The organism is Streptomyces sp. NPDC013157, from assembly GCF_042899865.1.
Classification (GTDB): Bacteria; Actinomycetota; Actinomycetes; order Streptomycetales; family Streptomycetaceae; genus Streptomyces.
Genome location: NZ_JBIBAK010000020.1, coordinates 173,015 through 262,841, shown reverse-complemented (window position 1 = coordinate 262,841; position 89,827 = coordinate 173,015). Strand labels below are relative to the sequence as shown.

Here is an 89,827-nt window from a genome sequence, read left to right as displayed (position 1 = left end):
AAACGCCCGGTTACATTCCGAACCCGGAAGCTAAGCCTCACAGCGCCGATGGTACTGCAGGGGGGACCCTGTGGGAGAGTAGGACACCGCCGAACTCCTTTTAGAGCTCTGGCTCTTGGGCGACAAGCCCAAGAGCCAGAGCTTTTTTGCGTTGAGGTAGGGTCAGGGAGCAAAGTTGGCTCGTTTCCCACCACAGGAGGCCCCCGGGTGGAGGTCCAGGAGACGCGTGTCCAGACGGATCGCGTCCTCACCATCCCGAACATCCTCAGCATGGCGCGCCTGGTCGGCGTACCCGTCTTCCTGTGGTTGATCCTCAGGCCCGAGTTCGGCGGGCCCAAGAGCGACGGCTGGGCCCTGCTGGTGCTGCTCTTCAGCGGCGTCAGCGACTACCTGGACGGCAAGCTCGCCCGGCGCTGGAACCAGATCAGCAGCCTCGGCCGGCTGCTGGACCCGGCCGCGGACCGGCTTTACGTCCTGTCGACGCTGCTGGGGCTCACCTGGCGCGAGATCCTGCCGCTCTGGCTGACGGCCGTGCTGCTGCTGCGTGAGCTGGTTCTGCTGGTGATGGTGGGGATCCTCCGCCGGCACGGCTATCCGCCACCCCAGGTGAACTTCCTGGGCAAGGCCGCGACCTTCAATCTGATGTACGCGTTCCCGCTCCTGTTGCTGAGTGACGGAAGCGGCTGGATCTCGTCACTCGCTGCTATTTTCGGATGGGCGTTCGCAGGGTGGGGTACAACGCTCTACTGGTGGGCAGGAGTGCTCTACGTGGTGCAAGTCCGCCGCCTCGTCCGCGCGGACGCCACAGCCGATTGAGCTCGGCGATTGTCCGGACTTAGTGGCCCCTCGATTGCTCTCGATGGCCCGCGGCGGAAAAGTGCGGGACAATCTGGACGGGTGAAGTCGGCTAGACCGTCATCTCTTAGAGGAGGACGCTTCCGACATGAAGGCCGTCGTGATGGCCGGTGGTGAAGGCACACGCCTTCGCCCCATGACCTCCAGCATGCCCAAGCCACTCCTTCCGGTCGTCAACCGGCCGATCATGGAGCATGTGCTACGGCTGCTCAAAAGGCATGGGCTCACCGAGACCGTCGTCACTGTGCAGTTCCTGGCATCGCTGGTCAAGAACTACTTCGGGGACGGCGAGGAGCTCGGTATGGAGCTCACCTATGCCAACGAGGAGAAGCCACTCGGTACCGCCGGAAGCGTCAAGAACGCCGAAGAGGCGTTGAAGGACGATGCTTTCCTCGTCATCTCCGGCGATGCGCTGACCGACTTCGACCTCACCGAACTGATCAACTTCCACAAGGCGAAGGGCGCGCTCGTCACCGTCTGTCTGACGCGCGTCCCCAATCCACTGGAATTCGGCATCACCATCGTCGACGAAGAGGGCAAGGTCGAGCGCTTCCTCGAGAAGCCGACCTGGGGCCAGGTCTTCTCCGACACGGTGAACACGGGCATCTACGTCATGGAGCCCGAGGTATTCGACTACGTCGAGGCCGACGTTCCCGTCGACTGGTCCGGCGATGTCTTCCCTCAGCTGATGAAGGAAGGCAAGCCGATCTACGGCTATATCGCCGAGGGTTACTGGGAGGACGTCGGTACCCACGAGTCGTACGTGAAGGCGCAGGCCGATGTCCTGGAGGGCAAGGTCGACGTCGACATCGACGGCTTCGAGATATCCCCGGGCGTGTGGGTCGCCGAGGGCGCCGAGGTGCACCCGGACGCCGAGCTGCGCGGGCCGCTGTACATCGGCGACTACGCCAAGGTCGAAGCCGGCGCGGAAATCCGCGAGCACACCGTCGTAGGGTCCAACGTCGTCGTGAAGAGCGGCGCCTTCCTGCATAGGGCCGTCGTCCACGACAACGTGTACGTCGGGCAGCACAGCAATCTGCGGGGCTGTGTCGTCGGGAAGAACACCGACATCATGCGGGCCGCACGGATCGAGGACGGGGCGGTCATCGGTGACGAGTGCCTGATCGGTGAAGAATCGATCGTTCAGGGCAATGTCCGGGTCTATCCCTTCAAGACCATCGAGGCCGGCGCCTTCGTCAACACGTCGGTGATCTGGGAGTCCCGGGGACAGGCTCATCTGTTCGGTGCCCGGGGCGTTTCCGGGATCCTGAACGTCGAGATCACGCCGGAACTGGCCGTACGGCTGGCCGGTGCGTACGCGACCACCCTGAAGAAGGGGTCCACCGTCACCACGGCCCGCGACCACTCGCGTGGTGCCCGTGCGCTCAAGCGAGCGGTGATCTCCGCGCTCCAGGCCAGTGCCATCGACGTACGCGACCTGGAGAACGTGCCGTTGCCCGTGGCCCGGCAGCAGACCGGGCGGGGCAGCGCCGGCGGGATCATGATCCGGACCTCGCCCGGGGTGCCGGACTCCGTCGACATCATGTTCTTCGACGGGCAGGGCGCCGACCTCTCCCAGGCCAGCCAGCGCAAGCTGGACCGGATCTTCGCGCGGCAGGAGTACCGGCGCGCGTTCCCCGGTGAGATCGGCGACCTCTATTTCCCGGCCAGTGTCTTCGACTCGTACACCGGGTCGCTGCTGCGGAACGTCGACACGACCGGGGTCGCCGAATCGGGCCTCAAGGTCGTCGTGGACGCCTCCAACGGCAGTGCCGGGCTCGTGCTGCCGAGCCTGCTCGGCAAGCTCGGTGTGGACTCGCTGACCATCAACCCCGGCCTGAACGAGGCGAGGCCCACGGAGACCGCCGACCAGCGGCGGGCCGGGCTGGTGCGGCTCGGCGAGATCGTGGCGTCCTCCGGGGCCGCGTTCGGTGTGCGGTTCGACCCGGTCGGCGAGCGGCTGTCCCTGGTGGACGAGAAGGGCCGCATCATCGAGGACGACCGTGCGCTGCTGGTGATGCTCGACCTGGTCGCCGCCGAGCGGCGCAGCGGCCGGGTGGCGCTTCCGGTCACCACGACCCGGATCGCCGAGCAGGTGGCCGCGTACCACGGCACCCAGGTCGAGTGGACGACCACCTCTCCCGACGACCTCACGCGTGTGGGGCGCGAAGAGGGCACCATCTTCGGCGGTGACGGCAAGGGCGGGTTCATCGTTCCGGAGTTCAGCAGCGTCTACGACGGCACGGCCGCGTTCGTACGCCTGATCGGCCTGGTGGCGCGGACGCAGCTCACGCTCAGCCAGATCGACGCCCGGATCCCCAAGGCGCACGTCCTCAAGCGGGACCTGGCCACACCGTGGGCTGTCAAGGGACTGGTCATGCGGCGTGTCGTCGAGGCGGCCGGTGATCGTTTCGTCGACACGACCGACGGGGTGCGGGTCGTCGAGACCGACGGGCGCTGGGTGATGGTGCTGCCCGACCCGGCCGAGGCGGTCACCCACCTGTGGGCCGAAGGGCCCGACGACGCGTCCGCACAGGCTCTGTTGGACGAGTGGTCGGCGACGGTGGACAGCGCCGGACGATAAAACCGCTGCACGCGTGCGTGCCGGACAGGTGTCCCCACGGGGGCCGGTCCGGCACGCCGGTGGGGCCGTTCGGAGGTACTGGTCGCGACGTGCGACGATGTGCGGCATGCCGCAGCAACCCCCCGTTCGGAGCAGCGCCGCCCGGCCGTCGCGCCCGGACGCCTCCATGTCGTTGATCACCAACGTCATGGACCACAGCCTCGACGACGGGTACGCCGAGGCGGCCGCGCGGAAGCGGGCTCAGGGGGAGAGCGGCGGCATGCCGAAGACCCTCCGGGCCAGGCTGGGGCTCGCCGGCGGTCTGGTGCTGGCGGCCCTCGTGGTGACCGTGGGAGCGGCGCAGGCGCGCGTGACGGCGCCGGTGGTGGCCAAGGAGCGCCAGGAGCTCATCGACAGGGTCGACCGGGAGACGGCGGCCGCCGACAAGCTGGAGACCAGTGTCGACAAGCTGCGGGACGACGTCAGCGCCCGCCAGCGTGCCGCGCTGCAGGAGAGCGGCGGCAGCGGGCAGGCGGACCTGGTGGACGTCCTGTCGGGCGCCACGGCGGTGCACGGCCCCGGCGTGAAGCTGGTGGTGAACGACGCCAAGGAGGCCTCCTCGGGCGGCGACGCCGGCAATCCCCGGGAGACCTCCGGTTTCTCCGACACCGGCCGGGTACGGGACCATGACATGCAGCGCGTCGTGAACGGGCTGTGGGCCGCGGGTGCCGAGGCGGTCTCGATCAACGGGCAGCGGCTGACGGCCCTGTCCGCGATCAGGGCCGCGGGGGACGCGATACTTGTCGACAACAGGCCGCTGGTACCGCCGTACACGGTGCTGGCGGTGGGGGACGGGGAGAAACTCGGCTCCAGGTTCCAGGACAGCCCCGACGGGCTGTACCTGCATGCCCTGGAGGAGAACTTCGACATCCGGGCGGCCATCTCCACGGAGAGTGACGTCCGGTTGCCCGCCGCGCCCAGTGTGATCGTACGTACAGCACAGCCGTACACCGAGAAAACGGAGAAGGGCACATCGTGATCGCCGTACTTGGCCTCGTCGTGGGCGTCGTGGCCGGACTGTTGGTCCGGCCTGAGGTTCCGGCGGTCGTCGAGCCGTATCTGCCGATCGCCGTCGTCGCGGCGCTCGACGCCGTCTTCGGTGGTCTGCGGGCCATGCTCGACGGGATCTTCGACGACAAGGTCTTCGTGGTGTCGTTCCTGTCCAACGTGGTGGTGGCCGCGCTGATCGTCTTCCTCGGCGACAAGTTGGGTGTGGGCTCGCAGCTGTCCACGGGGGTCGTGGTGGTCCTCGGTATCCGCATCTTCTCCAACGCCGCGGCGATCCGGCGACACGTCTTCCGGGCGTGAGCGGCATGGGCGAGCACGAGAAGGAGCCGGAGCACCGGCTGCGCAGAGAACTCCCGGCCGAGGTGCCCGCCACGGCGCCGGAGGCAGGGTCCGCCGCCGAGCCGAAGCCGGAGGCCAAGCTGTCCGGCCGCGAGAGGCTGGTCCAGGGGCTGTGGCCGCCGCGGGTGAGCCGGGCCCAACTGATCGTCGCCGTGCTGCTGTTCGGGCTCGGGTTCGGGCTCGCCGTGCAGGTGGCGTCGAACAGCGACAGCGACAGCGCGCTGCGCGGGGCCCGTCAGGAAGATCTTGTCCGCATCCTCGATGAACTGGACGACCGTACTCAGCGTCTTGAGGACGAGAAGACAGGACTCGAGAAGCAGCGCCAGGAGTTGCAGAGCAGCTCCGACCAGGCGGCGGAGGCCCGCAGGCAGACGGCCGAGAAGGTGCGGCAACTCGGTATCCTCGCGGGCACCGTGGCGGCGCAGGGTCCTGGCATCACGATGACGGTCGACGACCCGAAGGGGACGGTGCAGGCGGACATGCTGCTCGACGCGATCCAGGAGCTGCGCGCGGCCGGCGCGGAGGCGATCCAGGTCGACGGGGTCCGGGTGATCGCCGGCACCTACCTCACCGACTCCGGGAAGAGTGTGAGCGTCGACGGGAACAAGATCACCCAGCCCTACGTTTTCAAGGTGATCGGCAAGCCGCAGGACCTCGAACCGGCCCTCAACATCCCCGGAGGCGTGGTGCAGACCCTCGAGAAGGAACAGGCGACTGTGACCGTCGAGCGATCGGCCAAGATCGTCGTGGATGCCTTGCGACCGGCGAAGCAGCCTGACTACGCTCGGTCGTCCTCACAGTGAACCGGTGGTGCATGGGGGACGTCCGGCGAGGGCATGAGGATGCGGGGGGTCGGCGCACCGGGGAACCGGAGCGTGGTGGAAACTGTCTGGTGGATACGGACGTTGTGTGGTTGTCCGGGTCGGCCGGTTTATTCAGTCAGGGTTCGTCCTGCCCCACGGGCGGGTCTGTTTCGGTCAAGGGGAATCGCCCGTGAAGTTGTTTGCGAAGTTGTTCGGCAAGAGCGCGCGAGAGGGTAGCGACAACGCGACCGCGCGCCATCGGGCACAGCCCGACGCGGAGGGCCAGCGCCCGCTGTTCCGGGACCAGGTGGCTGGTCCGGGGGGTGACATTTCGGGAGGCCAGGGCGCGCCGTCAGTTGACCCGTCCCAGTCCGGCGGCATAGGTTTCGGGCAACCGTCAACCTCAGGTACGGGTGGAGGGTTCGCCTCCGGCCCGTACGCGTCCAACGCCCCGGCGGGGCAGCCGCGGCAGGAGGATCCGTCCATGTCGGCCCTGGTTTGTACGAGGTGCGGTAACCGCAACGCGGAGAACGCCCGCTTCTGTTCCAACTGCGGAGCCCCGTTGCGCGCGGGCGCCGTCCCCGAGCGTGCGTCGGAGACGACGTCCACGATCTCGATCTCCGGCCTTGAGGCCTACGACGCCGAGGTCACCGGCCAGACCCAGATGCCGTCGCTCTCTCCGGAGGCGCAGGCGGCGGTCGACGCGCTGCCGCTCGGCTCCGCGCTGCTGGTCGTGCGCCGGGGCCCGAACTCGGGCAGCCGGTTCCTGCTGGACAGTGACCTGACCACGGCCGGCCGCCACCCGCAGAGCGACATCTTCCTGGACGACGTGACGGTCTCGCGTCGGCACGTGGAGTTCCGCCGTCAGCCGGACGGCTCTTTCACGGTGGCCGACGTCGGCAGCCTCAACGGCACGTACGTCAACCGGGAGCGTATCGACCAGGTCGCTCTGTCGAACGGTGACGAGGTCCAGATCGGCAAGTACCGGCTGGTCTTCTATGCGAGCCGGCAGGGCATCTGACCCCCCGGAGCTCGCCTGGAGGACCCAGGGAAGAAGGTCCATGCTGCACACACCGAGCGGCGGTACCGGTCACGGCACCGCCGCCACGGAATCCGGGCTGATGAGCATCGGCACGGTGCTGAACGTGCTGCGCGACGAGTTCCCCGAAGTCACCATCTCCAAGATCCGTTTTCTGGAGTCGGAGGGGCTCATCGAGCCGCGCCGTACTCCTTCCGGGTACCGGAAGTTCAGTGCCGGGGACGTGGAGCGTCTCGGGCACGTCCTGCGGATGCAGCGGGACCACTATCTGCCGCTCAAGGTCATCCGGGAGTACCTGGAGGCCATGGAGCGCGGCGAGGCGGTACAGCCGCCCGTGCTGGGGCGGCAGCGGGACGGTGAGGCCGTGCCGGTGGTCTCCGAGGCGCCCACGGTGGCGCGGATCGGCCGGGACGAGCTGCTCGCGGCCGCCGACATCGACGAGAACTGCCTCGCGGAGTGGGAGTCGTACGGGCTGATCGCTCCGCTGGAGGACGGCGTGTACGACGCCGAGACGGTCACTGTGGCCTCTCTCGTGGCCGAGCTGGGCCGGTTCGGGATCGAGCCGCGCCATCTGCGGGCGATGAAGGCCGCCGCCGACCGGGAGGCGGGCCTGGTGGACCAGGTGGTGGCGCCGCTCAAGCGCCACCGCAACCCGCAGACCAGGGCCCATGCGGAGGCCCGTACGAAGGAGCTGGCGGCGCTCACGGTGAAGCTGCACGCCGCGCTGATGCAGACGGCGCTGGGGGTGCGGCTGCCGTGAGTACCACGACAGGACCCGGGCGGAGGCCGGATCGGGCGCGCGTTCCCGGCCCGACTACCCAAACGTCCCGGGCACGGCCTAGGGTTGCTGTGTGAACGAGCTCGATGTCGTAGGTGTCCGGGTGGAAATGCCCTCCAACCAACCGATCGTGCTCCTGCGCGAAGTGGGAGGCGACCGTTACCTCCCCATCTGGATCGGGCCGGGGGAGGCGACGGCGATCGCGTTCGCCCAGCAGGGCATGGCGCCTGCCAGGCCGCTGACGCACGACCTGTTCAAGGACGTGCTGGAGGCCGTCGGCCAGGAGCTCACCGAAGTGCGCATCACGGACCTGCGTGAGGGCGTCTTCTACGCGGAGCTGGTCTTCGCCAGCGGGGTCGAGGTGAGCGCCCGTCCGTCCGACGCCATAGCGCTGGCGCTGCGCACCGGAACGCCGATCTACGGCAGTGACACGGTGCTGGACGACGCGGGCATCGCGATCCCGGACGAGCAGGAGGACGAGGTGGAGAAGTTCCGCGAGTTCCTCGACCAGATCTCGCCCGAGGACTTCGGCACCAGCAGCCAGTGAGGGACCGGAGCGGCCCGTCATCCACCAGGAGGTCGGTGACGGGCCGGTTCGTGACAGAAGGCCCGTGACGGGCCGGTTCGGGGCTGGTCACAGCCGAAACTCATGGGCAATTGCCAGCGGCCATTGAGAGCGTCCTACGGCCTCCCGCCAGAGCATTCGGCTAGCCTTTCCCCGCGGTGGGGCACGGGAAACCACTCCTAGGGTGATTATCACTCGGCGTGCCGAGTGTGGCGATCGTTGACGCACCCCTGGTGACTGCCTACCGTCGAGAAGGCAGGTCAAGGACGGAGGTCGGCGTGAGAAGCAGCGGCGACGGTATGGCTGGGGGTGCCCCCGGACGCGGTTTCGGGGAGAGCGGTCCGTCCCCGCTTCACAGCAGCATTGCCGGTCACGCCCCGCAGCGGCCGACCGCAGTGCCGAGCGGCGGAGGGGCGGCGTCCATGGCCACCGAGGAGATCGGCTACCGCGGGCCCACGGCCTGCGCGGCGGCCGGCATCACCTACCGGCAGCTCGACTACTGGGCCCGCACCGGCCTGGTCGAGCCCAGCGTGCGGCCCGCCTACGGGTCGGGCACCCAGCGTCTCTACAGCTTCCGGGACGTCGTCGTCCTGAAGATCGTCAAGCGGTTCCTGGACACCGGGGTCTCCCTCCAGAACATCCGCACCGCCGTCCAGCACCTGAGGGAACGCGGTTTCCGCGATCTGGAGCGCATGACCCTGATGAGCGACGGTGCCACGGTCTACGAGTGCACCTCGCCCGACGAGGTGCACGCCCTGCTCCAGGGCGGTCAGGGCATCTTCGGGATCGCGGTCGGCGTGGTGTGGCGGGACGTGGAGAGCGCTCTCTCCCAGCTGCACGGCGAGCGCGTCGACACCGGGGAGACGCTCGTCGGCCACAACCCGGCCGACGAACTGGCGCGGCGGCGCAACCGCGCGGTCTGAAGGCCCCATGTGATGCCCCGGCACGGGAAACCGTGCCGGGGCATTGTCAGTGGTGTGGTGCAGCATCGGAGATGTGAGAAACGCGCCCACGATCCTGCATCTCGACATGGATGCCTTCTTCGCCTCGGTGGAGCAGGCGTCCAAGCCGAGCCTGCGCGGGAAGGCCGTGGTCGTGGGCGGGCTCGGACCGCGCGGTGTGGTGGCCACCGCGTCGTACGAGGCCCGGGTCTTCGGGGTGCACTCCGCGATGCCGATGGGGCAGGCGCGGCGGCTGGCGCCGAACGCCGCGTATCTGGTGCCGCGCTTCGGGCTGTACCGGTCGATCAGCGAGCAGGTGATGGGGCTGCTGCGGGGGCTCTCGCCGCTGGTGGAGCCGCTCAGCCTGGACGAGGCCTTCGTGGATCTGGAGGCCGGTGGGGTGGCCTGGGACGCCATGTCGGCGCGGCTGGTCGGGGAGAGGCTGCGCGCCGACATACGGGCCGCCACGGGGCTCTCCGGGTCCGTCGGGCTCGCCGCCTCCAAGATGCTCGCGAAGATCGCCTCCGAACAGGCCAAGCCGGACGGACTGGTGCTGATCGAGCCGGGCACGGAGCGGGCGATGCTCGGGCCGATGACGGTGCGGACCCTGCCGGGGGTGGGGCCGGCGACGGGGGACCATCTGCGGCGGGCCGGGATCACCACGGTCGACGAGATCGCCGAGGCGGGGGAGGACGAGCTGGTACGGCTGCTCGGCAAGGCGCACGGGCACGCGCTGTACGCGATGGCGCTCGCGCACGACGAGCGGCCCGTGGTGGCCGAACGGGAGACGAAGTCGGTGTCGGTCGAGGACACCTACGACGTGGACATCCACGACCGGCTGCGGGTGGGCCTGGAGGTGCAGCGGCTGGCCGACCGGTGCGTGCGGCGGCTGCGGGGGGCCGGGCTGTCCGGGCGGACCATCGTGCTGAAGGTGCGGCGGTACGACTTCTCGACGCTCACCCGGTCCGAGACGCTCAGAGGGCCGACCGACGACCCGGCGGTGGTGCGGGAGGCGGCCGCGCGGTTGCTGGACTCGGTGGACACGACGGGGGGCGTGCGGTTGCTGGGGGTGGGGGTGTCGGGGCTGGCCGACTACACGCAGGAGGACCTGTTCGCGCAGGCGGCGGCCGGGGAGGGGGCGGCGGAGTTCACGGCGGAGGAGGACGTGGCGGAGCCGGTCGCTGAGGAGCAGGTGGTTGCCGAGCGGCGGTGGCCGGCGGGGCACGACGTGCGGCATGCCGAGTACGGGCACGGATGGGTGCAGGGGAGCGGGCTCGGGCGGGTGACGGTGCGGTTCGAGACGCCGGGGTCCATGGGGCCGGGGAGAGTGCGGACGTTCCGGGTCGAGGACCCTGAGCTGGAGCCTGCGGAGCCGCTGCCGTTGGTGCCGGGGGTTTCGGCGGACGGCGTGCGTACGTGACTGTGGGTCGGGGCTGGGGGGGGGGGGGCTCACCGGCGCTGGCAGGGTGGCGCTGCGCCCACCCGTGCCGCCCCAGCGGCATGACTGCCCGCGGCTGAAGAAACCTGAAGGGGCGCTGGGGGTACCCCCGGCAGGAGGCTGGGGGAGGAAGTGCGCGACCAGCCCCCACCGGCCCGCGGCCAAACCACGACCGTACCCGGCGTCGGCGTCACGCCCCCGCGTCCTCCGTCCCCGCCAGCTTGCCGAAGTCGTGGTCCGGATGGTCGTGGGGCGGGGGAGCCGTGTCCAGGCCGTAGTGGTGGTAGAGCTGGAGTTCCTGTTCCGGGGAGAGGTGGCGGCCCACGCCGAAGTCGGGGGCGTCTTTGATCAGGGCGCGGTCGAAGGGGACCTTCAGGGTGCCCTCAACCAGTTCGCTGGGCTCCAGGGGCACGAAGGCGTCCCGGGAGAACAGGCCGGTGCGTATGGCCGCCCACTCCGGCACGCCCGTCGCGTCGTCGAGGTACACCTCGTCGATCGTGCCGATCTTCGTGCCGTTGCGGTCGAACGCCTTGCGGCCGATCAGGTTGCGCGGATCGATGTCGGTCTGCACGGGCCCTCCACTTGGTCGCAACTCATCCGTAAGCACTACAAAAGAGCACATTGAAGGAGGCGGCCACTCGAAGACTCCGGTGTTGCCCCCGCTGGTAGGCTGGCAGGCGGCTGCTGACCCCGTGCGGGAGAGTCCTCCGGGAAACCGGAGGCGCCGAAGGAGCAAATCCTCCCCGGAATCTCTCAGGCTCACGTACCGCACGGACGAGGTCACTCTGGAAAGCAGGGCGGATGCCGACGGTGTCCGCTCTCACCGACGGTGAAAGCCGGTGGTCCACAAGGGCGCACCGGCGAAGCTCTCAGGTCAGATGACAGAGGGGGAGGCCGTCGGGGTACCCGTGCCGGGGTACCCCTCGAAGGTCGCGTCAGACCAGGAGGCCTCCGCAATGACCGCCCAGCGCATTCCGCTCTCCGAGCTTGAGCAGGGTATTCCCTTCGAGCAGCGCCATATCGGCCCCGACCACGAGGCTCGGGCCAAGATGCTCGCCCAGGTCGGGTACGGCTCGCTCGACGACCTGACCGCGGCCGCCGTGCCGGACGTGATCAAGAACGCCGACCGGCTCGAGCTGCCGGCCGCCCGGACCGAGGCCGAGGTGCTGGCCGAGCTGCGGTCGCTGGCCGACCGTAACCAGGTGCTCGACTCGATGATCGGCCTGGGGTACTACGGGACCTTCACGCCGCCCGTGATCCTGCGCAACGTGATGGAGAACCCCGCCTGGTACACGGCCTACACGCCGTACCAGCCGGAGATCTCCCAGGGCCGGCTGGAAGCGCTGCTGAACTTCCAGACCGTGGTCGCCGACCTCACCGGGCTGCCCACCTCCGGTGCCTCGCTGCTCGACGAGGGCACGGCCGCCGCCGAGGCCATGGCCCTGTCGCTGCGCATGGGCAAGAACAAGAAGGGCGTCTTCGTCGTCGACGCGGACGCGCTGCCGCAGACCATCGCCGTGATCCGGACCCGGGCCGAGCCGACGGGCGTGGAGGTCGTGGTCGCCGACCTCGCCGACGGTATTCCGGCTGACCTCGCCGGGCGTGAGATCAACGGGGTCCTCGTCCAGTACCCCGGTGCCTCCGGTGCCGTACGCGACATCAAGGCCGTCGTCGAGCAGGCGCACGCAGTCGGCGCGCTCGTCACCGTCGCCGCCGACCTGCTCGCGCTGACCCTGCTGACCTCGCCGGGCGAGCTCGGGGCCGACATCGCCGTCGGCACCACCCAGCGGTTCGGTGTGCCGATGGGCTTCGGCGGGCCGCACGCCGGTTACATGGCGGTCCGGGAGAAGTTCGCGCGCAGCCTGCCCGGACGGCTCGTGGGCGTCTCCGTGGACGCCGACGGGAACAAGGCGTACCGGCTGGCGCTGCAGACCCGCGAGCAGCACATCCGGCGGGAGAAGGCCACCAGCAACATCTGCACCGCGCAGGTGCTGCTCGCCGTGATGGCCGGTATGTACGCCGTCTACCACGGTTCCGAGGGGCTCAAGGCCATCGCGCAGCGGACGCACCGCTACGCCACGATCCTCGCCGCGGGACTCACGGCCGGCGGTGTCGAGATCGTGCACGGCGCCTACTTCGACACCCTCACCGCGCGCGTGCCCGGCAAGGCCGCCGAGATCGTCGCCGCCGCCCGCCAGGGCGGTGTCAACCTGCGGCTCGTCGACTCCGACCACGTCTCCATGGCCTGCGACGAGACCACCACCCGCACCCAGCTGGGCGCCGTGTGGACGGCCTTCGGCGTCGAGGGCGACGTCGAGGCGCTGGACGCCGTCACCGAGGACACGCTGCCCGAGGCGCTGCTGCGCACCGACGGCTACCTCGCCCACCCCGTCTTCCGGCAGCACCGCTCCGAGACCGCGATGCTCCGCTACCTGCGCAGGCTCGCCGACCGGGACTACGCGCTGGACCGCGGCATGATCCCGCTGGGCTCCTGCACCATGAAGCTCAACGCGACCACCGAGATGGAACCGGTCACCTGGTCCGAGTTCGGCCAGCTGCACCCGTTCGCGCCCGCCGAGCAGGCACAGGGCTACCTGTCCCTCATCCGGGAGCTGGAGGAGCGGCTCGCCGAGGTCACCGGGTACGACAAGGTGTCGCTGCAGCCCAACGCCGGATCGCAGGGCGAGTTCGCCGGGCTGCTCGCCGTACGCGCATACCACCGCGCCAACGGCGACGCACAGCGGACCGTCTGCCTGATCCCGTCCTCCGCGCACGGCACCAACGCCGCCAGCGCCGTCATGGCGGGCATGAAGGTCGTCGTCGTGAAGACCGCCGAGGACGGCGAGATCGACGTCGAGGACCTGCGGGCGAAGATCGAACAGCACCGTGACGAGCTCGCGGTCCTGATGATCACCTATCCCTCCACGCACGGGGTGTTCGAGGAGCACGTCGCGGACATCTGCGCGCAGGTGCACGAGGCCGGCGGACAGGTGTACGTCGACGGCGCCAACCTCAACGCCCTCGTCGGACTGGCCAAGCCCGGGCACTTCGGCGGGGACGTCTCCCACCTCAACCTGCACAAGACCTTCTGCATCCCGCACGGCGGCGGCGGTCCGGGCGTCGGTCCGGTGGCCGTACGGGCCCACCTGGCGCCGTACCTGCCGAACCACCCGCTCCAGCCCGCCGCCGGGCCGGAGAGCGGCGTCGGGCCGATCTCGGCCGCGCCGTGGGGATCCGCGGGGATCCTGCCGATCTCGTGGGCGTACGTCCGGCTCATGGGCGGCGAGGGGCTGAAGCGGGCCACGCAGGTGGCCGTGCTCAGCGCCAACTACGTCGCCAAGCGGCTGGAGCCGCACTACCCCGTGCTCTACACCGGGCCCGGCGGGCTGGTCGCGCACGAGTGCATCATCGACCTGCGGCCGCTGACCAAGGCGACCGGAGTGAGCGTCGACGACGTCGCGAAGCGGCTCATCGACTACGGCTTCCACGCGCCGACGATGTCCTTCCCGGTGGCCGGCACGCTGATGATCGAGCCGACCGAGTCCGAGGACCTCGGTGAGCTGGACCGGTTCTGCGAGGCGATGATCGCCATCCGGGCGGAGATCGACAAGGTCGGGGCGGGGGAGTGGCCCGCCGAGGACAACCCGCTGCGCGGGGCTCCGCACACCGCGACCGCGCTCGGTGGGGAGTGGAAGCACGAGTACAGCCGCACGGAGGCCGTCTTCCCGGGCGGCGTGTCCGCCGCCGACAAGTACTGGCCGCCGGTGCGCCGGATCGACCAGGCCTTCGGCGACCGGAACCTGGTGTGCTCGTGTCCGCCGCTGGACGCGTACGAGGACTGATGCACAGGGTGTGAGGGAGGCCCCGCTTCGGCGGGGCCTCCCGCTTTCACGCCGGGTAGGCGTGTGTCTGGGTCGCCTTCACCGTCGCCCAGACCGTGGCGCCCGGGTGCAGGTCCAGTTCCGCGGCGGCGACCGTGGTGAGGTCGGCGGCGAGGGCGAGTTCCCCGGTCAGGTCGGCGCGGATCTGGTCGCCGTGGGTCTCCAGGCCGGCGACCTCGCAGCGCCAGAGGTTGCGGGCGCTGGCGCCCGTGGGGCGGTCCCGGAAGAGGGTGACGGCGCTCGGCGGGAACGCGACGAAGACGTCACCGGCGAGGACTTCTGTGGTGGTGATGGTGGTGCTGTTCGAGGGTGCCGTGTCCAGTTCGACCGTGTGACCCTCGGCCCGGCCCCGGTAGAGGTTGAGGCCGACCAGGTGGGCGATGTAGTCCGTGCGCGGGTGGCGGGCGATGTCGGCGGGCGTGCCCTCCTGGACGACCCGGCCGTGTTCGATGACGACCAGGCGGTCGGCCAGCACCATGGCGTCCAGCGGGTCGTGCGTGACCAGGACCGCGACCGCCTCGAACTCGGCCAGATGACGGCGGAGTTGAGAACGCACGTCGAGGCGGGTGCGGGCGTCCAGGGCGGCGAGGGGTTCGTCGAGGAGGAGGAGACGGGGGCGGGTGGCCAGCGCGCGGGCCAGTGCGACGCGCTGGGCCTGACCGCCGGAGAGCCGGCGGGGTTTGACGCCGGCGTGCGCGGTGAGGCCCATGCGGTCCAGCCAGGCGGTCGCCTGGGCGCGGGCCTCGGCCTTTGTCGCGCCCTGGCAGCGGGGGCCGAAGGCGACATTGTCGAGGGCCGTGAGGTGGGGGAAGAGGAGGTAGTCCTGGAAGACGACGCCCACCGGGCGGGATTCGGGGGGCGTGCGGTCCAACTCCGTGCCGTCCAGGTGGAGATGGCCGGCGGTGAGGGGGGTGAGGCCGGTCAGGGCGCGGAGGGCGGTGGTCTTGCCCGCGCCGTTGGGGCCGAGGAGGGCGACGACCTCGCCGGGGGCGGCGGTGAGGGTGATGTCGAGGCGGAAGGTGGGGCGGGTGACGACGAGGTGGGCGTGGAGGCCGGGCGTCGCCGGGCGCAGGTGGGTGGGGGGTGCCGCCCGGCCTTCGGCCGGGACGGGGTTCCCACCCGCACCACTCGTGCGGGTATCAGTGTCGGGTGCGGGTGGTCCCTGTGGGGGCTGAGCGCCGTCGGCGGCCGCGGGGTGTCGGTGTGTCATCGGGGCGTCGTCCACCAGGTCGTCCTCAAGATGCCGTCATCCAACGATCCCGCAGTGCCGCCAGTACCGCGATCGACACGGTCAGCAGCACCAGGCTGAGGGCGATCGCCGCGTCGGGGTCGTTCTGCAGGGCCAGGTAGACGGCGAGCGGCATGGTCTGGGTGCGGCCGGGGAAGTTGCCGGCGAAGGTGATCGTCGCTCCGAACTCGCCCAGTGCACGGGCCCAGGCCAGGACCGCGCCGGCCGCGATGCCGGGGGCGATGAGGGGGAGCGTGACCCGGCGGAACGCGGTGAAACGGGAGGCGCCCAGGGTGGTGGCGGCCTCCTCGTAGCGGGGGTCGGCGGCCCGCAGCGTGCCCTCGACGCTGATCACCAGGAACGGCATGGCCACGAAGGACTCGGCGACCACCACACCGGCCGTGGTGAACGGGAGCGTGATGCCGAACCAGGCGTCCAGCCACTGGCCCACCACTCCGTTGCGGCCGAGGGCCAGGAGCAGGGCCACACCGCCCACCACCGGGGGGAGGACGAGGGGAAGGGTGACCAGCGCCCGTACGAAGCCCCGGCCGGGGAACTCCGTGCGGGCCAGCAGCCAGGCCAGCGGTACGCCCAGGACCAGGCTCACGGCCGTCGCCGCCGTCGCGCAGACCAGGGAGAGCTGGAGGGCCTGCCACACCTCGGTACTGGTCAGCAGCGACGGCAGGCTGCGCCAGGGGGCCCGCACCAGCAGGGCGACCAACGGCAGGAGCAGGAAGACCAGAGCTACCGCTCCGGGGAGGAGGAGCGGTAGCGGCACGGCCGACCGGACGCGCCGGCGCCGCGGACCGCCCGTGAGGGTGCCGACCGCGGCGCCGGACTCGTCGGCCTTCGTCACGGCTTGAGGAACCCGGCGTCGTTCAGCACCTTCTGGCCCTCGGCGGACTGCACCAGGGCGATGAACGCCTTGGCCACCGTCGGGTTCGGGGCGTTCTTCAGGAGGGCGATCGGGTAGTCGTTGATCGCGTTTGCGGACTCGGGGAACTCCACGCCCTCGACCTTGCTGCCGGCGGCCTTGACGTCGGTCTTGTAGACGACCGCCGCGTCGGCCTCCTTCAGCACCACCTTGTTGAGGGCGGACTTCACGTCCTCCTCGTAGGAGACGGGGGTGAGCTTCAGCTTGCTGGCGTCCAGGGCCTTCTGCGCGGCGGCACCGCACGGCACCGTCTTGTCGCAGAGGACGACCTTGAGCGAGGACTTGGTGAGGTCCTTCAGGGAGGAGATCTTGTCGGGGTTGCCCGGCAGGGTGGCGATCTCCAGCTGGTTGCGGACGAAGGTGGCCGGCGTGGTGGCGGTGTCCTTCCTGTCCGTCACGATCGCCATGGTCTTGGCGCTCGCGGCGGCGAAGACGTCGGCCGGCGCACCGCTCGTGATCTGCGCGGCGAGGGTGTCACTGCCGCCGAAGCTGAAGTTGACCTTGGTGCCCGGGTGGGCCTTCTCGAAGTCGGCCTTCAGGGTCGTGAAGCTCTCCTGGAGCGAGGCCGCCGCGAACACGGTGATCGAGCCCGACAGTTTGGGCGTCGCCGCCGCCGACGGGTCCGACTTCGTCGTCGCGGACGAGTCGTCGTCGGAGGAGGAGGAACAGGCGCTCAGGGCCAGCAGGGCCGCGACCGAGGCACCGGCCACCTGGAGCGTCCGCCGGGTCCGGCGAACGGAACGGGTCATCACGAGTGAACTCCTCTGGATTCCATGAACAATCTGTCGCGCCCTGCCGCGACCCGTCTATCGGCCGCCTGGCGATGATACTGCCGCAATTGCCAGGCGTAAGTCTTCTGTCGCATTGCATGAGCTGCATACATGGTGATTGAAGCTGGCATGTGCGTTTGTACGGTGACGCGCTGCGGGTACCGTCATCCGGGAGGTGGCCGCACATGACGCTCGCCGAACTCGTCCTCACCGGAGACCTCGCACGACCGGCCCGGCTGACCGTGCCCGACCTCCTGCGCTGGCCCCAGCACCGGGTGCGGGTCAGCTTCGAGTGCGCCACCAGCGGCATCCAGCACCACGGCTTCACCGGACCGCGGCTGTACGACGTCCTCACCGCGGCCGGACCCGGATTCGACCCCGGCCGCCGCAAGGACCGGCTGCGCTTCCTCATCGCGGTCTCCGGCGCCGACGGGCACCACGCGCTGCTCTCCTGGGCCGAGATCGACCCCGACTTCGCCCACGCCCCGGTTCTGCTCGGCGTCAGCATCGACGACAGCCCGCTGGACGGGGCGGGACCGCAACTGGTGCTGCCCCAGGACCGTTGCGGGGCCAGGCACATCAGCGGCATCAGGGGGATCCGGGTGGACGGGGGGTACGGCGGCTGGCATCCAGAGTCCGCCACACCCGGTCGCGTGTCAGCGGCAACTCCGTGAACCGCACGCCCGTCGCGTCCCGCACCGCGTTGGCCAGGGCGGGGGCGACCGGGTTGAACGGGCTGTCCCGGCTGGGCGACCGGCTGGACCTGTGGGCCGCCCTGCTGTGCAGGTGAACGGGCGAACGTAGGGCGGTACGGCCGTACGGGCCGGGTGAGCCGTCAGACGCGGTCGATGTGCACGTTCGTGGACTTCACCCGGGCGGTGGCCTCCATGCCGACCTCCAGGCCGAGTTCCTCGACCGCCTCCCGGGTCAGGAGGGAGACCAGCCGGTGCGGGCCGGCCTGGATCTCGACCTGGGCGGCGACGTCGCCGAGTTTGATCGCGGTGACGATGCCGGGGAAGGCGTTGCGGACCGAGGTGTAGGAGGCGTCCTCCTCGGCGGTGCCGGCCTTGGCCAGTTCGACGGAGAACGCCGCGAGGTCCGTGCCGTCGATGAGCCGCCGGCCGCCCTCGTCCCGGTGGGTGGCCATCCGGCCCGCGTCGGCCCAGCGGCGGGCGGTGTCCGGGCTGACGCCGAGCAGCCGTGCCGCCTGGCCGATCGTGTAGGAGGGCATGCGCTCACCATAGGGCGGGTGGCGGGGTGCGCGGACGTGGGGTCGCCGGTCAGGTGAGGCCGGACGCCTCGAGAACCGCGCGTGCGTTCGTGTCGTCGATCTCGTGGCCGAGCCGTGCCAGCACCTCGGTGCCCCGGCGCAGGGTGCCGCGTTCCAGGGAGCGGCGGACGCCGGTGTCCAGTTCGTGCCAGAGCAGGGGGTTGGCGTGCAGGACACCCGGGTCGAGCTCCAGCCGGTTGCCCCGGGTGTCGCGCAGGACCAGATGCGCGGCGACGTCCCCGTACTGGCCGACGTACACGAGGGAGTCGGTGCGGACGGTACGGCGGCGGAGCGGGCCATGGACGGCCAGCCAGCCGGGGCCCGCCGTGACGCGGGCCGGCAGCAGCATGAGGAGGATCGCGGCCGACAGGAGCACCCAGAGCAGGGCGCGGGCCGGGGTGAGCGTGCCGGCGTCCCAGTCCACCGCGAACGTCAGCCCCGCGAAGCCGAGGGCAGAGCCGACGGCCAGACGCGCGCTGCCGCGCCAGGTTCGGTCACCGGCCGCCCGGCCCCCGGGTCTTCTGTCCTCCATGAGGCCGACGGTAGGGGGTCGGTGGCCGCGGGGGAGCGACCGCTGACAGGGTTCTTATGCGGACCGTGCGGTTCTTGACGGGATTCTTACGGCCTGTGCCCCTGTGCCCCGTGCCCGTGCCCCGTGTGCCCCCGTGTCCGGCCTGCGGCCCTCAGCCCGTGTGGACGCGCGGCCGCCGGGCGCGGTCCGGCTCCGCCTCGCGCAGCACCTCGCGGGTGACCGGGGCGACCTCGCCCTGGCCGAAGAGGAAGAAGCGCAGGAAGTTGGCGAACGGGCTGCCCTCGGTCCACTCGAAGTAGATGTGCGGGATGCAGCCGGTCTCGTCCCGGACGTGCAGCAACAGCGCGGCCAGGGCGTTGGGGATGGAGGCCGACTCCAGGGTCAGCACGCGGTAGCGGTTGTGCAGGACCTCGCCGCGGACGGTCAGGCCCGCCTCGAACTCGGAGGGGTCGGTGACCGTCACCTCGACGAAGACGAAATCCTCCTGCTCGGGCATCTCGTTGTCGGCCCGGATCTGCTCGATCTTGTCGCGGTACTCGGCCTTGTCGCGCCGGTCCGGCTCGTTGGCGATGAACCGCATCTTGCGGCTGGCCATATCGCGGATGAATCGTTCCGCCATGTCGTCGAGGGCCACACTCGTCACGCGCAGCTCGAAGGCGCGGGCGAGGCGGGAGAGCAGCGAGACCAGGATGATGCCGACGATGAAGCAGGCACCGATCTTCACACCGTCGGGCCGCTCGATGACGTTCACGACGGTCGTGTAGAGGAAGACCGCCGAGATGACCCCGAACCCGATCGTCCACTTGCGCTGCCCGGCCTTGTGGGCGGCGATGGTCACCGCGACCGCCGCGGAGCTGATCAGCACCAGCACACCGGTGGCGTAGGCGCCGCCCTGCGCGTCGACGGAGGCGTCGAAGATCCAGGTGACCAGGAAGGCGATCAGGGTGAAGACGATGACCATCGGGCGGACGGCGCGGGCCCAGTGCGGGGCCATGCCGTAGCGGGGCAGGTAGCGGGGCATGAGGTTGAGCAGGCCGGCCATCGCGGAGGCGCCGGCGAACCACAGGATGGCGATGGTCGAGACGTCGTAGACCGTGCCGAAGGCGTTGCCGAGGTACTCGTGCGCCAGGTAGGCGAGGGCGCGGCCGTTGGCGTCGCCGCCGGGCTTGAACTCGTTCTCCGGGATCAGCAGCGTGGTGATGAAGCTGGTCGCGATCAGGAAGCAGCTCATGATCAGGGCGGCCGTGGTGAGGAGCTTCTTGGTGTCCCGGATCCGCCCGGTGGGTTGCTGCTCGGTGTCGCCCGGCTCGCCCTTGACGTGCGGCATGACGGCGACGCCGGTCTCGAAGCCGGACAAACCCAGGGCGAGTTTCGGGAAGATGATCAGGGCGACGCCGATCATGACGAATACGTTGCCGTGTTCCGCTGTGAGGCCGCTGGTCCAGTCGGTGACGACGTGCTCGGCGGTGATGACGTGGTAGAAGCCGACGATCACGACGACGACGTTCAGCGCGAGGTAGATGCCGACCAGGGCGACCGCGACGCCGATCGCCTCCAGGAAGCCCTTGAGGAAGACCGCGCCCAGCAGAGCCACCAGGAACAGCGTGATGATCATCTGCTTGCCGTGCAGGAAGTCGGTCAGGTGCGGGTTCTCCACCAGGTGGGTGGAGGCATCCGCGGCCGACAGGGTGATGGTGATCAGGAAGTCGGTGGCGGCGAAGCCGAGCAGGGTCAGCACGAAGAGCTTGCCCTGCCAGAAGGAGAGCAGCCGCTCCAGCATGGCGATGGAGCCCTCGCCGTGCGGGCTCTCCTCGGCGACGCGGCGGTAGACCGGCAGGGCGCCGGCCAGGGTGACGATGACGAGCACGATGGTCGCGATCGGCGACAGCAGACCGGCCGCCAGGGCGGCGATGCCGGGCTGGTAGCCGAGGGTGGAGAAGTAGTCGACACCGGTCAGGCACATCACCCGCCACCAGCGCTGGCCCTGGTGCGCGGGTTCGGGCTGCGCGTGGGGACCGGTGTGCCCGCCGCCCTTGCCCATGTCGGACAGCCCCTCCAGCATCCAGGCGCGCAGGCGACTGGGAGGGGGGTGTTCGGTCGTGGCCATGGGGTCGGCTCCTGGTGTCCGGCGCGGTGTGGTGGGGCGCAGTTCGATTCCGGCCATCACGCGGACGGCGGCACCAGCGTAAGCAGAGAGTGACGCGTGGGCCCACGGATCGGAGGGCGCTGGGCGTCAAGCTTGCGTTAAGAATGCCCTGACAGGCGATGGTCGGCCATCAGGAAAGGGTGGCTCGGAGGCCGCGGAGGGACGTTGGGCTGTACGGGGGACGGCGGGTGGGCGCCGGGTTCCGGACACCGAGCGTTATCCCGTACGCCGGCTTGCGGGCGCGGGACCGGGGACACGGAGGAGCACTTCACTCGGCGAGTGAGCGCGTCGGAGCCGATGCCCGACCGGAGGAGGGCGGCTGCGGGGCCTCGTGACGCGCCCGGCAAGGGTGCGTCACGATGATCACCATGACCGACGGAATCGCATGGCTTGCCGCTCCCCAGTCGATCGCCTTCGGCGGCTACAGCGTCGTGCTCGCCCGGGGGCTGGACGCCGAGGAGCTGGTATCGCGGCTGACCGCCACGGTGTTCGGGCCGAGACGCACGGCGCGTGGTCTGGGCCGCCTCACCGGCAAGGACCTGATCGATGTCGTGGAGGGCGGTCCCTGGGAGCCCCATCCCCCGATAGGTCTGCGTTACGGGGAGACCGGCGAATGGGCCTTCGTGGTCAAGTACGGCGGCTGGCAGGCGGAGTTCGGCCCGGAGCCGCCTGTGTCCCGGGGTGGTGCACACGTCTTCCAGCTGGAATTCGAAGAGGAGAACGGCAAGCCGGTACCGCCTCAGTTCTCCTACCTCCATGACGAGCGTCTCGTGTGTGCCTTCAATCTCCACCTGGACGGTTCATGGGGATACGACGGCGTGAGTGGTGACCGTGAGGTGGCGGTACACGTCGAGGAGATGCTGGCTGCCGCCGGGCTGCCGGACCCCGACGTGCCTCGCCGTGAAGTGCACCGCACCGCATTGGAGATCATCGAACGGCATTTCGGGCTCTCGCTGCCACGCAGGCAGGTCCTGGAGGCCGCGCTTCCCGCCGTGATCCTGGAGATCGCGTCGCCGGCGAATCCCCCCGCCTGAAGCGGTTGGTCGCATCGAGCTGGTCACCTCGCTGAACGTGCCTGCTCGGCCCGGAGCCGAACCCGCCTGAAGGGGCGTCAGGAGCGCATCAAGACCGATCGTTCATGGCCGGACGCGGTCGCAGGCTGACCGGTACGGGGGCGGGCGACCGTCCGTGGCGGGTACCTGGGAGGGGACCGTGACCATCACGGCCGGCACAGCGCACAGACCTCCGGCGGAGGCTGTCGAGGAGCCACGGCCGGTCACGGTGGCAGCGCCGCCGCCCGTACCCGCCCCGGGGCCGCGCGAGGCGCGCCCGGGGGAGCGGACCGTGGCCGCGCGGGCCGCTCCGCGTCGCCGTCTCCGCTCGACCGTACCGGCCCGGCTGCGTCTCCTGCGCGCGGCCACGGTCCTGCTCGCCGTCACCCTGGGGATGCGTGGGCTGGGCGGCGGGCACGCCGAACGCGCACTTCGGCGCGTGGACGGCCGCTCTGGACCAGGTGACGGGCATCAACCGCGCCGCCTCGACGAGTCGGTGGGCGCGGGCGTGGCGAGCTGACCGGCCACCTGTCATGGGCCTGCGGGATGGTGCTGCTCGCCATGGCGCTGACCGGGCTGGGGCTCAGGCGCCGGCCCCGGTCGGCGGAGTTCCGCTGAGAAGCCGGGAAACGGCTCCTGCCGCGGCGCGCTACGCGTCCGCCAGCCTCGCCTCCTCCAGGTCCAGCGACCGCTGGAGCCGCCTTCGTGTCGTGTCGCTGATCGTGTGCTCGTCGTACAGCCGCCGCAGCTCCGCCGCCTCCACCGCTATCAGGTCGCGGCGCAGCTGGCGGTAGACCAGGTCGGCCGACTCTGCCGTGCTGTCGGCGAGGCGGTCGCGGGCGTCGTCGAGGCGCGCGTGGAGGCCGCGCCGGAGCCGGTCGAGGACCACGTCCGGTACGGCCTCCAGCTCGGACAGCTCCTCCAGGCGCCGGATGCCCGCGTCGGCCAGCCGGCAGCGGGCGGCGGCCTCCTCGCGCTCGGTGTGGTCCGGTTCCAGGGCGATGCCGGACCGGCGCACCACCGAGGCCAGGGAGAAGCCCTGTACGACCAGGGTGACGACCACGACCGACGTGGTGAGGACCAGCACCAGCGGGCGCTCGGTCAGCGCCGAGCCGTCCTTCGCCGTCACCGGGATCGACAGCGCGGCTGCGAGTGGCACCACACCCCGGGTGCCGGCCCAGGTCAGCACCACCGGCACCCGCCAGTTCGGCCGCTGTATGCCGCCCTTGCGCTGCACCACCGCCGACAGCGGCGCCAGCCACAGCAGCCGTACCGCGATCAGGGTGCCGGCCACCGCCAGCGCGTACAGCGGCCAGGCCCGGTCGCCGTCGGACAGGGCCCGTACCTGGGCGGGCAGCGCGAGCCCTATCAGGCTGAAGACCACGCTCTCCAGCAGGAAGACCACCGTGCCGTAGACGGCGTGCAGCTGGAGCCTTATCCGGGCGTTGGTGAGCCGGTCGCCGCGACCGCCCAGGACCACGCCCGCCACGACCACCGACGTGACCCCGGAGGTGTGGGCCGCCTCCGCGAGGACGTACGCCGCGTACGGCGTGACCAGGGAGATCACCGTCTCCAGGACCGGGTCCTCGGTGCGTCGCCTGATCACCGTGACGACCGCGGCGACCAGCGCTCCGATCAGCGTGCCGCCGCCCGCGAGCAGCAGGAACTCGCCGCCCGCCGCCCCCCAGTCCGCTGCCGCCGAGGCCACCGCGACGCTCACCGCGACCCGGTAGAGGACCAGGGAGGTCGCGTCGTTGAAGAGGCTCTCGGCCTGGACCAGCATCTGCACTCTGGGCGGCAGGGCGAGCCGGCGGCCGAGCGCCGTCACCGCGACCGGGTCGGTGCTGGCCAGGATCGCGCCGAGCACCAGCGCCATCTGCCAGGACAGCGGGGTGACCAGGGAGGCGACCGCGCCGACGGCCGCGGCGGAGGCCAGTACCAGGCCGACCGCGAGCACGCTCACCGGCTTCCACACCACGCGCAGCTCGCGCCAGGAGAGTTCCTCCGCGCTGGCGTAGAGCAGCGGCGGGAGGACGACGAGGCCGATGCCCTCCGGGCTGACCCGGATCGTCGGGGTGCCCGGCAGCAGGGCCACGGCGAGGCCCGCGACGACGAGCAGGGAGGGGGCGGGAATCCGCCACCGGCGGGCGAAGGTCGCCACCACCGTGGCCAGTACCACGAGTGCGAGAACCGTACCCACGCCGCGCATGCCGTCCCCCTGGGGCCCATCGGAAGCCACGGTGACTCCCGGCCGACCAGACTTCCCGGCACACCGCCTTCACCCTATCCGGCCAGGGGCCGTCAAGACAGTGTCAACGTCCTCGTCAGCGCCGGAGACGCGTCAAGAGGCCGGACCCGGGGCCCGCGGCGCGCTTTCTTCGAGGTGATGAACGACGTACCGCGCGGACGACTGAAGGTCTACCTCGGGGCCGCCCCAGGGGTCGGCAAGACCTACCGGGGTCGCCGACCGGGTCGACGAGGCCCTCCAGTCCTACCGCGCCGAGCACGCCATCGGCGGGGTGTGGGAGACCCGCGAGCGGGTGGTGGTCGCGCTGACCGGCGGCCCGGAGGGCGACACCCTGGTACGACGGGCCGCACGCATCGTCGACCTCCCCCGCTCTCGGCTTCGCTCGAGCGGGGGACCCCCATGGCGCTTCGAGCCCTTCCAGCGGCTCGGCGACACCGACAACACCACCGGCCTCGGCCTCGGACTCGCCCTCGCCCGCGGGCTCACCGAGGCGATGGACGGCACCCTGACCCCCGAGGACACCCCGGGCGGCGGACTGACCATGGTCGTCTCGCTGCCCCTGGCCGACCGGGCCCGGCCCTTCCGCGCACCACAGGGCGTCGGAGGTGCCGCCGCGGGACCGACGGGCGCGGGCTGACCCGTGGGCCGGCGGTCGGCCCACCGTCCTGCGCCCGCTCCCGCTTCTTGACATGTTCTTGGCGGAGTTTTGAACGGCGGACGGCGGTCCGGCCGGAACCGGTGTCACGGCCGGTGCCGTTCAGGCTGATGTGACGTCAACTGTGCTCGTACCAGCGGCATCCGGAGAGAGAACCGGCCACATGGTGATCTGCGGCGACGACGGCCTCGCGCACCGGCTCGCCGTCGAACTGGACGCCGTGTGCGGCGAGGTCGTCACCGTCGTCCTGCCGTCCGCCGACGACGAGCACGGTGCCCGGGTCGCCGCCCTGCACCGCGACCCGGCGTCCGCCGTCCACCTGCACATCTCCGCCCGCCCGGACGAGGCCACCCTGCGCGCGGCCGGCGTGGCCCGGGCCGCCGCGCTCGCCCTGACCTACCGCGACGACCAGGTCAACGTCACCGCGGCCCTGCTCGCCCGCGCGGTCAACCCCTCCGTGCGGCTGGTCGTGCGGATGTTCAACCGGGAGCGCGGCAGCCACCTGGAACGGCTGCTCGACCGGGCGGCGGGCCTGTGCGACGCCCCCGCACCGGACACCTCCACCACCGTGCTGTCCGATGCCGACACCGCCGTACCGGAACTGGTCGCGGCGGCCGCCCTGGGGCACGGGCACACCCTCCAGGTCGAGGGCAAGGTCTTCCGCGGTGTCGTACGGCCCGCGGGCACCCCGACGCACGCCACCGACCTCGCCACCCTCGCCGTGCTCTCCGGCGCGCACGAGGACGACCCGGCCAGCCAGGACAGCGCCGAGACGGCCGGCGAGGACGGCACCCTGCTGCTGCCGGACGACCGGACGGCGTACCACCGGCAGTTCACGCACGGGCGGCTGACGCTGGAGGAGGTCGTCCACCTCGACACGGCCGAACCGGCCCGCCGCGCCTGGCGGTTCCGGCCGGTGCGCTGGCTGCGGGCCCGGTTCGCCCACCTGCCGTGGCGGGTCTTCCGCTCCCGGCAACTGGCGGCCGTCTACGGCTCGTTGGCCGCGGTGGTGGTCGCGCTGTCCACCGCCACCGCGCTCTTCGCGGACGAGCACCCCTGGTGGAAGAACTTCTACCTGCCCCTGCTGGACATCTTCACGATGGGGGATCCGGCGACCGAGGAGTCGCCCGCCCGCCGCATACTCCAGCTCCTCGCCGGCTTCGTCGGGCTGGCGGTGCTGCCGCTCGTGGTCGCCGCGACCATGAACGCGACCGAGGCGTTCCACACCGCTTCCGTGAACCATCCGCCCGACGACGACGTCAGCGGCCACATCGTCCTGGTCGGCCTCGGGATGGTCGGCACCCGGGTGCTGGACCGGCTGCGCAGCACCGGCCACCAGGTCGTGGCCATCGAGCGCGACCCGCGTGCGAGGGGGGTCGCGCTCGCCCGGGAACTCGGCGTCCCGCTGGTCCTGCAGGACGCCACCGCCCCCGGCGTCCTCGACCTCGCCCGGGTTCGCCAGTGCGGCTCCCTGCTCGTGCTCACCCGCGACGACGGACAGAACCTCGACATCGTCATGGCCGTCCGGGAGGCCAACCCCGCGGTACGGGTGGTCACACGGCTGTACGACGACGCCTTCGCCGCGACCGTCCAGCGCACGCTTCGGGCGTCCTACCCGGATGCGCTCACCCGGAGCAGAAGCGTTTCGGCGCTGGCCGCGCCGTCGTTCGCCGCCGCGATGATGGGGCGCCATGTGCTGGGGGTGATGCCTGTGGAGCGGGGGTCGCTGCTGTTCACCTGCGTGGACGTGGCCGGGCATCCGGAGCTGGAGGGACGCTCGGTGCACCAGGCGTTCCGGCGACGGGAGTGGCGGGTGCTGGCGGTGGGGCCGGTCGGTGGGGGCGCCCCGGGACAGCCCGCCTTCGACTGGCGGCCGGCGCAGGGGCGGGTGCTGGAGGCGGGGGACCGGGTGGTGATGGCCACGACGCGGCGGGGCCTCGACGTGCTGATGACGGGGGTGGGTGCCAATGGCGCTAATCCAGGCCCGACGCCTTGAAGACGCCCAACGCGCTCTCGCGCTCGACCTGTTCAGCGAGGCGGCTCAGGGCGATCGAGCCGCAGCGCAGGGTGCCGGCCTCGACGGCCTTGCGGGCGCCCGCGTCGACGCGCAGCCACAGGCCGGGGTTGTCGACGAGGACCCGGGGGTCGATCTCCAGCCGGTCGCCGAAGGCGTCGCGGAGCAGCAGGCGGGGGGAGATGCCGTCCAGGCGGCGGACCGAGACCAGGCGGTCGGTGCGGACCCTGCGGGTGCGCAGCAGCCGGCGTGAGGTGAGCCAGCCGTCACCGGCGCGGACCCTGGCGGGGCACAGGACGCCGAAGAGGAGCAGGGCGAGGGTGGTCCAGAGGGTGCCGCGCCACCAGGTGAACGTCCCTGATCCCCAGTCGACCAGGAGGAGCAGGGCGAGGAGGGTGCCTGCGCAACGGGCCGATGCGTAGACGTCTTTGGACCAGCGGTGGTCCTCGGAGTGCGGCATGGGGTGAAGGTAGGGAGTGGTGGGGCGCGGCGTCTGCAGGTGGGGCATGTCTTTGATGGGACTCTGACGGTTGTGGGTCCGCGCGGGCCGGTGGGGGTCGAGCGCGCAGTTCCCCGCGCCCCCGCGGTGCGCTGCGGTCACCCCCGTCAAGAAGTCATCAAAGTCGGACCCCCTCGCGCGAAGAACGCGCAATGGGTTGTCGCAGGTGGCCGGGACGGGACAGAAATTGGTCGCATCGCGCGCGGTACTCCGTGCGCGAGACGTATGTCCCGTTCGTTGAGGAGCACCCTCCCATGTCCGTAGTGACCGTCGAACCGGGGGCCGTGCCCGCCGGTGAGGAGCCGCCCGATTTACCGGGGAACGGCATCGCCTCACCGCGGTGACCTGCCTCGCCGCGCTGTCGCTGGACGCGATGGCGTCGGTGGCGTACGGGCCGGAGGCCATCGTGCTGGTGCTGGCGGCCGCCGGTGCGCACGGGCTCGGCTGCACGCTGCCCGTCACGCTCGCCATCGCGGCCCTGCTCGCGGTGCTCGTCGCCTCGTACCAGCAGGTCATCGCGGCCTTCCCGGACGGCGGCGGCTCCTACGCCGTGGCCCGGACCCACCTCGGGGTGCGGGCCAGCCTGGTCGCCGCCGCCTCCCTGGTGCTCGACTACGTGCTGAACGTCGCCGTCGCCGTCACCGCCGGGGTCGCCGCCCTCACCTCCGCCTTCCCGGCGCTGTACCCGCACCGGCCGGTGCTGTGCCTGGCCGTGCTGGTGCTGGTCACCGGGGTGAACCTGCGGGGGATCGTGGAGTCGGCGAAGGCGTTCATCGTGCCGACGGTGGTGTTCGTCGGGTCGATCTTCGTGCTGATCGTGGTGGGGCTCTTCCGGTCCTCGCCGGCCGGCACGGTCACCGCCGCCGGTCATGCCTCCGTGCTCGCCGACAACGCCTCCGGCGTGGGCGCCCTGCTCCTGCTGAAAGCCTTCGCCTCCGGCTGTGCCGCCCTCACCGGCGTCGAGGCGATCGCCAACGCCGTGCCCTCCTTCCGGGTGCCCCGCGTCAGGCGGGCCCAGCACGCCGAGGTGGCTCTGGGGGCGGTGCTGGGCGCGATGCTGATCGGGCTCTCGGTGCTGATCTCCCGGTTCCATCTGCAGCCGGTCGCGGGCGTGACCGTACTGGCCCAGCTCGCCGACGCCTCCCTGGGCCACAACGGGGGCTTCTACGTCGTCCAGTTCGCCACGATGATCCTGCTGGCGCTGTCCGCGAACACCAGCTTCGGCGGGCTGCCGGTGCTGCTGAAACTGCTCGCCCGGGACAACTACCTGCCGCACGTCTTCGCGCTGAAGGCCGACCGGCAGGTGCACCGGCACGGTGTGCTCGCCCTGGCCGTGGTCTCGGCCGCGCTGCTGGTGTTCTCCGGCGGCGACACCAACACGCTGGTGCCGATGTTCGCCATCGGGGTCTTCGTCGGCTTCACCGTCGCCCAGGTGGGATGGTGAAGCACTGGCTGCTGGAGCGGGGGACCGGCTGGCGGGGGAAGGCGCTGCTCAACGGGTTCGGGGCGGTCCTGACCGGCGTCGCGACCGTCGTGGTGACAGCGAGCAGGTTCACCGAGGGCGCCTGGCTGGTCGTGGTCGTGCTGCCACTGCTCGTCGCCGCCTTCGTCGCCGTGCACCGTGCCTACGGGCGGATCGGGGAGCGGCTCGGGCTCGCGCGGGTCCCGGAGCCGCCGCACCGGGAGCGGTCGGTCGTGATCGTGCCGGTGTCGTCGCTGTCCCGGCTCACCTCCCAGGCGCTGTCGGCGGCCGCCTCCCTGGGCGACGAGGTGCGGGCCGTCACCGTCTGCCACCCCGGCCCCGAGGACCGGGCCCAGCTGCACGCCCTGGAGCGTGCCTGGGCCGAGTGGGACCCCGGGGTGTCACTGGTCCGGCTGAGCTGCGAGCGGCGCACCCTGGGCCGTCCCATCGCCGCCTACGTCCGTGAGGTGACCGCGGCCGAGCCGGCCACCCGGGTGACCGTGCTGATCCCGGAGACCGAACCGGAGCGGCTGTGGCTGGGGGTCCCCCCGCGCGGAGCGTGGGGGAGGCTGCTCCAGAACCAGCGCGGTGCCGTCGTCGCCCTTGCCGTGCGCAAGGAGACCGACGCGGTGATCTGCCGGCTCCGGTTCCGCCTGTCCTGACCGGCCCGATGCGCCTGAGGTCGACGTTTCCCCAGTTCAGCAGGGTTTCCGCCGCCGAACGGCGGCCTCCGGTCGCGGGTCCGCCGGGGCCGCGTAAGAGTCCCGTCAAAGGCGTGAACACCGCCGTAAGGGACCCGTCAACGGCGGCTGAATCCGACTGGAAAGGCGCTTTCCTCTAACAGTCCAAGTCCGTCCCGAACCTCATCCAGGAGTTCACGATGGCCGATCTGGCCTTCGTCGTCACCGTGCTCGCGGGTTTCGCGCTGGTGGCCCTCGTCGCCAAGGGGGTGACCAAGCTGTGACCGTCGAGAACGTAGTCGGCCTGGTCGTGGCCGTCGCCCTGCTGGGCTATCTCGTCCTCGCCCTGATCTTCCCGGAGAGGTTCTGAGACACCCATGGGTCCCGTAACCGCCGCCGTGCTCCAGCTCGTCGCGCTCATAGGCGCGCTGGCGCTCTGCTATCTCCCCTTCGGCAACTACATGGCCAAGGTCTACACCTCCGACCAGCACTGGCGGGTCGAGAAGTGGATCTACAAGGGCATCGGCGCCAACCCCGACACCGAGATGCGCTGGCCCGCCTATCTGCGCGGGGTCCTCGCCTTCTCCGTGGTCGGCGTCCTCTTCCTCTACCTGCTGCAGCGGCTGCAGGGCATCCTGCCCGGCTCGCTCGGCTTCTCCTCGGTCAACCCGGCGCAGTCGTTCAACACGGCCGTGTCCTTCGTGACCAACACGAACTGGCAGTCGTACTACGGCGAGCAGACCATGGGCCACGTCGTGCAGACCGCCGGTCTGGCCGTGCAGAACTTCGTCTCCGCCGCCGTCGGCATCGCCGTCGCCGTGGCGCTGGTGCGCGGGTTCGCTCGCTCGCGCACCGGTGAGATCGGCAACTTCTGGGCCGACCTGGTGCGGGGCGTCATCCGCATCCTGGTGCCGTTCGCCGCTGTGGCGGCGGTCGTCCTGGTCGCCTGCGGTGCCATCCAGAACTTCTCCGGCATTCATGAAGTCGGCCAGTTCATGGGCGGTTCGCAGCAGTGGAACGGCGGAGCCGTGGCCTCACAGGAGGCCATCAAGGAGTTCGGCACCAACGGTGGGGGTTACTTCAACGCCAACTCCGCCCACCCGTTCGAGAACCCGACCCCGTTCACGAACCTCTTCGAGATCTTCCTGCTGCTGGTCATCCCGTTCTCGCTGACCCGCACCTTCGGTGTGATGGTCGGCTCGGTGAAGCAGGGTTACGCGATCCTCGCCACGATGTTCACCATCTGGCTGGGCTTCGTCGCCCTGATGATGTGGACCGAGTTCGCCCACCACGAGGGCGCGCTGCAGATCGCGGGCGGCGCGACGGAGGGCAAGGAGGTCCGCTTCGGGGTCGGCTCCTCGTCGATCTTCGCGGTGTCGACCACGCTCACCTCGACCGGCGCGGTGGACTCCTTCCACTCCTCCTTCACCGGCCTCGGCGGCGGCATCACCATGCTCAGCATGATGCTGGGCGAGATCGCGCCCGGCGGCACCGGCTCCGGCCTCTACGGCATCCTGATCATGGCGATCATCGCGGTGTTCATCGCCGGTCTGATGGTCGGCCGTACGCCCGAGTACCTGGGCAAGAAGATCGGCGCCCGCGAGATCAAGCTGTCGGCGATCTACATCCTGATCACCCCGGCGCTCGCGCTCGTCTTCACCGCGGCCTCCATGGCCCTGCCGACCCCGCCGCACTCCATGCTCAACCCGGGTGCGCACGGGTTCTCCGAGGTGCTGTACGCCTTCACCTCGGCGGCCAACAACAACGGCTCGGCCTTCGCCGGCCTGAACGCGAACACCGACTGGTACAACACCATGACCGGACTCGCGATGCTGCTGGGCCGCTTCCTGCCGATGGTGTTCGTGCTGGCGCTGGCCGGCTCGCTCGCCGAGCAGAAGCCCGTCCCGGCCACGGCCGGCACCCTGCGCACCGAGAAGCCGCTCTTCACCGGCCTGCTCGTCGGCGCGATCCTGATCATCACCGGTCTGACCTACTTCCCGGCCCTGGCGCTGGGGCCGCTGGCCGAGGGGCTGGCGTCGTGACCACCCGAACGGAAGCCCACGAGGACACCATGTCCACTCCCACCCTCGCGCCCCACCAGGACGCGCCCACCGGGCACAAGCCCGCCGAGGGCCGTGTCGGCGCGGGCCTGTTCGACCCCAAGCAGCTGATCAGGTCCCTCCCCGAGGCCTGCCGCAAGCTCGACCCGCGGGTGATGGTCAAGTCGCCCGTGATGTTCGTGGTGTGGGTCGGCTCGGTCCTGACCACCCTCTTCTCCTTCAAGGACCCGAGCGACTGGTTCGGCTGGACCATCAGCGCCTGGCTGTGGCTGACCGTCATCTTCGCCAACCTCGCGGAGGCCGTCGCCGAGGGCCGCGGCAAGGCCCAGGCCGACACCCTGCGCAAGGCGAAGACCGACACGGTGGCCCGGCGGCTGGTCGGCGACACCGAGGAGCAGGTGCCCGGCACCGAGCTGAGGATCGGTGACCTGGTGGTCTGCGAGGCCGGCGACATCATCCCCGGTGACGGCGATGTCGTCGAGGGCGTCGCCTCCGTCGACGAGTCGGCGATCACCGGTGAGTCGGCCCCGGTCATCCGGGAGTCCGGCGGCGACCGCAGCGCGGTGACCGGCGGTACGAAGGTGCTGTCCGACCGGATCGTCATCAAGATCACGACGAAGCCGGGCGAGACCTTCATCGACCGGATGATCAGCCTCGTCGAGGGTGCGGCCCGGCAGAAGACGCCGAACGAGATCGCGCTGAACATCCTGCTCGCCTCGCTGACCATCGTCTTCCTGCTGGCCGTCGCCACCCTGCCGCCGTTCGCGGACTACGCGGGCACCCACCTGACGATGGTCGTGCTGGTCGCCCTGCTGGTCTGCCTGATCCCGACCACGATCGGCGCGCTGCTCTCCGCGATCGGCATCGCGGGCATGGACCGTCTGGTGCAGCGCAATGTGCTCGCCATGTCCGGGCGTGCGGTCGAGGCCGCGGGTGACGTCTCCACGCTGCTGCTGGACAAGACCGGCACCATCACGCTCGGCAACCGTCAGGCGTCCGAGTTCGTGCCGGTCAGCGGGACGACGGAGGCCGAGGTGGCCGACGCGGCCCAGCTGTCGTCGCTGGCCGACGAGACCCCCGAGGGCCGCTCCATCGTCGTCCTGGCGAAGGAGAAGTACGGGCTGCGGGAGCGGCACCAGGGCGAGCTGGCGCACGCCGAGTGGATCGCCTTCACCGCCCAGACCCGCATGTCGGGTGTGGACGTGGACGGCCGGAAGATCCGCAAGGGCGCGGCCGGTTCGGTCATCGCCTGGGTCCGCGAGCAGGGCGGCACCGTCGCCGAGGACGCCGGCACCCTCGCCGACGCCATCTCCCAGGCGGGCGGCACCCCGCTGCTCGTCGCGGTCGAGGATGCCGAGGGCGCCCGGGTCCTGGGCGTCATCCACCTCAAGGACGTCGTCAAGGAGGGCATGCGCGAGCGGTTCGAGGAACTGCGCCGCATGGGCATCAAGACCGTCATGATCACGGGTGACAACCCGCTGACCGCCAAGGCGATCGCCGAGGAGGCGGGCGTCGACGACTTCCTCGCCGAGGCCACCCCCGAGGACAAGATGGCCCTCATCAAGCGGGAGCAGGCCGGCGGCAAGCTGGTCGCGATGACCGGTGACGGCACGAATGACGCGCCGGCGCTCGCGCAGGCCGACGTCGGCGTGGCGATGAACACCGGTACGTCGGCCGCCAAGGAGGCCGGCAACATGGTCGACCTCGATTCCAACCCGACCAAGCTCATCGAGATCGTCGAGATCGGCAAGCAGCTGCTGATCACGCGCGGTGCGCTGACCACGTTCTCCATCGCCAACGACGTCGCGAAGTACTTCGCGATCATCCCGGCCATGTTCGCCGTGGTCTACCCGGGCCTGGACAAGCTCAACATCATGCACCTGTCCTCGCCCAGCTCCGCGATCCTCTCAGCGGTCGTCTTCAACGCGCTGATCATCATCGCCCTGGTGCCGCTCTCCCTGAAGGGCGTCCAGTACCGGCCGGTGAGCGCGGACAGGATGCTCCGCCGCAACCTCGGGATCTACGGGCTCGGCGGGCTGATCGCGCCCTTCATCGGCATCAAGATCATCGACCTGCTCATCTCCCTCATCCCCGGAATCGGCTGATCGCCATGAACAACTCCATCACGAACACCGCCCGGTTGCTCTGGGCGGGCCTGCGGGCCCTCCTGGTGCTGACCCTGGTGACGGGTGTCATCTACCCGCTGGTGGTCACCGGCATCGCCCAGGCCGCGTTCCACGACAAGGCGAACGGCTCCGAGATCAAGTCGGACGGGAAGGTCGTCGGCTCGTCCCTGATCGGGCAGTCGTACAACCTGCCGCTGAAGACGGGCCAGCAGACCCCGGACGCGGACCTGCGGTGGTTCCAGGGTCGCCCGGCCAACGGCCTCGGCAGCAACAGCGTCAACACCCAGTACAAGTTGATCCTTTCGGGTGCGACCAACCTCGCCGCCGACAACAAGGTGCTGATCCAGCAGGTGAAGGACGCCAAGGCCGCCGTCGTCAAGGACAACTCGGTGCCCGGCTACACCGTCACGCCCGCCCAGGTGCCGGCCGACGCGGTCACCTCCTCGGGCTCCGGCCTGGACCCGGACATCTCCCCGGCCTACGCCGACCTCCAGGTCCACCGGGTCGCCGAGAAGAACGGCCTCTCCGTCACCCAGGTGGAGAAGCTGGTCAAGGACCACACCACGGGCCGCACGCTCGGCTTCATCGGTGAGCCCCGGGTGAACGTCCTCGAACTCAACATCGCGCTGAAGGAACTGACCAAGGGCAGTTGAGGGAACCGATGACCCGAGTGCTGGTCGTGGAAGACGACCCCCAGCTCGTACGGGCACTCGTGATCAACATGCAGGCACGCCAGTACGGAGTGGACGCGGCGCCCGACGGCGCCACGGCCCTCCGGCTGGCGGCCGCGCGTCAGCCGGACGTGGTGATGCTCGACCTCGGACTGCCCGACATGGACGGGGTCGACGTCATCAAGGCGCTGCGCGGCTGGACCCGCGTACCGATCCTGGTGCTGTCCGCGCGGCAGGCCTCCGACGAGAAGGTCGCCGCGCTGGACGCGGGCGCCGACGACTACATCACCAAGCCGTTCAGCATGGACGAACTCCTCGCCCGGCTGCGGGCCGCGGTCCGCCGCACCGAGGCCGGGCGTCGGCGCCACGGTCGCCCGGGACTCGGGACCCGACCTCGACGTGCACCTCATCACCCACGACGAGGCCGGCAAGGGGCGGCTCCCGCTGGGCCGTTCGGCACGGCTCGGCCGGTCCCGGCTCATCTGGGGCTGGCTGACCGGCGTCCTCGGGCCGGTGCTGCTCACCTGGGTGCTGACCTCCGCGGCACCGGAGGTGGGCCTCGCCAACGACATGCTGCTCTACCTCGCCCTGACGGTCGCCGCGGCCCTGCTCGGCGGCCTCCTCCCGGCGCTCACCTCGGCGGTGGTCGGCTCCTTGCTGCTCAACTGGTTCTTCACCCCGCCCGTCCACACTCTCACCATCGCCGACCCGAAGAACATCGTCGCCATCGCGATCTTCGTCGGGGCCGCGGTGTCGGTGGCCTCCGTGGTGGACCTGGCGGCCCGGCGCACCCAGCAGGCGACCCGGCTGCGCGCCGAGTCGGAGATCCTGTCCTTCCTCGCGGGCAGCGTGCTGCGCGGCGAGACCAGCCTGGAGGCGCTCCTGGAACGGGTGCGGGAGACCTTCTGCATGGAGTCGGTCGCGCTCCTGGAGCGGGCGGACGACGGGGCGCCGTGGACCTGCGCGGGCAGCGTCGGACCGCGGCCCTGCCAGTCACCGGAGCGGGCGGACGTCGACGTGCCGGTCGGCGACCACATGACCCTCGCCCTGTCCGGGCGGGTGCTGCCGGCCTCCGACCGTCGGGTGCTGGCCGCGTTCGCCGCGCAGGCGGCCGTCGTGCTCGACCGGCAGCGGCTCCAGCAGGAGGCGGACCAGGCGAAGGAGCTGGTGGAGGGCAACCGCATCCGTACGGCCCTGCTGGCCGCCGTCAGCCACGACCTGCGCACCCCGCTGGCCGGCATAAAGGCCTCGGTGTCCTCGCTGCGCTCGGACGACGTCGAGTGGTCCGAGCAGGACCGGGCGGAGCTCCTGGAGGCCATAGAGGCGGGCGCCGACCGCCTCGACCACCTCGTCGGCAACCTCCTCGACATGTCCCGCCTGCAGACCGGCACGGTCACCCCCATCGTCCGCGAGGCCGACCTGGACGAGGTGGTGCCGATGGCGCTCGGCGGCGTCCCGGAGGACAGCGTCGAGCTGGACATCCCGGAGACGCTGCCCATGGTCCACGTCGACAAGGGGCTCCTCGAGCGGGTCGTCGCCAACGTGGTCGAGAACGCCGTCAAGTACAGTCCCGCGGACACCCCCGTGCTGGTCAAGGCCAGTTCCATGGCCGACCGGGTGGAGGCGCGCGTCGTGGACCGCGGACCCGGCGTCCCCGACGAGGCCAAGGAGCGCATCTTCGAGCCGTTCCAGCGGTACGGCGACTCACCGCGCGGTGCGGGGGTGGGGCTGGGCCTCGCCGTGGCCCGGGGCTTCGCCGAGGCGACGGGCGGCACGCTGACCGCCGAGGACACCCCAGGCGGCGGCCTCACCATGGTGCTGAGCCTGCCGACCGCACCGGGTCGCAGACCGGGACGGCCGGACCTGCCGGCGGCTGTCACTTCATAGGGCTGCCGGTAGGGCTGCTACGACAACTGCCGTGAGTCCAGCGGCAGATGCCAGCTGTTGCGGCGGTGCGCGGAGGCCAGCGTCTCCTCCAGCGGGGACGGCGGCACGGCCAGGACCGGGCAGTGCGCGTGGGACAGGCAGTAGCGGGCCACCCGGCCCGAGAAGGCCCGGTGCCAGCCGCGTCGGCCCGCACCGACGACCAGTACGTCGTCCTCCCGGTCCGCCACCTCCACCAGGGACGGTCCCGGGGTGCCGCGCACCACGAGTCCGTTCACCGGGGTGCCGGGCCCGGCGTCGCCGAAGACCTCCTCCAGCACGTCGAGCAGCCGCTGCCGGGCCATCCGCTGCCACTCGTCGACCAGCAGCACCGAGGCCGGCGAGCGCCGCATGGCCAGCTCACCGCCCGGCGGCTCCCACACGAGCACCGGCCACAGCTCCGCATCCCGGCGCCGGGCCTCCGCGGCGGCCCGGGACAGGGCCCTGACGCTGCCCAGCGAACCGCTCACGCCGACCACGACCCGAACGGGCGCGCAGGCGTCGTAACCGGACATGACTCCACCGTTCTTCCGTAGGTGTCCCGGAGCGTTCCCGGGCCGGACGGGTACCCCGATCCGGTTCCATGACACTGCGTCGAACGGGTGACGCCCAGGGGCCGGGGCACATCCTGGCGCGCCTCTGACGGCTGCCGTGACGGCCGCCACCAGCAGTGACGGGTGCTACGTCAGCGCCCCGTCAACGTCGCCGCGATCACCGTCAGCGTCCCGTCATGAGGCATCGGAGAGGTGCCTGCAGCGGGCATAGCGTCATGGGCAAGCCCCGGCGGCCTCCCCGCCTCCGGGGCACCAGCTCCTTCCTGTGCCAGGAGGCATGCCATGCCAGAACTCTTGTGCGGTGACGACCCGGAGCCTTCCGATCGCTCCCCGGCCGGACCCCTGTTCGTACCGGTCCGGCCGGGACCCGCGGGATGCGCGGCCCGGCTCTTCCGCACCCCGCTCGGCGAGCGCACCGCCGTGGGTTTCACCTCGGCCCGCGGACTCGCCGCCACGCTCGGCTCCGACCAGGCCTGGATCCGGCTCGCCGAACCCGCGCTGCGCGCCCTGGCCGCACCGCTCGGCGTCACCACCGTGACGGTCGACCCGCAACTGTCGGCGCCGGCCCCCGCGCCGGTGGTGCCGCTCGCGCCCGCCGCCGTGTCCCTGCGGACCGTCCGAACCGCCTGAGCCGCGTGAACCGCCCGATTCGTCTGAGTCTGAGAGGGGAGCGGTCGATGACCGCCCTGCACGAACCCGTCGTCACCACCACGCCCGCCGATCTGTCGGTGTGGCCCGCCTCCACCACCGAGCCCCGGCCCGGCGGTCTCGCCGTCGGCGGGGTCCCGCTCGCCGAGGCCGCCGACCGCTTCGGCACCCCCGTCTACGTCCTCGACGAGAGCGAGGTCCGCGAGCGCTGCCGCACCTACCGGCACGCCTTCCCCGACGCCGAAGTCCTCTACGCCGCCAAGGCGTTCCTGTGCCGGGCGATGGTCCACTGGACCGAGGAGGAGGGGCTCGGCCTGGACGTCTGCTCGGCCGGCGAGCTGGAGCTGGCGGTCACCACCGGGTTCCCGCCGGAGCGGATCGTGCTGCACGGCAACGCCAAGTCGCCGCGCGACCTGGAGACCGCGCTGCGGCTGGGCGTCGGACGGATCGTCATCGACAGCCCCTCAGAGATCGCCCGGCTCGCCGCCGCCGTCGGACCCGACGGGCACCAGAGGGTCATGGTCCGGGTGGTGCCCGGGATCAGCGCGGGCGGCCACGAGAAGATCCGCACCGGCACCGACGACCAGAAGTTCGGCCTCTCCATCGCCGACGGCTACGCCCAGCACGCCATCGCCCGGATACTCGACCAGCCACAGCTCGAACTCACCGGCCTGCACTGCCACCTGGGCTCCCAGATCACCAGCGTCAAGCCGTACCTCGCCGCCGTCCGCCGCATGGTCGGGCTCATGGCCCGGCTGCACGAACAGCACGGACTGGTGCTGCCCGAGCTGGACCTGGGCGGCGGCCACGGCATCGCCTACCGGCCCGGCGAGGCGGCCCTCGACCTCACCGCCCTGGCCCGCAGGGTGCGCGCCGAACTGTCCGACGCGTGCGCGGCGGCCGGGCTGCCGGTGCCCCGCCTGATCATCGAGCCCGGGCGGGCGATCGTGGGCCCGGCCGGGATCGCCGTGTACCGCGTCCTCGCGGTCAAGAAGACCGGCGACCACACCTTCGTCGCCGTCGACGGCGGCATGAGCGACAACCCGCGGCCCGCCCTGTACGGCGTCCGGTACGCGCCCCGGCTCATCGGCCGGGCGAGCGCCGCGCCCACCGCCCCGGTCACCGTCGTCGGCCGGCACTGCGAGGCGGGCGACGTCCTGGCCGCCGACGTCGAACTCCCCTCCGACCTGCGCCCCGGCGACCTGCTCGCGGTCCCGGTGGCCGGCGCCTACCACCTCTCCATGGCCTCCGGCTACAACCTGGTCGGCCGCCCGCCGGTCACCGCCGTCCGCGACGGCCACGCCCGCCTGCTGGTCCGGCGCGAGTCCCTCGACGACATCCGCCGCCGGGACGTCGGGCTCTGACCGGGCCCTTCCCCGACCCACCTCCGGGCGAGCGGCGGCCCGGCCCCCGCCCGGAGGTGCTCCAAGTCCCCGCATGGAAACGGCACTCATGCCGGCCGGCCCGCCCGGGCCCGCCCACAGGCGCGCGAACCCTGCGCAGAGGACACTGTTGCCGACCCGTCCCACCGGTCGTGATGAGGTCCCGATGGCTGCGGGCCCGCACCGACGTCGTGGTCTGCATGCTGCCGTACCGGCTGAGGCTCTGACGGCCGCCTTGTCGGCCCTTTGAGCGGGCTCCTACAGTACGCCCCGTAATGTTCGCCGACCTCGCCGAAACTTTCGGTGCGCCCTGGGGAGCGGCTTCCCCGGCGTCCCGCTCTTCCACAGCCGGGACCTGGTGCACTGGCGACAGCTCGGCAACGTCCTCGACCGGCCGGGGCAGTTGAGCCTGCCCGCCGACACCCCGGCCTCGGGCGGTGTGTACGCCCCGACGGTCCGGCACCACGACGGGCTCTTCCACGTCGTCACCACCGACGTCAGCGGTGGGGGCAACCTCCTCGTCGCCGCCGAGCGGCCCGAGGGGCCCTGGTCCGACCCGGTGTGGATCGACGTCCCCGGCATCGACCCGGACCTCGCCTGGGACGAGAACGGCGACTGCTGGTGCGCCGTGGCGGGGGTCGCGGTGGCCAGGATCGACACCCGGACCGGGAAGGTGCTGGAGGGGCCGCTGCCGATGTGGTCCGGTACGGGACTGCGGGACCCGGAGGCGCCGCACCTCTACCGGGTCGGGGGGTGGTGGTACCTGCTGGTCGCCGAGGGTGGCACCGCCCTCGGGCACGGCGTGTCCGGGGCCCGCGCCCGCTCGCCGCGCGGGCCCTGGGAAGCGGCGCCCGGCAATCCGCTGGTCTCCCAACGGGGCACCAGGGAGCCGATCCAGAGCACCGGGCACGCCGACCTCGTCCAGGCTGCCGACGGCAGTTGGTGGGCGGTGCTGCTCGGCACCCGGCCGCGGGGCTGGTTCCCCGAGTTCCACGTGCAAGGCCGGGAGACCTTCCTGGCCCCGGTGGAGTGGGCGGACGGCCGGCCTCGCGTGGGGCGGGTACGGGAGCGGCACGAGGCTCCGGCAGCCCGGCACCCGGTCGAACAGCCGCCCGCACGGGACGATTCCACGGCGCCGGTCCTCGCACCGCACTGGATCTCCCCGCGCAGCCGGCCGGACGGGTCCTGGTCGCCGGGCGAACGGCCCGGCCGGCTCACGCTCACGGCCACCGGGGACAGCCTCGACCGCGCCGGGCACACCTTCGTCGACCGGCGTCGGCAGCACGCCGACTGCCGGGCTGCCGCCCTGCTCGAACCGGGCCCGGGGCGCGCGGGCCTGTCGGTCCGCATCGACGAGGCCCACCACTGCGACCTGGAGGTGAGCGGGGGAGTGGTGAGCGCGGTCGTCCGGATCGGGCCGGTGCGGCAGCGGGTCGCCGAACGCACGGTGCCGCCGGGGCCGTTGACCCTGGTGATCGAGATCCGTACGGCCCTGTTCCGCCGCCCACCGCCACCGCGCCCGGGGCGGACGGGGACGCGACCGGGGTCCGCCCCGCCGGGCCCGACGCCGTGACCCTTTCGATCGAAACGTCCGACGGTGTCGTCCGACTGGCCGAACTCGACGGCCGTCATCTCTCCACCGAGGTGGCGGGCGGGTTCACCGGCCGGGTCATCGGCAGGTACGTCGCCGAGGGGCGGGTCGCCTTCGGCTGGTTCGAATACATGCCGATGAGCTGATGCGCGACACCTTGACGCTCCTGATGCGCCTTTCTAGAGTCGCCGTTCTGAACGTTCGGTGAAAACCCCGAATGTTTCGAAAACGGCGACCCCAGAGCACCACCGAACCAGGACGGCGTCGGTCGTCCCGAACCCCAAGGAGCGCATCATGGGCGACCCGGCACTGTCCCGGCGCGGATTCCTGGCGGCCACCGCGGCCGCCGGACTGGGCATGACCGCCCTCAGCGGCTGCGGCTCGGGCGACGACGGGTCCTCGTCGTCGGGGAAGGTCACGGTCGAGTGGTGGAACATCTCCACCACCCAGCCGACCAAGAACGTCTGGGCGGGCCTGGCCAGGAAGTTCGAGGCTCAGAACCCGCACGTGAAGCTGAAGATCGTGCAGTTGGAGAACGACGCCTACAAATCCAAGATGACGGCGCTCATAGCCTCCGGCAAACTCCCGGACATCTTCCACACCTGGGGCGGCGGGGTCCTCAAGCAGCAGGTCGACGCCGGCCTCGTCGAGGATCTCACCGACGGCACCAAGCCCTGGGCGGACGGGATGCTGTCGGTCGCCAAGCAGCCGTACCTCATCGACCAGAAGCTGTACGGCATTCCGTTCGACATCGGCATGATCGGCTTCTGGTACAACAAGGCACACTTCAAGAAGGCGGGGATCGGCGAACCTCCCACCACGTGGAGCGGATTCCTCGACGCCGTCCGGAAGCTCAAGGCCGCCGGCATCACCCCGCTCGCCCTCGCGGGCAAGGAGAGCTGGACAGGTATGTACTACTGGGCGTACCTGGCGATGCGCACGGCCGGTCTCGACGCCCTCCAGAAGGCGGACGAGGACAAGGACTTCACCGGCACCGGGTTCGTCCAGGCCGGGCAGCACCTGAAGGACCTCGTCGATCTCCAGCCGTTCCAGAAGGGCTTCCTCGGCGCGGCCTACTCCGCGCCCACCGGCCAGGCGGCCGCCGTCGGGAACGGCAAGGCGGCCATGGAGCTGATGGGCCAGTGGGCCCCGGTGGTGGAGGCGGACGCGGGCAAGGGCCTCGGCTCGGACCTCGGCTTCTTCCCGTTCCCCGCGGTCGACGGCGGCAAGGGCGCCCTCACCGAGGTCTTCGGCGGTGGCGGCGGGCATGCCCTGCGCAAGGGTGCTCCGAAGGAAGCCGTCGACTTCCTGAAGTTCTTCGCCTCCGAGACCACCGACCTGGTGCTCGTCGAGAAGACCAACACCCTCCCCGTGGTCCCCGGCGCGGAGAAGGCGCTGAGCGACCCCAACACCAAGGCCGTACAGGCGCAGCTGAAGGCCGCTACCGGATTCCAGCTCTACCTCGACCAGGCGTACGCGCCCGCCGTCGGCCAGCAGATCAACGACAGCGTGGCCGGGCTGATCGCCGGCTCCAAGTCGCCGGAACAGGTCACACAGGCGATCACCAAGACCGCGAAGGAAGAGCAGTAGGCCGCCCGATGACCTCGACCTACCTGCCCGGCACCCGGTCGGGACCGGACGCCGCGCCCCGGCCGCGCCCGGCCGCGGGCCGGGCGCGCTCCCGGCGCCGGCTGCTGCACTGGCTCACCGCGATGGGCTTCCAGCTGCCCGCGCTGGTGCTGTTCGGCGTGCTCGTCCTGCTGCCGATCCTGTTCGCGCTGTACGCCTCGTTCTTCCGCTGGGGCGGCTTCGGCATGCCCTCCGACTACACCGGCACCGACAACTTCACCCGCCTCTTCCAGGACGATGTGTTCCTCGGCGACTTGTGGCGCTGCCTGGTCCTGGTCGTCCTGTCGCTGGCGCTGCAACTGCCGTTCGCGCTCGCCATGGCGGTCCTGCTCAACCAGCGGATCCGCGGCCGGGCCGTCTACCGGATGCTGTTCTTCGCGCCGTACGTGCTCTCCGAGGCGATCACCGGCGTGCTGTTCGGCATGATCTTCGCCCCCGACGACGGCCTCGCCGACCACCTCCTGAGCGACATCGGCCTCGGCGCGCTCGGCGGGAAGTGGTTCTCCGACCCCTCCACCGTCATGGCCACCCTCTTCCTGGTCATGACCTGGAAGTACTTCGGCTTCCACATGATGCTCTACCTGGCCGGACTCCAGTCCATCCCGGCCGAGTTGACGGAGGCCGCGACCGTCGACGGCGCCTCGCCCTGGCAGCGCTTCCGGCACGTCACCCTGCCGCTGCTCGCGCCCACCCTGCGGATCAGCGTCTTCCTGTCGGTGATCGGCTCCATCCAGCTCTTCGACCTGGTGTGGGTCATCACCGCGGGCGGCCCCGACCACCACTCGGAGACCATGGCCGTGACCATGTTCCAGTACGGCTTCAAGCGCTACCAGGTCGGCTACGCCAGCGCGATCAGCGTCGCCATGTTCGCCGTCAGCCTCGTCTTCGCCCTCGCCTACCAGCGGTTCGTGCTCCGCCGCGACCTGGAGGGCGCCACCACGAACATGAGGGGAGACGGCGCATGAGCGGCAGCCGCAGGACAGCCGTACGGAACCTGCCCCTGCACGTGATCCTCGTCGTGGTCGGTGCGGTGATGGTCGTACCCCTGCTGTACGCCCTGCTGTCCGGGTTCAAGACGACAAGTGAGCTGTCCCGCAACCCGGTCGGGCTGCCCGAGTCCTGGGTCACCTCCAACTACACCGGCATCCTCGGCTCCGGCGCGTTCTGGCGGCTCGTCGGCAACAGCACGCTGATCGCGATCGCCACCACCGTGCTCGTGGTCGCGGTGTCGGCGCTGGCCGCCTTCTCCTTCGCGCGGTTCGCGTTCCGCGGGCGGGAGGTCCTGTTCACCGTGTTCACGATGGGCCTGATGTTCCCGTTCGCGGTGGCCGCGCTGCCCCTCTTCCTGCTGCTGCGCTCGATGAACCTGCTGGACAACCCGCTCGGGGTGATCCTGCCGCAGGCCGCGTTCGGGCTGCCGATGACCATCATCATCCTGCGCGGCTTCTTCCGCGAGATCCCGGGGGAGCTGGAGGAGGCGGCCACCCTCGACGGCTGTGGGCCGTTCGGCTTCTTCTGGCGGATCCTGCTGCCCATGGCCCGGCCGGCGCTCGGCACGGTCTCCGTGCTCGCGGTCGTCACCAGCTGGAACAACTTCTTCCTGCCGCTGCTGGTCTTCACCGACTCCACCTGGTGGACCATCCCCATCGGCGTACAGCAGTTCCAGGGCCAGTACTCCGCCGACACCGCCCGGGTCTTCGCCTATCTGGTCCTCGCCATGGTCCCCGCCCTGGCCTTCTACTCGGTCGCCGAGCGCCAGCTCGTCGGCGGCCTCACCGCCGGCGCCACCAAGGGCTGAACGCCCCATCCACGGACAGGAGTCGCACGATGCCACGCACACGTCTCAGACTCGCCGGTGCCCTCGCGGCCGTACTCGTGGCCGCCGGGGTGGCCACCGGCCCCGCCGCCCAGGCCCACGACCGGCAGCCCACCCTCGCCGAACTGGCCCAGCGCCACGGCCGCTACTTCGGCAGCGCCACCGACAACCCCGAACTCTCCGACACCGCCTACACCAGGCTGCTCGGCAGCGAGTTCGACATGATCACGCCCGGCAACGGCATGAAGTGGTACGCCACCGAACCCCAGCAGGGCGTCTTCGACTGGACCAACGGCGACCAGATCGTGAACCTCGCCCGCAAGAACCACCAGCGGGTCCGGGCCCACACCCTGGTCTGGCACAGCCAGCTCCCCGACTGGCTCACCTCGCGCGACTGGACGGCCACCGAACTGCGGGCGGTCCTGAAGAAGCACATCCAGACCGAGGTACGCCACTACAGGGGCGAGGTCTACTCCTGGGACGTCGTCAACGAGGCCTTCAACGAGGACGGCAGCTACCGCGAGACCCTCTGGTACAAGACGCTCGGCCCCGGCTACATCGCGGACGCGCTGCGCTGGGCCCACCAGGCCGACCCGCACGCCAGGCTCTACCTGAACGACTACAACATCGAGGGCCTCGGCGCGAAGAGCGACGCCTACTACGCGCTCGCCCAGCAGCTGCAGGCGCAGCACGTGCCGCTGGACGGCATCGGCTTCCAGGCCCACCTCGCCCTCCAGTACGGCTATCCGGCCACCCTGGAGGACAACCTCCGCCGCTTCTCCCGCCTCGGCCTGGACACCGCGCTCACCGAGGTGGACGTACGGATGCAGCTGCCGGCCACCGACGAGAAGCTGGCCGAGCAGGCGGCCTGGTACGCGGATCTGACCAAGGCGTGTCTCGCCGTGCGCAGGTGCGTGGGGATCACTGTCTGGGACTACACGGACAGGTATTCGTGGATCCCGGCGTTCTTCCCGGGCGAGGGCGCGGCCCTGCCCTGGGACGAGCAGCTCGCTCCCAAACCGGCCTACTTCGCGCTGCGCACAGCACTCGGCTACACCGGGTAACCGCCCCCGGATACACGTCGGGGCCGGTGCGCGTCATGTGTGTGCGTCCGGCCCCTGCTGGTCACCGGGCGGAGCGGCGGGGCCGCCCGGGTAGTGCGGTGGGTCTGTCAGGCGGCGGTCACCACGCGGCCGGCACCGAGCGGGCGGTGCGGCGCGATGATCTGGCCGTCGGGCAGGAGCTCACCGGTGTCCTCGAAGAGCAGGACGCCGTTGCACAGCAGGCTCCACCCCTGCTCCGGGTGGTGCGCCATGAGGCGGGCGGACTCCCGGTCGGCGGATTCGGCTGTCGGACACGGCGGCTGGTGCTGGCACATGGATAGGGTCTCTCGCTCGGTCGTGGTCATGTCGTCCCCCGTGGTGATGTGTCGGTCGGAAACCAGTGTTGCCTTCCTGGCGTTGCTCCGCAGGGATTTCGCTGCACCGCTTCTCACAGGTTGGAGACGCGTCACCCGCGCGGACGGTTCATCTACACAGGGTTGCCAATTCGGATGGTTTCGCATGGCCGGATGGGGCTAGTCCGGACGGTGGGCCGGAACAGGGTGAGGGCTAATGCGGCTCTTAGGAGCGGCGAATTGCTCGTACGAGCGGAAGGGAAAAGGAAACGCCGATACCCCGCCACTCGTGCGGGAGGGGCGGGGCAGGGCGGCGGCGGGCTCAGGCGGGCGTGATGAGCAGGGGCGCCGAGGTGATCCGATGGGTCAGCACCGGGAGGAGTTCGGCGACCAGGTGCGGCCGGTGGGCCGCGATACCGGGTGGGGCGGGGGCCAGCGGCACGAGCAGGTCGGTGGCGGCCGGGTGCCCCTCGGCACCGTCCGCCGTGCAGTCGCCGTGCAGCCACAGGGTGAGCATGTAGAGGCCCGGAAGGGACAACAGGCGTGGCTGGTACGTCTGTTGCAGGGCTTCAGCCTGGTGCAGGGCGCGCTCGGTGGAGGTGATGTAAGGGCCCTCGAAGAAGTGCGAGAAGGCCCAGCCGTCCGGGGTGAGCATCGTGTCGGCCGCGGCCACCGCCCGGTCGCCGCAGCGGATCAGGAAGCGCCAGCCGGCCAGCCGGGTGGCGGACACGCCCTCCGGGGTGATCCGGTCCATCACGTGTACGGGAAGGGGGAGTTCGGGGATTGCGGGTCCCTGGGCGGTGCGCAGGGAGGGGGTCCGGGCCTCGCGGACCGCGGTGGGGGAACCGAGGGCGGTGAGGACGGAACGCAGTGCGGGCGCGGGGGCGGGAGGGACTTGCAGCGGCATGGTGGGTCGCCTCTCATTCGACAGGCGCGGCGGCGCGAGGGCAGGGGCGGACGGCGCTGTCAGCTCACAGGAAGTCAGAGAGGCGGGGACCCGGTTCGGTGACGAGAGGTGCGGGCGTTGCCTGCCGCACGTCACTCAGGCGGCAGGAACCAGACCGTGGGCGCCAGCCTTCTGCCTTGTTCGCGGAGTTTATACGACGCCTGTTCAGGTGGTGTTTCACCGGGATGTTTCACAGAAGACAGCAAGGCGCAATTCGGCCGTTGATTGGTGCGGAATCCTCCCGATTTCCAGCCCGTCGGAACCCCGCTGACCTCGGATTATGAGGCTGTCGCGGTCGGCCGGATGTCGTCGGCGTTTTTCACGAGGGGAACGGGGAACCCGAAGTTGCATGCGGCGTCATGCCTCGTGAATGTGCCGCGCGACACATTCCAACAGAGTAGCGGGTGCAGGTGCGGCCCGCGACGTTATCGATCGCCTCCGCTGGGCATCATCCCACCTGGACTCGGGACACCGGCGGCCGGAAGCCCGGCCCGCCCATTCGAGGAGGGACGCTTCGATGGGGGAGAAGGTCGTGGCGGGCCGGTTCGACCTGTCCGATCGCCGGCACTACCGCGAAAAGCTCCAGGACTGTCTGACGGGGCTGGAGCGGCTGCTGGTGGAGAAGCGGTTCGACCGCCCCAAGAACCTCATGGGAGTCGAGATCGAATTGAATCTGGCGGGCTCCGACGGCATGCCGAGAATGTTGAACGGACAGGTCCTGGAACGTATCGCGAGCCGTGATTTCCAAACAGAACTCGCCATGTTCAATCTGGAAGTGAACATAGCTCCACACCGGCTCGAAGGCCGGGTTTTCGACCGGCTCGCGGAGGAACTCCGCACCTCGCTGGCGTACGCCGACCGCAAGGCGGGCGAGGTGGACGCCGGGATCGTGATGACCGGGATCCTGCCCACCCTGGAGCGCGACGACCTGGTCTCCGCGAACCTCTCCGAGGTGGACCGGTACACCCTGCTCAACGACCAGATCGTGGCCGCCCGGGGCGAGGACTTCCTGCTCGACATCAAGGGCGTCGAGCACCTCGTGTGCACGTCGAAGTCGATCGTCCCGGAGGCCGCCTGCACCTCCGTGCAGCTGCACCTCCAGGTGACCCCGGCCCGCTTCGCCGACGTGTGGAACGCGGCGCAGGCGGCGGTCGCCGCGCAGATCGCCGTGGGCGCGAACTCCCCGTTCCTCTTCGGCCGCGAACTGTGGCGCGAGTCCCGCCCCCCGCTGTTCCTCCAGGCCACCGACACCCGCCCGCCCGAGCTCCAGGCACAGGGCGTCCGGCCGCGCACCTGGTTCGGCGAACGCTGGATCAGCTCGGCGTACGAGCTGTTCGAGGAGAACCTGCGCTTCTTCCCGGCCATCCTCCCGATCTGCGACGAGGAGGACCCGCTGGCCGTCCTCGACGCGGGCGGGGTGCCGAAGCTCGCGGAACTCGTCCTGCACAACGGCACGGTGTACCGCTGGAACCGGCCGGTCTACGGCATCGCCGACGGCGTGCCCCACCTGCGCGTCGAGAACCGGGTGCTGCCGGCCGGGCCCACCGTCACCGACGTCGTCGCCAACGCGGCGTTCTACTACGGCCTGGTGCGCGCCCTCGCGGAGGAGTCCCGCCCGGTGTGGACACGGCTGCCGTTCGCCGCGGCCGAGGCGAACTTCGACGCGGCGTGCCGCGACGGCATCGACGCGCGTCTGGTCTGGCCGAGGCGGGCGCGGTACGGCGGCGGTACGGCGGAAGTGGACGCGGTCACCCTGGTCCGCGACGAGCTGCTGCCGCTGGCTCACGCGGGGCTGGACGCGTGGGGGGTGGAGCCCGCCGACCGGGACCTCTATCTCGGCGTGATCGAGGAGCGGTGCCGCAGGCGGGTCAACGGGGCGTCCTGGCAGGCGGCGACGTTCCACCGGGCACTGGAGCGGGGGCTGCCGAGGGATGCGGCGCTGGCGGCGATGACGCGGCGCTATGCGGAGCTCATGAATGAGGGGGATCCGGTGCACACCTGGCCGGTGGGGTTATTGGAGCCGGTGCCGTTGGGGTGAGGCCGACGGGGGTCGCGCCGTGAGGGGCGCGGTGGGTTGCCGGGTGCCGCGCCGTGGGGGGCTGGTCGCGCAGTTCCTCCCCCAGCCTTCGGCCGGGGGTACCCCCAGCGCCCCTTTCGGGGCGCTTCGGTCGGCCTTCGTCGTCCAGTCGTCGGGGTCGCGGCGGGGGTCGGTCGCGTCTGCTTCAGGTTGATCGGGCAAGCTGTGATGTCCCGTGGTGAAGACGACCGTGGGGCGTGGGTCTGCTCGGCTGGAGGCAGGGGTGCAGGTGGAGGCGGATCAGATGGCCGGGGGTTACCCACCGGAGCGGCCCTCGCAGCGGATGTTCCGGGACGAGACGCTGCTCGTGCTGGGGCTTTCGCTCGGGGCGAGCGGAGTGTCCGCCCTGATCAGCTTCATCGGATCGGTCACCAAACCGGGCGGCCTCAAGGACCAGGCCGCGACCCTCAACGCGTCGGCCGCGCCGGGCCGCCCCTGGCTCGATCTCGCCTGGCAGCTCTTCGGCATCGCGACGGCACTCGTCCCCGTACTCCTCGTCGCCCACCTCCTCCTGCGCGAGGGCGCGAGCCTGCGCACGCTCGGCTTCGACCGCACCCGTCCCTGGCCCGACCTCGGGCGCGGCGCGGCGGTCGCCGCGGTGATCGGCAGCACCGGGATCGCCTTCTACCTGGCCGCGCGCGGCCTCGGCTTCAACCTCACGGTGGTCCCCGAGGCGCTGCCCGGCGTGTGGTGGAAGTACCCCGTACTGATCCTCTCCGCGATGCAGAACGCGATCCTCGAAGAGGTCATCGTCGTCGGCTATCTGCTGCGCCGCCTCGACCAGTTGGGCTGGACCGCCGGCACGGCGCTGGTGGCCAGCTCCGTCCTGCGCGGCTCCTACCACCTCTACCAGGGGATCGGCGGCTTCGTCGGCAACATGGTGATGGGCGTGGTCTTCGTCTGCCTGTACCGGCGGTGGGGCCGGGTGGGTCCCCTGGTGGTGGCGCACAGCCTCCTCGACATCGGCGCGTTCGTCGGCTACGCGCTGCTCGCCGGCAAGGTGGGCTGGCTGCCTACGGCGTGAGCAGTTCGCCGTCGATGACGGTGACCGCGCGCCCGGTCAGCAGGGTGCGGTCACCGCGCAGCGAGGTACGGACGAGCCCGGTGCGCCGGGAGGCCTGCAGCCCCGTCAGGTCGTCCCTGCCGAGCCGCCCGGTCCAGTGCGGCGCGAGAGCGGTGTGGGCACTCCCGGTCACCGGGTCCTCGTCGATCCCGACGTTCGGGAAGAAGCAGCGGGAGACGTAGTCGTACCCCTTGGCCGGGTCCGCGGCGCGGGCGGTGGCGATGATCCCGCGCGTGGAGTAAGCGGCGAGGGCCTTGTGGTCGGGGGAGAGGCCGAGCACGGTCTTCTCGTCGGCGAGTTCGAGGAGCAGGTCGCCGACGTTCGGCCCGGTGTCGAAGCCGGCGACGGGTTCGGCGCCGAGCGCGCAGGCGACTCCGTCGGGCACGTCGACCCGGGTGAGCGGGGCGGTGGGAAAGTCGAGGGTGACCGACCCGTCCCCGCCCGGCGTCGCGAAAAGCACCCCGCTCCGGCCGGCGAACCGCACGGGCCCGGTGTGCGCCCCCGTGGTGTGCAGTACATGCGCGGTGGCCAGCGTGGCGTGCCCGCACATCGCGACCTCCGTGACGGGCGTGAACCACCGCAGCGCCCAGTCCGCGTCCCCGCCCTCGGGCAGAGGGTGCGCGAACGCGGTCTCGGCGTGGTTCACCTCCATGGCCACGCTCTGCATCCACGCGTCACCAGGAAAGGAATCAAGCAGCACGACCCCGGCCGGGTTCCCGGAGAACGCCCGCTCGGTAAAGGCGTCGACGATTCGAATCCGCATGAACCAGACGCTAGGGCTTCCGCAACAGGGCCGACCAAGGCCAATCCCGAGACCCTGGCCCCATTTCCACCAGGCCGGTGTGCCCACCCGTGCCGCCCTGCGGCACGCCTGCCCGCAGCTATGTAGCTGACGCGACTTGCAGCGCCCCGTCAGGGGCGCGGGGGACTGCGCGAGCAACCAACGACGGCGCCGCACCGGCAACCGAAGCGGCCCGCCACAGCGCGCCCCTCAGGGGCGCGGGGAACTGCGCGAATACGCACGACGGCGCCGCACCGGCCACTCGGCCGGTCGTCCCACGGCGCCGACGCCCAACCGCCCCCCGGCAAGACGAGAGGGTCGACCCGTCACCAGGTCGGCCCTCCTGAGCGGAACGCTCAGTCCGTGCCGAGTTCCATCGCCGCCCGGTCCAGCAGCTCGTCCGCGTCCGGCGCGGCCTCCCCGCGGGACGCGATCGCCTCGGCGCCGCCCTCCGGCATGCTGCCGATCAGACCGGTCGCCGCCGCCTGCGCCGCCCCGATCGCCGGGTTGGCGGAGCCGATGAGGCCCAGCCCGGCGTACTGCTCCAGCTTCGCGCGGGAGTCGGCGATGTCGAGGTTGCGCATCGTGAGCTGGCCGATCCGGTCCACCGGACCGAACGCCGCGTCCTCGGTGCGCTCCATCGACAGCTTGTCGGGGTGGTAGCTGAAGGCAGGCCCCGTCGTGTCGAGGATCGAGTAGTCCTCGCCGCGCCGCAGCCGCAGCGTCACCTCACCGGTGACCGCCGCGCCGACCCACCGCTGCAGCGACTCCCGGATCATCAGCGCCTGCGGGTCCAGCCACCGGCCCTCGTACATGAGCCGGCCGAGCCGCCGCCCCTCGTTGTGGTACTGCGCGACCGTGTCCTCGTTGTGGATCGCGTTGACCAGCCGCTCGTACGCGGCGTGCAGCAGCGCCATGCCCGGCGCCTCGTAGATGCCCCGGCTCTTCGCCTCGATGATCCGGTTCTCGATCTGGTCGGACATGCCGAGCCCGTGCCGGCCGCCGATCGCGTTGGCCTCCATGACCAGCTCGACGGCGGTACCGAACTCCTTGCCGTTGACGGTCACCGGCCGGCCCTGGTCGAAGCCGATCGTCACGTCCTCGGGCAGGATCTCGACCTCGGGGTCCCAGAAGCGCACGCCCATGATCGGCTCGACGGTCTCGATGCCGTTGTCCAGGTGCTCCAGGGTCTTCGCCTCGTGCGTGGCGCCCCAGATGTTGGCGTCGGTGGAGTACGCCTTCTCGGTGCTGTCCCGGTACGGGAGGCCGTGGGCCACCAGCCACTCGGACATCTCCTTGCGGCCGCCGAGCTCGGTCACGAAGTCCGCGTCCAGCCAGGGCTTGTAGATCCGCAGGTGCGGGTTGGCGAGCAGCCCGTACCGGTAGAACCGCTCGATGTCGTTGCCCTTGAAGGTCGACCCGTCGCCCCAGATCTGGACGTCGTCCTCCAGCATGGCCCGCACCAGCAGCGTGCCGGTGACGGCACGGCCGAGCGGCGTGGTGTTGAAGTACGCCCGTCCGCCCGAGCGGATGTGGAACGCACCGCAGGTGAGCGCGGCGAGGCCCTCCTCGACCAGCGCGGCCCGGCAGTCGACCAGGCGCGCGATCTCGGCGCCGTAGGTGTGCGCACGGCCGGGCACCGACGCGATGTCGGGCTCGTCGTACTGGCCGATGTCGGCGGTGTAGGTGCACGGGACGGCGCCCTTGTCGCGCATCCACGCGACCGCGACCGAGGTGTCGAGCCCGCCGGAGAAGGCGATGCCGACGCGCTCGCCGGCGGGAAGGGAGGTGAGGACCTTGGACATAGGAAGATTATGCATCAGACCGCATGGTCATGCAACGCCCCTGTTGGGACCGTCGCAGCCCGGCTCGGCCGACGGGTGCCGTGATGGGCATCCAGCGGCTGAAGGCCGCGTACCGCTCCGCGAACTCCTCGGTGTCGGCGGCCCGCTCGACCGCGTCCGCGAGGGGTGGAACGGGCTCAGGGGGATGGCGTCGAGGCCTTCCTTGGTGACGCGCTCGGTGCGGTTGAGGATCGCGTCGATCGCGGCGCCCCGGATGGCGTGGGACAGGGCTCCGATCATCCCGTCGGTGCGGTTGTGCAGGTAGCGGTCCAGTTTGACGCGGACGCCGACGGCGTCCGCGCGCTACGTCCACGTACGACAACTCGACGCACGGCCCCGCCTGATCCACCTCAGCCGGTACAGCCATCCAGCGCCCCCAGCGCTCTCAACCGCGCGACTAGGTTCGCTGGGACAGAAGCCCGAACGACTCGGTTCGCTGAGAAACGACTCGATTGAGTGAAGACGGGACACCCGCCCGGAGAAGGACGAGGCTTGCCATGCGAACACTTCCGATATATCGTTGAGCCATCGCGAATGGTACGCGACAGATCAACGATGGAATGGAGTGATTCCCATGCGTTCCCACGGATTCGAGCGTGGACATGGACAGGACGGCCCCCGGGCGAAGGGTGGCCGAGGTGGTTTCGGTGGACGTGACGGTCGCCGTGCGGCGTTCGGGCCCTTCGGTCCGGGTGGCCCCGGCTTCGGTCCCGGCGGCCCCGGTTTCGGACCGGGCCCCTGGGGGCCGCGAGGGCGCGGTGGTCCCAGGGGGAGGGCGCGCCGCGGTGACGTGCGGGCCTCGATCCTGGCCCTGCTGAAGGACCGCCCGATGCACGGTTACGAGATGATCCAGGAGATCGCCGAGCGCAGCGGCGGCGCGTGGAAGCCCAGCCCCGGCTCGGTGTACCCCACCCTCCAGCTGCTGGAGGACGAGGGCCTGATCACCAGCGAGAGCGAGGGCGGCAAGAAGCTGTTCTCCCTCACCGACAGCGGCCGCACCGCCGCCGACGAGGGTCCGGACGCCCCTTGGGAAGAGGCTTCCCGCGGGGTCGACTTCGAGGCCCTGAGCGAGATCCGCCAGGCCGGCTTCGGTCTGATGGAGGCCTTCGGGCAGGTCTGGAAGACCGGCAGCAAGGAACAGCGCGAGAAGGCGCTGGCCGTCATCAACGAGACCCGCAAGAAGCTGTACCTCATCCTCGCCGACGAGGACTGACCCACGGCGCGCAGGGCGCCCCTCGGATCACTCCGGGGGGCGCCTTTCCGCGTGCGGAGGAACAGGCTCAGGCCACCAGCCCGCCCAGCTTGCGCAGCGACTCGTTGAGGGCCGCCGTCGCCGAGTCCTTGAGCTTGCCCGCCATCAGCGACACGGCGGCGCCCGTGAACTCCCCGTCGATCCGCACCGCCGTCGTGTCCCCGTCCGGGGTCAGCGTGTAGCGCGTGGCCACGGTCACCGCCATCGGGCCCTTGCCGCGGATCGCCAGTACCCGCGCCGGCTCCAGTTCCTCGATGGTCCACTCGACCTCTGCCGGGAAACCCATCAGCTTCATGTTCTCCTGGAAGGTGCCGCCCACCGCCAGGGTCTCGGGGCCGCCCTTGGGAAAGTTGGTGTGGGTCGCGTTCCACTCGCCGTACGCCGACCAGTCGGTGAGCTGTGCCCACACCTTCTCGGCCGGTGCCTGGATGCGTGCCTCCGCGCTGACTTCGGCCATCGGGCCACCCCTTCGTGTCGGGCTCGGTGTCGCGGAACGTAGCCGCAGGGCCTCGAACATTCAATACTGATGAACCGTCAGAAATGTGCGGATCCGGGAGCCGCCCCCCTCGGCGGCCGGTCCCGCCCGGCCGCTCAGCCGATCCGCCGTATCAGCGCCGCGTCGAACACGTCCCACGCGCGCGGCAGCGCGCTCTCGTCGTGGCAGTGCCAGGCGTCCCAGAACAGGTCCGCGAGCAGCGCGTCCGCCGGGGCGTAGACCCGGTACACGTACTGCCTGCCGTCGACCGCCGGCAGGGCGACCAGCCAGCAACAGCACCCGCTCTCCATGTCAGGGGGAGACGTACGGCGGGTGCGCGACGGTTGCCTACGGGGCGCGCGCGGCAAGGCGGCGCGCGCCCCGGTGGCCGGAATCAGCCTGATCTCATCCGCAAGGAGGAGATTCCTGCCCTCCGCGTCCACTCTGCGTGGGACGCGAAGATGCTTCCCCCCGCCGATGACTCAGACCCCCCGGGATTGATGAGGTAAGGGGTGTGCAACCCCGTATTCCCCGCCAGCCCGCCCAGGACCAGGGCGGTATCCACGCGGACGACGATGCCGGGCTCGGTGCCGAGCTGGCAGCGGTGGTCGCCGGTGCCCGCCGCCGGGCCGTGCGGGACGGGGACCGCCAGGTCGACACCGCCCATCTGCTGCACTCGCTGATCGAGTACGACCCCGAGGCGCGCGCCGCCGTCGGCGACGCCCCGCAACTCGCCCGCCTGCTCGGCTACCTCGTGCAGCGCAGCATCGGCTACGGCCTGCGCTGGCAGAGCGGGGTCGAGGACTCCGGCGCGCTGCCCGCCCTTCCGCACGCCGGGGGAAGGGCCGAGGGCAAGGGCGACGGCGCCTGGTCGCCGGTGGCCGCGGCCGCCCTGGAGTACGCCCGCAGCCGCGCCCGGCGCCGCGGCGCGGCCCATTCCGACGGCATCGACCTGCTCGCGGGCCTGGTCCTCGACCCGGAGTCCAGGGCCGTGGAGGTGCTGGCGCGGGCCGGGGTGGCCGTCCGTGGGCTGGCCGTGCGGATAGACGGTGACGGGGCGGTCGGGGCGGCCGGTGCCGCCGGCGCGGTCCGGGACGCCGAGGCGGAGCGCCGTACGTCCGGCCGTTGAGACAGGTGTCATGGGGGATGACGGTCATGTCGCCCGCTGGCATCATGTGCCGGTGCACACCACTGACAGCAGCCATGGAAAGGGCCTCGGGCTCTCCCTCGCCGTCGGGTCGGCGCTCGCCTTCGGCGGCTCCGGCGTCGCGGCCAAGCCCCTGATCGAGGCCGGACTCGCGCCGCTGCACGTGGTGTGGCTGCGGGTGGCGGGCGCCGCCCTGGTGATGCTTCCGCTCGCCGTCCGCCACCGCGACCTGCCGCGGCGCAGGCCCGCGCTGCTCGCCGGATTCGGTCTGCTCGCCGTGGCCGGCGTCCAGGCCTGCTACTTCGCCGCGATCTCCCGGATACCGGTGGGAGTCGCGCTGCTCGTGGAGTACCTCGCTCCCGCGCTGGTGCTCGGCTGGGTCCGGTTCGTGCAGCGACGGCCGGTCACCCGCGCCGCCGCGCTCGGTGTCGTCCTGGCGGCGGGCGGCCTCGCGTGTGTGGTGGAGGTGTGGTCGGGGCTGCGGTTCGACGCGCTGGGGCTGGTGCTGGCGCTGGCGGCGGCATGCTGCCAGGTGGGGTACTTCGTGCTCGCCGACCACGGCGCGGGCGAGGGGGCGGATCCGCTGGGGGTGATCGCCTACGGGCTGCTGGTCGGGGCGGGCCTGCTCACCGTGGTGGCCCGGCCGTGGGAGATGGACTGGTCGGTGCTGGGCGGCTCCGCGCGGATGAACGGGGGCGCGGTGCCGGCGGCGGCGTTGCTGGCCTGGATCGTGCTGGTGGCGACCGTCATCGCCTACATCACCGGTGTGCTGTCGGTACGCCGGTTGTCTCCGCAGGTGGCGGGGGTGGTGGCCTGCCTGGAGGCGGTGGTGGCGACGGTGCTGGCCTGGGTGCTGCTGGGGGAGCATCTGTCGGCACCGCAGGTGGTGGGCGGGGCGGTCGTGCTGGCCGGGGCGTTCATCGCGCAGTCCTCGACTCCGGTGAAGGAGTCGGTGGTGGGTCGGAGCGCGGTGGGGGAGAAGGTCACCTCGGCGTCTCGCGGGTGATCGGTGCGGGTGCGTGGGGACTGGTCGCCCGGCTCCTCCCCCCCCGCGCCCCCCTTTCGGGGCGCCTCCCCTGCCGGAACGTCGGATCAGACGCTCTTCAGGTACGGAGGCAGCACAACGTCCGCCGCCAGGTCGTCGTTCGCGACCGGGGGCTCGTACCCCTTCCGCAGTGGCAGTACGCCCGCCCAGTACGGGAGGCCCATGTCCTCGGGCTCGTCGTTCGCGCCGCCCGTGCGGGTCTTGGCGGAGACCTCGTTCAGGTCGAGGCGGATCACCGCGGTCGCGGCCAGTTCCTTCTTGTTGGCGGGGCGGGAGTCGGCGGCCCGGCCCGGCAGCACGTGGTCGACCAGGGCGTCCAGCGCACGGCTCTTCTCCTCGGGGTCGGTGACCTGCCGGGCGATGCCGTGCACCACCACGGACCGGTAGTTGACCGAGTGGTGGAAGGCCGAGCGGGCCAGCACGAGGCCGTCGACATGGGTGACCGTCACGCACACCGCGAGTCCGGGGTCGGCCTGTCCGGTCATCCGCAGCGGACGCGAGCCCGTCGAGCCGTGCAGGTACAGGACCTCGCCCACCCGGCCGTACAGCGTCGGCAGCACCACCGGCGCGCCGTCCCGCACGAAGCCGAGGTGGCAGAGCGAGCCCTCGTCGAGGATCGCGTGCACCAGCTCCCTGTCGTACGACGCCCGCTCGGCGGAACGGGTGGGAACGGTGCGGTCGGTCTTCGGGTAGGCGGCGGGCTGGGCCGGTACGGTCCCCGGCGCGGCTGTCTCCATTGCGCATCTCCATTGCACTAGTGCATAATCTACTTTGTGCTAGGAGAATATCGGATCGAAGGGCGCGGCGCAGCAGAGATTGCGGCCAGCGTCGAGAGCGCGGTGGGCTCCGGGGAGCTGGAGCCGGGTCAACTGCTGCCTCCGATGCGGGAGTTGGCGAGCAGGCTCGGGGTGAATCCCCATACGGTCGCGGCCGCGTACCGGACCCTGCGCGAGCGCGGGGTGATCGAGACCGCCGGCCGGCGGGGCAGCCGGGTCCGGCCGAAGCCGGCCACCACCGGACGGGACCAGCTCCCCGACGTTCCGGCCGGGGTGCGCGACCTGTCCTCCGGCAACCCCGATCCCGCACTGCTCCCCGCCCTCGCGCCGGTCCTGGCGGCGGTGGCGGCCGAGTGCGACCGCGCCCCGGTCCTCTACGGCGTCGACCCCGTCGAGCCCGAGCTGGAGCGGATGGCGCGCACCGAGCTGGCCGCGGACGGCGTGCCCGACGGGCCGCTCACCGTCACCTCGGGCTCCCTGGACGCCGCCGAACGCGTTCTGCTGGCGCACCTCAGGCCCGGCGACCCGGTCGCCGTCGAGGACCCCGGCTGGGGCCGCACCCTCGACCTGATCCCCGCGCTGGGGCTGCGCACCGTCCCGGTGGCCGTCGACGAGGAGGGGCCGCGTGCCGACGCCCTGCGCCGGGCACTGGAGTCCGGGGCCCGCGCCCTGATCGTCACCGCCCGGGCGCACAACCCCACCGGCGCCGCGGTGAGCGCCGCACGCGCGCGTGCCCTGCGGGCCGTCCTGGGCGTACATCCGCACACCCTGCTGATCGAGGACGACCACGGCCACGGCATCGTCGACCTCCCCCTGCACCCCCTGGCGGGCGCCACCCACCACTGGGCCTTCATCCGCTCGGTCGCCAAGGCCTACGGCCCCGACCTGCGGCTGGCCACCCTGACCGGCGACGAGGTGACCGTCGACCGGGTGCGGGGTCGCCAGCGCCTGGGCCCGGGCTGGGTGAGCCGTCTGCTGCAGCGCACGGTGGTCCGGATGTGGGCCGACGGCGCGGTGAACGGCCCGGAGGTGGCGGCCGCCTATCGGGCCCGTCGTGAACTCCTGATCGGCGCGCTGGCGGACCACGGCGTCGAGGCACACGGCCGCAGCGGCATGAACGTCTGGGTCCCGGTTCCGGACGAGACGGCCGCGGTCTCCCGCCTGCTGCACGAGGGATGGGCGGTGGCGCCGGGGGCGCGTTATCGGTTGTCGACCCCGCCGGGTGTCCGCATCACCGTCTCGACGTTGGCACCCGAGGAGGCTGGTTCGCTTGCGGCGGCGGTGGCGAGAGCGGTGACACCGGCGAAGGGGGGCCGGATCCAGGCTTGAGCGCTTCGCCGGAGGTGCCGCGATGTTCCGTCTGCGGCGCCGTCGTGGCTGATCGCGCAGTTCCTCCCCCAGCCGAAGGCTGGGGGTACCCCCAGCGCCCCTGAAGGGGCGCCTGGTCCGACGCCCCTGAGAGCCTCAGGAGGAACTCCCCTTGGGCCTCATCTGTGTGAGCGCGGCCCCCGCGATGACGATCACGGCACCCACCGGTGTGCTCCACCGCAGCGACTCGCCCAGCACCGCGACCCCCGCCGCGGCGGCGATGACCGGGATGAAGTAGGTGACCATCTGGGCGGTGGTCGGCCCCACCTCCGCCACCAGCCCGTACTGGACGAGTACCGCCAGCCCCGTCCCCAGCGCGCCGAGCGCGGCGATCGCCAGCAGCGGGGCCAGGGCGAAGTGCGCCGGGAAGGACGTGAACAGCGGTGTCACCACGGCCAGTTGCACCGTCGCCACCAGCAGCTGCGCTCCGGTCATCGCCAGATGCGAGTCGCCCCTCCCGGCCAGCGTCCGCCGGACGTAGATCCATCCGATCGGATAGCTCAGCGACGCCAGAAGCGCCATGACGGTCCCGGTGACGTCCAGGCCGTGGAAGCCCTCCCAGGCCCCCAGCACCGTCAGCACGCCGACGAAACCCAGGCCGAGTCCGGCGAACCGGACCCTCGTCGGCCGGTCCTCCGACAGGGCCACCAGCGACAGCACCATCCCCCACAGCGGCGAGGTCGCGTTGCAGATCCCGGCCAGCGTGGACGGGATCGTCAGCTCCGCGTAGGCGAAGAGGGAGAACGGCAGCGCGTTGAGCAGGAACGCGGCGACCGCCAGATGTCCCCAGATACGGGCCCCGCGGGGCAGCCGCTGCCGCTTCACCGCCATCGCCGCCGCAAGGACCGCCGTACCGAACACCAGCCTGCCGAGGGTGACCTGGAAGGGTGCGTAGCCCTCCGTCCCCACCTTGATGAAGAGGAAGCTGAAGCCCCAGATCAGTGACAGGGCGCCGAAGCGCAGACGCCAGTCGAGGCGGGGGCGGGAGGGACCGGCGGCAAGCGCGGGCTCGCTGGTCGCGGCGGTGGTCACGGTGCTCATGGCCTCCACGATGCGGGAAGCAACCTCGTAGCACAATCGAGACTTCTCGCCGGGTACCTCTTAGAATCGCTTACATGTTGAATGTGGAGCGCCTGCGCACCCTGGACGCCCTCGCCCGGCACGGCTCCGTCAGCGGCGCCGCCGAGGCCCTGCACGTCACGACGTCGGCGGTGTCGCAGCAGATGGGCAAGCTGGAGCGCGAGGTGGACCAGCAGCTCCTCGCGAAGAACGGCCGGGGCATCCGGCTCACCGACGCCGGGCGGCTGCTCGCCGAACACGCGGCCCGGATCCTCTCCCAGGTCGAGCTGGCCCAGTCCGACCTGGAGGCGCACCGGGGCCAGGTCGTCGGCGAGCTCCGGCTGTCCGCGTTCCCGACGGCCGCCCGCGGCCTGTTCCCGGGCGCACTGGCCTCCCTGCGCGCCCGGCACCCCGCGCTGCGCGTCCGCTCCAGCGAACTGGAACCGGAGGCCGGCATCGCCGGGGTCGTCCGCGGCGACCTCGACCTCGCGGTCGTCCTGGACTGGTACAACAAGCCGATGCCGCTGCCCGACGGCCTGGTCAAGGCGCCCCTGCTGGACGACCCCGCCGAGGTGGCCCTGCCGGTGGGGCACCGGCTCGCCGACCGCGAGGAGGTGGACCTGGGGGAGTTCGCCGAGGACGAGTGGATCACCTGGGGCGAGGGCGAGTTCTGCCACGAATGGCTGATGTTCACGCTGCGCTCGCGCGGCATCGAGCCCATCGTCGGGCACCGCGCGGCCGAGACCCACACGCAACTCAACCTGGTGGCCGCCGGGTTGGGCGTCTGCATCGCCCCGCTGCTGGGCCGTCACCCGGTGCCGGAGGGCGTCCTCATGGTGCCGTTGAAGCAGCGGGTGCGCCGCCATGTGTACGTCGTCTGGCGGGCCGACGCCGACCGCCGCCCCTCGATCCGGGCGGCGGTGCAGGCGCTGCGCGGCGCGGCCGAGGCGATCGCCTGAGCCCGCTGCCCGCCTGTGGGGCTTCCCTGCCCGTGAACTTCCTTACACAGAGCCCAGCTTGCGGAAGTCCCAAGAGGCGGTCTTCGTCGGGGTGAGCCGCGCCCAGGCGTGCCGGCCGTCGTGCGGCATCTCGTCCAGGCCGAAGTTCTTGCGGGCGAACACCGTCTCGATGTAGTCGAGTTCGGCGACCAGCTCGCCGGTGCGCGGGACCTCGCCCACGAACTCGACGGTCCCTCTCAGCTCGACGCCGCGCAGCTGGTCGTACTCCTCCCCGGAGTCGACGACGACCGCCACCCGCGGATCGCGGCTGAGGTCCTTCCAGCGCTGGCTGCGCACCACCGAGTAGAGCCACAGGGACGTGCCGTCCCAGGCGAACCACAGGGCGCTGACGTGCGGGGCGCCGGACGCCGAGACGGTCGCGACCCGGCAGGTGCGCTGCGTGGTGAGGAAATCGTCCAGCTCACCGGGCGTCATCATGATCTTCCGGCCCCGGCGCTGAGTGACGGTCATGCGGCCCCCTCGTCTCTTCTTCCGTTCCCGCGCGATGGCGGTTAGTGTCACCCGCCCCGCACCAAGGTGGAAGGGGGCGTCATGCCGTCGTCGTACGAACGGCTCGAGGAACTCCTCGACCCGGTGAGCACCGTGCTGCTCACCGTCGAGTGCCAGCAGGGCGTGCTGGGCCCGGACAGCGCGCTGCCCGAACTCGCCCGTGAGGCACGGACGTCGGGGGCTCTCAACAACATCGTCCGCCTGGTCGCCGCCGCGCACGACACCGGTGTCCAGGTGATCCACGCGATCGCCGAACGCCGCCCGGACGGCCGCGGCGCGAACAGCAACGCCCGCCTGTTCCGCGCCGCCGAACGGCTGCCCGTCCAGCAGCTCTCCGGCACCACGGCGGTCCGCGTCGCGCCCCCCATCGAGGTCTCGGAGGAGGACCTCGTCGTGCGACGGCTGCACGGCCTGTCGCCGATCCAGGGCACCGACGTCGACCCGCTGCTGCGCAACCTCGGCTGCCGCACCCTGATCGTCACCGGTGTCTCGGCCAACGTGGCCGTTCCGAACACCGTGTTCGACGCGGTCAACCGGGGCTACACGGTCGTCGTCCCGGCCGACGCCGTCGCGGGAGTGCCCTCCGACTACACCCCCGCGATGGTCCGCAACACCCTCGCGTTGGTCGCCACGGTCGCGACCACGGACGAGGTGCTCGGCTGCCTCAAACAACCGCGCCGGCGGTCCTGAGGGTCAGGCCAGCGAGATCTGGTCGCCGGAGACCGTGATGTTGGCCGCCGTCAGACCCGTGGTCGCCGGGCCCTGCTTCACGCTGCCGTCGGCTATGGCGAACTTGCTGCCGTGGCAGGGGCAGACGATCTCGCCGTTGGCGATGCTGGTCACCGCGCAGCCGGCGTGCGGGCACTTCGTCGAGAACGCCTTGTACGTGCCCGACGTCGGCTGCGTGACGACCACGGCCTGGTCCTTGTAGATCGTGCCGCCGCCCTCGGGGATGTCCGTGGTCTTGGCGAGCGCGGTGCCACCGGCCGCGGCTGTGGAGCCGCCGGCCGAGCCGTTGCTGTCCTGGGTGGTGGAGCCACCGCCCGCGTTGCCGTTCGTGGTGGTCGAGCTCGACGAGTCGTCGTCCGACGACCCGCAGGCGGTCAGCGCGGCGGCGAGCCCTGCGGCTCCGGCCGCCACCATCACGGTGCGGCGAGCCGGGGTGGCCGAGGGGTTGAGCGGTGCGCTGGTCATGTGAGGGGTTCCCTTCCGCGGAGCTTCTCGTTGATCCGTCCAGGGGTACGGTCTTCGGGCACCACCTGTTCAGACGGCATCCAGATAGTGACCACCTGGACATGAGGCTTCGGTAAAACAGCGCTGTCAGTACGCTGTCGGTCTTGACCGGTCGAGGACGCGGGCGGGATTCCGCTAGTCGGAGCCGTTCTCCAGGGCGGGCAGGAAGACCATGAGTGACAGCTTTTCGTCATGGGCGTCCGCCAGTTTCAGACAGTCCAGGTCGACACGTCCGAGCCGTGGGTGCCGTAGCTCCTTCCGGGCGGAGGTGAACCCGCTGACGTTCCGCTCGTCCCACAGCGCGCGGAACGTCTCGGAGGAGTACAGCAGCGATTCCAGCAGCGCGGGGCCGCGCGGATCGTCGGGATACCGGGCGAGGGCCACGCGCAACTGGCCGGCGAGGGAGCGTGCCTCGCTGGGCCAGTCGACGAACAGTCCCGGACCCCGCGACTCCGTGAAGACGATCCAGAGGATGTTGCGCTCGTCCGCCGAGCGCCGGTCGAGACCACCGAGCAGTTCGGCGTACGCGTCGTTGTACGCCAGCGGGTCCCACCACGGGTTCATCACGTAAGCGGGGTTGGGGGAGAGCTCCCGCACCAGCCGTGCCAGCAGGGGGTCGACCTTCACCGGCCCCGGACCCGCGGGCGGCGGTACCAGGGCGGCCAGGGTGAACAGGTGCGCGCGCTGCGGCCCGGAGAGCCGCAGCGCGCGGGCCAGGCTTTCGACGACCTGCCGGTTCACGCTGATGTCGCGGCCCTGTTCGAGCCACGTGTACCAGGTGACGCTGACCCCGGCGAGCTGCGCAAGTTCCTCGCGGCGCAGCCCCGGGGTGCGGCGCCGCGGCCCGGACCGGAAGCCTGCCGCCGCCGGGTCGGTCGCCTCCCGCCGGGCGCGGAGAAAGGCGCCGAGTTCGTCGCGCCGGACCAGGTCTGTCATGGACCGAACTCCTCTTGGACGGTGGCTCCGCCCCTCACCGTAGGAGTCTCCGTGACCATGACGCCAACGAGACTTGGGAACATGTGGTATGCGCTGAAGTCATAGGTCCCGGGTGAACGCCACCGCCCCCCGCGCGTCCGCTGTCACGCTCGGTTACTATGCTCCCTTCGTGCCGGAGGTCACCCCGGTCGTCGACTGCATGGTTGAGAAGCTGGATGGCCAGGGAAAATGCTGCGACAAGTCACCGCGACCCGCTACATCACGCCCCTGCGGGAGGGCGGCTCGCTGCCCGGGCTCGTCGAGAGCGACGACTTCGGGACGTACGTCATGAAGTTCACCGGCGCGGGGCAGGGCCGCAAGACGCTGGTCGCCGAGGTCGTCTGCGGTGAACTCGCGCGCCGGCTCGGGTTCCGGATGCCCCGGCTGGTCACCGTCGAACTGGATCCGGTGCTGGGACTCGGCGAACCCGAGCAGCAGGTGCAGGACCTGCTGCGGGGCAGCGGCGGCACCAATCTCGGCATGGACTTCCTGTCCGGTGCCCTCGGCTTCGACCCGCTCGCCTTCGCGGTGAGCCCCGAGGAGGCCGGGCGGATCGTCTGGTTCGACGCGCTGGTCAACAACGTCGACCGCTCCTGGCGCAACCCCAACCTGCTGGTCCACCAGGGCGACCTGTGGCTCATCGACCACGGCGCCACCATGATCTGGCAGCACAACTGGCCGTCGGCCGAGGCCTCCGCCGCCCGCCCGTACGACGCCGCCGACCACGCGCTGAGCGGGTTCGGCCCCGATGTCCGGGCGGCCGCCGCGGACTTGGCGCCCCGGGTCACCGAGGACCTGCTCGCCGAGGTCACCGCCGAGATCCCCGACGTCTGGCTCGCCGCCGAGCCCGGCTTCGACACCCCCGACGACCTGCGGCGCACCTACGCGCGGCCGCTGCTCGCCCGGGCCGCCGTCATCCACGAGCGCATCACCGGCATCGAGGGGGCCAAGTGAGCGAGACCCACATCAACGTGGCCGGACATATGACCGAGCGCCACATCACCCGCACCGGCCAGGGCGGCGACCGGGACGTCTTCGAGTACGCCCTGCTGCGCGTCGTACCCCGCGTGGAGCGCGGCGAGTGCATCAACGCCGGCGTGCTCGTGTACTGCCGGGCCAAGGGCTACGTCGGCGCCCGTACCCATCTGGACGAGGCCCGGCTGCTGGCCCTGGACCCGGACGCGGACGTCGCCGGGGTGCGGGCCGCGCTCGGGGCGGTGGAGGGTGTCTGCGCGGGCGGCGCGGCGGCGGGGCACGCGGCCGGCGACGACCCGGGGCGGCGCTTCCGCTGGCTGGTCGCGCCCCGCTCCACCGTCGTCCAGCCGGGACCCGTGCACACCGGGCTCACCCGTGACCCGGCGGCCGAGACGGAGCGGTTGCTGGACCTCCTGGTGAGGTAATGGATCACACTGCGCGGCGTGACGTTGACACCGCGTGCCAGGGCTTCTAGCGTCACGTCTGTCGAAGGTACTAAGCGGTCGCTCACCATCCGGCCGGGTTCTCGATCAGGTGTTCTCAAGGGCGAGGAGAAACAGCAATGTCCAGCACTGAGCAGCGGGTGGCCGTCGTCACCGGTGCAGCACGTGGCATCGGCGCCGCCACCGCCGTACGACTGGCCGCCGAGGGCCGCGCGGTCGCCGTGATCGACCTCGACGAAGCCGCCTGCAAGGACACCGTCGAGAAGATCACCGCGGCCGGCGGCAAGGCGATCGCGGTCGGCGCCGACGTCTCCGACGAGGCCCAGGTCGCCGCCGCGATCGCGCGCGTCGTCGAGGAGCTGGGCGCCCCGACCATCCTGGTCAACAACGCCGGCGTGCTCCGCGACAACCTGCTGTTCAAGATGTCCGCGTCCGACTGGGACACGGTCCTCAACGTGCACCTGCGCGGCTCCTTCCTGATGACCAAGGCCGTCCAGCAGCACATGGTCGAGGCCGGCTGGGGCCGGGTCGTCAACCTGTCCTCCTCCTCGGCGCTCGGCAACCGCGGCCAGGCCAACTACTCCGCCGCCAAGGCCGGTCTGCAGGGCTTCACCAAGACCCTCGCCATCGAGCTCGGCAAGTTCGGCATCACCGCCAACGCCGTCGCCCCCGGCTTCATCGCCACCGAGATGACCAAGGCCACCGCCGAGCGCGTGAAGATGGGCTTCGAGGAGTTCAAGGCCGCCGCGGCCACCCAGATCCCCGTGCAGCGCGTCGGCGAGCCCGAGGACATCGCCAACGCCATCGCCTTCTTCACGAACGAGGCCGCCGGCTTCGTCTCCGGCCAGGTGCTGTACGTGGCCGGCGGACCGCTCGACTAGAAGTACACCGGGGAACCTGGGGAACACTGACATGACTGAACTGCCCGAGCTGTCCGGCAAGGTCGCCATCATCACCGGCGCGAGCCGCGGCATCGGCTACGGCGTCGCCGAGGCGCTGATCGCCCGCGGCGACCGCGTCGCCATCACCGGCCGCAACGAGGACGCCCTCAAGGAGGCCGTCGAGAGCCTCGGCTCCGAGCGCGTCATCGGCATCGCCGGCAAGGCGCACGACCTGGCCCACCAGAGCGAGGTCGTCGAGCGCACCATGGCGGCCTTCGGCCGCGTCGACTACCTGGTCAACAACGCGGGAACCAACCCGGTGTTCGGCCCGATCGCCGACGTCGACCTGGACGTGGCCCGCAAGGTGTTCGAGACCAACGTGGTCTCCGCCCTCGGCTTCGCCCAGAAGACCTGGCACGCCTGGCAGAAGGAGAACGGCGGCGCCATCGTCAACATCGCCTCCGTCGCCGGCCTCTCGGCCTCGCCGTTCATCGGCGTGTACGGCATCAGCAAGGCCGCGATGATCAACCTGACCCAGCAGCTGGCGCACGAGTACGCCCCCGGCGTCCGGGTCAACGCGATCGCCCCCGCGGTCGTCAAGACCAAGTTCGCGGAAGCGCTGTACGAGGGCCGCGAGGCGGAGGCCGCCGCGGGCTACCCGCTCAAGCGGCTCGGCGTGCCCTCCGACATCGGCGGCGCCGCCGCGTTCCTCACCTCGGAGCAGTCCGACTGGGTCACCGGCCAGACGCTCGTCGTCGACGGCGGCATCTTCCTCAACGCCGGCGTGGCCTGACGGATCGCCGGGCGTCGTTTTCATCACAGATATTTGCCGCATGTGTGAGGAAAACGGCGCCCACGCCGTCGTACAAGATCCGCACGGCCGGATGACAACGTCGTCATAGCACATTCGATCAACGCCCGTGTTTCCGGGGTGCTTCAAGGCGCGCAACGCTGCGGTATGGTCTGCCGCCGACCCCTGGTACGGCGGATCGAGGAGCGTGCGCGTGTTCAACCGGAACCGAGGTCTGCGAAGAGTCGCCGCGCTCGCGTCCCTGACCCTGGTGGCCGGGTGCGGGGTGCTCTCCGGCAGCAGTGCGGACAACAGCGGGCCCATCGTCGTCGGCACGACCAGCGCCCCCAGCACCCTTGACCCGGCGGGATCGTGGGACGGCTCCTGGGAGCTGTTCCGGAACGTCTACCAGACACTGCTCGCCTACCCCGACGGCGCCACCACCCCGCAGCCCGACGCCGCGCAGAAGTGCGCCTTCACGGACTCCGGCTCCCGCACCTACCGCTGCGAACTGCGCTCCGGCCTGAAGTTCGCCGACGGCGACAAGCTCGACGCCGAGAGCGTCAAGTACTCCATAGACCGGATCCGGAGCATCAACGCGCCCAGCGGCCCGGCCGGACTGCTCGGCAGCCTCGACCGGGTGCAGGCGACCGGCGACCGCGAGGTGGTCTTCCACCTCAACAAGCCCGACGCCACCTTCCCGTTCGTGCTCGCCACCCCGGCCATGTCGATCGTCGATCCCGACGACTATCCGGCCCACTCGCTGCGCAAGGACGCCTCCGTGCACGGCTCCGGGCCGTACGCCCTCAAGTCCTACGAGGACGGCAAGCGGGCCGAACTGGTCCGCAACGACAACTACCAGGGCTTCGCCGACCGGCAGAACGACGCCGTGACCATCCGCTACTTCCAGGACTCGGCCACCATGGTCAAGGCCCTCAGGTCCGGGGACATCGACGTCACCTACCGCGGTCTCGCCGCCTCCGACATCGTGGCCCTGGAGGCGCACGGCAGCACCGACCTGCAGCTGATCGACGGCAGCGGCACGGACATCAGCTACCTGGTGTTCAACCCCGCGGACCCGTGGGCCAAGCTGCCCGCCGTGCGCAAGGCCGTCGCCCAGCTCGTCGACCGCGCCGCGATCGCCCACACCGTCTACAAGGACACCGTCGACCCGCTGTACTCCATGGTCCCGGCGGGCCTGACCGGCCACACCACCGGCTTCTTCGACGACTTCGGCGACCCCAGCACCTCCAAGGCCCGCAAGATCCTCGCCGACGCCGGCATCACCCAGCGCGTCCCGCTCACCTTCTGGTACACCACCGACCGCTACGGCTCCGAGACCGGACAGATGTTCCAGGAGCTCAAGCAGCAGCTCGACGACTCCGGGCTGTTCGCCATCACCCTGAAGAGCCGGCCCTGGAAGACCTACGTCGTCGGCTACCAGAAGGGCGAGTACCCGGTGTTCGGCCGCGGCTGGTTCCCGGACTTCCCCGACGCCGACAACTTCATCGCGCCCTTCGTCGGTGAGCAGAATGCCCTCGGCACGCCCTACCCGTCCCCCGTGATCACCGGCAAGCTGCTGCCGCAGTCCCGCAGCGAGAGCGACCGCGCCGAGGTCGTCAAGGACTTCGAGGAGGCCCAGCAGATCCTCGTCAACGACGCGCGGCTGATCCCGCTGTGGCAGGGGCGGCAGTACGTCGCGGCCAGCGACGACATCTCCGGCGGCGAAAAGGCGCTCGACCCGTCGACGATCATGATGATGTGGGAGCTGCACCGCAAGACCAGCTGGTGAAACGGCCGTCCGGCCCCGGTTGTCAGTGGTCGCCTGTAGGTTTTTCGGTACCGGCAGGATCTGCAAGTGACCGCAATTCGTGAGGACGTTGACGTGACCGACATCGCCATGCTGCCCGAGTCCTGGCGCGGGGTTCTGGGTGACGAGCTGCAGCAGCCCTACTTCAAGGAGCTGACCGAGTTCGTCGAGGAGGAGCGGGCGAAGGGCCCCGTCTACCCGCCGCGCGAGGAGGTCTTCGCCGCGCTGGAGGCGACGCCGTTCGACCAGGTCAAGGTCTTCGTCCTCGGGCAGGACCCCTACCACGGCGAGGGCCAGGGGCACGGCCTGTGCTTCTCCGTCCGCCCCGGGGTGCGGATCCCGCCGTCCCTGCGGAACATCTACAAGGAGATGCGGGAGGAGCTGGGCTGGGAGTCCGTGCCGGACAACGGCTATCTGATGCCGTGGGCCCAGCAGGGCGTGCTGCTGCTCAACGCGGTCCTCACGGTCCGCGCCGGTGAGGCCAACTCGCACAAGAACAAGGGCTGGGAGAAGTTCACCGACGCGGTGATCCGAGCGGTCGCCGAGCGGCCCGACCCGGCCGTCTTCGTCCTCTGGGGCGGCTACGCGCAGAAGAAGCTCCGGCTGATCGACGAGACCCGGCACGTGGTGATCCAGGGTGCGCACCCGTCCCCGCTCTCCGCGAAGAAGTTCTTCGGCTCCCGTCCCTTCACCCACATCAACGAGGCGGTGGCGGCCCAGGGCCACGAGGCGATCGACTGGCGGATCCCGGATCTGGGCTGAGCACACACAGAGGGCGCCTCGAAGCCGACCGGGGGCAACGCGCCCCGCCAGGGGCGCTGGGGGTACCCCCGGCCGGAGGCTGGGGGAGGAACTGCGCGATCAGCCCCCACCGGCCTGCGGTCCACCGCCGGCCCGCGGTCCCACGGCGCCGCCTGACGAGGAAATCCGGCGGCGCCGTCTAGCGTCGGCAGCACACAACGGCTTACAGCCCGGAGGGCCCCGTGGCGGAGCGACAGGAGCGTACGGCAGCCGACGCCGTGCTGACGCGGATCGGGCAGGTCGTGATACTGCACCACGCCGGGGACCGTGAGGAGGCCCGCCGGCGCCTGCTCGACCTGTGGGCGGAGCTCGGCGAGCACGGCGAGCCGGTGCACCGCTGCACCCTGGCCCACTACCTGGCCGACACCCAGGACGACCCGTCCGACGAACTCGCCTGGGACCTGAGGGCGTTGTCGGCGGCGGAGGAGGCGGAGGAGGCGGCGGGAGCCGCGGGGCTGCGCGGCTTCTACCCCTCCCTGCACCTGAACCTCGCCGCCGACTATGTGAAGCTCGGCCGTACCGACGCCGCCCGCAGCCACCTGGACCGGGCCCGCGGCACGGCCGCCGCACTCGGCGACGACGGGTACGGCAACGGGGTCCGGGCCGCGATCAGCCGCCTGGAACTACGGCTCGCGGACGACGGCGACCCGGGCGCCGACTCCTGGGGCCCACCGCGGCAGCGGCCGAAGTAGGGCCGCGCCGGCGTCTCAACGCCCGTACGTCTGCTCGCAGATCCGTGCCTGCGGACTGTCCGCGTCCCAGCCGCCGTACTGCTTGCCGAGGGCACACACGTCCGGGGCCTTCGGGACGGAGGGGGAGAGGCCGGGGAGGTCGGCCTGCGGGCTGTGCGACCGGGGCGCGCCGTGGGGGTGCGCAGTGGCGGCGCGCGGGGCCGCCGGGGCGCGGTGGGGGGCCGGGGGAGCGGGCGCGGGGGCGTGCGAGGCGGCCGGTGTGACGCGGCGGGCCGGGCGGGACGGGCCGACCATCTCCAGGGCCTCCTTGACCGGCGCCTGCACCACCCTCGGCTCGGCACTGCCGTCCGGGCGGGGCACCGACGGCAGCGAGGGCGCCGTACCCGGAGGCGGGCCGGGTGCCGCCGGGTGCTGGACCGTCACACAGCCGGAGAGGGCCGAGAAGGCTACGGTGACCAGAAGCGCTGCGGTGGTCGTCGTTCGATGCACCCGCGCAACTCTGCTGGGTCGGCGCGGAGGTTGACACCGTCGACAAGACTTTGGTGCCCCGCACGGGTGATCTCGCGCCCCGTACGAGGGACGGACGGGTGCCAGACTGACGTCAGTCGCCGGTCACGCCGTCGATCCGCTCCCGGATCAGGTCGGCATGGCCGTTGTGCCGGGCGTACTCCTCGATCATGTGGGTGTGGATCCAGCGCAGGCTGATCTGCTGCCCGGTGCGGCGGTGGCGGCCCTTGGAGAGGTCGTCCAGATCGAAGCCGGCCGCGGCCTGCCGGGCGGCCCCGATCTCGGCCTGCCAGGTCGCGTACGCCTCCTGCCAGGTGTCCGCCTCGGTGAGGTGGAACTCGGCGTCGGGGTCCTCGTCGCTGAAGTACAGCGGCGGCGCCTCCTCCCCGGCGAGGACCCTGCGGTACCAGGACCGCTCCACGTCGGCCATGTGCCGCACCAGCCCCATCAGGGACAGTGGGGACGGCTCCACGGAGGCGGTCCGGAGCTGGGCGTCGGTCAGGCCCTCGCACTTCACCGCGAGGGTCCGCCGGTGGAACTCCAGCCAGCCCTCCAGCATGGTGCGGTCGTCGGCGTCCACGGCGGGCATACGGCGTTCGGTCGTCATGCCCGGCATCCTGGCCCACCGCGGGCCCCTCCCACCACGGATTATCGGCCCGTATGCTTCCCTTCAGGCAGGCGCGGGCAACCGCGGGCAACCACGTGGGGAGCGTCAGTGAAGGTCGGCTGCATCGGACTCGGCGACATCGCGCAGAAGGCGTACCTGCCGGTGCTGGCCGTGCAGCCGGGGCTCGAACTCCACGTCCAGACCCGCACCCCCGCCACCCTCGACCGGGTCGGCGACAGCCTCCACCTGCCCGCCGGCCGCCGGCACGCGACCCTGGACGACCTCCTCGCCCAGGACCTCGACGCCGCGTTCGTGCACGCGGCCACCGTCGCCCACCCCGAGATCGTCACCCGGCTGCTGGAGGCGGGCGTACCGACGTACGTCGACAAGCCCCTCGCCTACCGGCTCGCCGACTCCGAACGGCTCGTGGCGCTCGCCGAGGCGCGGAACGTGTCGCTGGCCGTCGGCTTCAACCGCCGCCACGCCCCCGGCTACGTGCAGTGCGCCGACCATCCGCGCGAGCTGATCCTGATGCAGAAGAACCGCGTCGGGCTGCCCGAGGAACCGCGGACGATGATCCTCGACGACTTCATCCACGTCGTCGACACCCTGCGCTTCCTCGCCCCCGGCCCGGTCGCGGACGTGACCGTCCGGGCCCGGGTGGCCGACGGCTTGCTGCACCACGTCGTCCTCCAGCTCGCCGGCGACGGCTTCACGGCGCTCGGCGTGATGAACAGGCTCAGCGGCTCGGCGGAGGAGATCCTGGAGGTGTCCGGCCAGGACACCAAGCGCCAAGTCCTCAACCTCGCCGAGGTGGTCGACCACAAGGGCCAGCCGACGGTCCGGCGGCGCGGCGACTGGGTGCCGGTCGCCCGGCAGCGCGGCATAGAACAGGCCGTGCTCGCCTTCCTGGACGCCGTCCGCGCCGGGAAGGTGCTCAGCGCCCGGGACGCACTGGCGACTCATGAGCTGTGCGAGCAGGTGGTACGAGAGGTTCGGCGGCGCTCCGGCGCAGCCTGACCGTCCGCACCCCCTCGGCCAGGCAGTACGCGGCCAGCACCAGCAGCGCGCCGTCCACCGGCCAGTCGCCGTACCGCACGAACGGGGTGACCCCGCGGGCGACCGGCACCTCGTAGACCCTGGCGGTGCTCGCGTCGGTGCCGAGCCACGGGCCGATGCGCTCGCCGCCCGGGCCGTAGACGGCGGAGACCCCGGTCAGCGTGGCGTGGACCATGGTGCGGCCGGTCTCGGCGGCCCGGAGCGCGGCCAGCGACGCGTGCTGCTCGGGGGCCCAGCTGTCCTGGAAGGAGGAGGTCGACGTCTGGCCGACCAGCACCTGCGCGCCGTCCTGGGCGAGATGCCGGCTCATGTCGGGGAACGCCGTCTCGAAGCAGATCATCGGGCCGATCCGCAGCCCGTGGCCGACGTCCATCACCACCTGCTCGGTGCCGCGCCGCCGGTCCTCGCCGGCCGCCTTGCCGACCGAGGTGGCCCAGCCGAGCAGGGAGCGGGCCGGTATGTACTCGCCGAACGGAACAAGCCGCATCTTGTCGTACCGGTCCCCGGTCGGGCCGTCGGCGCCGACCAGCAGGGAGCTCTTGTAGATACCGGGCCGGTCGGAACGCCGGGCATCCACGTTGACCAGGATGTCCGCGCCGGTCTCGCGGGACAGCGCGGCGATCCGCCGCGCGAGGTCGGGCCGGTCCCCGAGGTCGTACCCGACGCTGCTCTCGCCCCAGACGATCAGATCGGGATGCTGCCCGGCCAGCTGCCGGGTCAGCTGCTCCTCCCGGTCGAACCGCCGGACGCCGCTGTCGGTGCCGTCGACGATGCCGGGCTGTACGACGGCGATCCGGACGTGCCCGTCGACATCCGGGCGCGGTGACCACGCCCAGGCGGCCGAGGTCGCGGCGGCCGTGGCCACCAGCGAGGCCACCGCCGGCAAGCGGGCCTCCCGCACGGATACCAGGACGGCGACCGCGACATTGACTGCCACCACCAGGAAGCTCAGCAGCCAGACCCCGCCGACCGAGGCCAGCCGCAGCGCCGGCGACACCTGCCACTGGGTCGCGCCGAGCATGCCCCACGGTCCGCCGAGCCCCTGCCAGGACCGCACCAGCTCCACCATCAGCCAGCCCGACGGCAGCACCAGCACCGCGGCCGCGGCCCGCCCCGGCGACGGCACCCCGCCCAGCAGCCGGCGCGTCACCCAGCCCCAGGGCGCCCAGAACACGCTCAGCAGACCGGCGATCAGGAAGATGAAGACGTGCAGGCTCGGCAGCAGCCAGTGGTGCACGGCGACCATGAACCCGAACCCGCCGCACCAGCCGTCGTACGCCGCCCGCCGCCCGGTCGGCGCCGAGCGCGCCAGCAGCAGCCACGGAACCAGCGCGACGTACGCGAACCACCACAGCGACGGCGCCGGAAAGGCCAGGACCGGCAGCGCGCCCGCGAGGGCCCCGACGCAGGAACGCCGCCACGGGGAGGTGAGCCAGCGCTCGACGGTCCTCATCCATCGCCTCCTGCCTGCGGGTCCTTCCAGTGTGCGGGACCCGCCGGGATCTCCGACAGGGGGCATGGGCGCGGGCTCAGTCGGACACGGCCACCGCACGCGGGTCGGGCAGCCTGCGCCACTTCTCCTCGACGACCACCTGACGCAGCCGCCAGCCGTCCGGGGTGCGCAGGAACGCGAAGGAGTAGCGGCCGCCGCACACGAAGTCCGGGGCGGTGGAGGCGCCGTCGCCGGCGGCGAAGCGCATGGGGTTGACGTAGTCGGCCTGCAGACGCGCGGTGTCGCCGGTGTCGTGGTCCAGGATCCCGAACCGCACCCGGCGGTTGACGATCAGATGCTGCCGCATCGAGAAGAGGGTCAGGTTCTCCGCGAGCCACCCGGCCACCTGCCCGGCATCGCCCTCTATCCCGCCGGCGGAGCGGTAGTCGGCCCGCCCGTCCGCCGTGAACAGCCTCCGGTACGCCGCCCAGTCACCGTCGTCGACGGCCACCGCGTACTCGGTGACCATCTCGTCCACGGCCAGCCGGTCCATCACGGTCGCGAGCTCCACACGCTGCGTCATCGGCTCAGTGTTGGGCACGGGGCGGGCGGAGCCAAGGGGCCCGGGCGATATTCGGTGATGTTCGAACCGGACCGCCCTCCGGCCCCGGCCCGGGAACGGCCGGGGCATCGAACGGGAATTCGGGTTCCGTGTCCGTGTCCGGCACGCGGACTCCATGTCACCGAGGAGGACCGGGGCGGGCGCATTCGACCTCGCGCATGCGCCCGAAGAAGTCGGCGAGCACTGTCCGGGGGCGACCAAATCCCGCGTTCCCGCCGTCGTAAGATCGTCGTCCGGTCGGTCCGAGGAGGTTTTCGATGGTGCGTCCCGTCACGGTGGTCACCGGTGGCAGCCGGGGTATCGGCGCCGCGACCTGTCTGCGGCTCGCGGCCGACGGGCACGATGTGGTGATCGGTTACGTCCGGGACGAGGACGCCGCCGAGGCGGTCGCGGAGGGGGTGCGCAAGGGCGGGGCGCGCTGTGCCGTCGTCCGGGTGGACACGTCCGTGGAGGCCGATGTGGAGGGGCTGTTCGACACGGCGGAGCGGGAACTGGGGGCCGTCACCGGGCTGGTGAACAACGCCGCCGTGACCGGGCCGTTCGGGCGGCTGGCCGACGCGGAGACCTCGGATCTCCGCCGGGTGGTCGAGGTCAACCTGCTGGGCACGCTGCTGTGTTCGCGCCGTGCGGCCCGGTTGATGGCGGCCCGGGGGAGCGGCGCGATCGTGAACGTGTCCTCGGCGGCGGCCACCCTCGGCAGCCCTGGCGAATACGTCCACTACGCGGCGACCAAGGCGGCCGTCGACGCCCTCACCGTGGGCCTCGCGAAGGAACTCGGCCCCGACGGCGTGCGGGTCAACGCGGTGGCACCCGGTGTGATCGACACGGAGATCCACGCGGCGATGGGCGACCCCGGCCGAGCCGAACGGGTCGGTCACACCACGCCGTTGGGCCGCGCCGGCCGGCCCGAGGAGATCGCCGCCGCGATCGCCTGGCTGCTGTCCCCCGAGGCCTCCTACACGACCGGCACGGTGCTGCGCGTCTCCGGCGGCCGCTGACCCCTCAGCCGGTCAGGCCGCCTCGATGATCTGCTCGCGGATCGCCGCGGCCCACTCGACCACCAGCAGCTCGTACTCCGTCCGCTCCTGGGCCGACAGCGTTCCGCCCGCACGCAGCCACAGCGCCCGGATGTGCTCGTTGACCTCGGCAGCAGACCGCACGGAACCAGGGGTTCGGGAATCGGGGGACATACGAAACAACGTAGGGGCAGGAACTGACCGTGCGCTACCGGGCCACTACGCAGACCGTATGGGGTTGGTCACGGGCGATACGGCGGGCGGGTGGCCGCGCCTTGGCTTTCGCCAGGCGGGTCGTCGGGGCTTCGGCCGGCCCTTGCGCCCCTGTGCGGGACTTCGCCCTTGCCGGAGCGGGTGCGGCGGCCCGAAACGCCAGGAAAGCAGCGGATGCCGGGGGTTGGCCGAGATGCGGCGCCCGGCCGTCGTCGCCTGATCGTCGCGCGGTCGTCCCTTCGCCGTTCCTTCGTCGTCCCTTCGCCGTCCCTTTGCGGTCCACCGACGCCAAGCCCGTCGTCACCCCGTCGGCAGCGCCGAGGCGAGCAGTGCGAGCTTCTCGGCGCTGCCGCTCCCCGGGTCCGGGTGGTAGACGACGAGCGTCTGGCCCGCCGCGCCGCTGACGTTCAGCCGCTCCCGGTTCAGTCGTAGCCGGCCGACCTGGGGGTGGTCGACGACCTTGGCCGCGCCCTCGCAGGACGCCACGTCGTGACGGGCCCAGAGGCGGCTGAAGTGCGGGCTGGCGAGGGAGAGTTCGCCGACGAGCTCGATGACGCGCGGGTCGTCCGTGTCGGTCCCGACGGAGCGCCGGAAACCGGCGACCATGCCGGCACCGGCCTCCTCCCAGCCGGGGTGGAGGGCCTGCTCGGCGGGGTCGAGGAACATGTCCCGGAGCCGGTTGGCGCCGACCGAGAAACGCGGGGACAGCGCGGTCGCCAGGGCGTTGACGGCGAGGACGTCGAAGTAGCGGCCCTCGACCAGAGCGGGGAGCGGGAGAGCGGCGAGGAGCTGGGCGACGCCGGGCGGGACGGTCTCCTTCCGGGCGTGGCGCCGGCGCCGGCGGGGCCGCTCGGCGCCGAGGCGGAGCAGATACGCCGTCGCGTCCTCGTCGAGCCGCAGCACGCGCGCGAGGGACTCGAGGACCTGCACGGAGGGGTTGCGGTCGCGGCCCTGTTCCAGGCGCAGGTAGTAGTCGGCGCTGATGCCCGCCAGCATCGCGACCTCCTCCCGGCGCAGGCCCGGCACCCGCCGTACCCCCTGTACGGGGATGCCGACCTGCTCCGGCGTGACCAGCTCGCGGCGGGCCCGCACGTACGAGCCCAGCAGGTTCGGTTCGTCGGTCATCCCGCCACCGTAATGCGGCCACCGCGCTCGTGCCTGGTCCTGTCACCCCCAGGACCACCAGGGCTCTGCCCGCTCCGGGGCCGGGCCGCAAGCGTGGTGGGGGACAGCGACGAGCAAGCCGAGGAGCACGATCATGTCGACGTATCTGCTGGTACACGGCGCCTGGCACAGCGGCGAGTGCTGGGAGCGGGTGGTCCCCCTACTGGCGGCGGCGGGGCACCGGGTGTACGCGCCCTCCCTGACCGGCCATGGCGAGAAGGCCTCTCTGCTCGGCCCGGACGTCGGCCTCGACACCCACGTGGCGGACGTCGTCGGGCTGATCAGGGACGAGGACCTCACCGACGTCGTCCTCGTCGGACACAGCTACGCGGGGCTGGTCATCTCCTCCGCGGCCAACGAAGTCCCGGATCGCGTCGGGCACCTGGTCTATCTCGACGCGATGGTCCCGGAGCACGGCGAGACCGCGGCCGACGTCCAGCCCGCGACCCTGGGCCTGATCGAGAGGGCCCTCGCGTCCGGCAGCGGGTGGCGGGTCCCGCCGATGCCCGAACTGCCGCCTCCCTACGGCCTGTTCGGGGTGACCGAGGCGGCGGACGTGGCGTGGCTGCGCGGCATGCTCTCCGATCAGGCGGTGCGCAGCATGCAGGAGCCGGTGCGGCTGGACGATCCCGCCGTCCGCACGATCCCCCGGACGCACATCCACTGCGTGGCGAACGTTCCGCAGGGCATCGTCCGCCGTCCGGTGCCCGCGACCGAGCAGGTGTGGGAACTGCCCACCGGCCACGACTGCATGATCACCATGCCGGCCGAACTCGCCGACCTCCTGCTCAAGCTGGGGTGATTGCGAGCGGATATTCGCTGGGCCCGGCAGCGGCGTGTCCGTAGGGTCGGCGTATGACGGACGACGAGAACCAGCGGGCCGTACAGGCGGCCGTCCACGCGGAACTGCGGCTCCTCGATCCCGAGGTGCGTGCCCGCCCGGACCTCGTCCTGGAGCTGCTCGACCCGGAGTTCACCGAGGTGGGGGTGTCCGGGCGGCGCTGGGACGCGACGTCGATCCTGACGGTGACCAGCGGTGGGTCGGTGTCCGCGGAGTCACCGGTCGAGGTGAGCGAGATGTCCGGGACGGTCCTGGCTCCGGGCATCGTGCACCTCACGTACTTCGCGGACAACCAGGGCCGCCGGGCCTGGCGCAGCTCCCTGTGGCGGCTGACGGAGACGGGCTGGCGCGTGTACTACCACCAGGGCACCCCGGCCGCCGGCCACGACTGAGCGTGGCTGAAGCCGTCGCGCCGGGTCGTCGGTCGTCCGCGGCGGTGTTGTGGCTGGTCGCGCGGTTCCTTCCCCAGCCTTCGGCCGGGGGTACCCCCAGCGCCCCTTTCGGGGCGTTGTCGGCTAGCTTGCCGACTCCGCGGCGTGCGGGCTCAGGACGTCCGCCGAGACCAGGGCGATGATGACGATGCCCAGGGCGATGCGGTACCAGACGAACGGCATGAAGCTCTTGTTGGAGATCCACTTCATGAACCAGGCGATCACCGCGTAGCCGGACGCGAACGCGATCACCGTGGCGAACAGGGTCGGGCCCCAGGCCACATGGCCCTCGCTCACCGAGTCCTTGACCTCGAAGGCGCCGGAGGCCAGCACCGCCGGGATGGCGAGGAGGAAGGAGTAGCGGGCCGCCGCCTCGCGCTTGTAGCCCATGAACAGGCCGCCGCTGATGGTGGCGCCGGAGCGGGAGACGCCGGGGATCAGGGCGCAGGCCTGGCAGAGGCCGTAGATCAGGCCGTCCTTGACGCCGAGGTTCTCCAGCGTCTTGCGCTGCTTGGGGGCGCGGTGCCTGCCGCCCGTCTCGTCGCGGGCGGCGAGCCGGTCGGCGATGCCGATGACGACGCCGACGACGATGAGCATGGTCGCGGTGATGCGCAGGTCGCGGAACGGGCCCTCGATCTGGTCCTTCAACGTCACGCCCAGCAGACCGATCGGGATCGAGCCCACGATCACCAGCCAGCCCATCTGGGCGTCGTGGTTCCGCCGCATCGCCTTGTCGAACAGCGACCGGAACCAGGCCGAGACGATCCGCCCGATGTCCTTGCGGAAGTAGATAAGCACCGCGGTCTCCGTGCCGATCTGGGTGATCGCCGTGAAGGCGGCCCCCGGGTCCTTCCAGCCGGAGAAGGCCGCGGTCAGCCGCAGATGCGCGCTGGAGGAAACGGGCAGGAACTCGGTCAGCCCCTGGACGAGTCCGAGGACCAGCGATTCAAACCAAGACATGAAGGTACGGCGTCCCAGGGGTGAGGAAGGGGCTGGCGGTCGCGAGGGCGCAGGTGATCATTCGCGTGCAACCGCAGCGTAGCGGGCCGGGGTGACAGGGGGGACACAGGGGTTCGGCAGGCGGACCCGCGGCCACGGGGTGTTGACCGGCCAAGGTGCCGCCGCTTACGTTTCTGCAGGAGAAAGCGCTTGCTCCGCACATCGGGGTGCGGGTGCGGCGCACTCCGGGCGGGTTCGCCCATCGTCGGTACACGCCCGAGGAGTGCTGATCACGTCCATGCCCCGCTCCCCCCGCTCCACGGCCCCCTTCGCCGGCCGCCGCATCCGGGCCGCCGTCGTCGGCGCCGGCGCCATCGGGCGCGGCTCCCATCTGGCCGCCCTCGCCGAGCTGGCCGCGGAGGGCGAGACCGAGGTCGTCGCCGCCGTCGACATCGATGCCACCGCCGTCGAGGCGATGTGCGCGGAGGCCGGCATCCCTCACGCCTACACCGACCTGGACCGGATGCTCGCCGAACAGCGGCCCGACCTGGTCACCATCGGCACCCCGCCGACCCTGCACCGGGACCAGACGGTGGCCGCGCTGCGGGCCGGCGCCTGGGTGTGGTGCGAGAAGCCGCCCGTGCCGAGCCTCGCCGACTTCGACGCGGTCGAGGCGGAGGAGGGGGCGGACGGCGGGCCGTACGCCTCGATCGTCTTCCAGCACCGCTTCGGCTCCGCGTCCACCCATGTACGGCGGCTGCTCGCCGAGGGGGCGCTGGGCCGCCCACTGGTCGCCCACTGCCAGACCACCTGGTACCGGGACACCGCTTACTACGCGGTGCCCTGGCGGGGCCGCTGGGCGACCGAGGGCGGCGGCCCGGCGATGGGCCACGGCATCCACCAGATGGATCTGCTCCTCGACCTGCTCGGGCCGTGGAGCGAGGTGCGGGCGATGGCCGGCCGGCTGGTGCACGAGGTGGAGACCGAGGATGTCTCCACCGCCCTGGTCCGGTTCGCGAACGGCGCCCTGGCCACCGTCGTGAACAGCGTGCTCAGCCCCGACGAGGTGAGCCGCATCCGCATCGACTGCGAGCGCGCGACGGTCGAACTGACCCACCTGTACGGGCACGCCAACGACAACTGGCGCATCACCCCGGCCCCGGACGTCCCCGCCGACGAGGCGGCGGCCTGGCGGGACTTCGGCCCGGACGTGCCCAGCTCGCACCTGGCCCAGCTGCGCGAACTGATCGCCAGCATGCGGGCGGGGGAGCGGCCGCGCAGCAGCGGCGCGGACGGGCGTACCAGCCTGGAGCTGATCACCGCCCTGTACAAGGCGGCGTTCACCGACGTGACGGTCCGCGCGGGCGAGATCGGTCCGGGTGATCCTTACTACACGGCCCTGCACGGCAACGCCCCGGGCTGGGCGCCGGCCGCGCGCGAGGAGGTGTCCGCGTGAGCGGCGATCTGCGGATCACGCACACCCACGGCGACCGGGTCACCGTGACCGAGCCGGTCACCGGGGTGCAGCTCTTCTCGTACGTCTACCGGCCCGAGGCGGCCTGGGAGGCGCCGCGGCCCTACCTCCACCCGGTGCGCACCCTCGCCGGGGACGTCGTCACCGACTACCGGCCCAACGACCACCGCTGGCACAAGGGCATCTCCCTGACCGCCTCGCACCTGTCGGGCGCGAACCTGTGGGGCGGCAACTCCTATGTCCACGGCCAGGGTTACGTGGCCATCCCGGAGCGCGTCGGCTCGATGCGGCACGCGGGCTTCGACGAGCTGTCGTCGGCCGACGGCCGACTGGTCGTCGCGGAACGGCTGACCTGGCATCCGTACGACGGGACGCTGTGGGCGGAGGAGCGGCGCCGCATCGAGGTCCACGACGTGGACCCGGATGCGCGTTCCTGGGCGCTCACCTGGACCAGCGCGATCACCAACCGCCGTGCCGAACCGCTGCTGTTCGGCAGCCCGACCACGGCCGGGCGTGAACAGGCGGGCTACACCGGCCTGTTCTGGCGCGGCCCGCGCGCCTTCCGGGACGGTCGGATCGTCGGCCCGCAGGGGGAGGGGCCGGAGTCCATGGGCTCCCAGTCCCCCTGGCTTGCCCTGTCCGGCGAGCACGACGGCGCCGACGGCCATGCCACCGTCGTCTTCGAACACGCCCCGGAGAACGACCACTCGGGCGTCCACGGCAGCCACCCCGCCCACTGGTTCGTGCGCAACGACCCGTTCGCCGGCATCGCCCCTTCCTGGGCCTTCCACGACGAGCTGGAACTGGCCCCGGGCGACACCCTCCGGCGCCGCTACCGGGTCGTCGTCGCCGACGGCGCCTGGGAGCGCGCGGAGATCGCCAAGTACCTGGAGGCGCATCCCTGGTGAGGGCCGGGGAGTAGTACCGCTCAGGCGGCTTCCGGTCCGGTGACGGTCCAGCCCGGTGCCTGCGGGTGGGCCGTCGAGTCCCCGTGCCGCACCGGATCGCCGCAGGCCGCGCAGGTGACGACCGGGGTGAGGGTCTCCCCGCAGCCGTGCTCGATCACCATGGGGCGGTCGCCGTGCGGGTGGAGGTGGCGGTCGCCCCAGGCCATCAGGGTCAGCAGGACCGGCTCCAGTTCGAGCCCCGCCTGCGTGGCCAGGTACTCGAAGCGCTGCGGCCGCTCGCTGTAGACGCGTTTGGTGAGGATTCCCGCGTCGACGAGCCGGCGCAGCCGGGTGGCCAGGATGTCGCGGGGTGCGCCGATGTTGCGCACCAGCTGGTCGAAGCGGCCGTTGCCCAGGCACACCTCCCGCAGGACCAGCAGGGAGTACTTCTCGCCGACGAGTGCCAGGGCGTCGGCGATCGAACACGGGCGGGGGTCCTTGGGGGCGGCCATGAGGCCAGTCTAGTGGAGGGTTGGATTTCCAAACCCTCGGAGTTATGGTGGGTTCGGTTTTCCTACTCACCGGTAATCGAGACTGGCAATCGAGGTCCCCGAGATGCGTGACGCAGTCATCGTCGAAGCCGTGCGCACCCCCGTCGGCAAGGGCAAGCCGAACGGGTCCCTGGCGCACGTCCACCCCGTCGAACTCCTCGCCCACACCCTGCGCACCCTCGTCGAGCGCTCCGGCGTCGACCCCGCCCTCGTCGACGACGTGATCGGCGGCACCGTCGACCAGGTCGGCGAGCAGGCCATGAACACAACCCGGTACGCCCTTCTGTCCGCCGGTTTCCCCGAGACCGTCCCGGCGACCACCGTGGACCGCCAGTGCGGCTCCTCCCAGCAGGCCGTGCACTTCGCCGCGCAGGGCGTCATGTCCGGTGCCTACGACATCGTGATCGCCTGCGGCGTCGAGTCGATGAGCCGGGTGCCGATGTGGTCCAACGTGCCGGCCGGCAAGGACCCCTTCGGCCCCGGAGTCGCCGCGCGCTACCCGGAGGGCCTGGTCCCGCAGGGCATCAGCGCCGAGCTCATCGCCGCGAAGTGGTCGATCAGCCGCGCGGAGATGGACGCCTTCGCGGTCTCCTCGCACCAGAAGGCGGCGGCCGCGTGGGCGGCGGGACTGTTCGACGCGCAGGTCGCTCCGCTGGACGGCGTCGCCCGCGACGAGTCGGTACGGCCCGGCACCACCGCCGAGGTCCTCGCCGGGCTCAAGCCCGCCTACTACGACCCCGGCTTCGCCGAGCGGTTCCCGCAGATCGAGTGGAACGTCACCGCGGGCAACGCGAGCCCGGTCAACGACGGCGCGTCCGCGGTGCTCATCACCTCCGCCGAGACCGCGGCGAGGCTCGGGCTGCGGCCACTGGCCCGCCTGCACGAGTTCGCCGTCACCGGCTCCGACCCGTTGCTGATGCTGACCGGCGTGATCCCCGCGACGGAGAAGGTGCTGCGGCGGGCCGGGCTCGGCATCGGGGACATCGACCTGTTCGAGGTCAACGAGGCGTTCTCCAGCGTGGTGCTGGCCTGGCGGCAGGAGACCGGGGCCGATCTGGCGAAGGTGAACGTGAACGGCGGGGCCATTGCTCTGGGGCATCCGCTGGGGGCCAGTGGGACTCGGCTGACCACGACGCTGGTGCATGCGATGCGGGAACGCGGCGCTCGCTTCGGGCTTCAGACGATGTGTGAGGCGGGCGGGTTGGCCAACGCGATGATTCTGGAGGCTGTGAGGTAGGGGGCGGGTGCCCAATGGGGTGCCGCGTGGTGTCGGTGGGCGGCTGCCGCGCCGTCGGGGCTGGGCGCGCAGTTCCCCGCGCCCCTTACGGGGCGCTGTGGTTGCGGGGCGCTGTAGCTATGGGGCGTTATCGCCCGGGGCGTAGGTGGTGGCGTTTTCTCCAGGCCACGACTGCTCCGGCCACCGCCGGGACGACGATCGCCGCCACCGAGATCAGGAACACCGGGGACGTCGGGGTCGAGGCGCGGGCGCCTGCCACGACGTAGGCGGCCACGTTCGGGATCGAGCCCAGGGCCGTGGCCACCAGGAACGGTGTGCAGCGCATGCGGGAGACGGCTGCCGCGTAGTTCGCGGCCCAGAACGGGACGCCTGGGAACAGGCGTACCGCCAGCATCGAGCGGAAGCCGTGCCTGCTGAACTGGTTGTCCGCCGCCTTCAGGAGCCGGCCGCGCAGCAGCGGGCGCAGGGCCTCCTGGCCGAGCATCCGGCCGAGCACGAAGGAGATCCACGCCCCGAGCACGGTGCCGGCCATGGCCGCGCCCATGCCCAGTGCCGAGCCGAACAGCGCGCCGGCCGCCAGGTTCAGGATCGGCCGGGGCACGAACGCCACCGTGATCAGGCCGTACGCCACCGCGAAGACCACCACCGCGGTGGTGCCCGCCACATGGGGCGGCCAGCCCTGCGTCATCAGCTTCTGGGGCTCGAAGAGCAGCACCGACGCCCCGGCCGCCGCCAGCAGCGCGACGAGCAGGGACAGCCGGGACCACGGCGACAGCAGCACGCGTGTGCAGCGTGCGCCGAAGCTGATCGGAGCGGGCACGGCGATGGTCAGCTCCTTGGCGGCGGCCCGGGGAGGGGCCGTGGCGGTGCCAGAGCGGTTGGCATCGAGCATTCGGTGACACTAACCGAAGCCGATGTGTGATCGCCGTATGGATCCTGTCCCTTGGGTGAACCGGAGCCGCGGAAAACCGTTCGACGTGGGGTGACGCGTCGGTCATGATCTGTGTCATGTTCCGGTTCGCCTTCCTCGTCGCAGCATCCGCAGTCGCGGATGCGCCGAAGGCTGCCGTTCCCGTTCTCGCGGCCGCTGTCGACGGCGCCCGAAGCTGACCCTCCCCGGAAAGTCCGGCGGACCCCGCAGGGGGAGGGTCGGCCAGTTCCTCGGGGTCCCCGCTCTTCCTTCGGACAAGCTTCGAGGTACAGCCATGCCCAAGACGGCATACGTCCGCACCAAACCGCATCTCAACATCGGCACGATGGGCCATGTCGACCACGGCAAGACCACCCTGACCGCCGCCATCACCAAGGTCCTCGCCGAGCGCGGCACCGGCACGTTCGTGCCGTTCGACCGCATCGACCGGGCCCCCGAGGAGGCCGCCCGCGGCATCACCATCAACATCGCGCACGTCGAGTACGAGACCGACACCCGGCATTACGCCCATGTGGACATGCCGGGCCATGCGGACTACGTCAAGAACATGGTCACCGGGGCCGCGCAGCTGGACGGCGCGATCCTCGTCGTCTCCGCGCTCGACGGGATCATGCCGCAGACCGCCGAACACGTGCTGCTCGCCCGGCAGGTGGGCGTCGACCACGTGGTGGTCGCGCTGAACAAGGCGGACTCGGCCGACGAGGAACTGGTCGAACTCGTCGAGCTGGAGGTCCGCGAGCTGCTCAGTTCGCACGGCTACGGCGGTGACTCCCTGCCCGTCGTACGGGTCTCCGGGCTCAAGGCGCTGGAGGGGGACCCGCGTTGGACGGCGTCGATCGAGGCGCTGCTCGACGCGGTGGACACCTACGTGCCGATGCCCGAGCGGTATCTGGACGCGCCGTTCCTGCTGCCGGTGGAGAACGTGCTCACCATCACCGGGCGCGGGACCGTCGTGACCGGTGCGGTCGAGAGGGGGACCGTGCGGGTCGGGGACCGGGTCGAGGTGCTCGGCGCGGACGTCGAGACGGTCGTCACCGGCCTGGAGACCTTCGGGAAGCCGATGGACGAGGCGCAGGCCGGGGACAACGTGGCGCTGCTGTTGCGGGGCGTGCCCCGGGACGCGGTGCGGCGGGGGCATGTGGTCGCGGCGCCGGGGAGCGTGGTGCCGGCCCGGCGGTTCTCGGCGCGGGTGTACGTCCTGTCGGGGCGTGAAGGGGGTCGTACGACTCCCGTCTCGACGGGGTACCGGCCGCAGTTCTACATCCGTACGGCGGATGTGGTCGGGGACGTCGACCTCGGCGAGACGGCGGTCGCCCGGCCCGGGGACACGGTGGAGATGACCGTGGAGCTGGGGCGGGACGTGCCGCTGGAGGCGGGGCTGGGGTTCGCCATCCGTGAGGGCGGCCGGACCGTGGGGGCGGGGACCGTGACCTCCGTGGAGTGAGGGGGCCGTGACCTCCGTGGTGGGAGGTCGCTGTGTGTGGGGGACTGCGGGCCGGTGGGGGCCGGTCGCGCAGTTCCCCGGGCCCTTGGCGAGGCATCGGCGTCGCACAATGGAGAAGTGAACGAATCCATACCCGTCGTCCGGGTCACCGAGCACGGGACCGCCAAGCTGATGCCCGATGTCGATCGGGAGCGGGCCTGGTTGCTGACCGTCGACGGGGCGCCGCAGTCGTACGTGGATCTCGACGAGCCGACGCATCTCGAGTTCGAGTACGCCCGGCGGCTCGGGTATGTGCTGGACGCCGTGGCGGAGGCCGGTGTGCCTCTGGACGTGCTGCATCTCGGCGGCGGTGCCTGCACGCTTCCCCGGTACGTGGCGGCGACCCGGCCCGGGTCCCGGCAGGATGTCGTGGACGCCGACCGGGAGCTGCTGGACCTGGTCACCGAGCATCTGCCACTGGCGGACGGCACCGGGATCGCCCTGCACGCCGCCGATGCGCGGGGCTGGCTGGAGGCGGCGCCCGGGGACTCGGCCGACGTGATCGTCGCCGACGTCTTCGGCGGGTCCCGGATCCCCGCGCATCTGACCTCGCTGGGGTACGCGAGGCAGGCGGAGCGGGTGCTGCGGGGCGACGGGGTCTACCTGGCCAACCTCGCGGACTCGGCCCCCTTCGGCTTCCTGCGCTCCCAACTCGCGACGTTCGCCGCCGTCTTCGAGGAGCTGGCGCTCATCGCCGAGCCCGGCGTGCTGCGCGGGCGGCGGTTCGGGAACGCGGTGCTCATCGCCTCGCACCGGCCGATCGACGCGGCTGCGCTGGCCCGTCGTACGGCTGCCGACGCCTTCCCGGCGCGGGTCGAACACGGGCCCGCGCTGCGGGAGTTCGTCGGCGCGGCCCGGCCGGTCGGGGACGCGGACGCCGTACCGTCACCCGAGCCCCCCGGCGGAGCGTTCGGGATCGGGTGAGGCGGCCGACGGCTGCGTGGTGACGGGGACCGTGCGGCGGGTGAGGTTGCGGACGTCCGGGACGCGGAGCACCGCGGCCGTGACGGCGACGACCAGGCCGGCGCAGCCCCACAGGGCCGGGCCCCGGCCGAAGGCCTGCTCGGCGGGGCCGGCCAGCGCCATCGCCAGGGGCAGCAGGGAGACGGAGCCGAACCAGTCGTACGCCGAGACCCGGGAGAGCTTCTCCTCGGGGATCTCCTGGTGCACCGCGGTCATCCAGGAGACGCCGAAGACCTCGACCGTCGTGCCCGCCACGAACATCACCGCGCAGAGGACTCCCACGGGGGCCGGCACCGCGAGCGCCGCGGAGGGGAGCGCGAGCGGGAAGATGCAGAGGGTGCCGACGAACAGGAGCCGGCGGGGTTTCCAGCGGGTCATCAGGAAGGCGCCGGCCACCGTACCCGCGCCGAACGCGGCCAAGGCCAGGCCCCAGGGGCCGGCTCCGCCCAGGCTGTCGCGGGCCACCAGCGGGCCGTAGACCGCGTCGGCGGCGCCCACCACCGCGTTCGCGATCGAGAACTGCACGACGATCCCCCACAGCCAGGGACGGCCCGTGAACTCCCGCCAGCCGTCCCGGAGATCGGCCAGCATCCCGTCGCCCGGTTCTCGCGGCGGGATGTGGCTGACGTCGAGGAACGAACGCAGCACACCGGCGACCGCGAACGCCGCCGCGTCCACCGCCAGCACCCAGCCGGGGCCCACCGCCGCCACCAGCGCGCCGCCCAGGGCCGCGCCCCCGAGGGCGGCGCTCTGCATCGCCATCCGGAACACGGCGAAGGCACGGCTCGCCTGTTCGCCGCTCACCGAGGACAGCAGCATGCCCTCCGCCGCCGGGCTGAAGAACGCCTGGCCGGTGCCGCCCAGCGCGGTGAGCAGCATCATCTGCCACAGACGGGGGTCGCCGGTGAGTACGAGGACGGCGAAGGCGCCCTGCGAGAGGAAGTTGAGGGCGTTGGCCGCGACCATCACGCGGTGGCGGGGGAAACGATCCGCCACGGCGCCGCCGACGAGCAGGAACAGCACCAGCGGGAAGGTGCGGGCGGCGGCCACCAGGCCGACGTCCCCGGCGTCGCCGCCCGCGTCCAGCACCGCGAACGCGGCGGCGATCAGGGAGCCGTTGGCACCCAGGCTCGTCACGATCGTCGCCGCGGTCAGCAGGCTGTAGTTGCGGCCCGCCCAGGCGGGTCTGCGCAGGCGGGAGGCGGTGCCGGGGGTGCTGGAGGGGCCGTGGAAGTCGGAGGCGGAGGTCACCGCCCGACTATCCCCGCCGGGAGCCCGCCCTGCCAACCCGATTCCCGGGCATCCCGGCCTCCGGGCCTCCGGGCCTCCGGTGTCCGGGCCTCCGGTCTCCGGGCCTCCGGCATCCGCCCTTCCGGTGTCCGGGCCCCGGCCGTGGTCAGCTCCCGGTCGGGGTGCCGTGCAGCCGGACCGTGCTGAGGATCTTCATGATCGTCGCCGTCGGGACCTCGCCGTTCACTCCCTCGGCGCCGTAGAAGTCCCACGACACCAGGTCGCCGGCCGAGTTCTCGAAGCCGAAGGTGATCGCCTTGCCGTCGCTCGCGCACTTGCCCTTCTGCGGGCTGTTCGTCGAACGCGCCCAGGCGTAGGCGCCCTTGAGGCCCGACGCGGTGGTGTACGCGGTGGCCTTCTTGTCGTAGGTGATGGTCTTCTTGTCCGGGTACGTGTAGCCGCCGTACACCCACCAGGGGACCTCCCGGACGGCCGCGTCGCCCGGGGTCTTCGCGCCGCTCTCGCCCTTGGTGCCCACCCCCGCCAGGGACGTGTCCTCGGTCCTGCCGTCCTTGTCGTCGTCGCTCGTGCACCACTTCGACTTGTACTGGGCGGGCGCCGACATCGTGATGATCGGCTTCCCGTCCTTGTCCTCGAAGCCGACGGACGTCCCCGGGGTGAGGACCTCCCAGTCGGCCGGCACGTCGAAGGCCGTGCCCCACTTGGGGTTCACGACGGTCTTCCAGCCCGCGATCGTCGGCTTCTCGGTCTCGTCGCCCCCGCGCGGATCGTCGTCGGCCGACGTGGAGGCCGAGGCGGAGGCGGCGACGGTGGGCGAATGGCTCACCTGCTGGTTCTTGCCGGAGTCCGCCTTGTCGTCCTTCTTGCCGCCGAGGACCAGGAAACCGGTCACGCCGGCCGCCACCACGACGGCCGTCGCCGCGATGATCGCGACCAGCTTCGTGCGGTCGCCGCCACCGCCCCCGCCCTGCGGCGGCTGCGGAGCGCCGGCGGGCCCGGGCGGGCCCCACTGCGGCTGCTGCCCGTACCCGCCCTGCGGCGGATACTGCTGGTAGCCGGGCTGCTGGTACGGATTCGGCTGCTGGTAACCCGGTTGCTGATACGGGTTGTTCTGCGGGTACTGCTCGCCCCCTGGCGGCTGCTGTTCTGGCCACATGGCTCGTAACCCTAGTGCCGGCCGGTCCGGCCGAAGGCGCGGGCGGGGGCCTTGCCTATGACAACGGTCATAACACCGCTTCTGGTCAGGCTCTGCTACTCGCTAGTAACATGCCCGTCATGAGCACTGACCAGATGTCGATCGGCGAGATGCTCGCCGCCACGGTCCCGATGGTCCGGACCCTCAACCTGGAGTACCTGGAAACCACTCCGGAGCGAGCCGTGCTGTCCCTTCCGGACCAGGGCGACTTCCACAACCACATCGGCGGCCCGCACGCGGGCGCGATGTTCACCCTCGCCGAGTCCGCGAGCGGCGCGATCGTGCTGGCCGCCTTCGGTGACCAGCTCTCCCGGGCCGTGCCGCTCGCCGTCAGCGCCGAGATCGCCTACAAGAAGGTCGCCCTCGGCCCGGTCAGGGCCACCGCGACCCTGGGCCGTCCGATCGCCGACGTCGTCGCGGAGCTGGACGAGGGCAAGCGCCCCGAGTTCCCGGTCGCCGTCGCCATCACGCGCGAGGACGGCGCGGTCACCGGTGAGATGACCGTCGTCTGGACGCTGCGTCCCAACGGCTGACCGGCCGGCCCTGCGCCGACGGCAGTCGGCACCCGGCATTCGACACCTGGTGTTCGACCCCGGCAGCCGGGGCTCGACGGCGGTGTCGGATGCCGGACGGGGTGAGCGTCGTAGGACCCTCACCCCGTCGGCCGTCGAGGGCCGCTCAGGCGGCGCGGCTCTCCTCGCGACCGGTCCCCGTCTCCTCCAGGCCTGCCACGAACTCCCTGAGCCAGGCCGTGAACTCCGGCCCCAGGTCCGGACGTTCGCAGGCGAGCCGGACCACCGTGCGCAGGTAGTCGGCCTTGTCGCCGGTGTCGTAGCGCAGCCCGTCGAAGACCACCCCGTGCACCGTGCCGGCCGCTGCCAGGTCCTGCAGTGCGTCCGTCAGCTGGATCTCGCCGCCGCGGCCGGGCGCGGTCCGCTCCAGGACGTCGAACACCTCGGGGTCGAGGACATAGCGGCCGATGACCGCGTAGTTGCTGGGTGCCTTCTCCGGGGACGGCTTCTCCACCAGGCCGGTCACCCGGACCACGCCGTCCTCGCCGGTCGGCTCGACGGCGGCACAGCCGTAGAGGTGGACCTGTGACGGGTCGACCTCCATCAGTGCGACGACACTGCCCTGGTGGCGGTCGCGGACGTCCAGCATCCGGCTGAGCAGGGTCTCGCGGGCGTCGATCAGGTCGTCGCCGAGGAGTACCGCGAAGGGCTGGTCGCCCACGTGGTGCCTGGCGCACAGGACCGCGTGGCCGAGGCCCAGCGGGTCGCCCTGGCGGATGTGGTGGATGTCGGCGAGCCGCGCGGGATCGCGTACGGCGTCCAGGCGCACGGTGTCGCCCTTGGCGGCCAGCGCCTGTTCCAGCTCGAAGGCGTGGTCGAAGTGGTCCTCGATGGCCCGCTTGTGCCGGCCGGTGACCATGAGGATGTCGTCGAGCCCGGCCTTGGCGGCCTCCTCGACGACGTACTGGATGGCCGGCTTGTCGACGACCGGCAGCATCTCCTTCGGCGTCGCCTT

The 89,827-nt window shown here is 71.4% G+C and carries 83 protein-coding genes, 1 rRNA gene, 5 pseudogenes and 1 riboswitch (1 of these 90 only partly in view); of the genes and pseudogenes, 56 read left to right on the top strand and 33 right to left on the bottom strand.

Features of this window, described 5'->3' with window-relative positions; genetic code table 11:
- From rrf to ACFY6U_RS43575, 11 genes are all read left to right on the top strand, one after another.
- A 5S ribosomal RNA gene (gene rrf / locus ACFY6U_RS43625) occupies window positions 1-95 on the top strand; the annotation flags it as partial.
- Between the two features lie 112 nt (window positions 96-207).
- A complete protein-coding gene (locus ACFY6U_RS43620) occupies window positions 208-816 on the top strand; it encodes a CDP-alcohol phosphatidyltransferase family protein (protein WP_351494627.1) in 609 nt (202 codons plus the stop codon).
- Window positions 817-943: 127 nt separating this feature from the next.
- Window positions 944-3,439: a sugar phosphate nucleotidyltransferase gene (locus tag ACFY6U_RS43615; RefSeq protein ID WP_390047471.1), complete on the top strand. Its 2,496-nt coding sequence runs from the start codon at window positions 944-946 to the stop codon at window positions 3,437-3,439.
- A gap of 106 nt (window positions 3,440-3,545) precedes the next feature.
- A complete protein-coding gene (locus tag ACFY6U_RS43610; protein ID WP_390047469.1) occupies window positions 3,546-4,457 on the top strand; it encodes a DUF881 domain-containing protein in 912 nt (303 codons plus the stop codon).
- Window positions 4,454-4,786 (top strand): small basic family protein, encoded by a 333-nt coding sequence (locus ACFY6U_RS43605; RefSeq protein WP_046727248.1) that lies wholly within the window; start codon window positions 4,454-4,456, stop codon window positions 4,784-4,786. The genes ACFY6U_RS43610 and ACFY6U_RS43605 overlap by 4 nt, the downstream gene beginning before the upstream one ends.
- A 5-nt stretch (window positions 4,787-4,791) precedes the next feature.
- Window positions 4,792-5,628: a DUF881 domain-containing protein gene (locus ACFY6U_RS43600; RefSeq protein ID WP_390047491.1), complete on the top strand. Its 837-nt coding sequence runs from the start codon at window positions 4,792-4,794 to the stop codon at window positions 5,626-5,628.
- A 190-nt stretch (window positions 5,629-5,818) separates the two neighbouring features.
- A complete protein-coding gene (locus tag ACFY6U_RS43595; RefSeq protein WP_390047467.1) occupies window positions 5,819-6,649 on the top strand; it encodes an FHA domain-containing protein in 831 nt (276 codons plus the stop codon).
- A 40-nt stretch (window positions 6,650-6,689) separates the two neighbouring features.
- Complete coding sequence (locus ACFY6U_RS43590) at window positions 6,690-7,427, top strand: MerR family transcriptional regulator (protein WP_351494637.1); 738 nt, start codon at window positions 6,690-6,692, stop codon at window positions 7,425-7,427.
- A 91-nt stretch (window positions 7,428-7,518) separates the two neighbouring features.
- Window positions 7,519-7,992, top strand: a complete 474-nt coding sequence (locus tag ACFY6U_RS43585; RefSeq protein WP_026253112.1) for a bifunctional nuclease family protein — start codon at window positions 7,519-7,521, stop codon at window positions 7,990-7,992.
- A gap of 296 nt (window positions 7,993-8,288) precedes the next feature.
- Window positions 8,289-8,933, top strand: coding sequence for a MerR family transcriptional regulator (locus ACFY6U_RS43580; RefSeq protein WP_294008998.1), 645 nt, complete (start codon window positions 8,289-8,291; stop codon window positions 8,931-8,933).
- A 73-nt stretch (window positions 8,934-9,006) separates the two neighbouring features.
- Complete coding sequence (locus tag ACFY6U_RS43575; RefSeq protein WP_390047464.1) at window positions 9,007-10,371, top strand: DNA polymerase IV; 1,365 nt, start codon at window positions 9,007-9,009, stop codon at window positions 10,369-10,371.
- Window positions 10,372-10,579: 208 nt separating this feature from the next.
- On the opposite strand, the gene ACFY6U_RS43570 is transcribed toward ACFY6U_RS43575, so the two are convergent.
- Window positions 10,580-10,960 (bottom strand): PRC-barrel domain-containing protein, encoded by a 381-nt coding sequence (locus tag ACFY6U_RS43570; RefSeq protein ID WP_390047462.1) that lies wholly within the window; start codon window positions 10,958-10,960, stop codon window positions 10,580-10,582.
- Window positions 10,961-11,074: 114 nt separating this feature from the next.
- Window positions 11,075-11,168, top strand: a riboswitch (glycine riboswitch).
- 177 nt (window positions 11,169-11,345) lie between these two features.
- On the opposite strand from ACFY6U_RS43570, the gene gcvP reads away from it, so the two are divergent.
- Window positions 11,346-14,231, top strand: a complete 2,886-nt coding sequence (gene gcvP / locus ACFY6U_RS43565; protein ID WP_390047460.1) for an aminomethyl-transferring glycine dehydrogenase — start codon at window positions 11,346-11,348, stop codon at window positions 14,229-14,231.
- A 46-nt stretch (window positions 14,232-14,277) separates the two neighbouring features.
- Here the strand turns inward: gcvP and ACFY6U_RS43560 are convergent, their stop codons facing one another.
- Genes ACFY6U_RS43560 through modA form a run of 3 tightly spaced genes read right to left on the bottom strand, consistent with a single transcriptional unit; the run spans window position 14,278 to window position 17,181 of the window.
- Complete coding sequence (locus tag ACFY6U_RS43560; RefSeq protein ID WP_390047458.1) at window positions 14,278-15,480, bottom strand: ABC transporter ATP-binding protein; 1,203 nt, start codon at window positions 15,478-15,480, stop codon at window positions 14,278-14,280.
- A 25-nt stretch (window positions 15,481-15,505) separates the two neighbouring features.
- Window positions 15,506-16,354, bottom strand: coding sequence for a molybdate ABC transporter permease subunit (gene modB, locus ACFY6U_RS43555; RefSeq protein ID WP_390047456.1), 849 nt, complete (start codon window positions 16,352-16,354; stop codon window positions 15,506-15,508).
- Window positions 16,351-17,181 (bottom strand): molybdate ABC transporter substrate-binding protein, encoded by an 831-nt coding sequence (gene modA / locus ACFY6U_RS43550; RefSeq protein WP_390047454.1) that lies wholly within the window; start codon window positions 17,179-17,181, stop codon window positions 16,351-16,353. The genes modB and modA overlap by 4 nt, the downstream gene beginning before the upstream one ends.
- Before the next feature lie 206 nt (window positions 17,182-17,387).
- On the opposite strand from modA, the gene ACFY6U_RS43545 reads away from it, so the two are divergent.
- A complete protein-coding gene (locus ACFY6U_RS43545) occupies window positions 17,388-17,876 on the top strand; it encodes a molybdopterin-dependent oxidoreductase (protein WP_390047452.1) in 489 nt (162 codons plus the stop codon).
- Window positions 17,877-18,037: 161 nt separating this feature from the next.
- Here the strand turns inward: ACFY6U_RS43545 and ACFY6U_RS43540 are convergent, their stop codons facing one another.
- The 3 genes from ACFY6U_RS43540 to ACFY6U_RS43530 all read right to left on the bottom strand — a co-directional run bounded on the left by ACFY6U_RS43540 (window position 18,038) and on the right by ACFY6U_RS43530 (window position 21,111).
- Complete coding sequence (locus tag ACFY6U_RS43540) at window positions 18,038-18,433, bottom strand: helix-turn-helix transcriptional regulator (RefSeq protein ID WP_351494654.1); 396 nt, start codon at window positions 18,431-18,433, stop codon at window positions 18,038-18,040.
- A gap of 49 nt (window positions 18,434-18,482) precedes the next feature.
- Window positions 18,483-19,004 (bottom strand): hypothetical protein, encoded by a 522-nt coding sequence (locus tag ACFY6U_RS43535; RefSeq protein WP_390047450.1) that lies wholly within the window; start codon window positions 19,002-19,004, stop codon window positions 18,483-18,485.
- Window positions 19,005-19,155: 151 nt separating this feature from the next.
- Complete coding sequence (locus ACFY6U_RS43530) at window positions 19,156-21,111, bottom strand: APC family permease (protein WP_390047448.1); 1,956 nt, start codon at window positions 21,109-21,111, stop codon at window positions 19,156-19,158.
- 407 nt (window positions 21,112-21,518) lie between these two features.
- On the opposite strand from ACFY6U_RS43530, the gene ACFY6U_RS43525 reads away from it, so the two are divergent.
- The gene (locus ACFY6U_RS43525) at window positions 21,519-22,184 is read left to right on the top strand and encodes a hypothetical protein (RefSeq protein WP_390047446.1); all 666 of its coding nucleotides are present in this window, start codon (window positions 21,519-21,521) and stop codon (window positions 22,182-22,184) included.
- A 178-nt stretch (window positions 22,185-22,362) separates the two neighbouring features.
- A complete protein-coding gene (locus tag ACFY6U_RS43520) occupies window positions 22,363-22,722 on the top strand; it encodes a hypothetical protein (RefSeq protein ID WP_390047444.1) in 360 nt (119 codons plus the stop codon).
- 129 nt (window positions 22,723-22,851) lie between these two features.
- Here the strand turns inward: ACFY6U_RS43520 and ACFY6U_RS43515 are convergent, their stop codons facing one another.
- Window positions 22,852-24,411: a Na+/H+ antiporter gene (locus ACFY6U_RS43515; RefSeq protein WP_390047489.1), complete on the bottom strand. Its 1,560-nt coding sequence runs from the start codon at window positions 24,409-24,411 to the stop codon at window positions 22,852-22,854.
- A gap of 250 nt (window positions 24,412-24,661) precedes the next feature.
- Between ACFY6U_RS43515 and ACFY6U_RS43510 the strand changes: the two are divergent.
- Together ACFY6U_RS43510 and ACFY6U_RS43505 are read left to right on the top strand one after the other, a co-directional pair.
- Window positions 24,662-25,087, top strand: a pseudogene (locus ACFY6U_RS43510) (ATP-binding protein); the annotation flags it as partial.
- Between the two features lie 181 nt (window positions 25,088-25,268).
- The gene (locus ACFY6U_RS43505) at window positions 25,269-27,101 is read left to right on the top strand and encodes a potassium channel family protein (protein WP_390047443.1); all 1,833 of its coding nucleotides are present in this window, start codon (window positions 25,269-25,271) and stop codon (window positions 27,099-27,101) included.
- Here ACFY6U_RS43505 and ACFY6U_RS43500 read toward each other — a convergent pair.
- The gene (locus tag ACFY6U_RS43500) at window positions 27,079-27,579 is read right to left on the bottom strand and encodes a hypothetical protein (RefSeq protein WP_390047441.1); all 501 of its coding nucleotides are present in this window, start codon (window positions 27,577-27,579) and stop codon (window positions 27,079-27,081) included. The two genes, ACFY6U_RS43505 and ACFY6U_RS43500, sit on opposite strands and share 23 nt — an antisense overlap.
- Window positions 27,580-27,872: 293 nt before the next feature.
- Between ACFY6U_RS43500 and ACFY6U_RS43495 the strand changes: the two are divergent.
- From ACFY6U_RS43495 to ACFY6U_RS43465, 7 genes and pseudogenes are all read left to right on the top strand, one after another.
- Window positions 27,873-29,742: pseudogene (locus tag ACFY6U_RS43495) on the top strand (APC family permease).
- 298 nt (window positions 29,743-30,040) lie between these two features.
- Entirely contained in the window at window positions 30,041-30,130 is a 90-nt protein-coding gene (kdpF, locus tag ACFY6U_RS43490) for a K(+)-transporting ATPase subunit F (RefSeq protein ID WP_037770757.1), read from the top strand.
- Window positions 30,131-30,137: 7 nt separating this feature from the next.
- On the top strand, window positions 30,138-31,802 hold the full coding sequence (kdpA, locus tag ACFY6U_RS43485) for a potassium-transporting ATPase subunit KdpA (protein ID WP_390047438.1): 1,665 nt from the start codon (window positions 30,138-30,140) through the stop codon (window positions 31,800-31,802).
- Window positions 31,803-31,831: 29 nt separating this feature from the next.
- Entirely contained in the window at window positions 31,832-33,925 is a 2,094-nt protein-coding gene (gene kdpB / locus ACFY6U_RS43480) for a potassium-transporting ATPase subunit KdpB (protein ID WP_390047487.1), read from the top strand.
- A gap of 5 nt (window positions 33,926-33,930) precedes the next feature.
- Entirely contained in the window at window positions 33,931-34,599 is a 669-nt protein-coding gene (locus ACFY6U_RS43475) for a potassium-transporting ATPase subunit C (protein WP_390047437.1), read from the top strand.
- A gap of 8 nt (window positions 34,600-34,607) precedes the next feature.
- Window positions 34,608-34,967: pseudogene (locus ACFY6U_RS43470) on the top strand (response regulator transcription factor); the annotation flags it as partial.
- A 1-nt stretch (window position 34,968) separates the two neighbouring features.
- Window positions 34,969-36,504, top strand: a pseudogene (locus ACFY6U_RS43465) (DUF4118 domain-containing protein); the annotation flags it as partial.
- Window positions 36,505-36,521: 17 nt separating this feature from the next.
- Here ACFY6U_RS43465 and ACFY6U_RS43460 read toward each other — a convergent pair.
- Window positions 36,522-37,055: a universal stress protein gene (locus tag ACFY6U_RS43460; RefSeq protein WP_390047435.1), complete on the bottom strand. Its 534-nt coding sequence runs from the start codon at window positions 37,053-37,055 to the stop codon at window positions 36,522-36,524.
- A gap of 321 nt (window positions 37,056-37,376) precedes the next feature.
- Here ACFY6U_RS43460 and ACFY6U_RS43455 point away from each other — a divergent pair, with 321 nt between their 5' ends.
- The 7 genes and pseudogenes from ACFY6U_RS43455 to ACFY6U_RS43425 all read left to right on the top strand — a co-directional run bounded on the left by ACFY6U_RS43455 (window position 37,377) and on the right by ACFY6U_RS43425 (window position 45,224).
- Complete coding sequence (locus tag ACFY6U_RS43455) at window positions 37,377-37,724, top strand: SAV_915 family protein (RefSeq protein WP_390047433.1); 348 nt, start codon at window positions 37,377-37,379, stop codon at window positions 37,722-37,724.
- 47 nt (window positions 37,725-37,771) lie between these two features.
- A complete protein-coding gene (lysA, locus tag ACFY6U_RS43450) occupies window positions 37,772-39,106 on the top strand; it encodes a diaminopimelate decarboxylase (protein WP_390047432.1) in 1,335 nt (444 codons plus the stop codon).
- Between the two features lie 322 nt (window positions 39,107-39,428).
- Window positions 39,429-40,861, top strand: a pseudogene (locus tag ACFY6U_RS43445) (family 43 glycosylhydrolase); the annotation flags it as partial.
- 148 nt (window positions 40,862-41,009) lie between these two features.
- Complete coding sequence (locus ACFY6U_RS43440; protein WP_390047430.1) at window positions 41,010-42,305, top strand: extracellular solute-binding protein; 1,296 nt, start codon at window positions 41,010-41,012, stop codon at window positions 42,303-42,305.
- Window positions 42,306-42,313: 8 nt separating this feature from the next.
- On the top strand, window positions 42,314-43,309 hold the full coding sequence (locus ACFY6U_RS43435) for a carbohydrate ABC transporter permease (protein ID WP_390047428.1): 996 nt from the start codon (window positions 42,314-42,316) through the stop codon (window positions 43,307-43,309).
- Window positions 43,306-44,142: a carbohydrate ABC transporter permease gene (locus ACFY6U_RS43430; RefSeq protein WP_390047426.1), complete on the top strand. Its 837-nt coding sequence runs from the start codon at window positions 43,306-43,308 to the stop codon at window positions 44,140-44,142. Before ACFY6U_RS43435 ends, ACFY6U_RS43430 begins: the two co-directional genes overlap by 4 nt.
- A gap of 29 nt (window positions 44,143-44,171) precedes the next feature.
- A complete protein-coding gene (locus ACFY6U_RS43425; protein ID WP_390047424.1) occupies window positions 44,172-45,224 on the top strand; it encodes an endo-1,4-beta-xylanase in 1,053 nt (350 codons plus the stop codon).
- A 107-nt stretch (window positions 45,225-45,331) separates the two neighbouring features.
- On the opposite strand, the gene ACFY6U_RS43420 is transcribed toward ACFY6U_RS43425, so the two are convergent.
- Entirely contained in the window at window positions 45,332-45,538 is a 207-nt protein-coding gene (locus tag ACFY6U_RS43420; protein WP_181807334.1) for a DUF5999 family protein, read from the bottom strand.
- Window positions 45,539-45,878: 340 nt separating this feature from the next.
- A complete protein-coding gene (locus ACFY6U_RS43415; RefSeq protein ID WP_390047422.1) occupies window positions 45,879-46,463 on the bottom strand; it encodes a hypothetical protein in 585 nt (194 codons plus the stop codon).
- 556 nt (window positions 46,464-47,019) lie between these two features.
- Here ACFY6U_RS43415 and ACFY6U_RS43410 point away from each other — a divergent pair.
- Both ACFY6U_RS43410 and ACFY6U_RS43405 read left to right on the top strand, forming a co-directional pair.
- Window positions 47,020-48,540: a glutamate--cysteine ligase gene (locus tag ACFY6U_RS43410; protein WP_390047420.1), complete on the top strand. Its 1,521-nt coding sequence runs from the start codon at window positions 47,020-47,022 to the stop codon at window positions 48,538-48,540.
- 283 nt (window positions 48,541-48,823) lie between these two features.
- Window positions 48,824-49,603: a CPBP family intramembrane glutamic endopeptidase gene (locus ACFY6U_RS43405; RefSeq protein WP_390047418.1), complete on the top strand. Its 780-nt coding sequence runs from the start codon at window positions 48,824-48,826 to the stop codon at window positions 49,601-49,603.
- Here the strand turns inward: ACFY6U_RS43405 and ACFY6U_RS43400 are convergent.
- Both ACFY6U_RS43400 and argG read right to left on the bottom strand, forming a co-directional pair.
- On the bottom strand, window positions 49,593-50,405 hold the full coding sequence (locus ACFY6U_RS43400; RefSeq protein ID WP_390047416.1) for a PhzF family phenazine biosynthesis protein: 813 nt from the start codon (window positions 50,403-50,405) through the stop codon (window positions 49,593-49,595). The two genes, ACFY6U_RS43405 and ACFY6U_RS43400, sit on opposite strands and share 11 nt — an antisense overlap.
- Before the next feature lie 374 nt (window positions 50,406-50,779).
- The gene (gene argG / locus ACFY6U_RS43395; RefSeq protein WP_181803151.1) at window positions 50,780-52,228 is read right to left on the bottom strand and encodes an argininosuccinate synthase; all 1,449 of its coding nucleotides are present in this window, start codon (window positions 52,226-52,228) and stop codon (window positions 50,780-50,782) included.
- A gap of 613 nt (window positions 52,229-52,841) precedes the next feature.
- Here argG and ACFY6U_RS43390 point away from each other — a divergent pair.
- Entirely contained in the window at window positions 52,842-53,480 is a 639-nt protein-coding gene (locus ACFY6U_RS43390) for a PadR family transcriptional regulator (RefSeq protein ID WP_351494694.1), read from the top strand.
- 67 nt (window positions 53,481-53,547) lie between these two features.
- Here the strand turns inward: ACFY6U_RS43390 and ACFY6U_RS43385 are convergent, their stop codons facing one another.
- The gene (locus tag ACFY6U_RS43385; protein WP_390047414.1) at window positions 53,548-53,976 is read right to left on the bottom strand and encodes an SRPBCC family protein; all 429 of its coding nucleotides are present in this window, start codon (window positions 53,974-53,976) and stop codon (window positions 53,548-53,550) included.
- Between the two features lie 134 nt (window positions 53,977-54,110).
- Entirely contained in the window at window positions 54,111-54,305 is a 195-nt protein-coding gene (locus tag ACFY6U_RS43380) for a hypothetical protein (RefSeq protein WP_390047412.1), read from the bottom strand.
- 203 nt (window positions 54,306-54,508) lie between these two features.
- Between ACFY6U_RS43380 and ACFY6U_RS43375 the strand changes: the two genes are divergently transcribed.
- Together ACFY6U_RS43375 and ACFY6U_RS43370 are read left to right on the top strand one after the other, a co-directional pair.
- Window positions 54,509-55,123, top strand: coding sequence for a Clp protease N-terminal domain-containing protein (locus ACFY6U_RS43375; protein ID WP_390047410.1), 615 nt, complete (start codon window positions 54,509-54,511; stop codon window positions 55,121-55,123).
- Window positions 55,124-55,169: 46 nt separating this feature from the next.
- Window positions 55,170-56,147 (top strand): DMT family transporter, encoded by a 978-nt coding sequence (locus tag ACFY6U_RS43370; RefSeq protein WP_390047485.1) that lies wholly within the window; start codon window positions 55,170-55,172, stop codon window positions 56,145-56,147.
- An 86-nt stretch (window positions 56,148-56,233) separates the two neighbouring features.
- On the opposite strand, the gene ACFY6U_RS43365 is transcribed toward ACFY6U_RS43370, so the two are convergent.
- Window positions 56,234-56,923, bottom strand: a complete 690-nt coding sequence (locus ACFY6U_RS43365) for a pyridoxamine 5'-phosphate oxidase family protein (protein ID WP_390047408.1) — start codon at window positions 56,921-56,923, stop codon at window positions 56,234-56,236.
- A gap of 36 nt (window positions 56,924-56,959) precedes the next feature.
- On the opposite strand from ACFY6U_RS43365, the gene ACFY6U_RS43360 reads away from it, so the two are divergent.
- Window positions 56,960-58,291, top strand: a complete 1,332-nt coding sequence (locus ACFY6U_RS43360) for an aminotransferase class I/II-fold pyridoxal phosphate-dependent enzyme (protein ID WP_390047407.1) — start codon at window positions 56,960-56,962, stop codon at window positions 58,289-58,291.
- A gap of 135 nt (window positions 58,292-58,426) precedes the next feature.
- Here the strand turns inward: ACFY6U_RS43360 and ACFY6U_RS43355 are convergent, their stop codons facing one another.
- Entirely contained in the window at window positions 58,427-59,371 is a 945-nt protein-coding gene (locus ACFY6U_RS43355) for a DMT family transporter (RefSeq protein ID WP_390047406.1), read from the bottom strand.
- A gap of 74 nt (window positions 59,372-59,445) precedes the next feature.
- Here ACFY6U_RS43355 and ACFY6U_RS43350 point away from each other — a divergent pair, with 74 nt between their 5' ends.
- Entirely contained in the window at window positions 59,446-60,348 is a 903-nt protein-coding gene (locus tag ACFY6U_RS43350; RefSeq protein ID WP_390047405.1) for a LysR family transcriptional regulator, read from the top strand.
- 42 nt (window positions 60,349-60,390) lie between these two features.
- On the opposite strand, the gene ACFY6U_RS43345 is transcribed toward ACFY6U_RS43350, so the two are convergent.
- Window positions 60,391-60,858 carry a pyridoxamine 5'-phosphate oxidase family protein gene (locus tag ACFY6U_RS43345; protein WP_390047404.1) on the bottom strand — a complete coding sequence of 156 codons (468 nt, stop codon included), beginning with the start codon at window positions 60,856-60,858 and terminating at the stop codon, window positions 60,391-60,393.
- Window positions 60,859-60,939: 81 nt separating this feature from the next.
- On the opposite strand from ACFY6U_RS43345, the gene ACFY6U_RS43340 reads away from it, so the two are divergent.
- Window positions 60,940-61,587 carry a cysteine hydrolase gene (locus tag ACFY6U_RS43340; protein WP_390047402.1) on the top strand — a complete coding sequence of 216 codons (648 nt, stop codon included), beginning with the start codon at window positions 60,940-60,942 and terminating at the stop codon, window positions 61,585-61,587.
- A 3-nt stretch (window positions 61,588-61,590) separates the two neighbouring features.
- Here ACFY6U_RS43340 and ACFY6U_RS43335 read toward each other — a convergent pair whose 3' ends face one another.
- Both ACFY6U_RS43335 and ACFY6U_RS43330 read right to left on the bottom strand, forming a co-directional pair.
- Entirely contained in the window at window positions 61,591-62,091 is a 501-nt protein-coding gene (locus ACFY6U_RS43335; protein ID WP_293994625.1) for a Rieske (2Fe-2S) protein, read from the bottom strand.
- Between the two features lie 174 nt (window positions 62,092-62,265).
- Window positions 62,266-63,066 carry a helix-turn-helix transcriptional regulator gene (locus tag ACFY6U_RS43330; protein ID WP_390047400.1) on the bottom strand — a complete coding sequence of 267 codons (801 nt, stop codon included), beginning with the start codon at window positions 63,064-63,066 and terminating at the stop codon, window positions 62,266-62,268.
- A 228-nt stretch (window positions 63,067-63,294) separates the two neighbouring features.
- Between ACFY6U_RS43330 and ACFY6U_RS43325 the strand changes: the two genes are divergently transcribed.
- The 7 genes from ACFY6U_RS43325 (at window position 63,295) to ACFY6U_RS43295 (ending at window position 69,497) form a co-directional block, all read left to right on the top strand.
- Entirely contained in the window at window positions 63,295-64,059 is a 765-nt protein-coding gene (locus tag ACFY6U_RS43325; protein WP_390047398.1) for a HipA family kinase, read from the top strand.
- A gap of 29 nt (window positions 64,060-64,088) precedes the next feature.
- On the top strand, window positions 64,089-64,505 hold the full coding sequence (locus tag ACFY6U_RS43320; protein WP_351501647.1) for a DUF3037 domain-containing protein: 417 nt from the start codon (window positions 64,089-64,091) through the stop codon (window positions 64,503-64,505).
- A gap of 137 nt (window positions 64,506-64,642) precedes the next feature.
- Entirely contained in the window at window positions 64,643-65,404 is a 762-nt protein-coding gene (gene fabG, locus ACFY6U_RS43315) for a 3-oxoacyl-ACP reductase FabG (RefSeq protein ID WP_089105586.1), read from the top strand.
- Window positions 65,405-65,435: 31 nt separating this feature from the next.
- Window positions 65,436-66,197, top strand: a complete 762-nt coding sequence (locus ACFY6U_RS43310) for an SDR family oxidoreductase (protein ID WP_351501619.1) — start codon at window positions 65,436-65,438, stop codon at window positions 66,195-66,197.
- A 211-nt stretch (window positions 66,198-66,408) separates the two neighbouring features.
- Window positions 66,409-67,986, top strand: a complete 1,578-nt coding sequence (locus ACFY6U_RS43305) for an ABC transporter substrate-binding protein (protein ID WP_390047395.1) — start codon at window positions 66,409-66,411, stop codon at window positions 67,984-67,986.
- A gap of 93 nt (window positions 67,987-68,079) precedes the next feature.
- Window positions 68,080-68,766: a uracil-DNA glycosylase gene (ung, locus tag ACFY6U_RS43300; protein WP_390047483.1), complete on the top strand. Its 687-nt coding sequence runs from the start codon at window positions 68,080-68,082 to the stop codon at window positions 68,764-68,766.
- 221 nt (window positions 68,767-68,987) lie between these two features.
- Window positions 68,988-69,497: a hypothetical protein gene (locus ACFY6U_RS43295; RefSeq protein ID WP_390047393.1), complete on the top strand. Its 510-nt coding sequence runs from the start codon at window positions 68,988-68,990 to the stop codon at window positions 69,495-69,497.
- Between the two features lie 15 nt (window positions 69,498-69,512).
- Here the strand turns inward: ACFY6U_RS43295 and ACFY6U_RS43290 are convergent, their stop codons facing one another.
- Both ACFY6U_RS43290 and ACFY6U_RS43285 read right to left on the bottom strand, forming a co-directional pair.
- Complete coding sequence (locus ACFY6U_RS43290) at window positions 69,513-69,986, bottom strand: hypothetical protein (protein ID WP_390047391.1); 474 nt, start codon at window positions 69,984-69,986, stop codon at window positions 69,513-69,515.
- Window positions 69,987-70,098: 112 nt separating this feature from the next.
- Entirely contained in the window at window positions 70,099-70,611 is a 513-nt protein-coding gene (locus tag ACFY6U_RS43285) for a DinB family protein (RefSeq protein WP_390047389.1), read from the bottom strand.
- Window positions 70,612-70,719: 108 nt separating this feature from the next.
- Between ACFY6U_RS43285 and ACFY6U_RS43280 the strand changes: the two genes are divergently transcribed.
- On the top strand, window positions 70,720-71,631 hold the full coding sequence (locus ACFY6U_RS43280) for a Gfo/Idh/MocA family protein (protein ID WP_390047387.1): 912 nt from the start codon (window positions 70,720-70,722) through the stop codon (window positions 71,629-71,631).
- Here the strand turns inward: ACFY6U_RS43280 and lnt are convergent.
- Window positions 71,549-73,123: an apolipoprotein N-acyltransferase gene (gene lnt / locus ACFY6U_RS43275; protein WP_390047385.1), complete on the bottom strand. Its 1,575-nt coding sequence runs from the start codon at window positions 73,121-73,123 to the stop codon at window positions 71,549-71,551. The genes ACFY6U_RS43280 and lnt overlap by 83 nt on opposite strands.
- Before the next feature lie 76 nt (window positions 73,124-73,199).
- Window positions 73,200-73,685: a nuclear transport factor 2 family protein gene (locus ACFY6U_RS43270; protein WP_390047383.1), complete on the bottom strand. Its 486-nt coding sequence runs from the start codon at window positions 73,683-73,685 to the stop codon at window positions 73,200-73,202.
- 296 nt (window positions 73,686-73,981) lie between these two features.
- On the opposite strand from ACFY6U_RS43270, the gene ACFY6U_RS43265 reads away from it, so the two are divergent.
- The gene (locus ACFY6U_RS43265; protein WP_390047382.1) at window positions 73,982-74,722 is read left to right on the top strand and encodes an SDR family oxidoreductase; all 741 of its coding nucleotides are present in this window, start codon (window positions 73,982-73,984) and stop codon (window positions 74,720-74,722) included.
- 12 nt (window positions 74,723-74,734) lie between these two features.
- Here ACFY6U_RS43265 and ACFY6U_RS43260 read toward each other — a convergent pair whose 3' ends face one another.
- Both ACFY6U_RS43260 and ACFY6U_RS43255 read right to left on the bottom strand, forming a co-directional pair.
- Window positions 74,735-74,914, bottom strand: a complete 180-nt coding sequence (locus ACFY6U_RS43260) for a hypothetical protein (protein ID WP_089105573.1) — start codon at window positions 74,912-74,914, stop codon at window positions 74,735-74,737.
- Window positions 74,915-75,253: 339 nt separating this feature from the next.
- Complete coding sequence (locus ACFY6U_RS43255) at window positions 75,254-76,078, bottom strand: helix-turn-helix domain-containing protein (protein WP_390047380.1); 825 nt, start codon at window positions 76,076-76,078, stop codon at window positions 75,254-75,256.
- Between the two features lie 133 nt (window positions 76,079-76,211).
- On the opposite strand from ACFY6U_RS43255, the gene ACFY6U_RS43250 reads away from it, so the two are divergent.
- Together ACFY6U_RS43250 and ACFY6U_RS43245 are read left to right on the top strand one after the other, a co-directional pair.
- Window positions 76,212-76,919 (top strand): alpha/beta fold hydrolase, encoded by a 708-nt coding sequence (locus ACFY6U_RS43250; protein ID WP_390047379.1) that lies wholly within the window; start codon window positions 76,212-76,214, stop codon window positions 76,917-76,919.
- A gap of 53 nt (window positions 76,920-76,972) precedes the next feature.
- Window positions 76,973-77,350, top strand: a complete 378-nt coding sequence (locus ACFY6U_RS43245) for a DUF4440 domain-containing protein (protein ID WP_390047377.1) — start codon at window positions 76,973-76,975, stop codon at window positions 77,348-77,350.
- 123 nt (window positions 77,351-77,473) lie between these two features.
- On the opposite strand, the gene ACFY6U_RS43240 is transcribed toward ACFY6U_RS43245, so the two are convergent.
- On the bottom strand, window positions 77,474-78,349 hold the full coding sequence (locus ACFY6U_RS43240) for an undecaprenyl-diphosphate phosphatase (protein ID WP_390047375.1): 876 nt from the start codon (window positions 78,347-78,349) through the stop codon (window positions 77,474-77,476).
- Between the two features lie 277 nt (window positions 78,350-78,626).
- Here ACFY6U_RS43240 and ACFY6U_RS43235 point away from each other — a divergent pair, with 277 nt between their 5' ends.
- Complete coding sequence (locus ACFY6U_RS43235) at window positions 78,627-79,784, top strand: Gfo/Idh/MocA family protein (RefSeq protein ID WP_390047373.1); 1,158 nt, start codon at window positions 78,627-78,629, stop codon at window positions 79,782-79,784.
- A complete protein-coding gene (locus ACFY6U_RS43230; RefSeq protein WP_390047371.1) occupies window positions 79,781-80,710 on the top strand; it encodes a PmoA family protein in 930 nt (309 codons plus the stop codon). Before ACFY6U_RS43235 ends, ACFY6U_RS43230 begins: the two co-directional genes overlap by 4 nt.
- Window positions 80,711-80,730: 20 nt before the next feature.
- Here ACFY6U_RS43230 and ACFY6U_RS43225 read toward each other — a convergent pair whose 3' ends face one another.
- Window positions 80,731-81,201: a winged helix-turn-helix transcriptional regulator gene (locus ACFY6U_RS43225; RefSeq protein WP_390047369.1), complete on the bottom strand. Its 471-nt coding sequence runs from the start codon at window positions 81,199-81,201 to the stop codon at window positions 80,731-80,733.
- 103 nt (window positions 81,202-81,304) lie between these two features.
- On the opposite strand from ACFY6U_RS43225, the gene ACFY6U_RS43220 reads away from it, so the two are divergent.
- Window positions 81,305-82,477 (top strand): thiolase family protein, encoded by a 1,173-nt coding sequence (locus ACFY6U_RS43220; protein ID WP_351494549.1) that lies wholly within the window; start codon window positions 81,305-81,307, stop codon window positions 82,475-82,477.
- Between the two features lie 127 nt (window positions 82,478-82,604).
- On the opposite strand, the gene ACFY6U_RS43215 is transcribed toward ACFY6U_RS43220, so the two are convergent.
- Window positions 82,605-83,369: a TVP38/TMEM64 family protein gene (locus ACFY6U_RS43215; protein ID WP_390047367.1), complete on the bottom strand. Its 765-nt coding sequence runs from the start codon at window positions 83,367-83,369 to the stop codon at window positions 82,605-82,607.
- A 313-nt stretch (window positions 83,370-83,682) separates the two neighbouring features.
- Here ACFY6U_RS43215 and tuf point away from each other — a divergent pair, with 313 nt between their 5' ends.
- Together tuf and ACFY6U_RS43205 are read left to right on the top strand one after the other, a co-directional pair.
- The gene (gene tuf, locus ACFY6U_RS43210) at window positions 83,683-84,852 is read left to right on the top strand and encodes an elongation factor Tu (protein WP_390047365.1); all 1,170 of its coding nucleotides are present in this window, start codon (window positions 83,683-83,685) and stop codon (window positions 84,850-84,852) included.
- Between the two features lie 117 nt (window positions 84,853-84,969).
- Window positions 84,970-85,815, top strand: a complete 846-nt coding sequence (locus tag ACFY6U_RS43205) for a spermidine synthase (protein WP_390047363.1) — start codon at window positions 84,970-84,972, stop codon at window positions 85,813-85,815.
- Here ACFY6U_RS43205 and ACFY6U_RS43200 read toward each other — a convergent pair.
- Both ACFY6U_RS43200 and ACFY6U_RS43195 read right to left on the bottom strand, forming a co-directional pair.
- On the bottom strand, window positions 85,777-87,105 hold the full coding sequence (locus tag ACFY6U_RS43200; RefSeq protein ID WP_390047361.1) for an MFS transporter: 1,329 nt from the start codon (window positions 87,103-87,105) through the stop codon (window positions 85,777-85,779). The two genes, ACFY6U_RS43205 and ACFY6U_RS43200, sit on opposite strands and share 39 nt — an antisense overlap.
- 145 nt (window positions 87,106-87,250) lie before the next feature.
- Window positions 87,251-88,261 (bottom strand): hypothetical protein, encoded by a 1,011-nt coding sequence (locus tag ACFY6U_RS43195; protein WP_390047359.1) that lies wholly within the window; start codon window positions 88,259-88,261, stop codon window positions 87,251-87,253.
- Between the two features lie 134 nt (window positions 88,262-88,395).
- On the opposite strand from ACFY6U_RS43195, the gene ACFY6U_RS43190 reads away from it, so the two are divergent.
- Entirely contained in the window at window positions 88,396-88,833 is a 438-nt protein-coding gene (locus tag ACFY6U_RS43190) for a DUF4442 domain-containing protein (RefSeq protein WP_390047481.1), read from the top strand.
- 145 nt (window positions 88,834-88,978) lie between these two features.
- On the opposite strand, the gene galU is transcribed toward ACFY6U_RS43190, so the two are convergent.
- Window positions 88,979-89,827: the 3' portion of a UTP--glucose-1-phosphate uridylyltransferase GalU gene (galU, locus tag ACFY6U_RS43185; protein ID WP_390047357.1), read on the bottom strand. 102 nt of this gene lie beyond the right edge of the window; 849 of the gene's 951 nt are visible here — the last part of the coding sequence; its start codon lies beyond the right edge, outside the window; the stop codon is at window positions 88,979-88,981.

Excerpts from the sequence above, each read along its gene's own strand:
- ACFY6U_RS43615 (WP_390047471.1), top strand. The coding sequence starts at position 944 with ATGAAGGCCGTCGTGATGGCCGGTGGTGAAGGCACACGCCTTCGCCCC.
- ACFY6U_RS43610 (WP_390047469.1), top strand. The coding sequence starts at position 3,546 with ATGCCGCAGCAACCCCCCGTTCGGAGCAGCGCCGCCCGGCCGTCGCGC.
- ACFY6U_RS43600 (WP_390047491.1), top strand. The coding sequence starts at position 4,792 with ATGGGCGAGCACGAGAAGGAGCCGGAGCACCGGCTGCGCAGAGAACTC.
- ACFY6U_RS43590 (WP_351494637.1), top strand. The coding sequence starts at position 6,690 with ATGCTGCACACACCGAGCGGCGGTACCGGTCACGGCACCGCCGCCACG.
- gcvP (WP_390047460.1), top strand. The coding sequence starts at position 11,346 with ATGACCGCCCAGCGCATTCCGCTCTCCGAGCTTGAGCAGGGTATTCCC.
- ACFY6U_RS43560 (WP_390047458.1), bottom strand. The coding sequence starts at position 15,480 with ATGACACACCGACACCCCGCGGCCGCCGACGGCGCTCAGCCCCCACAG.
- modA (WP_390047454.1), bottom strand. The coding sequence starts at position 17,181 with ATGACCCGTTCCGTTCGCCGGACCCGGCGGACGCTCCAGGTGGCCGGT.
- ACFY6U_RS43545 (WP_390047452.1), top strand. The coding sequence starts at position 17,388 with ATGACGCTCGCCGAACTCGTCCTCACCGGAGACCTCGCACGACCGGCC.
- ACFY6U_RS43540 (WP_351494654.1), bottom strand. The coding sequence starts at position 18,433 with ATGCCCTCCTACACGATCGGCCAGGCGGCACGGCTGCTCGGCGTCAGC.
- ACFY6U_RS43535 (WP_390047450.1), bottom strand. The coding sequence starts at position 19,004 with ATGGAGGACAGAAGACCCGGGGGCCGGGCGGCCGGTGACCGAACCTGG.
- ACFY6U_RS43530 (WP_390047448.1), bottom strand. The coding sequence starts at position 21,111 with ATGGCCACGACCGAACACCCCCCTCCCAGTCGCCTGCGCGCCTGGATG.
- ACFY6U_RS43525 (WP_390047446.1), top strand. The coding sequence starts at position 21,519 with ATGACCGACGGAATCGCATGGCTTGCCGCTCCCCAGTCGATCGCCTTC.
- ACFY6U_RS43515 (WP_390047489.1), bottom strand. The coding sequence starts at position 24,411 with ATGCGCGGCGTGGGTACGGTTCTCGCACTCGTGGTACTGGCCACGGTG.
- ACFY6U_RS43505 (WP_390047443.1), top strand. The coding sequence starts at position 25,269 with ATGGTGATCTGCGGCGACGACGGCCTCGCGCACCGGCTCGCCGTCGAA.
- ACFY6U_RS43500 (WP_390047441.1), bottom strand. The coding sequence starts at position 27,579 with ATGCCGCACTCCGAGGACCACCGCTGGTCCAAAGACGTCTACGCATCG.
- kdpA (WP_390047438.1), top strand. The coding sequence starts at position 30,138 with ATGGGTCCCGTAACCGCCGCCGTGCTCCAGCTCGTCGCGCTCATAGGC.
- kdpB (WP_390047487.1), top strand. The coding sequence starts at position 31,832 with ATGTCCACTCCCACCCTCGCGCCCCACCAGGACGCGCCCACCGGGCAC.
- ACFY6U_RS43475 (WP_390047437.1), top strand. The coding sequence starts at position 33,931 with ATGAACAACTCCATCACGAACACCGCCCGGTTGCTCTGGGCGGGCCTG.
- ACFY6U_RS43460 (WP_390047435.1), bottom strand. The coding sequence starts at position 37,055 with ATGTCCGGTTACGACGCCTGCGCGCCCGTTCGGGTCGTGGTCGGCGTG.
- ACFY6U_RS43455 (WP_390047433.1), top strand. The coding sequence starts at position 37,377 with ATGCCAGAACTCTTGTGCGGTGACGACCCGGAGCCTTCCGATCGCTCC.
- lysA (WP_390047432.1), top strand. The coding sequence starts at position 37,772 with ATGACCGCCCTGCACGAACCCGTCGTCACCACCACGCCCGCCGATCTG.
- ACFY6U_RS43440 (WP_390047430.1), top strand. The coding sequence starts at position 41,010 with ATGGGCGACCCGGCACTGTCCCGGCGCGGATTCCTGGCGGCCACCGCG.
- ACFY6U_RS43435 (WP_390047428.1), top strand. The coding sequence starts at position 42,314 with ATGACCTCGACCTACCTGCCCGGCACCCGGTCGGGACCGGACGCCGCG.
- ACFY6U_RS43430 (WP_390047426.1), top strand. The coding sequence starts at position 43,306 with ATGAGCGGCAGCCGCAGGACAGCCGTACGGAACCTGCCCCTGCACGTG.
- ACFY6U_RS43425 (WP_390047424.1), top strand. The coding sequence starts at position 44,172 with ATGCCACGCACACGTCTCAGACTCGCCGGTGCCCTCGCGGCCGTACTC.
- ACFY6U_RS43420 (WP_181807334.1), bottom strand. The coding sequence starts at position 45,538 with ATGTGCCAGCACCAGCCGCCGTGTCCGACAGCCGAATCCGCCGACCGG.
- ACFY6U_RS43415 (WP_390047422.1), bottom strand. The coding sequence starts at position 46,463 with ATGCCGCTGCAAGTCCCTCCCGCCCCCGCGCCCGCACTGCGTTCCGTC.
- ACFY6U_RS43410 (WP_390047420.1), top strand. The coding sequence starts at position 47,020 with ATGGGGGAGAAGGTCGTGGCGGGCCGGTTCGACCTGTCCGATCGCCGG.
- ACFY6U_RS43405 (WP_390047418.1), top strand. The coding sequence starts at position 48,824 with ATGGCCGGGGGTTACCCACCGGAGCGGCCCTCGCAGCGGATGTTCCGG.
- ACFY6U_RS43400 (WP_390047416.1), bottom strand. The coding sequence starts at position 50,405 with ATGCGGATTCGAATCGTCGACGCCTTTACCGAGCGGGCGTTCTCCGGG.
- argG (WP_181803151.1), bottom strand. The coding sequence starts at position 52,228 with ATGTCCAAGGTCCTCACCTCCCTTCCCGCCGGCGAGCGCGTCGGCATC.
- ACFY6U_RS43390 (WP_351494694.1), top strand. The coding sequence starts at position 52,842 with ATGCGTTCCCACGGATTCGAGCGTGGACATGGACAGGACGGCCCCCGG.
- ACFY6U_RS43385 (WP_390047414.1), bottom strand. The coding sequence starts at position 53,976 with ATGGCCGAAGTCAGCGCGGAGGCACGCATCCAGGCACCGGCCGAGAAG.
- ACFY6U_RS43380 (WP_390047412.1), bottom strand. The coding sequence starts at position 54,305 with ATGGAGAGCGGGTGCTGTTGCTGGCTGGTCGCCCTGCCGGCGGTCGAC.
- ACFY6U_RS43365 (WP_390047408.1), bottom strand. The coding sequence starts at position 56,923 with ATGGAGACAGCCGCGCCGGGGACCGTACCGGCCCAGCCCGCCGCCTAC.
- ACFY6U_RS43355 (WP_390047406.1), bottom strand. The coding sequence starts at position 59,371 with ATGAGCACCGTGACCACCGCCGCGACCAGCGAGCCCGCGCTTGCCGCC.
- ACFY6U_RS43350 (WP_390047405.1), top strand. The coding sequence starts at position 59,446 with ATGTTGAATGTGGAGCGCCTGCGCACCCTGGACGCCCTCGCCCGGCAC.
- ACFY6U_RS43345 (WP_390047404.1), bottom strand. The coding sequence starts at position 60,858 with ATGACCGTCACTCAGCGCCGGGGCCGGAAGATCATGATGACGCCCGGT.
- ACFY6U_RS43340 (WP_390047402.1), top strand. The coding sequence starts at position 60,940 with ATGCCGTCGTCGTACGAACGGCTCGAGGAACTCCTCGACCCGGTGAGC.
- ACFY6U_RS43335 (WP_293994625.1), bottom strand. The coding sequence starts at position 62,091 with ATGACCAGCGCACCGCTCAACCCCTCGGCCACCCCGGCTCGCCGCACC.
- ACFY6U_RS43330 (WP_390047400.1), bottom strand. The coding sequence starts at position 63,066 with ATGACAGACCTGGTCCGGCGCGACGAACTCGGCGCCTTTCTCCGCGCC.
- ACFY6U_RS43325 (WP_390047398.1), top strand. The coding sequence starts at position 63,295 with ATGCTGCGACAAGTCACCGCGACCCGCTACATCACGCCCCTGCGGGAG.
- ACFY6U_RS43320 (WP_351501647.1), top strand. The coding sequence starts at position 64,089 with ATGACCGAGCGCCACATCACCCGCACCGGCCAGGGCGGCGACCGGGAC.
- fabG (WP_089105586.1), top strand. The coding sequence starts at position 64,643 with ATGTCCAGCACTGAGCAGCGGGTGGCCGTCGTCACCGGTGCAGCACGT.
- ACFY6U_RS43310 (WP_351501619.1), top strand. The coding sequence starts at position 65,436 with ATGACTGAACTGCCCGAGCTGTCCGGCAAGGTCGCCATCATCACCGGC.
- ACFY6U_RS43285 (WP_390047389.1), bottom strand. The coding sequence starts at position 70,611 with ATGACGACCGAACGCCGTATGCCCGCCGTGGACGCCGACGACCGCACC.
- lnt (WP_390047385.1), bottom strand. The coding sequence starts at position 73,123 with ATGAGGACCGTCGAGCGCTGGCTCACCTCCCCGTGGCGGCGTTCCTGC.
- ACFY6U_RS43270 (WP_390047383.1), bottom strand. The coding sequence starts at position 73,685 with ATGACGCAGCGTGTGGAGCTCGCGACCGTGATGGACCGGCTGGCCGTG.
- ACFY6U_RS43265 (WP_390047382.1), top strand. The coding sequence starts at position 73,982 with ATGGTGCGTCCCGTCACGGTGGTCACCGGTGGCAGCCGGGGTATCGGC.
- ACFY6U_RS43260 (WP_089105573.1), bottom strand. The coding sequence starts at position 74,914 with ATGTCCCCCGATTCCCGAACCCCTGGTTCCGTGCGGTCTGCTGCCGAG.
- ACFY6U_RS43255 (WP_390047380.1), bottom strand. The coding sequence starts at position 76,078 with ATGACCGACGAACCGAACCTGCTGGGCTCGTACGTGCGGGCCCGCCGC.
- ACFY6U_RS43250 (WP_390047379.1), top strand. The coding sequence starts at position 76,212 with ATGTCGACGTATCTGCTGGTACACGGCGCCTGGCACAGCGGCGAGTGC.
- ACFY6U_RS43245 (WP_390047377.1), top strand. The coding sequence starts at position 76,973 with ATGACGGACGACGAGAACCAGCGGGCCGTACAGGCGGCCGTCCACGCG.
- ACFY6U_RS43240 (WP_390047375.1), bottom strand. The coding sequence starts at position 78,349 with ATGTCTTGGTTTGAATCGCTGGTCCTCGGACTCGTCCAGGGGCTGACC.
- ACFY6U_RS43235 (WP_390047373.1), top strand. The coding sequence starts at position 78,627 with ATGCCCCGCTCCCCCCGCTCCACGGCCCCCTTCGCCGGCCGCCGCATC.
- ACFY6U_RS43225 (WP_390047369.1), bottom strand. The coding sequence starts at position 81,201 with ATGGCCGCCCCCAAGGACCCCCGCCCGTGTTCGATCGCCGACGCCCTG.
- ACFY6U_RS43220 (WP_351494549.1), top strand. The coding sequence starts at position 81,305 with ATGCGTGACGCAGTCATCGTCGAAGCCGTGCGCACCCCCGTCGGCAAG.
- ACFY6U_RS43215 (WP_390047367.1), bottom strand. The coding sequence starts at position 83,369 with ATGCTCGATGCCAACCGCTCTGGCACCGCCACGGCCCCTCCCCGGGCC.
- tuf (WP_390047365.1), top strand. The coding sequence starts at position 83,683 with ATGCCCAAGACGGCATACGTCCGCACCAAACCGCATCTCAACATCGGC.
- ACFY6U_RS43195 (WP_390047359.1), bottom strand. The coding sequence starts at position 88,261 with ATGTGGCCAGAACAGCAGCCGCCAGGGGGCGAGCAGTACCCGCAGAAC.
- ACFY6U_RS43190 (WP_390047481.1), top strand. The coding sequence starts at position 88,396 with ATGTCGATCGGCGAGATGCTCGCCGCCACGGTCCCGATGGTCCGGACC.